The organism is Corynebacterium sp. KPL1986 (assembly GCF_000477975.1).
Classification (GTDB): domain Bacteria; phylum Actinomycetota; class Actinomycetes; order Mycobacteriales; family Mycobacteriaceae; genus Corynebacterium; species Corynebacterium accolens.
Map to the genome: position 1 here is coordinate 1,698,915 of NZ_KI515719.1, position 113,299 is coordinate 1,812,213.

Here is a 113,299-nt window from a genome sequence, read left to right on the forward strand (position 1 = left end):
GTGCGGGATCTCACCTACCTCTTCAACGAGGACAAAGTCATCCTCGCCGCCGGCGGGTGCGCCTTCGACGACGTTATCGATCTTGTACTGCAGCTCTTCCACCGTGGCCTCAGCCGCGGACCGAGCCTCTTCAGCCTCTTTGACCTTGGCTTTCAGCTCATCTGCGCCTTCCAGCAACGCCGGGCGCTCTTCCGGGGAGGCCTGACCAATCTTCTTGCCCAGGGATTTCTGCTGGGAACGCACCTCGTCGGCCTTCTGGATGGCAAGGCGGCGCTTCTCATCGGCTGCGAGGAGCTGATCCACGAGCGAGGGGTCTTCCCCACGGGTGACCTGGGAGGCGCGGACAACGTCTGGGTTTTCACGGAGTAGCTTGAGATCAATCACGGAACTGATTCTAACGCACTGCCATTGCCTTGCCGTGGTAATAACCAGCGAATTATTATGGAATCATGTCCTCCCTAGAATTACCGGCCCGCGAAATCAGCGATGGCCCCACCCCAAAGCACGCCCAATTGCACGATATTCTGGAGGAATTATGTAATACCACCCTCAAACCCGGTGATATCCTCCCCGGTGAGAGGCTCCTGGAGGAGACCTACGGTGTCTCCCGCATTACGGTGCGCCGGGCCATCGGGGATCTCGTAGCCGCCGGCAGATTGCGCCGCGTGCGCGGTAAGGGCACCTTCGTTGCCCCCAACCCCTTGGTATCGCGCCTGCACCTGGCCTCCTTTTCCGATGAAATGAGTGCTCAGGATGTGGTGGCTTCCTCCAAGATCCTCAACAGCGGCCGCGCGAGCGCCCCGGAGGCGGCCACCAACTTCTTTGGCACCCCTGCCACGGAAGAACAGATTCATTTGCGCCGACTGCGCTTGGGCGATGGCGAGCCCTATTCCATCGATGACGGCTGGTATAACTCCGCTTTTGCGCCGAGCCTGCTGGAAAATGACACCTATAATTCGGTGTATTCCATTTTGGATAAGACGTTTGGCGTCCCCATCACGGACGCGGACCAGACCGTCTCCGCCATTGCCGCCAATGAGGAGATTGCGCCGCTTCTCGATGTCCCCGTGGGTTCCCCATTGCTGCACATCGTGCGCTGCTCGCGCTCGGGGGATAAGCCCGTGGAGTGGTGTTCCTCGGTCTACCGCACCGATAGGTACCACCTGAATACCCGCGTTTCCCGGGATACCTCAATATAGAAAACACCCTGCTTAAAGGGTAAGATAATGGGCCTTATGAAGAAATCACCTGCGTGGCGTTCCGCTGTGGCCGTCCAGATTGCCTTGATCTCAGCAATCGCGGCGGCCGTTTTCATGGGCATCTACGGCATTGTCAGCAACCACGGGTCTAACGGGGGCGATACTACCGCCGCGTCCGAACAGTCCTCTGCGGGCGGTGCCGATGGCTCAGGATCCTCCGATGCAAAGGTGGAGCCTTTTACCTCCGCTTCCGCTGGGTCCTGCGTGACGTGGGATATCAATGAGGATGGCTCTGCCGCTTCCTTCAAGGAGGTGGAATGCTCGGAGCAGCACCGCTTCGAGGTTTCCACCGTGGAGGATCTCAGCGTCTACCCCACCAGTGAATTCGGCCCGGATGCCTCGCGGCCCGCGCTCACCCGCCAGCACCAGCTGCGCGATGAGCTCTGCGAATCCGCCACGGTGAGCTACCTGCACAGCAAGTGGGATCCGCACGGAAAATACGATATTGCCTCCATCCTGCCGCCGGAATCCGCGTGGGATAATGGTGACCGCACCCTGCTGTGTGGCCTACAGACCACCGATGATCGCGGCGTGCCGCAATTGACCACCGGCAATGTCGAGGCTTCCGAGCAGGCCAATCTGACTAAGCCAGGCGAGTGCTTGGCCATTGATGATAAGCAGGTACCGCACGTCGTGGACTGCGGACAACCACACCAGCTAGAGACGGTATCCGTTATCGATCTGGGCAAGAAATTCCCCGATGCTTACCCGGATGGCAAGGAGATGGATAAATTCCTCTCGGATTCCTGCACCGCCGCCGCTGAGGATTACCTAGGCGGGGAAGAGCAGCTCTACCAATCCACACTGCAGCCGTTCTGGGGCACCGTGTCTGAAGAGTCCTGGAATGGCGGCACCAAGTCCGTAAACTGCTCGCTCGTCCACGCCCGCGATGATGGCGGCTTTTCCTCCATCACCGGCGCCGCCACCGGTGGCCGCCAAGCGCTCTCCATCGATGGCAACCCGCCGGAGGAGCGCCCAGAGCGCAACCCGATTCGCGATAATAAGCCGGCGCCGTAAATGTATTCCGTATCGGAAGAACGCTTCGAGGAAATGGTCAATGACGCCCTCGATCAGGTGCCCGATGAATTCGTGCGCAAGATGCGCAACCTGGTGATCATGGTGGAAGAAGAAAACCCCGATGATCCCACCTTGCTAGGGCTCTATGAGGGCGTCGCCCTGCCCCAGCGCACCTTCGACCACACCGGGTATTTGCCCGATGCCATCTTCATCTACCGCAGCACTTTGCAGCGCTGGGCCGCGTCAGAAGAAGACTTGGCCGAGCAGGTCAAGGTCACGGTCTTCCACGAGCTAGGCCATTACTTTGGCATGGAAGAACACGAACTGCACCAGCTGGGCTGGGGCTAGAGCTCAATATCGGCCCAGCGGGTAAGCGTCCACTCGCCAAATTTCTTGCCGCGCGGCTCCATCACGGTAAAGCGGCAATTGGGCATATAACCGGTATAGGCAAAGTCCGCGTCCGCCCCGGTGGCGTGCTTGGTTACCACCCGGATGGCGGCGCCGTGGCTGACGAGGATGACATCGCGGTCATCGGCAAGCTGCGCCGCAATCTCTTCCAACGCGGGCTGGAAACGCGAAAGCACGTCCTGGAGCCGCTCGCCACCTTCCATGGCGGCCTGGCTATCGCCGTAGCACCAGCCGCGCATGGCCGTATCGTGGCTGCGGTGGGCGGCCTCGCTAGCATCGAGCTCCCAATCGCCGGCGAAAATCTCCTGCACGTTCGGGATGACATCGATGGGAATGGAAAAGCGCGGCAGGTTCCGCTCCTGTTCAAAGGCGCGCGCCGCCAAGGTGGCGGTCTGCTGCGCCCGCAGCGCAATCGAGCACTTGAAGTCGACCTCGCGCTCGCCCACAAAGCCTGCTAATTCCCGGCCCACCTCCGTGGCCTGGTTGCGCCCCAGATCCGTAAGCTCCGCGCCCGGCGGCCGGGTATCAAGCAGCCGGGAGACGTTGGAATGGGTTTGGCCATGGCGCAGCAGGATGATTCTTCCAGTCATGCGTCCAGATTATTGACCCCTGCGCGCCCTCGCCACCCAAGCATCCGCCTCCGCCAGGTCCCGCGGTGGGTGGCCGACGGGCGTAGCGGTGGGCCAGGAGCCCAAAAAGCGCAATTCCTCTGCCCGCAACCACACTGCGCGCAGGGCCTCAGCGACCGGCTGGTCATCGATATGCCCAATCAAGTCCACATAGAAGCGGTAGGTGCCAAAGGTCTGGCGAGTCGGCCGCGACTCAATCCGCGAGAGATCCACCCCGCGGTGGGCAAAGTCTTGTAAGGCCCCCACCAGGGTTCCCGGCTGGTTGGGCAGGGTAAAAATGACGCTGGTGCGATCCTGGCCGGTGCGCGCGGTCGGGCGACCCGGCAGGCCCACCAACACAAAGCGGGTGGCCGCGCCCTGCACGTCCGCCACGCCGCTCGCCTTGGTTTCTAGGCCGAAGATTTCAGCCGCCCGCGCTGGCGCCGCCGCCGCGTCGACCTCCCCGCGCGCTACGGCCTGCGCCGCCGCCGCATTCGAACTAGCCGGCACGAATTCCACGCCCGGCGCGTTCTCCGCTACCCAGCCGCGGATTTGTTGGAAGGCCACCGGGTGCGTACTGAGGCGCGTGATGTCTTTCGTTCCCGGCCTTGTCATGATGCTGAAGGTAACGGGGATATCTACCTCGCGGTAAATCTGTACGGGATCGCCTTCTACCAGCGCGTCAAAGGTCGTCGTCACCGCCCCATCCACGGAATTTTCAATGGCGACGCAGGCATAATCGGCCTGCCCGGCGCGCACGGCCGCCACCGCCGCTGATGGCGAGTCCACCGGCAGGGTCTCCACGGTCTCCCCGCGCGCTTCCCACTCGGCGGCGAATTTGTGCACGGCGGCCTCCGTGAACGTACCGGCGGGGCCTAAGAAAGCGATGGTTGTAGTCATACCCGTCACCTTAGCCCACTAGACTGGTGCGCCATGGACTTTTCCATAGAACGACTCCGCGCGGATGTGCAGGGCATGGGCCCTCAAGAGCACGGTTTTACCTACCTGGATCTGCAGCGCACCCCCACCCGCACCGGCCGGCTGCGCGGGTGGATCCTTTCCGCAAAGGATCTCAACGATGTCGCGGGCATGCCCACCACCTTGGGCAATGCCAAGCGCACCTACTATCCCGCGGTCAGCGAGCCGTTCATCGCGAAGTTGGAAAAGCAGGGCGCGATATTCATTGGCAAGTCCTCCACCCCGGAGTTGGGCTTGCGCGTCGATACCGAGCCGGTGGATCTTCCCCACCCCGATAATCCCCTTTATCCAGGCCGCACCCCGGGCGGTTCTTCTGGCGGCGCGGCCGTCCAGGTAGCCCGCGGCCTCGTGCGCGCGGCCCAGGCCAGCGATGGCGGCGGTTCCATCCGCGTTCCCGCGGCGGCCTGCGGGGTCGTGGGGTTTAAGCCTGCGGGCAGCAGCCTGGGCGCGGAGGGGTTTATCACCCGCACCGTGGCCGATAATGCGTTCCTGCACGGCCACCGCATGATCACCCCGCGCGCCCGCATTGGGCTGTTGCTGGAGCCGCTTTTTGCCGCGACCCGGGTGGAGGCCCACCACCTGCGGGCGGCACGCGAGGCCGCAGATCGGCTGCGCGCCGCGGGGTTCGAGGTCGTCCCCATTGCGCCGTATCCGCAGGCAGCGGCCACGTTTGCGCACTTCCGCGAGATCTTTACCTCCCGGTTTGCGGGGCTACCACAGGCAGAGGGCTACGCGGCTTGGGTGGCCCAGCAAGGTGCTACCGTATCCGCCGCCGAGCTAAGCGCCGCGCAGCGCCATGTCCGCCACCTCCCGGAGCTCTTGGCGCAGCAGTGGCGGGTCGATGCCATTATCACGCCCATGCTCTCCGCGGATCCCCCGCTGCGGGGGCATTTCCTGTCCCTTCCGCACGCGGAGAATTTCGACGCCCAAACGCGCTGGTCACCCTGGGCCTCACTGTTTAATATGGCCCAATTGCCCGCCATTTCCGTTCCTTGGGCCATCCCCGCGCACCCGCCCGTCGGCGTGCATGTGGGAGGCATTACGCTTTCCGATGCCCAACTTTTAGGCCTCGCCCACATCCTGCACCCATGACCAAGAACCTCCGCGCCGAACTGCTCATCGTCCTGACCCTGACCTTTGGTATTTCCGGGGTCAGGGCGGTGCTGCGGCTAATCAATTCACTGGCCGCCCCGCAGCCACTCAATGAGCAATCCGTCACGCTCAACTCCAGCCAATCCAGCCTTGCGTGGGTGGATTTGGGCCTGCAATTGTGCTCGGCGGCGGTCCTTTTTGCCTATGGTGCGCTGGTGATTTTCCTGCTGGCACAAGACCACATTAAACCGGCTGCCTACCGCGCCTTTGATTGGTTACACGGCGCGGGGCTTGCCGCGCTCATCGGCATCCCGGGCCTAGTTTTGTATTTCGCCGCGGTGCAGTTTGGCTGGAGCAAAGAGGTCATCCCCGGTGACTTCGATAATGCGTGGTTAGAAATCCCGATGTCCCTCATCAAGGCCGCCGCCAATGCCTTTGCGGAAGAGACCGTGGTGGTCATGTGGCTGATGACCAGGCTGCGCCAGGCGCGCTGGTCGCTGCCGGCCGCCTTGGCGGCAAGCTCTATCCTCCGCGGTTCATATCACCTGTACCAGGGGGTATCGGCCGGCTTTGGCAATATCATCATGGGCGTTATCTACGGCTATTACTATCACCGCACCGGCCGCGTGTGGCCGCTTGTCATCGCGCACTTTCTTATCGATGCGATCGCTTTCCTCGGCTATTCCTTCGGCCTTTCCGTACTTTAAGTGTGGCGTGCTCGCGAGGAAAGCGGGGGAATTGGCCGGCGCCTTGTAAGGTATAGCGCATGACTGAATCAGGACGAGATCCGCATCGGGAGGCGCGCCGCGCTGGCGATAGCTCATCCAGTGAGTTCGTCCTTGGGGCCGATGGCCGTCCCCTCAAGGACCGCTATGGTCGGCCCATTCGCCGCCGGCCGCGCACGAATCGTTCCGAGCCGCAGCAGCACATCCCGCGCCAGGAAACCCCCACCCGCTACCCCAGCCAGTACCGGGCCCAGCAGCAGCGTTCCGCGCAGCAACCACCACAGCGGCCACAACAGCCACAGCAACGGCCGCCACGGCGACCACAACCATCGCAGCCGCAATCGCCGCAGCAGCTGCAACAGCGCTACCAACCACAACAAGCTCAGCAACCGCCCCGCCGCCACTCTAAGCCGCACAGCCGCCGGAAAAAGACCAATCCGGTCAAGCGGTTCTTTGGCTGCGCCGGTATCTTTGTCCTCGTCGTCGTAGTGTGCAGCCTTATCTTCGCACTGTGGGCCGATACGCGCCTGACCCGCGTGGATGCCTTCCCGGATGAGCAGGTGGCCAATACCTCCGGCACCAATTGGCTGTTGGTGGGATCCGACTCCCGCCAGGGCCTGTCCGAAGAAGACCAACAAGCGCTCGGCACCGGTGGCGATGTGGGCGAGGGACGCACCGATACCATCATGCTCCTGCATATCCCGCGCTCCGGCCAAGCCCAGCTAGTCTCCATTCCGCGCGATAGCTACGTGGAAGTACCCGGCTTCGGCATGGATAAGATCAACGCCGCCTTTGCCTACGGTGGGCCAAAGCTCCTCACGCAAACCGTGGAGGGCAATACCGGCCTGCACATTGACCACTATGCCGAAATCGGCATGGGTGGTTTGGCCAATGTGGTCGATTCCGTCGGCGGCGTTGATATTTGCGTTGCAGAGCCCATCAATGACCCGCTGGCGGGCATCGATCTGCAGGAAGGCTGCCAAAAGCTAGAGGGCAGCGATGCTCTGGGGTATGTGCGCACCCGCGCCACCGCAATGGGCGATCTCGACCGCGTGCAGCGCCAGCGCGAATTCTTCGCGGCGCTGCTAGATAAGATCACCTCCCCAGCGACGCTGATTAACCCCTTCCGGTCGATTTCCCTGATTAACCACACCGCCTCCTCTTTCATCGTGGGCGATGGCGATCACGTATGGCACCTGGCCCGCGTGGCGCTCGCAATGGGATCCGGAGTGGATACGGAAACCGTTCCCATTGGCGGCTTCCAGGACACCGTCGTGGGCAATGTCGTGCTCTGGGACGATGAAGGCGCCCAACAGCTCTGGGACTCCATGAAATAGGCCTGAACTCAATCTTCGTATCGGAAAAACGCTATTGAGAAACCAGCAAGTGTGGTTGCTATGAAGAATTCAGGGAGAATTCTCCACTCCACAGGATCCATAGAAAGCATCCTAATTATGCCAAGGATGAAGGCTATTGCGCTGGCGGCTGCGGAAGCCCAGGCTATGCGCCGCGGCCCTGAGTTTTTCTTGTTCATGCCTTAACTCGTCCTAGCTAGATTGCGAAGAAAGCGGCCCTTTCCTCCTTGCCTTTTCGAGGTAAAGGGCCGCTTTGTTGTGGTGCGTTTAGCGCAACGTCACCTGGCGGGACTTGATGTTTTCTAGCTGCTTGCGCTCTTCTGCGTTCAATTGCGCGTCATTGGAGATTTCTTCTTCCAAGGCCTTATCTACGCGCGCGAGCTTGTCCTCATAAGAGGAGTAATCAACCTCGGGCTGCACGTCAAAGACGGGAGCGATAAGGCCGTGGGTGCGGAATACTCCAGCAAACTTGGTGTCCTCGCCCAAATTCAGCTCGCCGCGCGCGGCGACTCGCGCCAACGCGTTGAGGAATGCGGCCTCATCGTCATTCGGGCGCACCCAACGTACGTGCGCTTTGCCGCCGCCGGCATTGGCCCAAAAGGCGGTACCGGTAATGTCCTTGCCCACCTGGTGGGATTCGATGACCGAGTCATTGGCGGCGCGCATGGACTGCGATACCTCAGGGGTGACCTGCGCGCCTTCCGGAATCCACCAGCTGAAGTCCTGGTGGACTTCGATGTCGAGGGTAGTTGCGGCATCGATAAGCTCACTAAGCTCCGGCTGCGAGCCATCGGCTGCGGTCGATTCCAAGGTAGAGCCTGGATCGTTGTTCTTGACCCAGTTCAGGGCGAAGGCCAGATCCCGGCCAGGGTTGTGGGTATGGGACTGCACCTGGAGTGCCACAAAAGCATCGCCGCCGAATTCCTCATCGCGGATCAGCGCCGCGGTGGCGCCCGGGAGGACGGTGGAGATGTAAACGTTCCTATCGCAGCCCTTCACGTCGAGCTTCGCAAAAGCGGAGGGCACGAACTCTTGCATGGCAACGAGGGAAGCCTCCGCCGCAAGGCCGCTATAGGGGCGCGGATCCTTTTCCAGGGCGGCGCGCTCTTTGGCACGGGCAGCAAGCTTCGCCTGACGGCGGGACATGCCCTCAGGCAGGTCTTCTTGTTTCTTTTTCTTCTTGGCCATGCCTCCAAGATACCTGCTTTCTACAGCTCAATAGCGCGCAGGGCCACCTCCGGCTGATTGGTGGCAAGCATGTCCACGCCATTGGACCAAGCCCACTTCATGTCCTCCGGCTTATCAACGGTCCACATATACGTGGGCAAGCCCTGCGCACCAATAATGGCCGCCTGCATCTTGGCGCGCAGCAGGGAAACCCCCAGGGCGCTCGGCCGCGACCACATGAAATCCGAGCGATTGAAATGGCGTTCCCAGTCTCGGCGCAGGTAAATGCGGTCAATGTGCGGCGCCAAAATCTTCATGCGCCGGATGGCCTTATGGGAAAAGGAAATAACGTGCATGCGCGGGTCCTCATCGAGCCCGGCGGCGCGCAGTCGTTCCATGACCCGCTTTTCCAAGGCGCTGCCTTGCCCGGAGGGGTGCTTGGTTTCAATATAAAGGTGGTGGGGCTTGTCCCCCAGCATGGCCAGGAGGTCATCGAGAAGCATCATGCGCTGCCCCTTGCCGATGTCGACCTCACTCAGCTCCCGCCAGTCCATCGCCGAAACCCGCCCGGCGCGCCCCGTCGTTCGCTCCAAGGTGGGATCGTGTTGGACTACCACCTTGCCGTCGCGGCTTAACCGCACGTCGCACTCCACGCCGTGGATGGGAAGCTCCAGGGCCTTTTCAAAAGCTAAGGGGGATAGCTCCGGGTATTTTCCGGAGTATCCCCTATGCGCGACGATGTGCACTAGCCAAAGAACTTTTCTTTGATGTCATTGAGCGTCTTTGCAGAAGCGTCGAAGCGCTCCTTTTCGTGCTCGTTGAGCTGCAGCTCTACCGGGCGGACGATGCCGGTGCGGTTTACGATGGCTGCGGTGCCGATGTAGAGGTCCTCCACGCCGTACTCGCCCTGCAGGTAAGCAGAGACGGGAAGCGCCACGTCCTGGTTCTGGATAATCGCGGCGGTAATGCGTGCAAGCCCCATGCCGATGCCGTAGGAGGTCGATCCCTTTGCATCGATAATGGAATAGGCGGCGTCACGGGTTTCTTCAAAGATCTTTTCAATGCGCTCGGCGTATTCCGGCTCCTTTTCCAGCTTCTGCGAAAGCGGCACACCGGCAACATTCGCGGTGGAGACTGCGGGCAGCTCAGAATCGCCGTGTTCTCCAATGATGTAGGCGTGCACGGACTTCGGGGCCACGCCTTCCAATTCACCCAGCATGTAGCGGAAGCGCGCGGAGTCCAGAATCGTACCGGAGCCGATGACCCGCTTGTGGTCAAAGCCGGAGGCCTTCCATACCGCATAGGTCAGGATATCGACCGGGTTGGAGGCGACCAAGAAGATGCCGTCGAAGTCATTAGCGATGACATCTGCGACGATGCTGTTCATGATCTTGACGTTCTTATCCACCAGGTCAAGGCGGGTTTCGCCGGGCTTTTGGGCGGCGCCGGCGCAGATGACGACCATGTCAGCGTCCGCGCAATCCGCGTAGGTTCCCTTGGTGACGCGGGTACGCTGTGGCGACCAGACCACACCGTGGTTGAGGTCCATGACATTGCCTTCCAGCTTCCGCTCATCGATGTCGATGATGGCCAGGTGGTCGACGATGCTCTGGTTGACCAGTGCGTAGGCGTAAGCGACTCCCACGTCACCCGCGCCAATGAGAACGACTTTATTTCCTACATGCTTTGCCATGACCCTATTGTGCAACGCCCAGCGGGGTTTTGCATGCGTAATGTTTCACACTGCACAACGCGGTACGTTCTGGGATAATGGGCAACCATGAAACGCGCCTTCAGCCGCGCTGCACTAATTTCTCTTGGCGTAGTCGCGGATCTCACGCCCGTCGTCCGCATGACCAGCCGGCAGACGTTGCCGCCCCATATGTCGGCCGGAATCTTAGGCGCAGAGCTGGCCACGTGGGCCGCGGTATCGCCGTCCCTGCTGCCCCGCCCGTGGTGGGTGACGGCGGCCAATGTATCTATCGGGCAGGCCATCGGGCACCTCGGGGCGGCCTCGACGAGCTTTGTGCTCAACCGGCTGGGCAAGCGCCCCCAAGACCGCTTGGGCCCGCAGCACCGCCAAATCTTGCACTTAGCTATTGGCGCCGGCACCGCCTTCAATGCGGCGCTCTCGCTGCGCAACCAGGAAAAGCAGGCGGGTCTGGTCAATAAACAACTGGTTCGCGGTCCGGCTACCGCGGCCATCGGCCTAGCCGCCGGCACCGCCGGATACGGCGCGCTGCTACTGGTAGGCGAGGCCGCACAGCTGACCGTGACCAAATTATCGCGCCAATTGGGCCGTTGGGTTCCAGCACTCGTGGCCTGGCCGGTCGTTACCGCCGGGCTCACCGTGGCCGCGGTGGGGCTATCGGACCGCGTGGTATTCCGGCGCTGGATCCGTTCGCTCTCCCACAAGGCGCAGCGCCTGAATAAACAAATTTTTCCCGGCACGTCGATGCCCTGGGAGCCGGAGCGCTCCGGCAGCCCGTGGTCGCTTGAACCTTGGTCCGCGCTGGGGAAACAAGGGCGGCGCTTTGTCTCCAACGGCCCGCGCGCCCGCGATATTCGCACCGTCACCGGCGCTCCCGCCAAAGAACCCATCCGCATTTATGCCGGCTACATCCCCGGGCGTTCCTTTGCTCAAGCGGCAAAGAAGGTGCGCTCAGAATTGCAGCGCACCGGTGCGCTGCGCCGGGAGACCATCGTCATTCAGATGCCCGCGGGATCCGGGTGGATTAATAACTGGAGCGCGAGCTCCTATGAGTTTTTGACCGCCGGTGATTGCGTCACCGTCACCATGCAGTATTCCTACCTGCCCTCGGTTTTCGCCTACCTCGTGGATAAAAACGCGCCCAAGCGCGCTGCGGCCGAGCTCATTTCCGTGGTGCAAGAAGAAATTGACAAGCTCCCAGAAGAAGATCGCCCGCGGCTCTACCTTGCAGGGGAATCCCTGGGTGCCTACGCCATTATGGATAATTTCCAGAACAAGGACGAACTTCTCGCTGCCTGCAGCGGCGCGGTCTTTTCTGGCCCGCCGCGGATGACGCGCTTTACCCAGCGCCTGCGCCGCGATATCGGCTCGCTCGAGCGGCTCCCCGTCATCGATGGCGGGCAACACGTCCGCTTTGTTGCCCAACCGGAGCACTCGCGCCGCGATGCCTTTGGCAACGATTTTCCTTCCAGCTGGCGCCGGCCCCGCGTGCTCATTGCCCAGCATGCCTCCGATGCCATCGTGTGGTGGGACCTGAACCTGATGTTTCGGCGCCCCACCTGGATGCACGAACCCCAACCGGAGACACTCCGAGCGGATACGCTCCGCCACCTGCGCTGGGCACCGTTTATTACCTGGTGGCAGATTGGCCTAGACCAGATCAACTCCCTGAACGTCCCAGGTGGCCACGGGCATAACTACTTTCAGGAGATGCTCTGGTACTGGAATGAGGTCCTAGGCTCCCAATCGCGCCTGAACCTCACTCCTAAATTAGCCCGGAAAATCGCCGGTTTTATCCGGCTCGATGCCTAATCGCACTTCACACCGGTGCTGTGGTGCGGGCAGTACCCATTCGGCACCTTGTGCAGGTACTGCTGGTGCTCGTCTTCGGCCAAGTAGTACTCGCCAGAGTCCGTATCGGCTAAGCGTTTTACTTCGGTCGTAGTTTCCCCAAAACCAAATTCTTTCAGCTTATCCGCGTAGCTATCCACGATTTCCTGGATTTCCTCCCGCTCTTCTTCGGTGCGGGGATAAAACGCGGAACGGTACTGCGTACCCACGTCATTTCCCTGGCGGAAGCCCTGCGTCGGATCGTGGGCTTCCAGTGCCTTCACCACGAGGTCGCGCAAGGAGATCTTCTCCGGGTCATAGGTGACCTCGACGGTTTCTGCATGGTTGGTTTGCCCACGACAGACCTCGTAATACGTGGGGTTCGGGGTGGTGCCGCCGGCATAGCCAACGGAGGTGGACTCAACACCATCGGTCTCCCAAAACATCTTTTCCGCACCCCAGAAACAACCCAGGGCAATCAAGATCGATTTCTGGCCGTCCTTCCACGGACCGGTAATTGGGGTATTCAGCACCGCGTGCGGGGCTGGGTCCAAGACCGGCTCGCTGCGGCCCGGCAGGGCATCTTCCGCAGCCACCATCTTCGGCTCTGGTTTAAACATCCACATTAGGTAATGCTCCTTTCTCCATTTCCCTTAATAACGTTGTACTGGGCTAATAGATTCCCGGGCCACTAAATATTCGCGGTAATTGCAGATTTCAAATTAATCATGGCGAAATCTTTCGATCGTGCCTATCATCGGGACACGTACCCGAAGAAAGGATTACACAAATGGCTGTTTACGAACTTCCTGATCTCCCATACGCATACGACGCACTGGAGCCACACATCTCCGCAGAGATTATGGAGCTCCACCACGACAAGCACCACGCAACCTACGTGAAGGGTGCTAACGCTGCCCTCGAGGCACTGGAAGAAGAGCGCAACGGCGAGGCTAACCCAGACCGCATCCGCGCCCTGTCCAAGAACTTGGCATTCAACCTGGGTGGCCACACCAACCACTCCATCTTCTGGAAGAACCTGTCCCCGAACGGTGGCGGCCAGCCCACTGGCGAGCTGGCAGAGGCTATCGACCGCGACTTCGGTTCCTTCGAGAAGTTCCAGGCACACTTCGCTGGTGCCGCTACCTCCCTGCAGGGTTCCGGCTGGGCAGTGCTGGGTTACGACCACATCGCTGACCGCCTGATCATCGAGCAGCTCACTGACCAGCAGGGCAACGTTTCCGTTGACTTCACCCCGCTGCTCATGCTCGATATGTGGGAGCACGCTTACTACCTGCAGTACAAGAACGTAAAGGGCGACTACGTCAAGGCCGCTTGGAACGTCTTCAACTGGGACGACGTTGCAGAGCGTTTCGCTGCAGCTAAGAAGTAACTTCTAACTTAGTTACTTTCTGCCGCCTTTCCCTACTGGAAGGGCGGCATTTTTATGCTTGCACTAACCCCATCAAGGGTGTGGCGCAATTTACACCGCCGCCTGTGAAGAGAATGCTGGTACGCATGACCAGAAACCGGCGCGCCACCATCGCCATGCTCCTGTTGGGTTTGGCGGTGTTTTCTAGCCTCTATACCACCCAAGCAATTTTGCCCACGTTGGTAACGGATATGGGCATCTCGCACACCGAGGCGGCCATGACTGTTTCGGCCGCCACCGGCGCGTTGGCTATCTGCGTGGTTCCTGCGTCCATTCTTTCTGAGCGCTATGGGCGCGGGCGCATCCTCCTCATTTCCGCCATCGCCGCCACCATCTTGGGCCTCGTGGTGCCCCTGGCCCAAGAGGGCTGGCAGCTCATTGCCCTGCGCGGGCTGCAGGGCGCAATGTTGTCTGGAGCACCGGCAACGGCGATGGCCTGGTTATCGGAAGAGCTCGAGGACAATGCCTTGCCTAAGGCGATGGGCCTTTATATCGCCGGCAATTCCGTAGGCGGGCTCACCGGCCGCATCATTCCCGCGGGCTTGGTGGAGTTTTCCTCGTGGCGCTGGGCTCTGCTTGGCTCCGCCGTGGTGTCCCTGGCCTTTGCCATTACCTGTTGGCTCCTCCTGCCCGCCCAGCAAAACTTTCACCCCAAGGAAATTCACTTCCGCTCGGAGCTGAGTGCGGTCTTTGGGCACTGGGCGAATAAGGATCTCGCCACGTTATTTATCGTTGCCTTTTTATCCATGGGCACGTTCGTGTCCATGTATAACTTCCTCACCTTCCGCCTAACCGGGGATTTCGGCCTATCGCCGGCACTGGCCGGTTTTACCTTCCTGTTTTATCTCTCCGGCACGTGGTCCTCGGCCAGGGCGGGCACGCTGGTCGCGCGCATTGGGCACGGTAAAACGATGGCTGGGTCCGCCGTGCTTTTTACCGTGGGCATTATCCTCTGCGCCGGCAACCTGGCCATGACTCTTATCGGCATGGTGTGCCTGACCGTCGGTTTCTTCGCGGTCCACTCCACAGCGTCTGGCTGGGTGGGGCAACTGGCCACCCACGACCGCGCCGAGGCGTCCTCGATGTACGTTTTCTGCTACTACCTGGGCTCTTCCATCGTGGGCGCCTTGGCAGGCGTGCTTTTCGATGCCCTCACCTGGCACCAATTCATCGCCTGCTTCACCGCCTTCGCGCTCGCGCTCACGGCGCTGACTTGGACCAAGATTAAATCCGACTAAACTCGGTTTTATGCCTCAAGATAAGTGGTCGAGCCGCACCTGGCACCGCAAAGCCTCACGCCCCGTGTCCATCTGGATGATGGTCTTCATCGTAGTGGGCGCAGCACACATTTTCGTGCCCAATTATCGCTGGGTACTTATCCACCTCTTCACGTTGGGCCTAGTCACCAACAGCATCCTGGTGTGGTCGCAGCACCTGACGGAGAAATTCGTGCAACAAAAATTGCCCGATTCCGCCCGCCCCAAACAGCTCGCGCGCATCTACATCCTCAATATCGGCATCATCATCGCCGTCGCGGGCCAAATCCTCGTGCAATTCTGGGCTCACCACTGGATACTGACCCAGATCGGCGCCACGCTTATCGCGCTTACCGTTTTATGGCACGCGGTGTCCCTGTTTGCCCAGTGGCGAACAGCTAAGGATAAGCGCTTCCGCCCAGTTGTCGGCGCCTACGTGCTATCCGCGCTGTGCTTGCCGGTCGGTGCTGTCTTCGGCGCGATCCTGGCCATTCACCCGGGCGATCCGCAGTTGCTCTTGGCCCATATCGCCGCCAATATCGGCGGTTTCATCGGCCTTGCCGCGGCAGGTTCGTTGACCATTCTCTTTCCCACCATCTGGCGCACGCAGGGCACCAATGAGCGCATGTCCTCCTCGTTCCTGCTGCTTACCTTGGGCGTGGTGGCAACGACCATCGGCGCATTTTTGAACTTCCCGCAGCTCGGGCTGATTATCTATTGCATCGGCTGGATCTTGAGCCTGCAGCAGTGGCTTGGCAATGTCATCGACGTCGCCCGCGCTCCGCGCGACCGCGTTAACTTTGCCTCCGTCTCGGTGCTCATGGCCGCGCTCTGGCTGGTGCTATCCCTGGCGTACTACACCACGCAGCACTTCCTCGTGGCAGAACCAGGGCTTCCCACGCTCGGCCTCGTGGTGGGCTTTGCGGCGCAGCTGCTCATCGGAGTCATGAGCTATCTTCTTCCCACCACCATGGGCGGTGGCCCCGGCGCGGTCCGCGCAGGGCTTCAGGAGCTGGATCGGTGGGGCCTGTTGCGCGCCACATTTGTCAATGGCGGGCTGCTTATCTGGATGGGCACGGATATCTCCGTGCTCAAGGTAGTGGCCTCGCTGCTATGCATCGGCTCTTTGGCGGTCTACCCCATATTCATTGCCCGCGCGGTCAAGGCCCAAAAGCAGGTGTTGATGAAAAAGGCGGAGGGGCCCGCGCCGAAAACCACCGCGGACTGGAACCAAATCTATATCGGCATCGCCATCCTGGCGGTAATCTACGCCCTGTTCGTCGCGCTCTAGAGCTCCGGGATTCCCGGCGCGCCGGCGCCCATCCACTCGCGCACTATCCGGGTGGCGTGTACATCGCCGGCGTTATAGTCCAAAAGGCGCTGCCGGACGCTCATGTCGCCGGCCAGGGCCTCCCGGCGCGCGTTGACGGATTCTTCGCCATCAAAGTCCTCTTCCGGCCACCGGAATCCCGCCACTGGGGCCACCACTTTGAGCCCCAGCCCAAAGGGCCCCGCGAAGGATCTCTTCACGTAGGCAAACATATCCACCCACTCTGGGGAAGAGATAAAATCTTCTACTTCCCGTTCATCCACTTCCCGGAAGCGCTGCGCGGAGCGGCGCATCCAGTGGTTCTCGCCGTGGGCGGAATAGCAATAAGCGGCAAAGGTCTTGCCCTCCGCATGCGCTGTATCGCGCAGCTGCATCAACCACCTCCAAAATTCGGCGAAGTTCTCCGCCTCAGCGCGCCCGCCCAGCGGCTCCCACGTCACGAAGGGGTGGTACTCGCCCTCGAACCACGCGCCCCACAGGTAAGCGCCTTGGTCCATGTAGGCCTCCATGTCCACATCCACCTCGACATCCGCCCGCGGCACCGACGTATCCCCGCGGCGCAGCAGCGTCTGCCCGGCACGCCACGCGGCGGCGAGGCGGGAGGGCTCGCCCACATTGGCATCGATAAGCGCCTGCACCGTGGTAATGCCGCGCTCGCGGAAGGGGCGGGCGCGATCGCCCGGTAAGAAAAGGGAAATATCGTCTGCCGCCACCAGCTCTTGCTCGCACAAGGGCCAGAACCTGCAGCTAGCGCACTCTTTGACCCGCACCGGAGCGGTGGGCAGCGGCTTATCCCAGGCGCGCTGCACGTCAAACTTCGCCGTCTCCGTGAAAAAGGCCTGCTGGCGATCCTGACCGATGGCACCGCCGCGCCCGGAGTTCAGGCCCATGTCCTCTAAGGCCTCGGCGGCTAGCGCCAAACGATAGCCATCGACGGCATGGTGGCGGGCCTTATACGGAAGCTCCATGGGCTCGCTCAACCCAAGGCGGTGGGTGGGCACGGCAAGCGTGGTCTTCTTTGGGTGCTTGCGCGCCACGCGGTGGTTGCTCACAATAATGGGGGTATAAGAACCCGCCTCCCGCAGCAGCAATTCCACGTGCACTTTCCACTTTTCGGTGGCAAAGACCGCATTGGTGATGTGGGTATATCCAGAGGCAATGGCCTCCAGCGTGGCCATGGCGCGTTCCCAATCATCGCCTTCTAGATCGATGCGCCGGAAACGGCCAGGGGCTTTGCGCGGGAATAATTCCATCGCCGCGTCTACGGCGGCGCTGTGGCGCTCGGCCCGAGCAATCGAGGATCGGGTGCGCGGAATCTCCGGGTGGGCACGCCGCTGCACCAAGCGATAGCGGCACCCAACGAGATCCGAAGCTACAACGACATCCTCCACACCGGGTGAGCTTAATAGAACAGCAAGGTAATGTTGAATCCAGACTCGATCGAACGTAAGGGAAAATAATGAGTATCCTCAAGAAATTGAAAAAGGCTCGCCAGGAAGCACGCGCGCAGGCCAAGGCGGCGAAGGCGCGCGCCAAGGCTGAGGTAAAGGCCCAGTCGAAGGATCGTCGCCGCCAACAAAAGCTCCTTGCCAAGCAAGAAAAGCACCTTCTTAAGACCGAAGAAAAGGGTCTCAAAAAGCGCCGTAAGCACGAACAGAAGATGGCGGAAAAGGAATTGGAAAAGCTGCGCGAGGGCCACTTTAATGCCGGCAAGGTCAAGCGCTATGCAGGTGCATTGCGCACCGCCGCCCCGCTTTTGCTTCCCCTCGTTTATCGCGCATTTGTGGGCCTTAAGTCCGAAAAAGAAAAGCGCAAGGCTCACAAAGCGGGCGTAAGTTCCGCAGAAATGGCCTCTTTTTCCGGCTACGGCGCCCCGCTCAAGGCCCGCACCGCCGGCATCCGTAATTCCCTCAAGGACGTGGATCTGCCCGCCGGCTTCAAGCGGGACGTGCGCGAGCGCCTCGAAGAGGTTGATGCCGCGATCGATAACGCCGAATTCATGACGGAGCAGCAGCGCCGCCGTGCGCATAAGACGATTAGCGGAGAGATCGATTCCGTTACCGCGGAGATTCAGCAGCGCCTGGGCGAATAATTTCTCTTCCGCCTCCCATCGCCGTTCACCTTTTTGGTGGCGGCGATATTTTTATGCGCGAGGGCCACTAACTAAAACTTTATTGTCTACTATTTTCCACACTGGTAGAATTGAATTAGAGTTAATTCGGATTCCAAATACCGGTATTAGGTAAACATATCGATGCAATAAACCATGGAGGTACTATGGCACGCCGCGAAATCACGCAATTTTATGATGACCTTGATAATCAACTCATTGGTGAGGATGAATTAGAGGTAGTCCGCTTCAGCGTCAATGGGCGCAGCTACTTGATGGATCTATCCCGCGACAATGCCCGCCGCTTCCACGAGGCAATCGCCCCCTTTGTCGAGGCCGCACATGCCGCCCCCGATGCGGAATCCCCACAGGTCGATCCGCGCAAGGTCCGCGAATGGGCGCAAAAACAGGGCCATGACGTAGCGCGCCGCGGCAAGATCCCTCAGAACATCATCGACGCATACAACGCGGCCCACTAGAGACTTAAAGCACGCCCTGTTCCCTGGCGGCCGCCACCGCGGAGGTACGCGAGCGAACGCCCAATTTGTCATAAATGTGCACTAGGTGGGATTTCACCGTGGCCTCAGAAAGCATGAGGTCATGGCCGATCTGCCGGTTCGAGGCCCCCGCCGCCACCAATTGCAAAACCTCTAGCTCGCGCGGGGTCAACGAGGTGCGGGGCGTGCGGACCCGGGTCATGAGGCGATCGGCCACGATGGGCGAAAGCGCCGAGTCCCCCTCCGCCGTCGAATGGACGGCATCCAAAAGCTCCTGCGGCGGGGCGTCTTTTAGGAGGTAGCCTACCGCGCCTGCCTCGATGGCGCCGAGGATATCCGCATCGGTGTCGTAATTGGTGATGACCAGCACCTTTGGCGGCGTGCTCATGGAGGAGCGAATCTGCGCGGTGGCTTCGACGCCACCCATCACGCGCGTTCCCTCGAGGCCCGCCCCGAATCGCAGGTCCATGAGGATGACATCGATACCACCTGCTTGCGCCGCGGACACAGCGGCCTCCGCCGTCGCTACCTCGCCCACGACGTCGATATCTTCTGCGCCTTCGAGCACCGAACGCAGCCCCAGCCGCACGATCTCGTGGTCATCTGCCAAAAGGACCCGAATCACGACATCCCTCCTATCGATGTTTTTCTCAACCAAAAGTTTAATCTACCGCCTTATCCAAGGGCATACTAACTGACACAGCCGTGCCCTCCCCCGGCGCGGATTCTATGACCACATCGCCGCCTAGCTCCTGCGCGCGGCGCCGCATGGCAGATAGGCCAATATGCCCCAGCCCCGCAGGCGCGCTTTCCACCGTCGCGGGCTCAAAACCCTGCCCATTATCCACCACATCCACGCGCACCTCGTCGGTTTCATAGGTAACGGTGATCCGGGCGCGGCTGGCACCGGCATGCTTGACGATGTTCCCCACCGCCCCCTGTGCAATCCGCAATAGCGCCGCCTCTATTTTCATCGGCAGCTGTTGCTCCGCGCCCTCGCTGTCCACCTCCACTTGGAAGCCAGCCGTAGCGGCGAAGTTTTCCGCCATGCGCGTCAGCGCCGCCTCGAGGGAGGTCTCCGTTAGCGTGGGCGGCTGCAGCGCCGCAATCATGGCCCGCGCCTCATGCAGGTTATCCGCCGCGGCCCGCCGCGCAAGCTCAATGCGCCGGCGGGCGGCAGGAATGTCTTCTTTATCGAGATCCCGGTCGGCGGAATGCAGGAGCATCTGAATCGATGACAACCCCTGGGCCAAGGTGTCATGAATCTCGTGGGCAATGCGCTGGCGCTCGGCCACCATGCCGGCATCTCGTTCCGTGGCCGCCAACTGCGTGCGGGTTTCTATGAGCTCCCGGTTCATGCGCGATAGGGTGCGAAACGCATACGTAATCGCCACGGTGACCAGTGCCGAGACCGCCGGCCCCATCACCCCGCCAAAGGTCAGGCCTCCCGGTATCTGCACCACGATGGTGAGCACGGTAGCGCCGATAACGCACAGGATACCTGCGGTCATATCCAACACGGTCAGGTACAAAAAGTACATGACGAATACCAGATAGATGGCGGCGGGAGCCACGAATAGATCCGCGCCCCATAACACCGTGAGGATGCTTATCCACAGGTAGTGCATGGGCCGCGGCCACTGCTCCGCATAGATCGATCCCGCAAAGTAGACCGCCGCGAACCCCACCAATAACAATAGGTTGATAAGGGACTGGGATAGCGGCATTTTCACCGAGGTAAAAATGCCCACCACCAACAGGACCGCAGTTAAGAAATGAATGCCGGTGCGCAGTGCATCGGAATCCCGATCTAATGTGGAGCTCATGCGCAAAAGCCTACTTGTCCTTCTCGCCGTGACCGGAATAGGGATCGCGGGATGCCAGACCGAACAAGCAGACCAGACCGAACCGGAACACGACGGGGCATCGGAAAGCACCGCCGTCAACGTCGCACAGACCGCCGAGGTCAACGAGTGGAGCGATTGTCCCTATATCGATCCCGGCTGGTTGGAAAATACCAATGGCGAGCGCCTTACCAAGCAGGGCATCGACACGCGCTTTCCCACCCCCGCCTGCGTCTTTTGGTCCTATCAGGATAACCCGCAAGCTACCGTCATCGTGCGCGATATGCCCAGCGTAGAAGACGCCCGCGCCGCGGTGGATTGGGCCGCGCCAATCGATGCCACCGAGCCCGCCTCCTTTGCAGGCTGGGAGGGCGGACGGGGCATCGTCAATGAGCAGGCCGTCTACGCCGTGCAAAAGGACACCCACGCGGTGCTGGTGTGGAGCAATCAGCAACAAACCTTCAAGTCCGAGCAGATTGCCCAAGAAGCCATTGCCAATTTAGGGCTTTAAACCGCGACGTCGTTATAGGGCATCATCGGCGAAACCCAGGGGAAGACGACCTCCATGAGGAGGAAGAACACTCCCACCGCAATGGCGACGGCGAGCAGCGCCTTCACCGGCTTCGGCCCCGGCAATAGATTCCACAAAGCGCGATACATTACTTAGCTTCCTTTCCAACTTCCATCGCGTGCACAATCATGCGCTCGGCGTTGGAAAATTGTGGGTGACAAGTGGTGAGGGTCAGCATTCCCCGCGTGGGGTCCGCTTCAGTTCCCGGCACGGGGTCGATCACTGAGACATCGCCAGGCGTGGTGATGTGCCTGCCGGCGACATGGCTATATTCTTCTGGTACTTCATCGAAGCAATCCGCCTGCTCGCCATCGATAGGCAGCACCTTGTAGGTAATCTTTTCCGTTTGGGTTTCGATGATGATGTCATCGCAGGTGTGCAAGGAACCCAAGTCATTGAATGGCGCGCCCTTGCCCACGCGGTGCCCAGCCACCGCAAAATTACCCGTCTCACCTGGCATTTGGGTGTCTTCATAGTGGCCGGGGCCGCGCAGAAGATCATCGTCATCCGTGCCTTGGATGATGGCAAAGTGATAATCCGAGCCGAAGGCAGGGATGCGCATCTGCGCGAAAGCCTCTCCCAAATCAGGATCCATTTTCTCCCGCGGATTGCGCCACTGCTGTTCCAGCTTCGCATTGGCCTCATCCTGTAGCCGCCCTGATTCCACATTTGTCCAATAGGCTTCATAGAATGCAAAGAGGACCAAAACCACGCCAATGGTAAGCATGAGTTCCCCAAGAACTTTAGTCATGCTTTAACACCCTAATATATACCGCCACATCGAAAGGTTAAGCATGTTCGAAGTCTTCATGTACCCGGTTTCCGGAATCATGAAATTCTGGCATTGGCTTATCGGTAGCTTCGTCGATGAATCCACCGCCTGGCTTGTTTCCATTATCCTGCTGGTGATTACCGTCCGCGGTATCGTCTCCCCGCTGAACTGGATGGCGCTGCGCTCTGGCCGCATCAGCGTCCTCATGCGCCCAGAAAGCACGCGGATTAACGAGCAGATGAATCACGCCGAAACCACCGAGGAGATGGCGGAGCTCATCCAAAAACAGCAGGATTTGTCCAAGAGCTATAACTACAAGCCTGCTGCCGGCTGTATTCCCCCACTGATTACGATCCCTGCCTTCCTTGGCTTGTACCAAGTCATCTTGCGCATGTCAAATATCGAACAGGGCTCGTCCACGGTGGGCATGCTTGATGCTGCCGATGTCGCAGCCTTCCGGGAGACCACCTACTCCGGGGTCCCCATCACGGACTTCGCCCGCGATCACGGCGATCTGCTCAACCCAATCGTAATTGCCGCCATTGCCTTTACCCTGGCCAACTCCATCATTTCCGTGGTGCGCAGCTTCCTCACCACGCAATTTGATCAAAAGGTCAACCGGAGGATCTTCATTATCATCGGCATCCTGCTGATTGTGGCGCCCATCTTGCTCTGGTACCTGGCCCATAGCGGTCCGCTTCCCGTCGCCATCATCCTGTACTGGGGCTGGGCTTACCTCTTCACGCTGGTCCAAACCATCGTCTTTGAGATCCTGCTGCACAAGCGCTACCCGCTCACGGAAGAAGTCCACGAGATGCGCCGCGAGAGCATCCGCGCATGGCGCCAGAAAGATAAAAAGCCCGCCCTTTCCAAGGAGGAGAAGAAGCGGGTCAACCGGCTGCGCCTAGAAGCGCGGAAATACCTTAGATCGAATAATCAGCAGGAGGGGCCGACAGCATCTGAGTAGCCAGCTCGCGGGCCGTATATAGCGGCCCGGCTTCCTTGGTTAGGCGGGCTCCGGCAAGACCTCCATCAAGGAAAATCAAGAGCTGGCTTGCTTGAGAAGCCGAGGGATAGCCATTGCGCTCGGTCAACAGTGCCGTCAGGGTGGAGTGCACCCAATTGCGATGCTGCATGCAAGCCGCAACGATGCCGCGCTCTGAATCCGTTTCCGGCCGCGGGTACTCGCCCGCTGCATTCAAGAAGTGCGAGCCGCGAAAACCTTCTTCCGGCTCTTCCTCAATAACCTTGTCAAAAAAGGCCAAAATCTTCTGATCCGGATCCTGCATGGCAGCCGTGCGCTGCTCCCAGTCTTGGCGGAACTGCTCGTCCAAAGACTCTACATAGGCAATGACCAAGGCATCCTTGGAGCCAAACAAGGAATATAGGGACGCCTTGGCTACATCCGCTTCACGCAAGATGCGGTCAATACCAATGACGCGAATGCCCTCGGTTTTAAAGAGCTTGGTTGCAGATTCCAGCAGCCTGCTTCGCGGGCTGGGCCGATTGCGGCGCGACTTCTTCTCTGCCATGGATTCCTCTCTACAACGACAAAACCGGTTCATCTATACTTTATAGACAAACCGGTATGTACGCTAATTAAATGCGGATTATTGCTTCACTTTGTCCACAATCCACAGCAAAATACAAGCACCCGCGGTGGCCGCGACGATGGAGAAGATCCACCCACCGCTAGCCTCAATATTCAGCAGCTGGATGATGATGCCACCGATGAGGCCGCCGACAACACCCACCACTAGGTTGGTAAACAACCCGTGGTCACGCTTCATAATCTTCTCCGCCAGCCAGCCGGCGATGATACCAACGATGATCGAGGTGAATAGACCTAAACCTAGTCCCATGATTTCCTCCTAATATAAACGTATCGAGTATTTCCCAGTGTAAACCCCTGTGACTCAAGTAGGGATAACAAATACGACACATTTGTATAGCAAAGTGGCTCTAAAACACCAGAAGCGCTCCACTCCCTAGCTGCAAAAGCCGGGGAGAAGAGCGCCGGGAAGTCAGGCTAGCGAAAGATTTAGCCTTCGTCGTCTGGGCGTACCACCATCATCGGGCACGGTGCAGACTGCAGCAATGCACGGGAAGTAGAGCCAAGGACCATGCCCTTGAAGCCACCGCGGCCGTGGGAACCAACGACGAGAAGCTGCGCACCCTCGGCAGCCTCCGTCAGCGCACGGACGGGGCGGTCACGGGTGATCTGCTTCTTCACCTCAACATCTGGGAACTCTTCGCGCGGTTCCTTCAGATTTTCCTCCAGCACCTCAGCCTGTTCCTTTTCAATTTCTGCCCACTCAGATTGAGCAGCAGAAAGGCCGGCGAGGGATGCCTGGATTTGCATATCCATCCAGGTGTGCACGGCAACGAGGGCCGCGCCGCGAGCCTGAGCCTCGCGGAAAGCATAGGAGGTGGCCTTCTGAGAGACCTCGGAACCGTCCACACCAACGACAACCGGGCCGTACTTGGTGGAATCGGTGACATTATTATCTTCACGCACCACGACTACCGGGCAAGCAGCGTGGGAAACAACCGCGGCGGAAACAGAGCCCATGACCATGCCGGACAGGCCACCCATACCGCGCGAGCCCATCACGACCATGGTGACGTCATGAGACATTTCCAGGAGCATGTCGATAGGAGAACCCTCTGCGATGGTGTGCCCAATCTTGAGCTCCGGGGCTACCTCGTGAGCGATTGCACGAGCTTCCTCGATCTTTTCCAGGGTTTCATCCTGCAAGTCATCATAGAGATCCTTCGGCGGGACCATACCTTCTGCATACAGGAACTGCGGTATGGTGTAGCTCGATGCGATGCGCAGGGGGATTTCCCTCTTCATCGCCGTATTCGCTGCCCAACGGACAGCATTCTTTGCGGCGTCAGAGCCGTCGACGGCGACGACTACAATGTCTTCCTTAGCCATGATCTTTCCTTTCAGTGGTTATAACTTAATTATAGTACGGATTAGGCTTAGTGGTTGACGGTTGCAGGATCAGAATTGGACGGAGAGAAAATTTCGAGGAGCATCCGGAATACGTCCCTTAGCACCACGCCAATTCCGTCAGAGAAAAAAGCCATCACCTGGTCCGCGAGAGAATTAATATCCATGCCAAACACACTAATACATCACCAAAAAGGATTCAGCCCTTTGCCCATCAAAAATGGGCTCAATCCGACGCGCGTACGGACGCCGGAGGCAGGTCTTAGCACCTGGGATTTTCTCAGCGAAGTCATCTCCTCCCAGCGCCACCGCCACCCCAATGATGATGCACAGGCACTGCGCGAGCGATTTGCCGCGGGCGAGGTGGTCCTGCGCGATCAAACTCCCCTGAAGCCAGGTACCGTGCTCGGCAAGGATGTCGATGTCTTCTTCTACCGCATCCCCGCACCAGAAATACCCGTACCCTACGACATCCCCATCATCTATGAAGATGACAACATCCTGGTAGCAGATAAGCCCCCATTCATGGCCACCATGCCGCGCGCCCGGCACATCGTCGAAACCGCCACCGTTCGCCTCCGCCGTTCCACCGGAAATAACGAATTAGTGCCGGCACACCGCCTCGACCGCCTTACCTCCGGCCTCCTTCTATTCACTAAGCACAAGGATGTCCGCGGCGCCTACCAGTCCCTCTTCGCGGAAAAGAAAGTCCACAAGACCTACCAGGCGGTCGCGGAATTCCGCCGCTTGCCGACGCCCCTCCAATGGTCCTCCCACCTGACTAAAACCCCCGGTGAAATCCAGGGCCGGATAGCAGATGGTGAACCGAATGCTTTCACCACACTAGAATCGGTACAACCCATTGATAAGGCCCCTTACGAAAAAGTTCACGGTCCGCTGCCAGATCTTGGTCTCTACACCCTCAAACCACAGACTGGAAAGACCCATCAATTGCGGCTGCACATGTGGCAGGCGGGCATACCGATCCTCGGCGATCCGGTCTACCCCACTATTTTCCCCGAGGAGGCCGAAGACATGTCCGTGCCCATGCACTTAACAGCGACGGACTTAGAATTCACGGATCCACTCAGCGGAAAGCCGCGCCATTTCATCTCAGGACTTCCACTGGCCACACACAATCTGCTTTAGCCTCCCGACACCTTCGAGCGCTATTCTTCTCGACTCGAGTCATCAAAATTCAGATCACTAAAGTCGAGCGATTGTTCTCCGGAGTCGTCCGGAGCGCTATACCCCCTCTGGGGAGACAAGACCCCTTTGTCCTGCTCAACAGGTTTCATGTTTCTATCACATATCAGAACCACGACACCACAGACGATCATCGCGGCCGAAGCTGATAGCACCAAGATAAGCCCGGTCCCCATCTCGACCGAGAACAACCTTCCATCAACGTCCCCTAAATTCGCAGTAAAGCCTTGCCACCCATGATCTCAGCGGCCCAGAAAGAAGCTACGGCCGCCACGAGCATAGGAGCACCGCGCCATCTGGCTCCCCGCAGCCCGCTCAGATTATTGCCGACCAAGCTATAAGCAATCGCGAGGGATCCGAGGTACAAGTTGATAATGCCTTGCGTTTGCCGCGCAGTGTAGGAAAAGGAACCATAGCCCCCTAAGTCGACCCTCCCCCACGTTTGGAAGTAGCCGACAATTAAAAATAAGCCGCAAATGCCAGAAATAATGAAACAAAGTCGGACCAAACCAGGCAGCTGAACACTGTTATTTGGTTCAGGGCTCAATTTCTCCTCTTCGGTTCGACCCCGGCCGCTATCTTGGCGCCCATAGGCAAACTGTCCTGCGCCATAGTCCCCTCGCGCATAGTGATCGCATGTTTCTGGCATACCTTGGGGATCACCTAGGTCAGAGCTGTCTTGAGCCATGACTCTCCTAACGGCCTATAAATTATCCGCCATACTTTTGCAAGAAAAACTGCAGAAGTATTTAAGCACGATAATAAACGAACTTCCGCAATAATGGAGTGGCCCAGCTATGATTCCTTTTGAACAAGAGTCGAGTCTGGGTTGGGCCTGACCTCAGAAAGCAAACGCTGCGGAACTGAAAAGCCAGCCACGGTGTCGTCGCCGATTAATACATCACTAACGATGCCAAGCACCAAAGCAGTGAATTTCTTGGAGCACTCTGGCACTCGATACTGAAAACGTGGAACCGCCCAGTTTTTATCAATCAGCTTTCCGTGGCAGCCTTCTTTTCATCTGGCCAGACCGTCACTGCTTTGTACGTGTTGTAAACACACGCTACGAACACGACAATATTTCCAAAGATGAGCCATCGCGGTGCATCGTTCGGTAGAACGACTAGGAGAACAGCACTGACGACGCAAAGAGTGGCAATGTTGGTACCCAACGCAATGATCAGCATTCTCCGCCCGAGGCTCATTTCTGTTCTCCTAGTTTTCGTCTCGATCGTCTACCCGTACCAAGCAATGGATAATTCGATAAAGCCAAAACCGGTTAAGCTAGGGCCCGATGTTCTCACAGGCCCAACCGAACCCGCAAGCGAGCCGCCCGGAAAGCACATCCATGGCCCTCCATCCCCGCTACCGTGTCCCGAGAAGCATTCCCCAATAGGACCAAGTTCTTAGTACAGGATTTAGCCGCTCATGTCTAGCACACCGCAGCTTTCGCACCAAGGCCTAAAATAACATGGCTAGCTCCAGACATCGCTATTTGTGGAAATTGATCCGCTGATCGCGAGATCAAAATGAATATGCTTTCCCACGAACACGAGGCCCATCCCCAATCCTGCATCCATTAAAAGACCTTAACCTCATAAAACTCAAGGGATCACGCGGAAGAGGGGCAAGGTCACCGTTGGAATCGGTGTCCTTGCCCGTCTCGGTACAAACCTTATTTTGTTGTTTTGTTGTTTGGTGTCGGCGGTGACTTACTCTCCCACAACCTCCCGGTTGCAGTACCATCAGCGCGTACAGGCTTAGCTTCCGGGTTCGGAATGGGACCGGGCGTTTCCCTGTAGCTATGAACCACCGACAAACCTATCAGAACACTACCCACCACAATTGTGTGGGTGTTGTGTCAGATACTGCATAGTGGACGCGACACACACGATAATGTGCATTTTTGTTTGTTTACTCGCTTCACAAGTTCACCCAACAATCATCCCCACACGTGGTGTTCGGGGTTGTTGTGGTGTGTTTGTTTTGGTCAATTAGTACCAGTAGCCTTCACACCTTACAGTGCTTCCAAGTCTGGCCTATCTACCCCATAGTCTTTAGGGGACCTCAAAAGAAACCTCATCTTAAAACAGGCTTCCCGCTTAGATGCTTTCAGCGGTTATCCCTTCCGTACGTAGCCAACCAGCGATACCCCTGGCGGGATAACTGGCACACTAGAGGTACGTCCGTCCCGGTCCTCTCGTACTAGGGACAGCCTTCTTCAAGTTTCAACGCGCGCGGCGGATAGAGACCGAACTGTCTCACGACGTTCTGAACCCAGCTCGCGTGCCGCTTTAATGGGCGAACAGCCCAACCCTTGGGACCTACTCCAGCCCCAGGATGCGACGAGCCGACATCGAGGTGCCAAACCATCCCGTCGATATGGACTCTTGGGGAAGATCAGCCTGTTATCCCCGGGGTACCTTTTATCCGTTGAGCGACACCACATCCACAAGTAGGTGCCGGATCACTAGTCCCGACTTTCGTCCCTGCTCGACATGTCTGTCTCACAGTCAAGCTCCCTTGTGCACTTACACTCACCACCTGATTGCCAACCAGGCTGAGGGAACCTTTGGGCGCCTCCGTTACATTTTGGGAGGCAACCGCCCCAGTTAAACTACCCACCAGGCACTGTCCCCAACCCAGATCATGGGCCAAGGTTAGATGCTCAATCCGATCAGAGTGGTATTTCAACAACGACTCCACCACCACTAGCGTGACGGTTTCACAGTCTCCCACCTATCCTACACAAACCGAACCAAACACCAATACCAAGCTATAGTGAAGGTCCCGGGGTCTTTTCGTCCTGCCGCGCGTAACGAGCATCTTTACTCGTAATGCAATTTCACCGGGCCTGTGGTCGAGACAGCAGAGAAGTCGTTACGCCATTCGTGCAGGTCGGAACTTACCCGACAAGGAATTTCGCTACCTTAGGATGGTTATAGTTACCACCGCCGTTTACTGGGGCTTAAATTCTCAGCTTCGCTAACAAACGTTAACTAACCGGTCCTCTTAACCTTCCAGCACCGGGCAGGCGTCAGTCCATATACATCAACTTAACGTCTTCGCATGGACCTGTGTTTTTGATAAACAGTCGCTTCCCTCTATTCTCTGCGACCCCACAACACTCCAACCGCACAGGGTCTTCACGTCACAGGGCCCCCCTTCTCCCGAAGTTACGGGGGCATTTTGCCGAATTCCTTAACCACAGTTCACCCGAACGCCTTAGTATCTTCAACCTGACCACCTGTGTCGGTTTAGGGTACGGGCCATACACACACTCGCTAGAGGCTTTTCTCGACAGTACAGGATCACCACCATCAACCCGCTTAGGGTCTACGCATCACGCCTCAACCTCTATGTGTGGCGGATTTACCTACCACACGGCCTACACGCTTACACCACCAATCCACTAAGTGGCGCGGCTACCTCACTGCGTCACCCCATCACTTGAACCACACATCAGGCCCCACGACATCAACACCACCAACACTCAAAAAAGTGCAAAGGTAGCGTATCCGCAGTGGTTAGTATCCGTGCTTTATCATGGGCGCACATGTACGGGTACCAGAATATCAACTGGTTATCCATCGACTACGCCTGTCGGCCTCGCCTTAGGTCCCGACTCACCCTGGGAAGACGAACTTGACCCAGGAACCCTTAGTCATCCGGCGGTAAGGATTCTCACCTTACAATTCGTTACTCATGCCTGCATTCTCACTCGCACACAGTCCACGCCTCCTCACGGTAACGCTTCCACCCATGCACGACGCTCCCCTACCCAAACAACAAAAAAATGTTGCTTGCCGCGGCTTCGGCGGTGTACTTGAGCCCCACTACATTGTCGGCGCAGAACCACTCGACCAGTGAGCTATTACGCACTCTTTCAAGGATGGCTGCTTCTAAGCCAACCTCCTGGCTGTCTTCGCGATCCCACATCCTTTTCCACTTAGTACACCCTTAGGGGCCTTAACCGGCGATCTGGGCTGTTTCCCTCTCGACTATGAAGCTTATCCCCCACAGTCTCACTGCCGCACAACACAATTGATGGCATTCGGAGTTTGGCTGACATTGCTAAGATTGTAGTCCCGCTCAACCAACCAGTCGCTCTACCTCCACCAAGCTAAATGCGACGCTGCACCTAAATGCATTTCGGGGAGAACCAGCTATCACGGAGTTTGATTGGCCTTTCACCCCTACCCACAGCTCATCCCCGCAGTTTTCAACCTACGTGGGTTCGCGCCTCCACAACCTCTTACAGCTGCTTCACACTGGCCATGGGTAGATCACCCCGCTTCGGGTCCAGGACATGCCACTTATCACCCCATTAGGATTCGGTTTCCCTACGGCTACCCCACACGGGTTAACCTCGCGACATGCCGCTGACTCGCAGGCTCATTCTTCAAAAGGCACGCCATCACACACAAACAGGTGCTCTGACGGATTGTAAGCACATGGTTTCAGGAACTATTTCACTCCCCTCCCGGGGTACTTTTCACCATTCCCTCACGGTACTATCCACTATCGGTCACACTGAGTATTTAGGCTTACCGGGTGGTCCCGGCAGATTCACAACAGATTCCACGAGCCCGTTGCTACTCGGGAACCCAACAACCCCCACATCATCATCTTCAGCTACAGGACTCTCACCTACTCCGGCAGATCATTCCAAACCACTTCACCTAACAACAATGCAAAAAGGGCGTGCCACTGGTAGATGACACAAAATCAGGCCCCACAACACCGCACACACAACCCCTACCAGGTATCACATGCACACGGTTTAGCCTCATCCACGTTCGTTCGCCACTACTAGCAGAATCATTATTATTTTCTCCTCCTACGGGTACTGAGATGTTTCACTTCCCCGCGTAACCCCCACAACAGCTATGAATTCACTGAAGGGTAACCCCACATAACCAGGGCCAGGTTTCCCCATTCGGACATCCTCGGATCAACGCTTTATTGACAACTCCCCGAGGCTTAACGCAGCCTTACACGTCCTTCATCGGCTCAGCATGCCAAGGCATCCACCATGCGCCCTCAATAACGAACACACCAACCACCACACACAAACCACACAACCAACAAAAGGTCACACAATCCGTATGCAGTGGCAACAAGTGAACTTGACAAAATAAACAAAAAGAAAAATCACATCACACACACAACACCACCCACACACAAGCAGATGGCATCACGTGAGATGCTCGCGTCCACTATACAGTTCTCACACAACACCCCGAACCAGCAACAAACACCACCACAATGAATGGCATCCATCAACCAGTCAGGCACACAAAAAAGGGGGATAATGCCCCAGACACCCAACAATGCACCAACGTACAATCAACACTCATTTTCGTATACATGGACACTTTTACGCATGTCACAAAGCACCATTCAAACACTTAGTCCTGTCGATTAAGGTGTATGTCCTACCCGGAATTTCCACACAACGGTGGCAGCAGAACACTCGCCTACTCAACCACCAACCCACACAACACTGTGGGCAACCCACAAACAATGGGTCCTAGCTGCAACTGCAGCCTAGTAAAAGCTCCTTAGAAAGGAGGTGATCCACCCGCACCTTCCGGTACGGGTACCTTGTTACGACTTCGTCCCAATCGCCGATCCCACCTTCGACGGCTCCCTAACACGTTTAGGCCACCGGCTTCGGGTGTTACCAACTTTCATGACGTGACGGGCGGTGTGTACAAGGCCCGGGAACGTATTCACCGCAGCATTGCTGATCTGCGATTACTAGCGACTCCGACTTCATGGGGTCGAGTTGCAGACCCCAATCCGAACTAAGGCCGGCTTTCAGCGATTCGCTCCACCTCACAGTGTCGCAGCGCGTTGTACCGACCATTGTAGCATGTGTGAAGCCCTGGACATAAGGGGCATGATGATTTGACGTCATCCCCACCTTCCTCCGAGTTAACCCCGGCAGTCTCTCATGAGTCCCCAACCAAATGCTGGCAACATAAGACAAGGGTTGCGCTCGTTGCGGGACTTAACCCAACATCTCACGACACGAGCTGACGACAACCATGCACCACCTGTACACCAACCACAAAGGGACGAACTATCTCTAGCCCAATCTGGTGTATGTCAAGCCCAGGTAAGGTTCTTCGCGTTGCATCGAATTAATCCACATGCTCCGCCGCTTGTGCGGGCCCCCGTCAATTCCTTTGAGTTTTAGCCTTGCGGCCGTACTCCCCAGGCGGGGCGCTTAATGCGTTAGCTACGGCACGAAAGTCGTAGAAAGACCCTCACACCTAGCGCCCACCGTTTACGGCATGGACTACCAGGGTATCTAATCCTGTTCGCTACCCATGCTTTCGCTCCTCAGCGTCAGTAACTGCCCAGTAACCTGCCTTCGCCATCGGTGTTCCTCCTGATATCTGCGCATTTCACCGCTACACCAGGAATTCCAGTTACCCCTACAGCACTCAAGTTATGCCCGTATCGCCTGCACGCCCGGAGTTAAGCCCCAGAATTTCACAGACGACGCGACAAACCACCTACGAGCCCTTTACGCCCAGTAATTCCGGACAACGCTCGCACCCTACGTATTACCGCGGCTGCTGGCACGTAGTTAGCCGGTGCTTCTTATCTAGGTACCGTCACAAAAAGCTTCGTCCCTAGCGAAAGGAGTTTACAACCCGAAGGCCTTCATCCCCCACGCGGCGTCGCTGCATCAGGCTTGCGCCCATTGTGCAATATTCCCCACTGCTGCCTCCCGTAGGAGTCTGGGCCGTATCTCAGTCCCAATGTGGCCGTACACCCTCTCAGGCCGGCTACCCGTCGCCGCCTTGGTAGGCCATTACCCCACCAACAAGCTGATAGGCCGCGAGCTCATCCTACACCGAAAAAACTTTCCACCACACACACTAAAGTGCGGTCCTATCCGGTATTAGACCCAGTTTCCCAAGCTTATCCCGAAGTGCAGGGCAGATCACCCACGTGTTACTCACCCGTTCGCCACTCGAGTACCCTGCAAGCAGGGCCTTTCCGTTCGACTTGCATGTGTTAAGCACGCCGCCAGCGTTCGTCCTGAGCCAGGATCAAACTCTCCACAAAAAGAATTTCAGCAAAACACTGAAAAGGCCGTGAAAAGCCCAAACCTAACCAAAATAACAAACCACCACAACCCACAAAAGCAGGCCCATGCTGGCGTCCAAAAATTACTACAAAGAAAAAATAAACTGCCTCCCCCAACCCGACGGGGCACAAAAAAGGGAGACAAAAAGTTGAACACAATCACATGCCAACCAATCCATCAATGCAGCCGAAACACTAATCAGTATTCAAAAAGATGCGTATTCCAACACCTTACCGGCACACACCAACCAACAAACCACCATTAGGTTCGCCGGCCAACAGACCAATCAACACACAACCATGCACACAAAAATAAAAATAAGTACATTGGCACACTATTGAGTTCTCAGACACCATCACCACACAACAGCTACATGCCTAAAAGCATGGAACTCGTTGCGAGTAAAAAATTGTTTTCGTCAGGGCCTGTTTTCCTATCGCCACTTCAGCCAGAGACAGTGTCTGTCTCTGTGGGGCGCTGTCGGTCGCGCTGACTCGTATTAAGTTACACACCGCTTTAAATTTTCACAAACTCGCTGGTCAGCACGAATTTCGGACACTTTTATTTCATGCCAAGCCAGCCCGCAAGGCCTTTCTCCCACAGGCTGCTTATGCGGCGTGCATACATCGGCAGGGTTACGGCCCATACGGCGTAGATGCCAAGGCTTATAAACATCCCCACCGCGGCCGAGACATAGCCTTGGGCGAAAAGCCAGACCAGCACTGCGATACCGAGGAGGTACGCGACAAAGACTCCAAGGGTCCTCTTCTCTAGGAACTCGAGGTACGTAAGCCCAGGTACGGTGACGGCCGCGATTGCGGTGATGCCGGCGGCGACCTCGATTGTGTTCCCCCAGAAAGAAAGGGCCAAGCCCACGGCGGCGCAACCAAGGATGGGGATGAGCCCGGTCATTGCGGTCATGGAAGCCCAGCGGCGACGCGTGCCGCCGAGCGTGACGTAATCCCTGAGCGTATCGCGCAACATGCCCATGGGCTGGCTGCTAAAGAAGGCGAAGAATACCCAAGCAATGAAAGCGATGAATTCCATCGGTCCCCACAGCGTGCTCATTAGCGAAAGCACAACGTTGATGGCTAAAAATACGACGACCAGCACCCACATGCGGACCTGGCGGCGGTATACAGCCTGCGCGTCGAGCGTCGGCGGGAAACGCCCAAGCTTGGATGCAATTCCCAAAGGAGTCGTCGAGTAGCCCGTCCTGGTTGGGGTTGGTTCGCGCCACAGTGCCCATGCCAATGCCGCCGCATAAACAGCCAACGCCCACCAGCCCTGCCGTGCAGCCGTTCCTGCCATGGCCACGACAGCGAAAACCGTGACGATGATCCGACGGTGCTCATTCCATATCTGTGAGCTCAGGCCAAGTACTTGGTACTTATCAAAACTGGGTTGATACGTCAGGATGGGCACAAGGGGCAAGAGCAAGGTGACAGTTCCCCACTTTTCGCCAAAAAGTACAGGGTAAAGCGCGATGAAGAATAGGACTGTAACCCCAACCCATTCCGTTGTGTGCCATAGAAGTTTCATGACTGCTCCTCCAATGCTCGGACAGCCTTTTCAAGTGATACCTCTGTTACCCGGAGGTGATGTTCGTTGGCATAGTGGAAGACGGGATCGGGCGAGGTAGTGCGGGCATCGACAAGCACCTGGTCTCCCAGGCTGGTTGAAGCGTGCTCCAATACCGGCAGGTCCAGTGCGGAAATGGCCGCGGAGATCGCCTCTTCGGGCCCGCTGATTTCCAGGAAGGAATCAACAAATTCGTCCACGGGACCGCTAATGGGGTGCTCCCCCATAAGGGAAATAGTGTCCAGCAAGCCCTCTATCTCGTTGAGGTGATGGGTGGATACCACGATGGTACGACCGTGCTCTTCCCGGAGTACCTGGTAAAAGAGTTCGCGGCGCGGCAGGTCGAGGCCCAGATAAGGCTCGTCCAAAAGCATTATTTCGCAACCAGAGGCAACGGCGAAGACAAATCCCAACGCCGATTTTTGCCCTCGCGAGAGCGCAGAATACGCCTTATTGGGGATGTCGAAGCCGGCGATGAGGTCGCCGTAGCGGTCCGCATTCCAGTTGGGCCATCGCGCCTGACCGACGGCGCCGAGTTTCTTGCTTCCCCACGAATCCGGCAGCGGATTGTCGATGCCCATGAGGATTACCCGGTTGAGCACGGATTGGTTATCAAAGGGCTGGCGGTCAAAGACCGTGATGCGGCCGGATTGAATTTGGCCGGCGATTTTTCGCAATAAGGTGGTCTTGCCAATTCCGTTGCGGCCGACCAAGCCATGGGTAAGACCTGCGGAAAAGGTGAAGTCGCGGGTAGTAATCATGAGTACATTCCTCTGCTTTCTGCAACCCGATCGAAAAGGTCATGGAGCTGGGCCCGGTTATAGCCCAGGCGCACTGCTTCATCGACAAGCGGGGCCATATACTCCGCGGCAAAGTCACCTCGCCTGCGCTCGCGAATGGCACCCGATGCGCCCTCGGCCACAAACATGCCGATGCCCCGCCGCTTTTCCAGCACCCCTAAGTCCACCAAGAGAGTGATCCCCTTTCGCGCGGTTGCGGGGTTGATGTTGTGGAAATCCGCCAACTCATTGGTGGAAGGTGCCTTATCGCCCTCCGCCAGAGTGCCGTCCACAATGGTGTCTTCCACCAAGGACGCAATCTGCCGAAAGAGCGGCTGCGTGGAGTTGTCCATCATCACCTTCGGCTCGTTAGTTACTTGGTTAGTTGTGTAACTAACCATATAACACGCTTGCCGACGCCGCAATGGTCACCGAATTCTTTTCATTTGCGGCCAATATGCTGGGAATTAGCGAATTCTGATCGACGTTTCGGGGTGAATAAGGCACACTGGAGGTAACAAAGAATTTTATTTAGCACAATTAGAACGGAACTTAGGAGCCATGCTTGAACGCACACTTGTCTTTGTCGATACCTCATACCTGCTCGCGAGCTTTTATAACTCCTGGGAAACGGGGGCTCGCGCGCAGCTAGAAATCGATCTGCCCGAGGTGGTCAGCACCATGGGCGGGATGATCGAGGAGCAATTAGGCAACCCGATTCAGCGCCAATACTGGTACGACGGAATCCCGGATACCGGTCCACACCGCTACCAACGCGCCCTTCGCACCTGCGAGGGCGTGCAATTGCGCACGGGACAACTCATTGAATGGGGTGAGCGACGCACCCAAAAGGGCGTCGACACCCGGCTTGTGGCCGATATGGTCATGGCCGCCGTGAAGAACCAGTTCACCGACTTCGTGCTGGTCAGCGGCGATGCTGACATGATCCCCGGCGCGCAGACCGCCGTAGACAATGGCATCCGCGTGCACCTGTACGGCTTTGGCTGGGACTCGATGTCCGCAGCGCTGCGCCATACGTGTGATTCCACCACCATCTTGGATCCGCGCGAGGACTTCGCGGATTCCATGGAGCTGCAGGTCCTCGAGGGACCGCTTCCCCCAGTTGTGCGCGATGCAGCGCAGAAGGCAGAGGGAGCAGAAGAGGAGCTTCCGGGCACCGAACACTGCGACGAGTGCGAAGAGCCCTCCGAGGTAGAAACCGCATTCGGCACCCCAGAAAAGCCCACGCCGGCACCTACCCCAAAGCCCGCGCCGCCTCAAAGCGCACAGCAGGCCGCAACCCCAGCCCAACAAGAGCAGGAAAAGCCCGCCGCGGAAGAGGCCGAGGCTACCGATCAAGCAGCACCAAAGCCTGCGCCGAAACCGTCAATGATGGCACCGCGGCGCAAGCTGCGCTCGAAGTACGTCCCGCTGCCAGAAGAGGTCTGGAGCTCTGCCGGGTTCCAGTCCCCATTCGATGTGGGCCAGCAATACGCATCGTGGTGGTTTGATAATGCCGCCAACTCAGAGCAGCGCGACCAAGCCCACTTACTGTCTGGCGGCGGATTGCCACCGGAGATCGACCGCCCGCTGCTGCAGTTCGCCTGCGAGACCCTGCATGAATACACGCTGACAGAAACCCAGCGCGTGAATTTACGCGATGGGTTCCACTCAGGGATTCGCGGCGTGCTTATCAATATCCGCCGCGAGAATTAATCCCCGGATTCGATTTCCTTCTTCTTGGCCATATCGGCGCGCAGCGCATCGAGCCGCGCGCTGGCCTTCATGTCGTTGCCGGCCGCTTGAATCTCACTCATGCGGTCGCCACCGGTTGCCTGCTGCAATTCTTGTGCACCAAGGGCATCGGCATAGCGCTTTTCAATCTTGGCGCGGACGGAGTCCAAGCTCGGCACGGAATCATCAGGCTTGAGCTCGTTCATGGAGTCGAGCGCTTCCGCGTTCTTTTCCTGCATTGCAGCCTGATCCGCCTGCGCTTCTAGCTGGCTGACCTGTGCCAGCTGCTCCTTCAGGCGGGCCTCGGACTGTTTTTGCTGGTTCTTGGCCTGTTCAGCCGCCTGCTCCGCCGCCGCGTACTGCTGCTTGACGTCTTCCAGTTCCTGTTCCACCGCAACGAGCTGGGAGGCCACTACCTCAGCGGCCTGGTTGTACTCATTCGCCTTCTGTGGGTCCTCGGCAGAATCGGCAAGCTCCAAAGCGCGCTCGGTTTGGGATTGGTAATCCTGCTGCGACTTCACCAGGCGGTTCATCTGCATTTCCAACTGAGACTTGTGCCCGATGATCTCTGCCGCATGATCAGAAATCTCTTGGTGCTGTTCCTTGGCGGCCTTAACCGCCTGTTGGATTTGGACCTTTGGATCGGCGTTCTCATCAATCTTTTGATCGAGAGAACTCATCACGTACTTCCAGCCCTTGCTGAAGGGGTTAGCCATCACTATCTCCTTTGGTCATAAAAAAGACGCTTTCTAGCGAGTTTAGCGATACTCACCAGAAAGCGCCGTGGAAGCTCTGAAAATTCAGATTCTATGCCTGCTGTGCGTTCTGCTCTTCAACCTGGCGGCGAACCTCAGCCATGTCCAGGTCCTTGACCTGCTTGAGCAGATCCTCCAGTGCTGCGGGCGGCAGTGCGCCGGCCTCACGGAATACGAGGATGCCATCGCGGAAGATCATCAGGGTAGGAATGGACTGAATCTGCAGCGCGGAAGCAAGGCCCTGGTTTGCCTCGGTGTCCAGCTTGGCAAAGGTAGCATCCGTGTGCTCCTCGGATGCCTTCTCGTAGACAGGGGCAAAGCGCTTACATGGGCCGCACCAGTCCGCCCAGGCATCGACAAGCGTAATGCCTTCGCCGGTTACGGTCTGTTCAAAGTTCTCTTCAGTGACATCAATAGTAGCCATACTCGTTGTAACTCCTTTACATTGTGGTTTATTCCCCACCGTACCTAAATTTCTTCCTTGCCTGATACCCCTAGGGGGTATAGCATGGAAGCATAAGCAATCGAGAAAGGATGATAGTCATGGCAACGAAGAACTACACCGTAGAAGGAATGAGCTGCGGACACTGCGAAATGTCCATCCGCGAAGAGGTAGGCGAAATCGCCGGTGTGGACGCGGTTTCCGCAGACCACACCACCGGCGCAGTGTCTGTCTCCGGCAGCGATTTCACCGATGAGCAAGTAGCAGCCGCCGTAGCCGAAGCCGGATACGTCCTTAAGTAGGCGAATACTATGTCACACGTTGATCTCGGGGTCTCGGGCATGACCTGCACGTCCTGCTCTTCCCGGGTAGAACGCAAGCTCAACAAGGTAGACGGCGTTGAGGCGAGCGTTAACTTTGCCACCGAATCCGCCTCTATTGAGTTCGATCCGGAGACTTCTACGCCTGCGGATCTGATCAAGGTCGTCGAAGGCGCCGGATACAGCGCCTTCGATATGTCCGGCAGCGATGACGGCGACCAGGACGAGGACGCAGAGGGCACGCCGGTTGATGATGCCCGCGCTGCAGAACAAGAGAGCCTGCTGCGGCGCACCATCATCTCCGCGGTCCTGTCTGCCCCCATCATGGTTGTCTCCATGGTGCCTGCCCTTCAGTTCCAGAACTGGCAGTGGGCCTGCGCCATGCTGGCCACCGTTGTCTTCATTTTTGGTGGCGCCCCCTTCCACTCCGCTACGTGGACCAACCTGAAGCACGGCTCGTTCACCATGGACACCTTGATTTCCATGGGCACCTCGGCCGCCTACCTGTGGTCCCTGTACGCACTGTTCTTTGGCAACGCCGGCGAGCCCGGCATGACGATGAGCATGTCGTGGTCCTCCAGCTCGGCCGAGATGGACCATATCTACTTTGAGTCTGTGGGAATGGTCATTACCTTCCTGCTCCTCGGCCGCTGGTTCGAGGTCAAGGCCAAGGGGCAGTCTTCTGAGGCGCTGCGCACCCTGCTATCCATGGGCGCGAAGGAAGCCTCCGTGCTGCGGGACGGCGAGGAAAAACGCATTCCCATCTCCCAATTGCAGGTGGGCGATGTCTTCGTTGTGCGCCCGGGCGAAAAGATTGCCACCGATGGTGAGGTCGTCTCCGGCAATTCCGCCGTGGATGCCTCCATGATCACCGGTGAATCCGTCCCGGAAGAGGTGGGCGTGGGCGATACCGTTACCGGCGCCACCATTAACGCCTCCGGCAAGTTGGAGGTTAAGGCCACCCAGGTGGGCGAGGACACGGTCCTTTCCCAAATGGCCACGTTGGTTACCAACGCACAAGCCTCCAAGGCCCCCGTGCAGCGCCTAGTGGACCGCATTGCGCAGGTCTTCGTGCCGGTAGTCATCGGCATTTCCGTCCTCACGCTGCTGGTACACCTCATCTTTGGCGGCGTGGCGCCGGCGTTTATCGCCGCTGTCTCCGTGCTGATCATCGCCTGCCCTTGCGCGCTGGGCCTTGCCACCCCGACCGCCATCTTGGTCGGCACGGGGCGCGGCGCCCAGTTAGGCCTGCTCATTAAAGGCCCGGAGATCCTTGAGTCCACCAAGCAGGTCGATACCATCGTGATGGATAAGACCGGCACGGTGACCGCCGGGGAAATGTCCGTTACGGCCGTGCATGGCGATGTCCTCGAGTACGCCGCCGCCGTCGAGCGGAACTCCGAGCACCCCATCGCCCAGGCCATTGCCCGTGAGCGCGACGTGGAGCCCGGTACCGATTTTTCCACCAGCACCGCTGGCGTGGAAGCAACGGTGGATGGGGTGCGCGTGGGCGTCGGCAAGCCGCGTGGAGACCTAGGCCAGTACGCTGAGGCCTTCCGCGAGGCAGAGGCCGCGGGCGCTACTCCGGTGGCGGTGTACCTCGACGATGAGCTCGCTGGGCTCATTGAGGTCCGCGACACCGTCAAGCCCACCTCCGCTGAGGCCGTCCAGCAGATGAAGCAGCTGGGCCTGACCCCGCACCTGCTGACCGGCGATAATGAGGGCGCGGCCAAGCGCGTGGCAGAGGAAGTTGGCATCACCGAGGTCACGGCCGGCGTGATTCCGGAGGAAAAGGTCGACGTCATCAAGAAGCTGCAGTCCGAGGGGCACAATGTGGCGATGGTTGGTGACGGAGTCAACGATGCCGCGGCCTTGGCCCAAGCAGACCTCGGCTTGGCGATGGGCGCCGGTACCGACGTGGCCATCGAGGCCTCCGATATCACCCTGATGAATGGGGACCTGCGGTCCGCAGCCGATGCCATTCGCCTGTCCCGCCGCACGCTGCAGATCATTAAGGGCAACCTGTTCTGGGCCTTTGCCTATAATATTATTCTCATCCCCGTGGCGGCCTTTGGCCTGCTGAACCCGCTATTTGCAGGCATCGCCATGGCATTAAGTTCCGTATTCGTCGTCTCCAATTCCCTGCGTCTCCGGAAATTTTCCACCCAGCGCTATGATTAGCGCATGCTCAGCCGCAATGAACGATTAGACCGGCTCCCGGTCACCAGCAAACACAAGCGCCTACTCCTGGGCTCCGGCCTAGGGTGGGCGCTCGATGCTATGGATGTGGGGCTCATTTCCTTCATCATGGCCGCCCTGGCCGTGCACTGGGATTTGAGCAGCACCCAAACCTCTTGGCTCGCCTCTGTTGGCTTCCTCGGCATGGCTCTGGGAGCGACATTCGGCGGGCTCCTTGCGGATAAATACGGCCGCCGCCACATCTTCTCCCTCACCCTCTTGGTTTACGGCCTGGCCACCGGTGCCTCCGCCCTGGCCGGTGGGCTGACCATGCTTATCATCTTCCGCTTCATCGTCGGGCTGGGCCTGGGCGCGGAGCTGCCGGTCGCCTCCACTCTCATCTCCGAATTCTCGCCGCGCCGCATCCGCGGGCGCATGGTGGTCCTGCTCGAGGCCTTCTGGGCGCTCGGCTGGATCCTCGCCGCACTCATCGGCACCTTCATCGTCGGCGCCGGCGAAAACGGCTGGCGCTGGGGCTTTGCCGTGGGGCTTATCCCCGCAGCTTATTCGGTTTACGTGCGCTTGGGCTTGCCGGAATCGGTGCGCTTCCTCGAGTCCAAGGGCCGCCACGAGGAGGCCGAAGAGATTGTGGCATCCTTCGAAAAGGCCGCCGCGGGCCAGCCGCTTGACGATGCCCACCCGGAACCCACCGCCTCCACCGAGACCTCCATTTGGGGGCCGGGCCTGCGCCGCCGCACAGCGGCGCTGTGGACTATTTGGTTTTGCGTCAATTTCTCCTATTACGGCGCCTTCATCTGGATCCCGTCCCTGCTGGTTGCCGATGGTTTCTCGCTCGTAAAATCCTTCAGCTTCACCCTCATCATTACCTTGGCGCAGCTACCGGGCTATGCCACCGCCGCTTGGCTCATTGAGGTCTGGGGCCGGCGGATTACCCTCGCCGTATTCTTGGTCGGCTCCGCCGTATCCGCCGGGCTCTACGGCACCGCTAGCTCCGAGGTATTCATTATCATCGCCGGGTGCCTGTTGTCCTTCTTCAACCTCGGCGCCTGGGGTGCCCTGTATGCCATTGGTCCGGAGCTCTACCCCACCGCGCTGCGCGGGCGCGGTACGGGTGCCGCGGCGGGGTTTGGACGCATCGCCTCCATCGTCGCACCGCTCGTTGTACCGCCACTGATCGCGGCGACCGGCGCAGGATTCCTCTTCGTGCTCTTTGCGGCCGCATTCGCCATCGCCGCCGTAGCGGCATTTACTCTGCCTGAGCTGAAAGGTAAGGCCCTTGCTCGATAAATTAGCCCTTAGCGCCTGGATCGGCGTCATGGTAGCGCTGACCACCCTGAAGGCCTTCTTCCAGATCGGTTACCTGTGGAAGCCCGAAAATCAACGCGTCCGCGAGCTCCACTTAGTTCCCCTCGATGAATTCTCTGGCAATAGTTGGTTCGCCCCGATTTTTGAGTACGCCGGTAATACCGCCTTCTTCATCCCCTTCGGACTCCTAGTATTTACGCTATGCCGTTCCGTGAAAGTATCCACGGCCTGGGGATTCGCGCTGAGCTTAACGCTAGAGACGGCCCAATATGCCTTCGCGCTGGGCCGCACGGATATCGATGATCTGCTGTTTAATACCCTCGGCGCGCTCATCGGTGCAGCGATCGCCTACTGGTGCGGCCAACGCTTCTTCCCGGTTTGGCGGTGGCTCTCTCTGGCCGCTGCGGCGGTCTTTATCGTGCTGGTAATTCTGGGTCCCCGGTTAGGGGACCCCGCGGCCGTCGTGGACCTATAAGTCTTTTATCCGTGCGCCATGTTGACGAACTTGGAGTAGTGCAGCTGGTGGGCCACCTGGACGGTGTCAATAGGGCCGCCGCGGTGCTTGGCCAAGATAATATCCGCCTCACCGGCGCGCTCGTTATCGCGGTCCTGCGAGTCTGGGCGGTAAAGCAGCATCACCATATCCGCGTCTTGCTCCAAGGAACCGGACTCACGCAGGTCAGCCAATTGTGGCTTCTTGTCGTTTCGGGCTTCAGGTCCACGGTTCAGCTGCGAGATGGCAATCACCGGCACCTCAAGCTCCTTGGCCAATAGCTTGAGCTGGCGCGAGAACTCCGAGACCTCTTGCTGGCGCGACTCCACCTTTTTGCCCGAGGACATCAGCTGCAGATAGTCCAAAACGATGAGGTCGAGGCCGTGCTGCTGCTTGAGCCTGCGGGCCTTCGAACGAATCTCCATCATCGTCAGGTTCGGGGAATCATCAATAAATAGCGGTGCATCCTGAATGCGGTTGAGCGTGTCATCGATCTTCGCCCAGTCCTCCGTGGAGACTCCACCACTGCGCATATCGGTGAGCTTCACCTCGGATTCCGCGGAGAGCAGGCGCATCACGATCTCTGAGGCGGACATTTCCAAGGAAAAGATGACGGAAGACTTGCCATGCTGCAGCGAGCACGAGCGAATGAAGTCCATCGCTAGCGTGGACTTACCCACTCCGGGTCGCGCCGCAACGATGATCATCTGTCCCGCGTGCAAGCCATTAGTGAGCTTATCTAGGTCAATGAAACCTGTGGGCACACCCAATTCAACGCCACCGGCCTGCTGCAGCGCCGCCAACTCATCAATGGTGGGGTCAATCAGATCCCCCAGCACGCGGTAGTCTTCAGCAGTCTTGCGCTGGGCGATGGCAAAGACTTCCTGCTGGGCCCGGTCGATCACCGATTCAATCTCAGCATCCTCCGTGCCCGAAAAGCCCAGTTGGACCACGCGCGTACCGGCATCCACGAGCCGGCGCAGGACGGCCTTTTCCGCCACGATTTCCGCATAATAGCGGGCATTGGCCGCGGTGGGAACGGTAGCCAACAGGGTGTGCAAATAGGGTGCGCCGCCAACGCGCTCGAGGTTATTAAACCTATCCAACCGCGAGGAAAGGATAAGCGGGTCAATGTCTTGGCCCGCCGCGTAAAGGTCCAGCATCGCGCCATAAATTAGCGCGTGGGCCGGATAATAAAAGTCATCGGGCTCGAGCTCTTCAATAACTTCCATGACCGTATTGGGGCTAAGCAGCATTGCACCCAATACGCCTTGCTCGGCTTCCCGGTCCGATGGCGGCTGGCGATACTCCTCGTAGCGCTGCGGTTGATCCTGTTGGTACCGCGGCCGGCGCGCTACGGCGTTGTCCGGTGCCGGTGGTTCCGGTGGAAGCTGTTCATCATCAAAGCTCGCGTTGGTCATGTGTCCCCCTTGGTGTCCGTAAAGAGACCTTGCGTAACGCTGTCCAAGTTTAGACCAGCTCCCGGACACTACCCGCCTGGGTATAACTTCCACAGTTATCCACAGGGGCTTGTGGAATTACCAGGTAGTCCAATCATCGCTTTCCATTTACCGAGGTCACGGCTGTGGATAACTTGCCGCCTTTCTGACCTGCGGTGATAATAACCGCTGGTCAGGGAGTTATTTGCAGGTGTGAAAATTACCACATGATAGTGGAATATGGCCTGTGACCAGCGGCTAAGGCAAGCAAAAATCTTGGTGGGAAAGAACGCCGAATTCCACATTCATCCACAGATTTTCACAGTTATCCACAGGCCAATTGGGCAGGCAAAAGGCCCCAAGAATTCTCCACCTCACATAGAGAATTCGTGGGGCCTTAAGCCATGCTGTTGTCTTTGGGTCTGTGGACCGTCGTGCGCTGCTTAGGCAGCGACGACCGAGAAGTTCACCTTGCCGAGCACGTCAGCGTGCAGCTTCAGCTCGACCTGGTAGTTGCCGGTCTTCTTGACCAGGCCCTTGGGCATATCAACGATACGCTTATCCAAGTTAGGGCCACCGGCCTTGGAGACGGCCTTGACAATGTCTTCTGCGTTAACGGAACCGAAGAGCTTGCCGGAAGTGGAGGTCTTAACCTTGACCTCAACGTTCGTCAGCTGCTCAAGCTGGTTGCGGACCTCGCGTGCGTGGTCCAGGTCGCGAATTTCGCGAGCTTCCTGGGCGCGCTTGATGCCCTCAATCTGCTTCTCAGCGCCGCGGGAAGCCACGATGGCCAAGCCGCGGGGAAGCAGGTAGTTACGTCCGTAGCCGTCCTTAACCTCAACAATTTCGCCAGCGGCGCCGAGGTTCTCAACGGCAGCGGTGAGGATCAGCTTCATGATCCCTGCCTTTCAATTGAGTTAGTTGAATAGTTGCGGGTAACAGACTTAGAACGGGGGTTCAGAATCAGCGCCTCCGAAACCACCAGCTGGCGGTGCGGAGTTCCACGGATCCTCTGCAGGAGCCTGGTTCTGCTGCTGCGACTGCTGCTGTTGCTGTCCTCCAAAGCCGCCCTGATTATTGTTATTCGAGCGCTGCTGCTGGCCGCCGCCATAGTTGCCGCCACCCTCACGGGGATTGCGGTTTACCTGTGCGGTGGCGTAGCGGAGCGACGGACCGACCTCATCGACGTCGATCTCAAACACGGTGCGGTTTTCACCCTCGCGGGTCTGGAAGGAACGCTGCTTCAAGCGGCCGGTAACGATGATGCGCATGCCCTTGCTCAGGGTCTCGGCGACGTTCTCCGCCGCCTGGCGCCATACGTTGCAGGTCAGGAACATAGCTTCGCCGTCTTCCCACTGGTTCGTCTGCGAATTATAGCGACGAGGCGTGGAGGCGACGCGGAAGTTAGCTACCGCCGCACCCGCCGGGGTGAAGCGAAGCTCGGGGTCAGCAACTATGTTGCCCACCACCGTAATATTGGTATCTCCCTGTGCCATGTCTTTACTCCTTATCGGTTACGTGGATTATGCCTGATCCCAGTATCCGCTACTTGCTGTCGGTGCGCAGAACCTTGGTACGCAGGATGGTGTCGTTCAGGTTCAGGCGACGGTCGAGCTCGGAAACCGAAGGGTGCTCGCACTCCAGGTTAACGACGGCGTAAATGCCCTCTTCCTTCTTCTCGATGGGGTATGCAAGGCGACGCTTGCCCCATACATCGAGGTTCTCAACCTTGCCGCCGTCCTTGCGGACGATGTCGAGGTACTTATCTAGGGACGGGGTTACGGTGCGCTCATCCTGATTAGGATCCAGAATGATCATGACTTCGTAGTGACGCACGGACCTCATCACCTCCTATGGTCTAGTCGTTTTCGGCTGCATCACCTTTGCGGATGCAGCAGGAGGGTACGTTGCGTCAAGCAACCCCACCACAGTACCGCATATGACCGGCGAAAAGAAATCTATCCCGTCGTGGTGGCGGCGAAAAAGATAGCTCCCGTCGCGGGGATGATGGTGAGGAAAACGATGGCAAGGATGCCCAAGATGATGGGCCCGCGCTTATCTTCCCTGTTATGAAACAACCAAAAGGCCGCCATGACGCAGATAAAGCCCAACAAGATCGACACCATGCCGATTAATGTCACAATCATTGAAATACTCCCGCCACCGGGTCGCGGCCCATATGCGCCGCACGCACTTTATCTTCCGTTCTATTCCACATTTGCCGCAGCACAATCACCGCCATCGCAATGATGAATCCATCGCGCACGAGGATTGCCACGTCCAAAAGCTCGTGTGGAATGCCCTTATTATCGATGCCCAGCATGTGCCACATGAGCAGGGGCCATACGAGGGCATCGGCAAGCGCCCAGCCCAGAACCAACCGCCAACGCGGCACGGCCAAGGCCGCCGGAACCACCAGCCAGAGCGAATACTGCGGGGACCATACCTTATTGACCAGCAGGAACGCCGCGACGATGAGGAAGACCAACTCCGCTACCCGCGGGTTAAGCGGGCTGCGCCAGCCGGCCAGGGCAATACCGGCGCATAAAAGGATGAACGCCACGAGGGAGAAGGTATTTAAAAAGTCCTGGCTGAAAGAAATACCCAGATTCCGGCTAATCAGGGCATACAGGGTGGTCCATTCCGCACCGCGCTCCTGGTTCAAACGGAAAAATTCCGCCCAAGCGGCCGGGTATTTCAGGGCGATGGGAAGGTTGACCGCAAGCCACGCGGCGGCCGTAGCGACGGTGACCTTGGCAAAAGCGTCCCAACGGCGATTGCGCCAGGCAAGGACGAAAAACGCGCCCAGCAAAAATATCGGCCATAATTTGAAGGCGGTTCCAAGGCCAATGAGGATGCCGGCGAGCCAGGGGCGGTGGCGGCTAATGGCCAGCAGCGCGCTGACGGCGAAGGCGATGGCAGGTATATCCCAATTGCTAAAGGCATGGATGATAATCAACGGGCTGGCGGCCACCAGGATGGTGTCCCACGTGCGGTTTCCCACCAAGAGGTAGACCATGTAGATGACGCCGACCCAGATGCAAGCCATGACCAAGGCGGTGAGCCCAAAGTACCAGCCAGCGGCAGGCACACCGGCCCACTCCACGAGGCCATAGGTATGGCGCGAAATCCAACCCATCAGGCCCTGGAACATGCCCGCCAATACCGGGTATTCCATATAGCGGGTCAGGCCATCTTCCTGCCAGGAAAAGGCGTAGGGAAAGCCCGGTCGATCGAGGCCGCGGCCTTCATACAGCGGGACGATGTCGTTATAGCAAAAGGAGGTGTACTGGCGGTTGGCGGACCAATCCAGGTTGATGGTGCCGTCTTCGCCGCGGATGCCACCAGCGCAATTCGCCTTGGATAAGAACCCGCCGGCCAAGAAAACCCAGGCTACTGCGATCAGCGCGCGCAGCGGGGTCCACCACTGTGTGTGGCCATCCCGGGCAAAGCGTCCCCTTGGTCCGCCCAGGAACTCGATGACGCCCCGCGCCATCGGCTCGTCTGCGGCGGACATGCGCTGATCGTGGCTCACGCGTACCGCTCCTTGCTTAGCCTAAGAGGTCAGCCAGGCCGCCTTCGCGACCAAAGAAGTCATCTAAAGACGGGGCCTCGGGCCGGGCCGGCTCATTATTACCGCCGCCATTGCCGCGGTTGCCGCCGTTTCCATTATTGCCACCCTGGTTCTCGGGCTGCTGGGCCGGGGCATCATGGCCCGCATCCGGGGTCTCGGCAGGTGCTGGGCTGGCCTCTTCTTCTGGGGCGCCGTCCTGGGCTGGGCCAGTGTAGTTCTGCGCACCCTGCCCACCGGCACCGCCGCCTGGGTTATAGGCCGGGGCACCACCGCCGGCAGACACCGTGCCGAAGCGAACGGGGTAAGCCGAGGGGAATTGCTGGAATTCCTGATCCGCCAAGGAGTTATCCAATACGGACTTCCAGATCTTGGTCGGCGCGCCGGCACCGTACATGATTCCTCCGTACTGGTCGAAGATGGCGGAGGTATTATCCGCGGTACCAACCCACACGGAGGTAGCAAGCTGCGGGGTGGCACCGACCATCCACGTATCCTTGTTGGTTCCGGAATCGCCCAGCTGGGTCGTACCGGTCTTGGATGCCGAAGCGCGGCCGCCGGCCAGCGAACCATTGGACCATGCCGCCACCGGCGCCATGGCCTCAAGGACGTTATTGGCCACATTCGCGGAAACGCGGCGCTCGCCCTCATCGGTTGGGTGTTCATACAGAACTTCCCCGGCGGCATTTTCTACGCGCTGCACAAAGTGCGGGTTGTGCCAGACACCCTGGTTCGCGAGGGTAGACATCGCGGTTGCCATATCCAGCGGACGGGACTGGTACTGGCCCAAGACCACGCCTTCAAAAGGCTGTTTGCCGTTTTCAGTCAGCGTCTCTTCGATGCCCGGCAGCGAGCGGGCAACGCCCAAGGCGTGGGCCATATCCGCGGTGTCCTGGGTACCGTTTTTCAGATCGCTCTGCAGGCGCAGGTAAGAGGTGTTCAGGGACTGCTTGGTGGCCTCGCGCAGGTCGCAGACGCCACAGCCGCCGCCCACGTTGGTCACCAGATCGGAGCCCGGCAACTGGTACGGCGCGGAGGAGTAGTTGGTATCCAAGCTAATGCCCTGCTGCAGCGCAGCGGCAAGCGCCATGATCTTGAAGGTCGAGCCGGTCTGCAGCGGGGAGTTAGCGTAGTCCCAACCATTGGAATCATGCCCGCCAAAGTAGCCGCGCACCGCACCCGTCTTCGGATCGATGGTCACAGAGGCCGCGCGCGCATCTTCTTGCAGCGGCGCCAGCTGGTCATCGACTGCCTGAATCGTGTTGTTTTGCACGTTCATATCGATGGTGGTGGTAATGCGCAGGCCACCGGTGGATACCTGATTTTCCGTAATTCCTACGTCCTCAAGCTCGCGGATGACCTGGTCTTTAATGTGGCCATTCGCGCCTGGGGCTTCCGTGTATGCCGAGTACTCAGCGGGATCGCGGGTCTCCGGGAAGACCATTCCATCGCGCTCTTCCTTGCTGAGATCGCCCATGTCCACGAGGCCGTCCAGCACGTAGTTCCACCGGTTTTCGGAACCTTCCTGGTTCACGCGCGGGTCCAGGCCAGAAGGCGACTGGATCAGGCCGGCGAGCATGGCGCCTTCCTCGGGGGTGAGGTCCTTGGCGTCCTTATCAAAGTAGGCGTTGGATGCGGCCTGGATGCCGTAGGCATTGCGGCCGAAGTAGACCGTATTCAGGTAGGCGTTGAGGATGTCCTCTTTTTCCCACTCGTTGGTCATCTTGATGGAGTAGATGAGCTCGCGCGCCTTGCGCACGTAAGAGTATTCGTTGCCCACCAGGGTGTTTTTCACGTACTGCTGGGTAATCGTGGAACCACCACCGGCGGTGTCATTGCCGGTGACCTTACCCAGTACCGCGCGGCCCAAACCGGTGAAGGAAAAGCCGGAGTTATCCCAGAAGTCGCGGTCCTCTGCGGCGAGCACGGAGTCCTGCACAAAGACGGGGACCTCATCCAAGGTCACGTGCGTACGGTTGCCTTCCGGCGGAACCAAACGCGCCAACTGGGTGTCGTTATCGGAGGCATAGATGGTAGAGACCTGGTTATTGGCCAGCTCTTTGGGCTCCGGAACGGTGTACTGCGAATAGGCATACGCAAAAAGGCCTGCAGGCAGTGCCACAAAAACCAATAGGAGGGCCACAACGACCCACGGCCAGATGCGGCGCTTTTGGGGTTCTTCGCCTTCTTTGCGGCGGTCCACCTTAGTGGACTCGCCAGTAGATTCCTTCTCGGTCACTGATTCGTGTCCTCATTCATCCCTGGTAACAAACTAAATAATTGCAGCTTACTGCCTAAGGCGGTGCGCCGAAAACTAACACGCGTTAAAAGCCGTTGCAGAACGCAACAAATGATTCCAGCGGCAGTGCCGGCAGACCTCCACCTCATGCACGGTAAATTCCAGGCCTTCGCCGACAAATTCCGCTATTTCTTTCTCGCTGCGGGCGCTCCCGGCGCGCCGGCCCAGGCTCTCGCCGTACACCCACCGGGTCAGGCGCAGGTCCTCCCCGCAGACCGGGCAGGGCTTATCCATGGTACGGCCGTGGTGCTCAGCGGCGGCCCGGAGGAGGAAGTCCGCATCGCAGACCTCGTCGCGCCTCAGGTGCCCGGCGCGGTATTCGCGGACGTGTTGGGTGCGTTCCCACTCGTGGGAAAGTTCGTGCTTGAAGGCAACGGAATTCACCCGCATTATCTTAATTTCCTCTTCTTGATCGATCCATATGCCGTCGTGCTACCACCAGGCATAATTTCTGGCCTAACGTTGCGCAGGCACCACACAGCAACGAATTAATAAAGGAGCATAGTGTGTCTGACAAAGTAAAGGTCGCCATCGTCGGCGTCGGCAATTGCGCCACGTCCCTTATTCAAGGCGTGGAGTTTTATCGCAACGCCGCAGCGGAGGAAAATATTCCTGGCCTGATGCACACCCAGTTCGGGCCTTACCACGTCGGCGATATTGAATTCGTCGCGGCCTTCGATGTCGATGGGGACAAGGTGGGCAAGGATCTTGCGGAGGCTACCCGCAGCTCCCGCAACTGCACCATCACCATCGCAGACGTCCCAGACCTAGGCGTCACCGTTCAGCGCGGCCCCACCATGGATGGCCTGGGCCGCTACTACCAGGAGTCCATCACGGAATCGGACGAAGCTCCTGCCGATGTCGCAGCTGCCCTCCGCGAGGCCGGTGCCGAGGTCGTTGTTTCCTACCTGCCGGTTGGTTCCGAAGAAGCAGATAAGTTCTACGCCCAGGCCGCCATCGACGCTGGTTGCGCGTTCGTGAATGCCCTGCCGGTCTTCATTGCTTCTGACCCAGAGTGGGCCAAGAAATTTGAGGACGCAGGCCTGCCCATCGTGGGCGATGACATCAAGTCCCAGGTTGGTGCCACCATTACCCACCGCGTTATGGCAAAGCTTTTTGAAGACCGCGGCGTGCGCTTGGACCGCACGATGCAGCTCAACGTGGGCGGCAACATGGACTTTAAGAACATGCTGGAGCGCGAGCGCCTGGAGTCTAAGAAGATTTCTAAGACCCAGTCCGTGACCTCCAACGTGCACAATTCCCCTATCGCTGGCAAGCGCGCAGACCGCAACGTCCACATCGGTCCCTCGGACTACGTGGAGTGGCTGGATGACCGCAAGTGGGCCTATGTCCGCTTGGAGGGTTCCGCATTCGGCGAGGTCCCACTGAACCTGGAGTACAAGCTCGAGGTCTGGGACTCCCCTAACTCCGCCGGCATTATTATCGATGCCGTCCGCGCCGCCAAGATCGCCTTGGACCGCAAGGTCGCCGGACCGGTACTTTCCGCTTCTTCCTACCTAATGAAGTCCCCGCCAGTACAGAAGGCCGACGATGTCGCACGCAACGAGCTGGAAGATTTTATTAAGGGAAGCTAATTTTTTCGTCGCGATACTACCGCCAGGCGGTAGTGCACGATAGAATTTAGTTTTATGACGCAACACCATGATGAGACGGACCCAACGAAGTCCCCGTCCGACTACGAGGACGCGGTAGAGGTAGCCCGGGATATCCAACCGGCGCTCAATAAGTTAATTCTTATTTTCCAGCGCACCGCAGAGGGCTCATCGCTGACTACCTCGCAGGTCTCCATCATGAATCAGTTGCGCTTGCGCGGGCCTTCCCGCGTATCCACCATTGCCCAGGCGGAGCTTATCCGCATGCCCACCGCATCCAACGCGCTCTACCAACTAGAGCGCCGCGGGTTCGTGGAACGCCACCGCGATGAAGAAGATCGCCGCGGCGTGCTGGTCGCGCTCACCCAACTGGGCGAGTCCGAATTGGCCATAGTTTCCGGGCAACGCGCCGCGGCCCTTGCAGAGATTATGCGGTGGCTCGAGCCCGAGGACTTGGCCACCGCGCGCGAGATGGGCGCGGTCATTTCCAAGCTTGCGGATGTCTACCGCCCCACTATGGATAGCGAGTAGCGCGCTTGCGGCCGCATGCAATTTTAGTTTTGCGGCCACAACAGACGATAATGAGTTTTAGTACTCACTAAGCTTTCGCATACATATTCTTTCTATGGGCAAAAAATCTCACCGACCGCTGTTGCCGACCCTGCACAAGGGCTCGGCCGAAGAGCCGTTGCGCATCCTCATTTCCTGGAGTCCTTCCTCTTCCGGCACCGAACCCCTCGAATTCGCCGCCTGGCTATCGCGCACCGCGGTGATTGAGGTGCGCGTTATTTCCACGGTTTTCCAGCCTTGGACCACGACGTCTTTGTCCAAGCTGGGCGGGAAATACAAGAAGTGGTTTAAAGAGCAGAAGCAAGCATGCGCGGCAGCCACCGCTGCGGCCCTGACGGAGGCAGGTATCCCGGAAAAGTACTGGGACGATACGCCCTCCGTGCTTGTCGATGGCCCCTCCCGCCCCCAGCTCCTTACTGAGATGGCCCAGGATTTTCAGGCCGATATCATCCTGTTAGGCCCCAACCAGGCCGCACCCAAGGGCCGCTTTTTCCCCGGTTCCACCGCGGATACCCTCCTGCACTACTCGCCACTATCCTTAGGGCTTATCCCGCGCAAGGCCAAATTATCGAAACACGGCGTGACCCGTTTTAATTTTGTCATTACGGAGCGCGGTGAGCGCGCGGATAGGGAATTATTGGGCGCAGCCGCGCTGGCGGATCGCTGGGATTTGCCTCTGCGCATCTTGGCCTTCTCGGCGGATGACCTGCTGCATTCCCCGTCGAAGGATAAAAGCGATATTGCGCTCAAGCTCACCGCGGAGTGGCACGAGGATTCGTTAGCGATGCTCGACCGGGCCCGCGACCACATCCAAGATGCCTACCCGGAGGTCGAGGTCACCTCCGAGATCGGCTCTGGCGCCGGGTGGTCCGGTGCCGTTGATTCGCTCAAGTGGAAAAAGGGCGATCTGATGTTGATGGCCTCTGCCCCACAAGGCCCCATCGCGCGGGTCTTTTTGGGTTCTACCGCAACCGAGTTGCTCCCTCATATTCGCGTACCGGTACTCATTCACCCCGCGACCGACTAGGCTTAATGTATGAGCTCGCGCCCAGAGCACCCCGAAAACGACCTGACGACCGACGCCGATTATGCCAACCTGCGTCGGCCTGAGCCGCAAAGCTTCGATGATTTGGCAGATGAGCCCGATCCCGTCGAGGTAGCCGCCGCGAACCGGCGCTCTACCCGCCAAGCCATCTGGTACATGGTGTCCGTGCTGGTCATCTCCGCGCTATATGGCTTCGGCGTCGCGCTCTTTTCGCGCCTTACCGGCGGCCCCCTGTGCGAGGACGGCACCGCAAGCTGGCTGTGTACCGAGGGCCAAAGAAACTTCTTTGCCATTTCCACCATGATCATCCCACTGCTGGGCATGATCGGCTGCGCGATCATCATGGTGCGCAAACTGCGCCGCTACCTGCGCTGGCGCAGCTGGATGGCGATCTTTTGGGTTGTGGCCTTTAACTTTATGATCTGGGCCATTAGCGATATTCAGCTGCTTTTGGTGCGCTAACCCCGCACCTTAGCTGGCAAGGCTAAGGGCCACTTCCTTACAATTCGGCCTCCCGCAGTGTTGGGTTTCCACATTTTGGATGCAGTCATCACAGATGAGCACCTGCTGGCGGCACGTGTCCTCGTTAATGCAGTTGTGGAAGGTATTAGTACCCTTGCCGCAGTGCACGCAGTGGCCTAATTGGATAAAGCCCGGATCCTCTAGTCCTTGGCCAAACTCCTGGTGCATGCGTTTGTCAAAGACGTACATGGAGCCTTCCCACAGTCCATCATTGCCGTACTTCTCGCCGTAGCGCACGATGCCGCCATCGATTTGGTAGATCTCGTTGAAGCCACGGTTCTTCATCAAAGAGGAAAGGACCTCGCACCGGATGCCGCCGGTGCAATAGGAGACGACCGGCTTGTCCTTCATCCAGTCATATTTGCCGGATTCCAGTTCCTCAATGAAATCATGGGTGGTGCGCACATCCGGCACGACGGCATTTTTGAACTTGCCAATCTCTGCTTCCATGGCATTGCGGCCATCGAAGAAGACTACCTCATCGCCGCGCTCTTCTACCAGCTTGTTGACCTCTTCCGGCTTGAGGTGCGTGCCGCCGCCAACGACGCCGTTCTCATCCACCTTCAGCTCGCCCGGCGCGCCAAAGGCCACGATTTCATCGCGCACCTTGACCGATAGGCGCGGGAAATCCTCGGCTCCGCCATCGGACCACTTGAACTGCATGCGCTTAAAGCCCGGGTATTCACGGGTTTGGCGCACGTAGCGCTTGCAGGCATCCATGTCGCCGCCGACGGTGCCATTGATGCCGTGTTCCGAAATGAGGATGCGCCCCTTCAAGCCCAAGGACTCGCACAGGGTGCGCTGCCACAGCATGACGGCGGTCGGATCCTCGATGGGGGTAAAGCAGTAATACAGGAGAACTTTGCCGATAGTCACGCCCATAATCTTAGGCGCGCTACCGGCAAGATCCCCAATTCCTTAGCGCTTCTGGTACAGCGCCTTCTTGCGGGCGAAAACCGGATCAGAGGTCACGAGCACCCCAAGGTTGCGGAAGATTCCCTCATCCACCGAGCCCAGGATGGTGGTGGTGTGGACGTCGCAGCCGGCGAGTTCCTTGATCTGTTCCAGCGCCTTGCGGGCATCCTCGTCCTTCGCGGCGGATACGGATAGCGCGATGAGCACCTCATCGGTGTGCAGGCGGGGGTTGGAAGAGCCCAGGTGCTTCGTCTTCAGCGTTTGGATTGGCTCTATCGATTCCGGCGAGAGCAGGTGGGTATCGTCATCGATGCCGGCCAGGTACTTGAGGGCATTGAGCAGCATCGCCGCGGAGCAGCCCAGCAGCGGGGAGGTGCGGCCGGTGATGATAGTGCCATCGTGAAGCTGCATCGCGGAGGCGGGTCCATCGGTTTCCTCCGCGCGCTTGCGGGCCGGGCCCACTACTGGGCGGTCATCGACCTTGATGCCGGCCTTCGCCATGACGACGGCAGCGCGCTCAGACTGCTCATCGCCCAGCCCGGCGCGGGCTTCTTCTACCTTGGCCTTGAAGTAGCGGCGGATGATTTCCTGTTGGGCGGCGGCGCGGCAGACCGCATCATCGGTAATGCAGTAGCCGGCCATATTCACGCCCATGTCCGTGGGCGATTCGTACGGCGTGGTGCCGGTGAGCTTTTCCAGCAGGGTCCGCAGCAGCGGGAAGGCCTCAACGTCGCGGTTGTAGTTCACCGTGGATTCGCCGTGGGCGCTCAAGTGGAAGTGGTCAATAATGTTGGAATCGTTCAAGTCCACGGTGGCGGCCTCGTAAGCGAGGTTGACCGGGTGCTCGAGGGGAAGATTCCAGATGGGGAAGGTCTCAAACTTGGCGTAACCAGCGTTATTGCCGCGCTGGTGCTCGTGGTAGACCTGCGATAGTGCGGTGGCAAGCTTGCCGGAACCGGGGCCTGGGGCGGTCACGACGACCAAGTCCCGGGAGGTTTCCGCGAACTCGTTCTTGCCAAAGCCATCCTCAGACACAATGAGGTCCGTATTTGTGGGATAGCCTGGGATAACGCGGTGGCGGGCGACCTTGAGGCCGAGGCGCTCAAGCTTCTCGATGAACGCTTCTGCCTGCGCATTTCCGTCTTCCACCTGGGTCATGACGATGTTTTCAACCAAGAAGCCGCGGCTGCGGAATACGTCTACCAAGCGCAGGAGGTCATCTTCATACAGGATGTCTAAATCAGCGCGTACCTTGTGGCGGGCAATGTCTTTGGCGTTGATGCACGGGAGGATTTCAATGTCCTCTTTAATGCGCTCCAGCATCGCGATCTTATTATCCGGGGTAAAGCCCGGCAGCACGCGAGAGGCGTGCATATCGTCGAAAAGCTTGCCGCCCATTTCCAGGTAGAGCTTTCCGCCGATTTCTTCGCGGCGGGCCTGGATGTGCTTTGACTGCAGCTCAATGTATTTTTCTCGGTCAAAACCGATTTTATGCGTCATGATTTATCGACCCTTCAATAGAAATAAAATCAATCCGCGCTTCGAGTTTACTCTTTTTCATCCCCCGGCGCCACGCGCCCTAGTTGGGGGCGACCAATGATGTCACTACACTGAAGCTATGCCTGAAGGTCACGTGATCCACCGCCTAGCCCTCACACTCAACGCTGACTACCGCGGCATGCCGCTCAACGTGACCAGCCCGCAAGGCCGGTTTGCCACCGAGGCGGCCATCCTGGACGGTGCAGAAATTGACCACGCAGAGGCCTTTGGCAAGCACCTCTTCGTGCACTTCACCGCCGCCAACCCGGCACACATCCTCTATATTCACCTGGGGCTCATCGGCAAGCTCAGCTTCGAACCCCGCGAGGAAAACCGCGGACAGATCCGCATACGCATAGACAATGGGGCGCAGGCCGCGCAGCTGCGCGGGCCCCAATTCTGCCTGCTGCTCACGGAAGAGGATTATCAGGCGCGGCTGACCAAGGTGGGCCAGGATCCTCTCCGCGCCGATGCCGATCCTGAAGCCCTGTGGGCCAAGGTGAGCAAATCCCGCCGCAGCATCGGTTCCCTCATGATGGACCAGCACCTGTATGCCGGGGTGGGCAATATCTACCGCGCGGAGGCCCTCTTCCGCGCCGGCCTCTCCCCCTTCACCCCTGGCCAGGATGTTTCCCGTGAAACATTCTTCGCCATCTGGAAAGACCTGGTAGAACTCATGAACTACGGCGTAGAGCACGGCCGCATCGATACCGTGCGCGCCGAGCACTCCCCCGAGGCCATGGGCCGCGACCCGCGCAAGGATGACCACGGCGGCGAAGTCTACGTTTACCGGCGCGCGGGCTTGCCCTGCTATGTCTGCGGCACGCCGATTACGGAACAAGTAATGGAGGGCCGAAACCTCTTCTGGTGCCCCACCTGCCAATCTGCTACTTAAGGCCTATAGTGGCGGGCATGCGACCTGCCTATAGTGTATCCACCGTTCGTTCCGCCGAATCCGCGCTCCTCGCGCAGCAGAGCCACGATGATGAGCTCATGCGCCTGGCCGCTAGAGGCGTTGCTGCCGCGGCGAAATCCATACTGACGGGCCCTGCGCCTCGCCGCATCACCATCCTGGCCGGGCCTGGCGGCAACGGTGGCGATGGCCTTTATGCAGGCGCTTTCCTCGCCGAGGAGGGCTATGGCGTGGAAGCGATACTCGTCGCCGATGCTGCGCACGACCCAGCGCTGCAAGCTTTTACCGCTGCCGGCGGGACCATTACAGATCAACCGCACGCGGAGGCTACCGGCCTACTCATTGATGCCGTCGCCGGTCTCAACTCCACCCGCGGGCTTAGCGGTGCCGGCCTTGCCGCGTACCGCGCGGCCAAGCAGCACGATATCCCGGTGCTTTCGGTAGATATCCCTTCTGGCATCAACGCGGATACGGGCGTGGCCGCGGAAAATGCCGTCGAGGCCACGATTACCGTGAGCTTCGGTTGGGCGCGCGCCGGCCATATCTTCGCCCCGGAATGCGGCACGGTGGTGCTCTGCGATCTGCAGCTGCCCAACACGCCGCGCTCCTTTGCGGAGGAGCTAACGGCCACGGCTGAGCCGGCGGGCTATATCGCCAACGAGCCCACCATCGATCTCCCTTTCCAGTGGCCCGGGGAGCCCGTGCTTGCCGATGCCCACCTCGGCCACGTCACCGCCCCCAAGCCCGTGGGCTGCACAGGCCCCATCGTGGATCCCACTCCCCACGCTTCGAGCACGAAATACACCGGCGGCGTCACCGCCATTTGCGCTGGCAGCAGTGCCTATCCCGGCGCGGGCATCCTAGCGGCTACCGGCGCGGTGCGCGCGACGCCGTCAATGGTGCGGGTGATAGATAACGATGCCGTGGTCCCCCACCTGCCCGAGGTGGTTCCCCACCCGAGCGCCGAGGACAAGGTACATGCCCAGGCGTGGGTGGTTGGCCCTGGCCGCGGCACCGATGAGGCAGCGGCCCGTGAGCTCCGCGCCATCTTGGATCGCGGGCTGCCCACCATCCTGGATGCCGATGCCCTGACGCTGCTCGCCCAAAGCGCCGATCTGCGCGATCGCGTCCGCTCCCACCCGCGGGTCATCCTTACCCCGCACGCCGGCGAGTTCCGCCGCCTCTACGAGGCTACCTTCGGCCGCGAGCTCGATCTCAGCGAGGGCGTGGGCCCGCGCCAGCGCGAGCTGGCCGAAGACTTGGACTGTTTTATCCTGCACAAGGGCCGAATCACCACGGTGACCGCGCCCGGCCAGGCCATCTATGGGATGAATGCCGGCCACTCTTATGCGGCCACCGCGGGCTCCGGCGATGTTTTATCCGGCATCCTCGGCGCGACGATCGCGCAGGTAGACCACGAAAAGGCCGATGCGGAGTACATCATCACGGAGATCCTCCACGCCGCCGCCCTACACCAGCACGCGGCCGCCATCGCGGCGCATACCCCCGATGGTTTTGGCATTTGTTCCGCTTCCCAGATCGCCGCGGCGATGCCCCAGTCCATCGCTCGCTTGCTCGTTATGCATCGTTAGCTTCCTGCTTGCTCACGCGGCCGTCTTTGACCTCAACCACGTGGTCGACGAAGGTGATCAGGGAGCGATCGTGCGTGACCAGCACTGTGGCGGTGTCCATCTCCTGGGTAATATCGCGCAGCAGGCGGATGATTTCCTGGGAAAGGTGGGAGTCGAGGGCGGAGGTGGGTTCATCGGCAAGCAGCAGGTTCGGCTCATCCATCAAAGCGCGGGCGATATTGACGCGCTGGGCCTGGCCGCCGGAAAGCTGGCCGATGCGGCGATTGCCCATTCCCTTAAGGCCAACGAATTCTAGCAGCTCATTGGCACGATCCTTGCGCAGCTTGCGCCCGGCCATGTGGTCCATGATGAGCAGCTGATCGCGCACCTTGAGCGAGGACAACAGGTTGGACTGCTGGAAGATGATGGAGTTCGTACCGTTGACCTCTACGGTGCCGGAGTCCGGGGTGATGAGCCCGGCGCCCACGGAGAGCAGCGTGGACTTACCGGAACCGGACTCGCCCACGATTGCGGTGAGGGTATCGGAGTCGGCACTAAAGGTGGCATCATCAAGCGCCGTAGTAGTCGTCGTGCCGTCCTGGAAGGTGACGGTGGCGTTGCGAATATCAAGAATAGTAGGCATTTTAGGCATGTCCTCCCAATGCATCGAGGGGGTTGGCTTTGGCTACGCGGCGGGTAGATACGAGGGCGCCGGCCATGCCCAGAATCCAGATGCCGACCGCGGGAACGATAATGGTGCGCACGGACACATCAAAGGGAACGGTGCCGACGGCTACGAGGCCGAGCTGCCAGCCGACGAGCGCACCAAGGATGGTGCCGGCGGCCAAAATCAGTGCGGCCTGGGCCAGGGCATCGCGCAGCAGGTAGCGCACCGTGGCACCCAGGGCGCGCAGGATGGAAAGATCGCGGGTGCGCTGCAGGGTCCATACCGTCAGGAAGGCGACGGTGACCAGGGCGGAGATGCCGTAGAGGAAGCCCTGCATGGTCAGCAACGAACCGCGCTCGGACTGGTAAGCGGGCAGGCCGGAGAAGGAATCAGACATCTCGACCGAACCGGGCACCTCCTCAGAGTGCAAGGCAACCGTGCCGACCACACCCTCTGGTGCGTGGCTCACCTTCTGCCAAGTCTGGGTAGATACCCATACCACCGGCGAGTGGGAGAACTGCGTTTCGGCAACGGTGCCCTCTACGCAAAGGTCTACCCCGCCGATATTCACGGTGCCGGTGGCCTCAATCGTGTCAGACAGGACGGCGCCATCTTCCGGAATGGTGGCGTTGGTATTGGGGATAGTCGTACCGGCCGGCAGGCCCATCACGCCTACCGCGCCCTCGCCCTCCAACTTGGTTTGCGCGGTGCCCAAGGCAATCGCATCGCCGGAGAGATCCTTCTCGTGGATCTCGGACTCGTTATAGGCGGGCTCTTCGGTAGAAAAACTGACGTAGGGGTGCTCCTGCGCCACGGCCTCAAGCGCCGAGGTATTTTGCTTGGATAGGCCCTCCGTCAGGCCGGAGAGCATAACCAAAAGAAGGGTGATAAGCGCTACGGTGCCGCCGATGAGCCCGAAGCGGCCGCGCGCTGCGGTGATTTCACGAATAGCTAAGAACATACTTCTATAGTCCCTTTGTGCAGGTCAGAAGTAATCGGCGGCCTAGTTGAACCTCCAGTCAACCAACTGGTTGATCCCTCATCCACCCTCCGCCAGATACTGTAGGAAATTGTGTTTTCTGGACAGAAATTATGGCTCTGGGGCCTACACGCCATGTTCGCGTTCCTGCTGCTTTTCGGCGTGGCCCGCGCCTACATCGATGACCGCCTAGATGCCCGCGCCATCCTTTTGGCCATCGGCCTAGCCGCGGTGTACGCGGCCGCGCGCTGGCTTCCCACCTGGCTCTGGCTCACCGGGCTGTGCCTGCTCTGGTTGGGGCTCATGGTCCACGCGCAGGATTTCATGTGGCTCGAGTTCCCGCTCATCTTCGTCTTCCTGCGCGCCTTGCCCAAGTGGCCAGGGCTTATCTCCATCACGGTGCTGTGGGCGGCGGCCGCCTTCATTCCGGCGTGGCTGCATCCGGATGGCTGGTCCATCGCCGCGGCCATCGGCCCGCTTATCGGCACGACCTTTGCCGCGGGCGTGTTTTATATCCAGCGCCGGTTGCAGGCGGAGGCGGCGCACCACAGGGACATCGCCAAGCAGCTGCAAGAAACCCAGGCCGAGCTGGCCGCCAGCGAGCACCAGGCCGGGCGCTTGGAAGAGCGCGAGCGCCTGTCCCGGGATATCCATGACACCGTGGCCCAAGGGTTGAGTTCCATCCTGCTGCTCTCGCGCGCCGCCCGCACGACCGATGACCTAGCGACCAAGAACGAACAGCTCGCCGTCATCGAGGACACTGCCGGCGAGAACCTGGCGGAGGCCCGTCGCTTCGTCCGCGAGCTCGCCGGGCCCGATGAGCGCCTGGAGACCCAGCTGGATTCCATCCTGTCCCAGATGCGCCGACGCACGGAGGCTTTGGGCGAGGACACCACCTTTGACCTTGTGGTTTCCGGCAGCGGCAGCGTGCCCAGCGATATCAAGCAAGTGGTCGTGCGCGCCGCGCAGGAGGGCCTTAATAACGTGATCAAGCACGCGCACGCCTCCCGCGCGGTGGTCACCCTGGGCCTTTTTGAGGATGCGATTACCCTGGACGTCGTGGATAATGGGCACGGTGTAGTTGAGCCCCCGCGCCACGGCGGCGATAGCGGCTTTGGCTTGCAAGGATTGTCCCAGCGCGTGGAGAGCGTCGGTGGCTCCCTGAGCCTCGAATCCGGCGACGGCACCGCCCTTGCCATCAGAATCCCCCTCAAGGAGCAGCCCCATGGTTAATGTCATGCTTATCGATGACCACCCCGTCGTCCGCGCCGGGCTGCGCGCGATACTGAATACCTTTGCCGATGTCCGCGTGGTCATGGAAGGCGATAACGGCGCGGACGTGGACAAGCTCTTTACCGATGACGCCCCCGAGGTCGACGTCGTGGTCTGCGATATTCAGATGCCGGGCGTCGATGGCATCACCGCCACCAAGAAGCTGTCCGAGGCCGGCGGCCCGCCCGTGCTCATACTCACCACCTATGACACCCAAGCCGATATCTTGGCCGCGGTCGAGGCTGGCGCGATGGGCTACCTGCTCAAGGATTCGCCCGAGGAAGAGCTACACGAAGCGGTGCTCAATACCGCCGCACGCCGGCGCACCCTCGCCCCTGAGGTGGTCAACCTCTTGGCCCAGCGCGTGGGCCAGCCGGAGCAGTCCCTCTCCACGCGCGAGCTGGAGATCCTCCGCGCCCTTGCGACCGGCTCCTCCAATAAGGAGCTGGCCAATCAACTCTTCATTTCTGAGGCCACCGTGAAAACACACCTCATTCACATCTATCAAAAGCTGGGCGTAGACACCCGCACTGCCGCGGTAACTGTGGCCCGCGAAAGGAAACTGATTTAATGCTGGACTGCATCGTTATCGGCGGCGGCCAAGCAGGTTTAGCTACGGGCTATTACTTGCGGAAAAAGCGCCTCGATTTCCAGATCCTTGATGCCGAGCCCTCCCCCGGCGCGGCCTGGCGCCACGCGTGGCCATCGCTCACGTTATTTAGCAATAGCGCGTCTTCCAACCTGCCCGGCTTGCCGATGCCCCACCACGACGGATTTCCGCCCGCCAGCCACGTCATCGATTACTTCACCCGCTACGAGCAACGCTATGACCTGCCCGTACGCCGGCCGGTGCGGGTCCAGGAAGTCACCCACGATGGCGAGCGCTTTCACGTCACCACCGATGATGAGCACCTCACCGCGCGCACGGTGGTAGCCGCCACGGGCACGTGGTCTTCCCCGTTTGTCCCCTACTACCCCGGCGCTTTTTCTGGCCGGCAATGGCACTCGGCGGTATATCCTGGACCCGATCCTTTCCAGGGCGAATCCGTCGCCGTCGTTGGGGCAGGTAATTCCGGGTCCCAGATAGCCGCTGAACTCGTGCTATCCGGAGTAGACACCACCTGGTTCACGGCGAAGCCGCCACGGTGGATGCCCGATGATGTCGATGGCCGCGTGCTCTTTCAGCGCAACCGCGCCCGCCTCAACGCCATGATGCGCGGCGAGCCCGACCCAGGCGCAGATACCAACTTGGGCGATATCGTTGTCGTTCCTCCCGTAAAACAAGCCCGCGATGAGGGCCTGCTCGAGGCCTCCCCCATGTTCTCCAGCCTCGATGAGGTGGAGGCGGATCACCTCATCTGGTGTACCGGATTTCGCCCCGCGCTAGGCCCTTTCCGCGAGCTTCTCGATGGCCGCACCCCCACCGTAACGGGCCTTTTCCTCGTTGGTTATGGCACGTGGACGGGCCCGGGGTCCGCAACGATTACTGGGGTGAGCCCCTTTGCCAAGCAGACCGCGGGGGACATCGCCAAGCTCTGCTCCCCCGACCTTTAGCTGCCCAAAAATGGTTGCATCACAATTCACGTATCATGGTGAGCATGAGCACGCTACTTGTTACCCGTAACGAAGATAAATCCGTCACCACCTCCTTTGAGGAAGGGGAATTCCTCGGCGAGGGTGACCTGACCGTTGACGTCTCTTATTCCTCGCTGAACTACAAGGACGCGATGGCGATTACCGGCGATCCCGGCGTCGTCCGCACCAATCCACTGGTGCCCGGCATCGACGTGGTCGGCACCGTATCCGAGTCCAACGTGCAGCGCCTGCCGGTGGGCACCTTGGTTGCCTCCTTTGGCGATGGCCTTGGCGAATTCCGCCACGGCGGCTACACCCCAAAGCAACGCGTCAATTCCCGCGCCACCGTTGCCCTGCCTGCAGATTTCACCGCGGAGCAGGCCGCTGCCGTCGGTACCGCCGGCTACACCGCGGCACTGTGCGTTAACTCGCTGCGCGGGCTTCCCGAGGGCCCCGTCCTCGTCACCGGCGCCACCGGCGGCGTCGGTTCCATCGCCGTCAACCTCCTGCGCAATGCCGGCTACGAGGTCCACGCCATGACCGGCCGCCCCGACGATTACGCCAACTACCTCCACGAGCTCGGCGCGCACGAGATCATTGACCGCTCCGAATTCACCGAGCCGGGCAAGCCTCTACAAAAGGCCATCTACGCTGGCGCCGTGGACACCTCCGGTTCCCAGGAGCTGGCCAATGTCTTGGCCCGCACTAAGTGGGGCGGCACCGTTGCCGCCACCGGTATGGCCAGCGGCCCCGACCTGCCCGCCACAGTCATGCCCTTCATCCTGCGCAACGTGCACCTAGCCGGCGTGAACTCCGTCGATGCCCCACTGCACTACCGCCAGAATGCTTGGCAGCTCCTCGCCCGCACCCTGGACCTGTCCATCCTGGAGTCCCTGACCAATACCCTCCCGCTGGAAGATGCGGTGGAGGAAGCACAATCGCTCATCAACGGCAGCCACCATGGCCGCACGGTGTTGAAGATTTCCTAAGGCCTAAGGCCTTTAGGGCCTACAGCTAGAAAGGCACCCCGTTACTCCTGGCGGGGTGCCTTTTCTGTGCCTCCGGCCTAGGCGCCGCCCGCCAAGTGCCGCGTGATTTTCCTCGAGATGGATCCCAACTGCCGCAGCTCCTCTTCCGTTAGGACAGAGACCACCTTTTCTTCCACTTTCGCGGTATGACTGCCCAATGCTGCGGCGAATGCTCCCTCACCTATTTTCGTCACTGTGACTTCAATAGCTCGGGGTCCTAGTTCCTCCGCGTGCCGCCTTGTCACCAACTTGCGCCCCTCCATCCGGACCAGTTGTCGGTGCAACCGCGACTTTTCCCACCCCAGTTCCGCAGCCAACTCATGCGGCCGGGTGCTCTGCCCACGGCGGCGCTGCAGGACGGCTAACACCGCATAATCGGCCTCGCTCACATTCGCGGCTGCCTGCAGCGCGTTGGCCAACTCCTTATGCAGCGCCCGCTGCATCGCTACAAAATCCGCCCACGCCGCACTTTCCTCTGCGCGCACGGCATCTCTCCCTTTAGCTTTTGACTTAAATGGTATTATACCCTGCGCAGTTGATTACTCAACCGTGTATTGACTGTGACAGTTGACCCATCAACCCCCAACATTATTAAACGGCTTGGATTAATCGTACCAATAATTCGCGTGCTCCATACTTTTGCCGGTTTAACCGTATGTACTTCGCTTTTTATAACCTATTTATTGGTGTTAATATTCGGTTGCTTTTCTCCATATTTAGTTTCTGTTAAGTAAAAACTGGCCTATTTTCAGACCGCCCGCAACTCCGATTGAGCAGACGCCTGTCTATGATGGCGGGCATGGATAAACTTTTTAGCGCCTGCGGATTCGACTTCCTGGACACGGAGGAACTCGTCGCAGACCTTCCCGCAGAGCGGACCTTGTGGGACGCACCTGCTTTCGATCAAGTGCGCTACTACGCGGATCCCTCCGGCATCGCCGTAACGGCGATGGAATACGAGGGGGAATGGACCGTCTTGCCGTCGTTCCGGAGTGGGGAAGACGTAGAGGCAACCCTGTATCGCGCCATGCCATTTATTGGCATCTTAGAAATGGAAGATTTCCGGTGGGCAGTGCTTAGCGATGCCCCCTTCACGCTACCTACCGGCAACCCCGTGGGCGGCGAAAAACTGCGCGGCCGCGTGCGGCCCGCAGTCGTTGCGCTGGACTATGAATTAACGGAACCGGCGGAGTTTTCGCTGCGATCCCCGGCCACGGAACGGTTCTATCAAAACTACAAGCCCAGCCTGCTCAACCCACAGGTCGAGCTAGCTGGCACCGTGAATAACGTCGAGAAAAAGACCAATGAATTTGGGGGAGGGGAGTTCTGGGTATGCGAAATCGACGGGCTCCCGCTCATCGTTGATGCCCCAGTTGAGGCGGGCCAGGGAATCCGGGCGCACGGCATCGCGCTATGCGCCACGGAGTACTGGGATTAACCGCCTCGCTGCTAGGAGGAGGTAGCTCCTACTGTTGCGGAGCCGCAGGTACCAGGGCTACAAGGCGCTCGAGGTAGTCCTTCACAAACTCGATGGTGCTGGACGGCTCGATCTTTCCGTCTTCACCAAGGAGCTCGGGAGAATTGCCCAAGAATACCTCGGGCTGACCGGGCATCGGCATGTCGAAGTAGGACAAGGCTAGGCGCACATTCTTGTGGGAAGAATAGCCACCCATGCGGCCGACGGAGTGGCTGATGATGCCAGCTGGCTTATTCTTCCAGGCGACATCGGAATTGGGCTTGGACCCAATATCGATGGCATTTTTTAAGCACGCCGGGATCGTCCGGTTATTCTCGCTGGTCACGAACAAAATGGCATCCGCATCCTTAATCGCGTTGCGGAAATCGGTGTATTGTCCCGGCGTGGGTTTATCCTCCACGCCAGGATCGTCATAGTCGAAATCATAGAGCGGGAGGTCACGCAGGTCATAGCGCTGGCACTCTACGTGCTCGGGAACGAGTTCAATGGCATGGTTGGCGATCTTCTTCGCAATGCTTTCCCGCCGCAGGCTGCCAACGAGTACAAGAAGTTTCATGATGGGTGTCCTTTCGTGTGGAGACTTGTTGGTTTTTAGAAATCCCAGTCGGCATCGGAGGTCTCTACGGCTTTGCCGATGATATAAGAGGACCCCGAACCCGAAAAGAAGTCGTGGTTTTCATCCGATCCTGGCGTGAGTGCCGCGAGGATTTTCGGGTTGACCTGGCATTCCTCGTACGGGAAGAGGTTGGGATAGCCCAGATTCATCAGGGCTTTATTAGCGTTGTAGCGCACGAATGTAGCGACATCATCCATAAGCCCGTATGGTTCATAGAGCTCGCCGGAATAGCGCATCTCCAGGTCATAGAGCTTGCGCACCAGGTCAAAGGTGAATTCGCGCATTTCTTCGCGGCGAGCGTCCGTGGCGTGGTCGAGTCCCCGCTGGAACTTGTATCCGGAGTAGTAGCCGTGGACCGCCTTATCCCGCAGGATGAGCCTGATCATGTCAGCGGTATTGGTCAGCTTCCCGTGCACGCTAAAATGCAGTGGTAGATAGAAGCCGGCGTACAGCAGCAAGGAGGACAAGAGGGTAGAGGCAACCTTGCGCTTTAGTGGGTCGTCGCCGTAGTAATGCACCATCACACTGGTCGCGCGCTGCTGCAGCACTGGGTTATCCACGGCCCACGCATAGGATTTTTCGATCTCTTCGGTGCTGGCCAGGGTGGAAAAGATGGAGGAATAGCTCCGCGCATGCACGGCCTGCATGAAGGCTATATTGGTATAAACGGCCTCCTCATGTTCCGTCCGAGCATCTTGAATCTGGCTGATTTCGCCCACGGTGGCCTGCACGGTATCCAGTAGCGTCAGGCCGGTAAAGACGCGAATGGTGAGATCGCGCTCGGCTGGATCCATGCGCGACCAATCGTTGCGGTCATTGGAAAGCGGGACCTTCTCCGGCAACCAGAAATTCGAGGTCAGGCGGTTCCACACCTCTAAATCCTTATCATCCCAGATGCGATTCCAGTTCACTGGGCGCAACGGGGTGGAGGCATCGTGGCGAAAATGCGGCGGGGTTTGGGATCGCTCAATGAGCTCTTGATATTTCATCGGTACTTTCTCTTTTCTTTGTCTTCGAGGCCCTAGCCGTCAGGCAATGGACGCGTGGGCGGTGGGGTAGAGGTGGTGCGCAAAGAAGTCCTGCAACCCCTCCCGTACGCGGGCAACATCGCGGTCGGTACCGAGCAGCTCAAAACGGTAGAGCTCAGGCACGCCGCACTTTCGGGCTATCTGTGGCCCGGCGCAGCAATACGCTTCACCAAAATTGGTATTTCCAGAGGTGATGACGCCGCGCAGGAGTGCGCGATTTTCCGGAACGTTGAGGAATTGGCGCACCTGCACCGGAATCGCCGCCTTGATATTGCCGCCGCCGTAGGTCGGGACGATGAGCACAAAGGGCTCGGTGACATAGAGCATTCCTTCACGCTTCGGCCGCAAAGGAATGCGTGCCGCTGGAAAGCCCAGCTTGTGGACAAAACGGTGGGTATTTTCACTGACCGAGGAAAAATACACAAGATTAGCGGCGGTCTTAGTGCCGCAGGGTGGCGTCGAGGCTGTAGTCATCTCGCTCCTTAGTGGCTGCGCCGAAGCGCACTTTCTGCTTCAACTACAGATCTAACGTACTTTTAACTACGCCGCAACTAACCACCGTTGACATGCGCAAATACTTCCCTTCTTTCAGAAAAGAAGGGGAGAGGGGGAGGAGAGTTACATGCGCACCCACACGGCGCGGGCTGCATGGGAGCTCAAAGAAAACGCCGCGGAATGTTCATTCTGGGCATTCTCGTTTTGGTTACCCTCTACGCGCACGGCCATCCCGCCGGAATAGGGCTGGCTTTCGCGCACGCTCACGGCAGCGCCGATGGTCAGGTTATTCTCGCTGAAAAAGCGCAGCAGATCGGCATCCGCATCACTGATGCGGTCGACTACACCGCCCTCGCCAGGCTCTAAATCGCTGAGTTTGCGCAGATCTCCTGGCTCGGACGCGGGGGTCGCGGCATAGTCCGCGGGATAGTCACCCGTGGCGCTGGGGATGGGGTCTCCATGCGGATCGCGGCTCGGAAAACCCAGTTCAGCGTCTATGCGCTCCAGAAAGAAATCGGAGACGCAGTGCTCCAATTGCTCAGCCTCCGCGTGGACCTGGTCCCAGCGGTAGTGCAGGGATTCCACCAGGAAAGTTTCAATAAGGCGGTGCCGCCGCACCATGGCGAGGGCAAAGGCACGCCCCTCGGTGCTCAGCCCGATGGCACCATAAGGCGTATGGGTGACGAGACCCTTTTTCTCTAGCCGCCGCACCGCATCCGACGCGCTGGAGAGCCGAACGCCTATGTGCTGGGCGAGCATCTTTACCGTTACGGGATCGTCGTGCCATTCGCCCAGCTTAAACAGGGCCTTGAGGTAGTCCTGATTGGATGGCGAAAGGCCCGAGACGTCCACGCTCATTGGTTATTTAACCACCAGGTTCACCATCCGGCCGGGAACGTAGATCTTCTTCACCACGTTCTTGCCGGAGGTAAGGTCAGCCACCTTGGCATCGGCAAAAGCGGCCTCGAATACGGCGTCTTGGTCAGCATCGGCCGCAACGTTGATGCGGGATTTAACCTTGCCGTTGATCTGCACTGGCACCTGGATCTCATCATCTACCAGGTATTTCTCCTCAAAAGAGGGGAGTGGCTCGTAGGTGATGGTCTCATCGTGGCCAAAGCGCTGCCACAGTTCCTCCGCAATGTGCGGGGCGATGGGGGAGACCAGCTGGGTGATGGGCTCCACCGCCGCGCGCGGTGCCTCGGTGCGGTAGGTCTTGGTCAGGTAGTTGACGTACTCGATGAGCTTAGCCACGACCGTGTTCAGGCGCAGGTTCTCATAATCATCGCGCACGCCCGCGATGGTGCGGTGCAGCTGCTTCAGGTCATCCTGGGTGAGCTCGGCATCGGTAGTTGCCACTTCACCGGTGTCCTCATTGATGGCCAGGCGCCACAGGCGCTGCAGGAAGCGCTGCGAACCGACGACGTCCTTGGTCGCCCACGGGCGGGAGGTATCCAGCGGGCCCATGGACATCTCGTACACGCGCAGGGTATCGGCGCCGAAGTCGCGGCAGATATCGTCCGGGGCCACGGCGTTTTTCAGGGACTTGCCCATCTTGCCGTATTCCTGGTTGACCTCTTCGCCGTTGTAGTAGAACTTGCCGTCCTTTTCCTCTACCTCGGCCGCAGGGACATATACGCCGCGGGAATCGGTATAGGCGTAGGCCTGAATATAGCCCTGGTTGTACAGGCGGCGATACGGCTCCTGCGAGCTGACAAAGCCCAGGTCAAAGAGCACCTTGTGCCAGAAGCGGGCGTAGAGCAAGTGCAGCACGGCGTGCTCGACGCCGCCGACGTACAGATCCACACCACCCGGATCGTTTTCACCGTGCTCGTCTGGGCGCGGGCCGGTCCAGTAGCGCTCGTTTTCGATATCGCAGAAGGCCTCGCTATTGCGGGGATCGATATAGCGCAGCTGGTACCAGGAAGAACCCGCCCACTGGGGCATAACGTTGGTATCGCGGTAATAGGTCTGCGGGCCATCGCCTAGGTCCAGCTCTACCTCTACCCAGTCGCGGACCTTGGCCAGCGGCGGCTGCGGCTCCGAGTCCTTATCTTCAGGATCGAAGGAGGCCGGTTTGTAGTCTTCCACCTCGGGCAGCTCCACCGGCAGCATCGACTCTGGCAGCGGGTGGGCCATGCCGTCCTTGTCGTAGACGATGGGGAAGGGCTCGCCCCAGTAGCGCTGGCGGGCAAAGAGCCAGTCGCGCAGCTTGTACTGAATCTTGCCGCGGCCAGAGCCATCCTTTTCCAGCCATTCGATGGCCTGGGAGATGGCCTCCGCCTTATTCAGGCCATTGAGGTCCAGGCCCTTATCGTTGGCGGAGTTTACCAACGCGCCGTCCTCGGTCCAGGCTTCTTCCTCGATATTGCCGCCGGAGACGACCTCCGTAATCGGCAGGCCAAAGGCTTGGGCAAACTCATAGTCGCGCGTATCGTGCGCGGGAACGGCCATGATGGCGCCGGTACCGTAACCGGTCAGTACGTAGTCCGCGATGAAGATCGGGATGCGCTTGCCGGAGACCGGGTTGGTGGCATAGGTGCCCAAGAATACGCCGGTCTTTTCCTTGTTTTCCTGGCGCTCCAAGTCCGACTTCGCTGCGATATCCGCGCGGTAGGACTCGACGGCTTCCTTCGGGTCATCGTTGCTGTAGGTCCAGCGCTCGTCCACGTCATCGTCGTAAGGAATGGGGGACAAGAGGGCATCGACAAGCTCATGCTCCGGTGCCAAGACCACGTATTCCGCGCCAAAGAGCGTGTCTGGCCGCGTGGTAAACACGTCGATGCCATAGCCTTCCGCGGGGAAAGTTACCTCCGCGCCGCGAGAGCGACCAATCCAGTTGCGCTGCATGGACTTGACCTTCTCCGGCCAATCCAGCAGCTCCAGATCATCGAGCAAGCGATCCGAATACGCGGTAATGCGCATCATCCACTGGGACAGGTTCTTGCGAAAGACCGGGAAGTTGCCGCGCTCGGACTTGCCTTCCGCGGTGACCTCCTCGTTGGCCAAGACGGTACCCAGGCCCGGGCACCAGTTCACCGTGGAGTTGGACAGGTAGACCAGGCGGAACTCATCGACGGCCTGGGCCTTCTCCTGCGGGGACAAATCCTCGTAGTAGCGCCCGTCCTTGGTGGTGCGCTTATTGGCCTCCAATTCCTTGATGAGCTCAGCAATGGGGCGGGCCTTCTGCTGCTCTTCATCGAACCAGGAATTATAAATCTGCAGGAAGATCCACTGGGTCCACTTAAAGAACTCAGGATCCGTGGATTCCACCGAGCGGCGCGGATCGTGGCCCAAGCCCAGCATGCCCAGCTGGCGGCGCATGTTGTCGATATTGGCCATCGTGGTGGTCCGCGGGTGCGTACCGGTCTGGATGGCGTACTGCTCGGCCGGCAAACCGAAGGCATCGTAGCCCATGGTGTGCAGCACGTTCTTGCCCAGCATGCGGTTATAGCGGGCGTAAGTATCGGTGGCGATATAACCAAACGGGTGCCCCACGTGCAGGCCCGCACCGGAAGGGTAGGGGAACATGTCCTGCACGTTGAGCTTTTCCTTGGGCAGCTCGCCCGCACCCGTGGCTAGCGAACCGACTGGGTTCGGCGCGTTAAAGGTCTCGTGGTCCTTCCAATACTGCTGCCAAGTCTTTTCTATCTGGTTCGCCAGCTCAGGGGTGTAGCGGTACGACGTGGAATCGCTCGGTTTAGTCATAAACACACAGTGTAATAGCCCCAGCCCGGCGCGGGGTAGGCAGAGGTGGGTTTTGCTTCACTAATCCGGCACCGGGCTGGCACTCTGGCGGTAACGGCGGGGGACTGGGGCAAGGACTAAGGCCCGCCACGAGATGTTCCGGCAGTGTTTAGGAGCTATTAACGCGTAATTCCTTTCGTGGTTAAATCACGCCTTTATCTTCAGTTCAAGGCTTTGCACCCAGCCCTGTCTGGGTCATTTCTCTCTTGCTCGCAAGGCCGCCATCTCTTCGTCTCTCACTTCCACAAAGGACAATTCATGCGCACTTCTCTCCGCATTGGCGCCGCTGCCGTAGCCGCAACCGTGGCTACCGCTGGCGCAATTGCCCCAGCCACCGCCGCCGAATCCCAGGGCCCAAAGAACATCATCTACATGATTGGTGATGGCATGGGCTACGGCCACGTGGCGTTTAATAACCTCTACGAAACCGGCCAATCCAAGTACCTGGTCGATGGCGCATTTAGCGCCGAAGGACCAGAAGAACTCGACGGCGAATCCGTGCAGCGCTTCGAAGACTTCAACCGCCTGTCCATGACCACTTACCCAAATAACTCTTCCTATGACCCACAAAAGGCGTGGGCTAGCCATGAGTACGTGGATAAGGGATACACCGATTCCTCTGCCGCCGGCACCGCCATGTCCACCGGCGTGAAGACCGATAACGGCAAGCTGGGCGTGAACGATTACGGCCACGAGCAGGAAAACACCTCCGAGCGCGCCAAGAAGGCCGGAAAATCCGCTGGTGTGGTCTCCTCCGTGCCGTTTAGCCACGCCACCCCGGCTTCCTGGGCGGCGCACAACATTTCCCGCAATAACTACCTGGAGATTGCGGATGAGATGTTCAACTCTGATCTCGATGTCATCATGGGTGCCGGCCACCCGTTCTACGACGATGACAATAAGAAGAAGGATGAGGCCAAGTACAAGTACCTATCTGAAGAGGTCTACAACAAGCTGTCTTCCGGCGAGTCCGACTGGAACTACGCCGAAACCAAGGAGCAATTTGAGGCCTTGGCCCAAGGCGATGTCGCGGCGGGGGAGAAGTACTTCGGCCTGGCGCCTGTAGCCTCTACCTTGCAGCAGGGGCGCTCCGGCGAGTCCACAGTGCCTTATGACATTCCGTTTAACGATGTCGTGGATCTTCCCACCATGACCACCGGCGCCCTCAACGCGCTGGGCCAAAATGACGAGGGCTTCCACGTCATGATCGAAGGCGGCGCCATCGACTGGAGCGGCCACGGCAACGAATCCGCCCGCGATATCGAAGAGGTACAGGACTTCAATAAGTCCGTCGATGCCGCCATCGACTGGGTAGAAGAAAACTCCTCCTGGGACGAGACCCTGTTGGTCGTTACCGCTGACCACGAGACGGGATACCTCTCCGGCGCCAATGAGCGCTCTGAGGGTAAGTTCAACTCCATGAATGGTGGCGGTGGCAACACCCTGCCCTCTGGCCACCAGTGGTACTCCACGCAGCACACCAACCAGGTGGTCCCATTCTTCTTCAAGGGCGCTGGCTCCGAGGCCCTTCGCGCGAAGGCCACCCACACCGACCCTGTGCGCGGTGACTACATCGATAACACCACCTTGGCCAAGCTCACCTTGAATGAATGGTGGGTAAAGCACGATGACCAGGGCGGCAACGACCAAGCAGACGATTCTGCATCCGATCAGCCTGGCAACAATGACAATGGCGGTGACGGTTCCTCCAAGAGCGGGCTCTTCGCCGGCATCGCCGGTGCCGGTATCGCCTCGCTGGCCATCGGGGCCATTGCCTTCTTGGCGCAAAAGCTGGGCATCATCACCATCAACCCGAATGCGTGGCGGAACTTCTTCCACTAATCCTGGGCGATCAATTGCGCGCAAAGGCTTTCATCACTCTTGGTGGTGAAAGCCTTCTTTTTGCCCTCTGCCTGCAGAATCCACATCTTTTCAAAAATGATCTAGGCTGGTGTAAATGAGCCAGGAGAAGTTTCGTAGCCAGCTATCATCTTTTCTAGACGCGGCGGTTTTTCAGGGGGTCCCGCATCTTCGCCTCGCGCCGGATACCGATACTTTAGAGCTTTACCTGCCAGCCGTAAGCGCGGCCTATGAACCAGAAGACCCGCAATGGACCGTGACCACGCAGCTATTGGATGGCACGGAGGTCACCCGCAAGTTTTATTACGTCGCCGGTGAAGAACCTGGCTTGTGGGTTTCCATGCCGCAGCCCTTTACCCACCTTGCCGTAACGTTTGCGGAGCAGACGCTGGAGTTTGCGGGTATTGCCAATGGTGGCCTGCTGCTCGATTCCGCGCACCGGCCCGTCGATAGCACGCAGCCCATCCCGCAGGGCGCGTACACCTTCATCGCACCGACCGGCACGCAGCTAACTCCCGCCCCGGATAGCCAGCCGCGCCCGCATGGCGCGTGGGAAGGCTGGTCCATCTTTGAGGTAGCGGCACAAGATTCCTTCTCCATCGCTGTGCCACGCCAGGACAAGGCCACCATCACCGTTGCGGAGGGCGCGGATTTTTCCTGGGATATGGCGGTCAAGTCCCTGCCCAACGCGCGCGGGTTGGACGGCGAGCTGGTGTACACGAAATCCCCACGCCTCTTGGTCAATACCCCACTGCACCTGCAGCTGACCTATGTCCCCATCGGTGGGGAAGAGGAAGAAATCTTAGAAGATGAGCTGCCGGAGGGAATCCATGAGGTTCTACCCGGCGACGTCTTCGAGGACCCCTGGGTGGGCCGGTACCGCTTTAGCCTGTTTAAGGGCGAAGAGCTTGTCGATGTCCACTATCTCAACTTTGCCGAAACCCTCCACATGCGCTCCAAGAACGAGGGGCCCCGCGGCACCAACTTCCGCTTCATCGATGCGCTGGGGAACCTGTCACCGTTTAGCTATGCCTTGGCCTCGTCCCCCGATAAGCCCATTCACATGGAAAAGGGCCAGCGCGTATTTGGCGAAGACGAATCGGTGCGCGAGGAGACCATCAGCAGCGAAGCCGGCTACGAGCTGACCTTTGAGGTCATCCCGGCGACCATCCGCACGCGCGTGAAGCGCACCGCGGCCGAGCCCGTGGATTATATGGATAAGCAGGTCATCCTGGCGGATCAGCTGGATGCGGATGCGCTGTTTACGGTGCACTCGCCGGAGCCACTGCCGCTGGCGAAATTCGTGGTCATTGATAAGAACCAGAAGATCCGGGATCTCGTTACCGCCAATGGTTCGACGGAGGCGACGACGGCCCTCTCCGTGCCGAATCGCGCCCTCAAGGCAGCGCTGACAAAGAAGTCCTCGCTGGAGCTCTACCTCCTGTGGTCCACGCTGTCTTATGAGGAGTACCTGGAGGGCCTGCCTGATAAGGAGCGCGCGGCACACCTTAAGCGCAGCATGGACCGCCGCGTGATGGAATACGAGGCAACCGCGGCAAGCGACCTGATCTATGCCGCCATCGCCACGGTGCGCAAGGCGCCACTGGTGGCCCGCGCCACCATCGAAGACGGCATTTTAATGCCCGAGCAAACCCACGAGGAAGAGGTGGAGCTTTTGGCGTGGGCATGGCCGCTCGGCGACCCCGCCAGCGAGCCGCTGCCCTTGGAGCCGGTGGAGGAGGGCTTCGAGCTACCAGAGGAATTACACGAGGCTGGCGATCTCATCGTGGACTTCCGCGAGGATGAACCGGCCAGCAATCTCGCCGCCCCGCAGTACCCACCGGCGAGCTCGCTCATCATCTTCCACGACGGCGAGAGTGAGAATACCGCCGGGACGTGGGAGACCTATGCCGCCCTGCGCCGCCTCGCCCCCAAGGCCAAGGAGACCTTCGAGGGCGTTATCAAGGACATCGAGGCCGATCCGCGCGCCAGCCTCGATGCGCTCATGCAGGTGGACTTCGAGCGCGGCCAGCGCATGCGCGCGTTAGTGCGCACCGGCCTGATTACCCGTTCCTTTAGCCGCGAAGGGCAAGAGGCTGCGGCTTCTTCCGTGCTCGCCGCGCTTGCCGATGCCAACCAGGCCCGCGTCGAACACTTCGGATCCCCCTCGCTGTGGCGGACGGCCACCACGGGGGTAGACGATGTCACCCGCCCCATGCTGCTCATGAGCGCCACCGGCGAGGCCCCAACGCCTGCAACGGACAGCTCGCAGCTGTGCGATGACGCCCACCGCATCGCCGCGCTGCGCGAGTGCTTCGATAACGACCTGGCGCTCACCCGTCTGGGGACCATGTCCAATCTGCGCACAACCGCGCTGCAGTTGCGAGTGACGCTGCAGCAATTGGGCGTTGATAAGTCGGTATTGCACACCCTGCTCGCCCTGGATGCCTTTGGGGATGGAAACACGGATCTCGGTAGCTCCGCTTGGATGCCATTTATTTCCTATGTTTTTGCCATTGCCGCACGTGGGGTGGCCAATGGGAAACTGACGGATGCCGCCGTGGCCTCCGCGCTGGATAACGCCCTTCCGCAGCTCGCGGAGGCGGTCTCGCTGGCCCCAGAACTGTTTTACCGGGATATTCTCACTGCGGAGGCTCTGACCCGCGACTACAGTGACTGATATGCAGGTTATTTCCACCAACGTCGCCGTACGCGGGCCGGATCCGAGCGGGAGGCATGAGTTTTCGGGCATCGACAAGCGCCCGCAAGATTTCATCGATATCTCCGCTCCCGGCCCCAATTACGGCGATGGTTCTGGCGTGCGTGGCGATTCTATCGGCGATAGCGATCACCACGGTGGAAGTGACAAGGCCGTCTATGCCTATGCCCGTGAAGAGCTGGATTACTGGGAAGATTCGCTGGGCCGCACGCTGGCTGCGGGGTCTTTTGGGGAGAACCTCACCACGCGCGGCATTGATCTTTCCATGCTGCTTATCAATCAACGCCTTCACATTGGCACTACCACACTCGAGGTATCCATACCGCGCCAGCCATGCGTGACCTTTTCCGGGTGGGTGCAGGAGAAGGGCTGGCTCAAGCGGTGGACTGCGCGCGGTGATTGCGGCGCCTACTTCCGCGTCATCTCGCCAGGGCGCATTTCCGCGGGGGATGCCATAACCTGCGGCCCTGCTCCCGCGCACGATATCACCATGCGCATGGCGTTTGCGGCCAAGATGGGAGACCGGGCGATGGCCCGGCGCGTGGTCGATGCCAATTGCTTGCCGCCCCAGCACGCAAAAAAGCTCCGGGTATAACCCGGAGCCAGACACATTTGTGGCTTTAGGCCGGCTGCACGTCCTCTGCGGCGCTGCTAACAGGCGCCTTCGCCTTGGGGTAGCGGCCGTGCACCATGTAGTAGTACACCGCCGCGACGGCGATGAGGCCGGCGAGGATGAGGTACATCGTATCGAAGCCGGTGGCGCTCACGATGGGGCCAAGCCCGAAGGGTGCGAGGCCGATGCCGAAGTCCATCAAGAGGAACATCGTGGAGATGCCCGCGCCTATTTGGGCGGCCGATACAGAGCGCACCGAGATGGCTTGGCAGGCGGGGCTTAGCGTGCCGTATCCCATGCCCGTAAACGCACCCGCGACCACGAGCATGACGTCATTGCTGGGAAAGCCCATGATGATAAGGGCGATGGCGAAAGAGACCAGGCCCAGGTACATGACCGAGTTATCGCCCTTGTGGTCCTGGATCCGGCCCAAGAAGAAGCGCATGATGAGCATGACTACGGCGTAGCCGATGAAAAAGAGCCCGGCACCGGTGGCAAGGTCTTCTTCGCGTGCATAGGCATTGAGGTAGGTGACCACGCCGGAGTAGGCGATGCCCACTAGGAGCATGAAAAAGCCGATCGGCAACACGTTGGGGTGCACCGCGTTGCGCAGCTTGAAGGCCGGCTTTTCCTCATCGAGTTCCGCCGGGTAGCGCAATACGAGCGCCAGCACGAGGGAGACGATATTGGACCCCAGGGCGACCGCGAAGAGGGTGTTATAGCCAATATTATTGGCCAAGAACAAGCCCACGGCTGGGCCGAAGGCGGTAGCCAGGGTCGTGCCGAGGGCGAAGTAGCCGGTGCCTTCCGCGCGGCGCTGCTGGGGGATGACGGACTGGGCGACGGCCATCAGCGCCGTCGAGGTTAGCGCATAGCCCGCGCCGTGAAGCAGGCGCACCAGGATCAGAACGGCCACGTTATGCGCCACGAAATAGCCCACCGTCACGATGCTGACGAAGGCCAGCGAGGTCAGAGCGGCGCGCTTTTGCCCCACGCGGTCCACCAACCAGCCGGAGACGATGCGCATGAATGTCGCGCCCAAAACGAAGGCGCTGGAGGCAAAACCACTGACGGTATCGGATGCCCCGAAGCTCTCGACGGCGTAGAGGGCCATGGTCGTTACCGTTAGGTAAAAGACAAGGAATTGGCCAAAATTAGCCACCCACGCCAACAGGAACGTGGGTGTAATCAATGGCGGCTGAGCTGCCGCTGAATTCGTTATTGACAAAACTCACTCCAAATAAAAAATAAAAATCCTCCCAACCGCGCACGGCCCCAGAAGGGCCGCGTGCGGGGAGAAGGAAAGCAATCACAATTATGCGGGGAGTGAGTATACGCCGCGGGCACTTAATTGTTTAATCAAACGCGGTTATAAGAGCGTTCTAAACTGTGATTGCTGGGCGGTATTAGGCATTCGCATAAGGGTCGCGGATGCCCAAGTACTGCACGGTGGTGTATTCCGCAATGCCTTCCGCGCCGCCCTCGCGGCCCAAACCCGACTGCTTGACGCCACCGAATGGGGCGGCGGCGTTCGAAATAACGCCGGCGTTAAAGCCCATCAGGCCGAACTCCAAGCCATCGGCCACGCGCCAGAGGCGATCGGAATCTTCGGTAAAGACATAGGACGCCAAGCCGTACTCGGTGTCGTTGGCGATCTCGAGCGCCTCTTCCTCGGCGCTGAAGGTGATGATCGGGGCAACAGGACCGAAAATCTCTTCCTGAGAAACGCGTGTTTCACGTGAAACATTGCTAATGACGGTCGGCTCGTAGAAGTAGCCGCCGCCACCGGCGCGCTTGCCGCCGGTGAGGATGGTGGCACCCTTCTCGGCGGCATCGTCCACGAGGCCGGACACGCTGTCGAGGGCCTTAGGCTCGATGAGCGGGCCACAGGTCACACCCTCATCCATGCCGTTGCCCAGCTTGAGCTTCTTAAACTCCGCGACGAGCTTTTCAGAGAACTCTTCAGCCACGGATTCGTGGACCAAGAAGCGGTTGGCCGCCGTGCAGGCCTCACCGATATTGCGCATCTTGGCGCCCATCGCGCCCTTAACCGCCTGATCAATGTCCGCATCTTCGAAGACGATGAACGGCGCGTTTCCGCCGAGCTCCATGGAGGTGCGCAATACGTTATCGGCCGCACCCTTCAGCAGGGTCCTGCCCACTGGGGTGGAGCCGGTGAAGGAGAGCTTGCGCAGGCGGGCATCGGCAAGCAGCGGCTCCGAAATAGCGGAGGCGGACTTGCCGGATACGACGTTGAGCACACCCTTGGGCAGGCCCGCATCGAGCATGGTCTGCGCGAAGTACTGCGCGGTGAGGGGAGTAAGCTTCGCCGGCTTGAGCACCATCGTGCAGCCCGCTGCCACCGCGGGGGCCACCTTGCGGGTCGCCATCGCGAGCGGGAAGTTCCACGGGGTAATCAACAGGCAGGGGCCCACCGGCTTGCGGCGGGTGATCATCCGCAATGTACCTTCGGGAACGGTTGCGGTGCGGCCATAATCGCGCACCGCTTCTTCGCTAAACCAACGGAGGAACTCCCCGCCGTAGGTGACCTCACCCTTGGACTCCGCGATGGGCTTGCCCATCTCAAGGGTCATCAGCGCGGCGAAGTCTTCCGCGCGCTCCTGCACGAGTTCGAAAGCCCGGCGCAAGATCTCTGCGCGCTCGCGCGGCGTGGTGCGGGCCCACTCATCCTGGACGGCGCAGGCGGCATCCAGGGCGGCAGTGGCATCCTCCCTGTTCGCGGAAGCAAGCGTCGCGAGCTTCTCGCCCGTGGCCGAGTTTTCCACGTCGAAAGTCTCCCCGGAGGTGGAGTCGCGCCACTCACCACCGATGAGCAACTGGGTAGGAACCTTTGCAATTACCTCTTCGATATTGATGCTCATAACCATCACCTTTCTTGGAAATATAGACTTACACCACACTACTCCGATTTCGGCTTGGATCGACGTGGTTCAAAGTCGAGCTCCTTAGGTCGCTTTCGGGCGACACATAAAAGACGCATAAGAACCGGTTTGAATATTTTTCATTTGTTTCTTCCGCCCTATAGAAATTTAGGCTAGGCTAGTGCGCATGAAGAAAATGACTACTCGTTGGTGGTGGCGCGCGTAACTCGCGGGCCTTTCTTCGCAACCCATTTTTAGGCTCGCTTTCTGCGGGCCTTTCGGCGTTTTCAGTGCCTTCTGCTCGCGGATACTACGGGTCCCTCGCACTCTGTACCTCAGTTACTCCCGAAAGGGCACTGCAATGACATACACCGCCACCCGCGATATCGCCTATTGCCGGGATGCCTCGGCGTTATTTCATAGCTTAGCGCGACCGAGCGATTCCTTATTATTGGAAAGCGCGGATATTGAAACCAAGAAGAACCTCACGTGCCTCGCCGTGCTCGATGCCGCAGCCAAAGTGACCTGTACCGGCCAGCGGGTTCGCGTACTCGCGCTCAGCCCGGCGGGGGAGCGGCTTATCTCCATGCTGCAATCGCGCTTCGCAGACCGAATTGTTTCACGTGAAACCACGGAAATTGTCTTTGAGTTTTCTCCCTCCAGCGAGTCCGATGAACGGCAGCGGCTGCTGGATGAATCGACGGCCGATATCCTCCGCGCGCTGCAGCGCGATGATTCCTATTCCTCGCCCTTGTTGCCATTCGTCGCCGGCGGCTTTGCCTATGACTATTTGGCTACTTTTGAAAATCTGCCTGAGGTAGGCGAGGGGCCCAATAAGTTTCCCGATTATGAATTCCTCGTGGCCCAGACCGTCCTCGCGGTGGATCACCTAACGCAGACGGCGCGCGTAGAGGGTTGGGATATCGACCGAGCCCGCTTGGAAGACAGGCTCGATGCGCTTGCCGCCACGCCCATCACCGCCATAGAGGATCCGGCACCAGCCCAAACCGCGGGGACCTTGACGGCGACCACGGATATTGACGATGCCGCTTTTTGCGAGCAGGTAACACGGCTCAAGGGCAATATTGCCTCCGGCGATATTTACCAAGTCGTCCCCGCCCGCACCTTCACGGTGGACTGCCCCGATGCCTTCGCGGCCTATCGCCAACTCCGGGAGACCAATCCTTCACCGTATATGTTCTATCTGCGGGGAGAAGATTACGAGCTTTTCGGCGCATCACCGGAATCCAATCTGAAGTTTGACCCCGCGACGCGGCAGGTGGAGCTCTATCCCATCGCTGGAACCCGGCCCCGCGGGCTCAACCCGGATGGCACGATCAACGATGAGTTGGATATCCGCAACGAGCTAGAAATGCGCACGGATACCAAGGAGCTCGCCGAGCACACCATGCTGGTGGATCTCGCGCGCAATGACCTAGCCCGCGTGGCAGAGCCCGGCACCCGGCGGGTGGCAGACCTGCTCCAAGTGGATCGCTATTCCCGGGTCATGCACCTGGTCTCCCGGGTGACCGCCACGTTGCACGAGGATTTCGATGCTCTCGATGCCTACCGCGCCTGCATGAACATGGGAACGCTGACCGGCGCGCCCAAGCTGCGCGCCAGCGAGCTCATCCGGCAGGCCGAACACAAGCGCCGTGGCTCCTACGGCGGCGCGGTGGGGTACCTGCGCGGCGACGGCGCCATGGATACCTGCATTGTCATTCGCTCCGCCTTCGTGCACCGCGGTACGGCCGCCGTCCAAGCCGGTGCCGGGGTGGTGCACGATTCCGTCCCCCAATCCGAAGCCGATGAAACCCTGCACAAGGCCTATGCCGTTCTCCACGCCATTGCCCTCGCGCACAACGCCACCCTGGAGGTACAGCGATGAATTCACCGCACGTGGTCTTGCTCGATAACCACGATTCCTTTGTCTATAACCTCGTCGATGCCCTCGCCGGTTACCGCACCACCGTCTACCGCAACAGCGTCTCCGTCGCGGAGGTGCTGGCGGCCGAGCCCGATATTATTGTCCTTTCCCCGGGCCCCGGCCACCCGCGCGACGCTGGCTGCATGATGGAGCTTATTGATGCCACCTTGGGCACCATTCCCATCCTCGGCGTCTGCTTGGGCTTCCAGGCGCTGCTGGACTACCACGGTGGCGGGGTAGGGCCGTGCGGCCCCGTGCACGGCAAGTCCATGCCGATGACGCTTACCGATGCCGGCACCGCCCACCCAGTCTTCGCCGGCCTAGCCACCGATGCCGATCCGGCACAACCCGGGGTCCCCGGCACCCAGGTGCCGGTAGCCCGATACCACTCCTTGGGGTGCACGCACGTCCCAGCCGGCATGCGGGTGCTCGCGGAAACGCAGGCGGATATCGGCACCATCACCATGGCCGCCGAAACGGACGATGGCATGGCGCTAGGGATGCAATTCCACCCCGAATCGATCCTTTCTCCCAGTGGCCCAGACATGCTTAATCGTTGCATACACCGACTATCCACTCATCCCACTACGGAGCTAAAACACTAATGACGAACCAGAACCCGCTGAAAACACTGCAAGCCTTCTTGGATAATCCCGCGCCCACCGTGGAGGAGACCACCGAGGTCTTCACCCCAGTCGCCGTGGGCGATTATGACGATATTCAGATCTCCGCGCTGCTGACCCATATCCGCACCCGCGGTGAAACCCTCGCGGATATCACAGGGGCCGCCAAGGCGTTCTTGAAAGTTGGCCACCCCTTTCCCATTACTGGTGAAGGCCTCATGGACTCCGCAGGAACCGGTGGCGATGGCGCGAATACCATCAATATCACGACCGCCGCCTCCTTGGTTGCCGCCGCTGGGGGAGTAAGGATGGTCAAGCACGGCAACCGGTCCGTTTCCTCCAAGTCCGGTTCCGCCGATGTGCTCGAGGCGCTAAATATTCCGCTGGACCTCGACGTGGACCGCGCCGTCCGACAATTCGAGGCCTCCAACTTCACCTTCCTCTTCGCTCCGGCCTACAACCCCGCGGTGGCTCACGTGCAACCGGTGCGCAAGGCGCTCGGGGTCTCCACCATCTTCAATACCTTGGGCCCCTTGCTCTCCCCGGGCCGCCCCGAGCTGCAGATCATGGGCATCGCCAATCCCTCCCAGGGCCCCATGATCGCGGAGGTCTTCCGGGAGCTGGGGCGCAGGCGGGCGCTCGTCGTCCACGGAGCCGGTACAGATGAAATTGCTACCCACGGCACCACGCAGGTTTGGGAACTGAAGGACGGCGAGATTTCGCACTATGAGCTCACGCCGGAGGATTTGGGCATCGCCAAGCATGAGCTCAGTGAGCTCGCCGGCGGTGATGGGCGCGATAACGCCGCACACGTGCGCGCCATCTTCAATGGCTCGGGCAAACCGGCGCACTATGATGCGGTCGCGGCATCGGCTGGGGCGATGTTTTATCTCAATGGCACTACGAACTCGATTGCAGAAGGCGTCGCGCACGCCAAGAAGCTCATCGATAATGGGGACGTGGACCGCTGGCTGCGCACCCACGAGCAAGCGGAATACTAAGAAGGCCACACGAGGGAAAAGAAATGACAGAAGAGAAACTGCCGACGGTGCTCGAGGGGATTGTGGCTAAGCGCCGCACCCACCTTGCCGGCATTCGCGAGCGCATCGCCCACGTAGATGTGGACAAGCTTGAGCCATCCCGCCGTTCGCTTTTTGCGGCGCTCAATGGCACCAATCGCTTCATTATGGAGTGCAAATCCGCGTCGCCGTCGCTCGGGATGATCCGCGAGGATTACCGCCCCGGCGATATAGCGCGTGTCTATTCCCGCTACGCGGATGCCATTTCCGTGCTGTGCGAGCCAGAGCGGTTCGGCGGGGATTACGATCATCTGCAGACCGTGGCGCAGTCCACGCACCTGCCGGTCTTGTGCAAGGACTTCATCGTCGATCCGATTCAGGTCTATGCCGCGCGCTACTACGGCGCGGATGCGATTTTGCTCATGATGTCCATCGTGGATGATGAGACCTTTGCGCAGCTGAAGTCCTTGGCGGATGAGTTGGAGCTCGATGTTTTGACCGAAGCCATCACCAAGGAGGAGGTGGACCGCGCGCTGTCATTCGGGGTGGAGATCATCGGCATTAATAACCGCAATCTCCATGACTTGAGCATCGATCTCTCCCGCACCGAGCAACTCGCCGGGTACGTGCCGGACGATAAGGTCGTCGTCTCCGAATCCGGCATCCGCGATAACCACACCATCCGGCTCTTGGGCGCCCACGCCAATGCCTTCCTCGTCGGCTCCCAACTCACCTCCCAGGAGGACATCGACCGCGCCGCCCGGGATCTGCTCTTCGGCGCGAATAAGGTCTGCGGGCTCACCGCCGCCTCCACCGCCCAAGCCGCGCGCGCCGCCGGTGCCCGCTACGGAGGGCTCGTCTTCGCTCCGGATTCCCCGCGCAATGTTTCACGTGAAACCGCCGAGAAAATCATCGCCGCCGAACCCGGCTTGGATTTCGTAGCAGTGAGCCGCAGCGACGACCCCGCCGTGTTGCGGGAGATAGCGGCAACCCGTGGCCTATCCGGAATCCAGTTGCATGCCCCGTTCCAGGGCAACTTAGACGGAGAGCTCGCGCTGATCGAGCGCGCCCGCGCGCTCCTCGCGGACACCGACGCGGAGTTTGTCTGGCGGGCCATCGACATGACCGACCCTCAGTGGGTAGAACTGGCGCCGGAACTCGCCGCGAGCGTGGACCGCCTCGTGCTCGACTCGGGTAGGGGAGGCACCGGCCAACGCTTTGATTGGACGGCAATCCCGGACGACATTAAAGCACACAGCCTCTTGGCCGGTGGCCTCAATCTAGACAACCTGGAAGGCGCGCTCCGCGTAGGAACCGCGGGGCTCGACCTGAATTCGGGATTAGAAACGTGCCCCGGACGCAAAGACGCCGCCCTGATATCGCAATCCTTCCGCACCATCCGATTATTCAACCAACCTGACAAGAAAGATTAACCATGCCCGTTTCACGTGAAACACTCCTTCCCGCATACTTCGGGGAATTCGGCGGCCAATACGTGCCAGAATCCCTCATCCCCGCATTGGATCAATTGGAGCAGGCGTTTGTCGATGCCCAGAATGATCCCAGCTTCCGCGAAGAGCTTTCAGGATTGCTGCGCGACTACCTGGGTCGTCCGACCCCCGTTACCGAGGTAAAGAAGCTCGGCGGAAAGGCGCGGATCTTCTTGAAGCGCGAGGACCTCGTCCACGGCGGGGCGCATAAGACCAACCAGGTGCTCGGGCAAGCCCTCTTGGCTAAGCGCATGGGCAAGAAGCGAATCATCGCCGAGACCGGCGCGGGCCAGCACGGCACGGCAACCGCCTTGGCCTGTGCGCTGCTCGATCTCGAGTGTGTGGTCTACATGGGTGCCAAGGATGTCCAGCGCCAGCAGCCCAACGTCTTCCGCATGGAGCTTATGGGCGCCAAGGTCGTCCCCGTCGATACCGGATCCGGGACGTTGAAGGATGCCGTCAACGAGGCACTGCGCGATTGGACCGCGACCTTCCATGAATCGCACTACCTACTCGGTACCGCGGCCGGGCCGCACCCATTTCCCACGATCGTCCGGGAATTCCACCGCGTCATTTCCACCGAGGCCAAGGCCCAGCTCCTCGAGAAGACGGGTGGCCTTCCCGATCTCGTCGTCGCCTGTGTGGGCGGCGGTTCCAACGCCATCGGCATGTTCGCGGACTTCATCGATGAAGAAGAAGTGGAATTGGTCGGCGCCGAGCCAGGCGGTGCTGGACTCGATTCCGGGGAGCACGGGGCCACCATTAACAATGGCACGGTGGGCATCCTCCACGGCGCACGCAGTTACCTCATGCGCAATTCTGACGGCCAGGTGGAAGAATCCTATTCCATCTCCGCCGGCTTGGACTACCCCGGCGTGGGCCCACAGCACGCGCACCTTCACGCAACCGGTCGTGCAAAGTATGTCGGAATCACGGACGCCGAAGCCCTAAAGGCATTCCAACTCCTGTCCAAAAAGGAGGGCATCATCCCAGCCCTCGAATCCTCCCATGCGCTGGCCTATGCCCTGAAACGTAAGGACGAGGACATCACCATCCTCGTCTCACTTTCCGGACGCGGCGATAAGGACATCGATCATGTCCGCCACACCCTGGAATCCCACCCCGAACTGCAACTCAAGGAGAACTAATCATGGGCAGCCGTTACGATAAGCTTTTTGCCGCATTACGTGAGAAGAATGAGGGCGCGTTTGTCCCCTTCATCATGCTGGGCGATCCGACCCCTGAGGCCAGCCTGGAGATCATCCGGACCGCAGTCGCCGCCGGGGCGGATGCCTTGGAGCTCGGCGTCCCCTTCTCGGACCCGGTGGCGGATGGCCCCACCATCCAGGCTTCTCACATTCGCGCCCTCGATGGGGGAGCGACCCTTGATAGTGCTTTGGAACAGGTGCGGACGATTCGTTCCGAGTTCCCCGATTTGCCCATCGGCATGTTGATCTATGGCAACGTTGCATTCGCCCGTGGGGTGGAGAAATTCTATGCTGAATTCGCGGAAGCTGGCGCCGATAGCATTCTGCTTCCCGATGTCCCCGTGCGCGAAGGCGCCCCATTCATCGCCGCGGCAAAGGAAGCCGGTATCAACCCGATCTTCATCGCCCCTGCGCGCGCCGCGGAACGCACGCTCGCCGGCGTTGCCGAGCATTCACAGGGATATATCTACGCCATCTCCCGCGATGGCGTGACGGGAACCGAGAAGGAGTCCGAGACCACCGGCCTCGACGAGGTGGTCGCCAGCATTCAGCGGTTCGATGGGCCTCCGGTCTTACTCGGTTTCGGTATCTCTTCACCGCAGCACGTCGCCGATGCCATCGCCGCAAACGCCGCGGGCGCCATTACTGGATCCGCGATCACCAAGATCATCGACCGCCATGTTTCACGTGAAACCGGTGCCGCTGGGACGATCGAGGATGCCGATGCCTTGCACGCTGAGCTGACCGAATTCATCTCCGCGATGAAGGAAGCGACCAAGAAATAGTGCCTTTTAAAAGGTAGCAGCGCACGAAAGAGCCCCCTGGCTTCCTCCCACATTTGTTGGGTGGGGAAGCCAGGGGGCGCAAATGTTTCACGGGAAACTAGGCCGCAGTCTCCGCCTCTTCGTCGTTCAGGGTATCGACCTTGTCGCGGGCGAACTTATCGACGACCATCGCAATGGCACCATCGCCGGTCACGTTCGCTGCGGTGCCGACGGAGTCAATCGCAATATAAGCGGCGATCATCAGCGCGACCATTCCGTCATCGAAGCCCATCATGTCCGCCAAGAGGCCAACGGCCACCATAACGGCACCACCCGGGACACCTGGAGCGGCGATCATCATGATTCCCAGCAAGAAGATAAAGCCAAGACCGGTGCCAGTGCTGATATCCATATTCGCCATGAAGACGATGGCGAAGGCATAGAGCGTCAGCTTCATCATGGACCCGGACAGGTGAATCGTCGCACACAGCGGGATCACAAAGCTCGCAACCGGCTTCGAGATGCCGTTTCGCAAGCTGGATTCCAAGGACACCGGGATGGTCGCAGCAGAAGAAGACGTACCCAATGCAGTGAAGTATGCCGGCAGCATATTCCGCAGCGCCTTAAACGGATTCTTACCTGCAATGGCCCCGGCGACCACATACTGGAGTACGAGGTACACCAGCGTCATGACCACGGCCAGGATCAGGACCTTCGCGAAGGCAGAAAGGACATCGCCAATATTGCCGTTCATACCCAGGCCAAGGAACATGCCGAAGATGTAGAACGGCAAGATGGGAATAACGAATCCCCAAATGACCTTAACCACCACATTTTCCAGTTCCTTGGTGACGGTATAGAGCGTATCGGACTTGACCGTCGTCATGGCGACGCCAATGCAGAAAGAAAGCAGGAGCGCCGTCATCACTTCAAACGGTGGTGCCATCTCCACCTCGAAATAAGGCGAGAGAGAGCCCTCATCCACGTCCGACACGTTGGTCACTAGGGTCTGGCCCGCCAACATCGAGGGGTAAAGCCACTTTGCCAGGCCATAGGCAATCAAGCCCGAGAGAATGGTGGAACCGTAGGCAATGCCCGCCGTAACCCCCAACCATTTTCCTGCGCCCTTGCCAAGACCGGCGATCGCCGGGGCGACAAGGGCGAAAATCAGCACAGGAATGAAGAAGTTGAGGAAGTTTCCAAAGAGCCCGTTGAAGGTCGCAAATGCTCGACCAAACCACTCCGGGGCAAAGAGGCTAAAGACAATGCCAAGCACGATGGCGAGAACGATGCGGAAAAGGAGAGAGTCCGCTATTTTCTTGAGGTTCATGCAATCACAATCAGGTTAGGTGTTCCCAGTCCGGGGACTCACTTGGGTGCGGTCCAACGGAAGGAGAGACAGCGTGGTGCAGGTGCAAAATCGAGCGAATATCTATCGGTCGATCCAAAATGAATAATACCCGAGGCGCCTCATATTTAAGACACCAGCCCCGTAGCTTAATTTCCAATCTCGCCCTGCAGGATTAGACTATGGATATGGTCGCAGTGGGAATCATATTTTTAATCCTTGCCGTATTCCTTATCGCGGTGGGCGCACTCGCCGCCACCAAGCGGTTGCCCGGCAATAAATACATCGGCTTGCGCTTACAAGAGATCCGAAAGTCACGTGAAGCGTGGGATAATGCCCACGCCGTTGCGGGGCCCTTCTGGGCCCTTGGCGGAGTTTCGTTGCTTTTCGGCGGCGTCGTAGCCTTCCGCGCGGAAGGTTGGATGTGGCTTATTCCGGTCACCACTTTCGTAATCGCCATCCTCGCGCTTTCCGTCGGCTCAAACCTTGGCTCGCGCGCGGCATTTCTTTATGAGCAAGCGCATGCCGATGACGATGGTTGTGGCGATAGCTGCAACTGCGGCTCCGGCGGCTGCGGTGGGGAAGAGGCGGCCACAGACTCCGCCACTCGACCCGAGGTTGATCTTGGGGCCCTCCGCCAGGCCGCCCGCCACTCTGATAATTAAATAAGTAGCTTTCGAGTTCCTTTTCTCCCTCCCTTTCCTGTCCGGCAATCGCGCCACACAGAAACGGGGCAGGGAGATTTTTTATGACACTGTGACGTTATTATTCTAACCACGGCGTCCCACACTTTTCGTCACAGCTAAATTAAGTAGGGGGTATTTAACGACACGTACCTATGTTGGACTTCATCTATCGTTGCGTGCCACAACCCACGAGTATTCCTGTGGGAATTCCTAGAACTCGCATAGAGGTTCCGCAGAGCTCGGCTCGGCCACTACACCTAGCGCGGGGAAGGGTAGACAATGGGAGACATGAAGAAAACCACAGCCCTCGCCGCAATCGCCGTTTCCACCTTCAGCATCGGCACCTATGTCGCCGACTCCCACCGCGTCGAACCTAAATCGAACGCCGCAGGAGGGGACGGGCCACATCCCATCGTTAATGACATAGGTCTAGATTCCGGGACCTATGAACTCACGCCCACCGAGGCTGGGCCGGTCGCAACCTGGAACGGCAACCTGTCCTAATTTCGTGTTTCACGTGAAACCTACGCAGAACCATTTCACTTTAGCTGCTCCGACATATGATTAACCGTTGCCGAAATCATGTACCGGCCGTGAACCATTCAGGATAGAGTAGAGGCTATGACTATCTGTTCGCGTCGCATGTTCTTGCTCGGATCCGCTACGACTTTCGCAGGTGCATACCTCGCGGCCTGTGGCTCAGAACCGTCCGCAGAAATCGCGGCAACGGACATTCCAGTAGGCTCCGGAATCATCGTCGACGGGGTTATCTTCACGCAGCCGAAAGAAGGGGAGTTTAAGGCCTACTCCCAAACCTGCCCGCATCAACAAAATCCCATCACGGAGATCGACGGTATGACTGCCACCTGCCCGGCGCATCATACGTCCTACAACCTGCAGGATGGCTCAGTCATCGAAGGCCCAGGCCGAGACCCGCTCAAAGAGTACGAAGTAAGCCAAGAAGGCTCAATGGTCTCCACCGCATAGATACACGCCGGCATATCACGCTCTATACTCATGGTTTCACGTGAAACCATGCGGCTTAAGAAGAGCACGGGGGCGAAAAATATCCCCACTACCTTTCGTGGAACCACGCACGACGGTTTACACTTTGGCTCATGCTGCACAGACTCAAAAAGCCGGATCCCCTCATCGTCCTCATCCTTGCGGCCGTGGCAATCGCGATCATTGCACCGGCCCGCGGCACCTTTGCTGACGTATTTGGGAACCTGACGAATATAGCGATCGCGCTCTTGTTCTTCCTCTACGGCGCGCGCTTATCCACCCAAGAGGCCTTGAATGGCCTTAAGCACTGGCGGCTCCACCTCACCATTCTCGCATTCACCTTCGTGATTTATCCCCTCATCGGCCTGGCCCTGCGGCCGCTGACTGGAGTCATTACGGACGATATGTACATGGGGATCCTATTCCTCACGCTAGTCCCGTCTACAGTGCAGTCCTCGGTGGCGTTTACCTCCATTGCTAAGGGAAACGTATCTGGAGCAATCGTCTCCGCCTCAACCTCAAACTTGGCCGGCGTCTTCATCACGCCCGTACTGGTCATGTTGCTCATGGGTACTGGTTCCGGCCTTCATATCGATACCTCGGTCTTTGGGGAGATCTCCCTCTTGCTTCTCGCTCCATTCGTGCTGGGCCAACTAACTCGGCGTTGGATAGCGGACTTCGCCCAAAGCAAGGGTACAAAGGTGGTGGACCGCGGCTCCATTGCCATGGTGGTCTATTCGGCCTTTTCTAAGGGCGTGGTCGATGGAATTTGGTCCTCCATCTCTGTCTGGGAGATCGTGTTCCTCGTGGTTTTCGCCGCAGCCTTCGTCATCTTCATGTTGTGGCTGACGCGGTTTATCTCCGGAAAACTGGGATTCTCACGTGCTGATATCATCGCTATCCAATTCTGCGGATCCAAGAAGTCCTTGGCCACTGGCCTTCCCATGGCCTCGGTCATCTTTGCCTCAGGGTCAACATCGCTCGGGCTATTGATCCTCCCACTCATGATTTACCACCAGGTGCAGCTAATGATCTGTTCTGTGTTGGCCTCCCGGTACGCGCAGGAGGACGAGGAGCAACTACACTAAGTGCCCATGGCTAATTACCTTTATGTGCGCACCGAACTGACCGTCCCGGGAGTGGGCTCAGCGGTCCACCTCGCAGAATTAGAAGAACACGACGCCCAGCGCTGCCGCATGCACCGAATGATCGCTTTGGACCCCGCGGATTCCGTGGTCGGCGTAGCAACCCCTAATAGTTCCACGGGAAACGTGGACACGCCGCAGGAAGTGGTTCCGCACCCCGATACCTACGATGAGTTCCCGGATATTAGCGCCCGCTACATGGACCAAGAACAATTTGAGGCGTTGTGGACGGAAGCTACCACCAAGTTTGGGCTTTAGCTAAGAGCGGGCTACAGCACCACGTTCACCAGCAGCATGTAGAACGCGGTACCGCCGAAGATGGATAATCCGGAATCCCGCTTCCACTTGTGCAGTCCGGCGGTGACCAGCACGCCCAAGAGCACCGGCCACAGGCCGCCGGTGCCATCCGCCTGTCCGGCAACGGCATAGACCACCAAGATGGTCATGACGCCTACGGGCATCATCAAGCCCAGCAGCGAAAAGAACTCGCTGTCCTTCATCCACTTCTTTGCGGAGAAGGGAAGCTCCCGCAATAAGACGGTTACGATGCCTACAGGGATGAGCACTGCAGCAATCGCACCTAAACTGACTCCAGCTGGCATTTAGTTCTCCTCCTTCACGGTCGTGGAGGCAAGGGGCTGCAGCCACCAGGTAAGCGAGTTATCCACGCGAGGCGATAGGTAGCGAATGATGAGCAATAAGAAATAGGCGCTCAGAGAGACCATTAGCAGCTGCCCTGGGGTAATGAATGCGGCGAGGATGCCCAAGGCCGCGGCCGATAGCGGGAGGGACAGATCCTGATTATTGCGGAAGGAGTCCATCGCTAGGACGACGAATAGGGCGACGAGGGCGAATTCCATTCCCTCGACGGAAGAGGGGATTACCTGACCGGCGAGCGCGCCAACGATGCCGCCGCCTACCCACAGAATTTGGCAAAAAATTTGGATGCTCAAAATGCGGGTGCCGCTCAGCCGCTCCTCGCGCGGGAGCGCCGAGACGATGGCATACGTTTCATCCGTGAGGGCATAGGTGGAATAGGCCTTGCCCACGGGGGAATTAATCCGTTTGCGGGGGAACGTTAGCCCATAGAAGATATGGCGGAAATTCACCATAAACCCGGTAAGGAGCGAGGACAGCGCGGAGACACCACCGGTAACCATGGAAATGGCGAGAAACTCCATTGAACCGGCGTAGATAACGATGGAAAATATGGGCGTCCACCACCAGCTAAAGCCGGATTGCACCATCAAGAGGCCAAAAGCCAAGCCCAATGGAATTAGCCCGAGAGCCGCCGCCCACGTGTCTTTAATGCCCTTGTGGATTTCCTCGCGCATACGGGTCAGTGTAACCGATCACATACCGGCCGCTAGGAATTAATTATCATCCACATTCACGGGATAGGTGGAATACAGCGGCAGGGGCATTGGCTGGCGTTTCATGACATCGGCCCAAAGATCGGCCGGGCCTGGGGCCACGACATCCTGTGCTAGGGCGGGTGCTACGAACCATTCACCGGCCTCGATTTCTTCCTCCAGCTGCCCGGGACCCCACTCGGCGTAGCCGGCGAACATGCGCATGCCGGTGACCAGTGGCTCGATATCTTCCGGGTTGGAGCGCAGATCCACGTGCGCTAGGCGCGGTGCGAGGCGGTTGAGTTGTTCTTCTTTATCTGGGTCCACGCCTTGCTTGGTCTGCGCCAGGCCCACGACGGATTGCTGGTTGAGCGGACCACCGATATACAGCGCCTGCGGTTTAGCAACGACGGACATCCACTCTGGAAGCACGTTAAAAATGGCTACCTCTGAGCGCTTGGTGAGGTCCACGCCAAAGGTCATCATGTCATTGTGCTCAACCAATAAGATAACCGAGCGGGCGAATTCCGGGGACAGCATCCCTGGGGCGGACACGAGTAGTTGCCCTGGGGCGGGATCGTTGCGCTCGAGGGCATTAAATAATCTATCGGCAAACATCACTGTTTAGACTCCCACCACTGGCGCAACTTCGCAATAGCTTCTTCCCGCTCGAGGGGGCCGTACTCCAGGCGCATTTCCTTCAAATAGGACCAAGCCTGTCCCACTTCGGGCCCAGGGGAGAGGCCCAAAATCTCCATGATCTCGTTGCCATCTAGATCCGGGCGCACCCGTGCGAGGTCTTCCTTGCGGCCGATCTCTGCGATTCGCTCCTCCAATTGGTCATAGGTTCGCTGCAAACGCCGCGCCTTCTTGGCATTGCGGGTGGTGCAATCGGCGCGCACCAGCTTGTGCAAGCGGGGGAGGAGGTCACCGGCATCGTTGACGTAGCGCCGCACGGCAGAATCGGTCCACTGATTTTCCCCAAAGCCGTGGAACCGCATGTGCAGGTAGACCAACTGGCCAATATCTTCCGTCGTGGCCTTGGGGTATTTCAGCTTCCGCAGGCGCTTGCGCGTCAGCTTGGCGCCCACCACCTCGTGGTGGTGGAAAGAAACCTTGCCGTCGGTGTTATCGAAGGTATCGGGCTTGCCGATGTCATGCAGCAACGCCGCCCACCGCAAAACCAGGTCCGGGCCGTCTTCTTCTTGATCCATGGCCTGGCGCAGCACCTTGAGCGAGTGCGCGTAGACGTCCTTGTGCTGGGCGTGCTCGTCCGTGGTCATGCGCAGGGCGGGGATCTCCGGGAAGATGTAATCCGCAATCCCGGTATTAACCAGCAGGTCGATGCCATCCCACGGGGCTTTGCCGCACATGAGCTTGTCCAGCTCCACTTGGACGCGCTCTACCGTGATGCGCTGAATCTCTGCCGCCATATCGCGCATAGCGGCTACCACGCGGTCTGCCACGTGAAACTCCAATTGGGATGCAAAGCGCGCGGCGCGCAGCATCCGCAGCGGATCATCGTGGAAGGAGATTTCCGGTTTATCCGGAGTATCGAGCACCTTATTGGCCACATCGTGGAGGCCGCCGAGGGGATCGTGGAACTCAAAGGTGGCATCGGCAAGCAGCTCAATGGCCATGGCGTTGACCTTGAAATCGCGCCGCACCAGATCGCCCTCCAGGCTATCGCCGTAGATGACCTCGGGGTTGCGGGACTGCCCATCATAGGAATCGGAGCGGAAGGTGGTGATTTCAATCTGCTGGCCCTTGTACACGGCGGACACGGTGCCATAGGCAATGCCGGTATCCCATACCGTTTCGGCCCACTCATCCAGGATTTCCTTGACCACCTCCGGGCGCGCTGGGGTGGTGAAGTCCAGATCATTGCCCAAGCGGCCGAGGAGCGCGTCGCGCACCGAGCCGCCCACGAGGTAGAGGGCATGTCCGCGCGCGCTGAATTTCTCCACCAACCCGCTCAATAAGCCACTGAGCGAGTTCACGGTAGATTCCGCGCGCGCAAGAACGCCGATTAACTGAGTGTCCTGAAAATTCACGGGTGAGAGTCTACTACGATTGGCAGGGATGACTAACCAAGAACAAGGCTCCGCGCAAGGCCCCTCCAAAGGAGGCGGCCGTAGCCGTAATCGGCGCCGGCGCCGGCGGCGACCGGATAACCGCACGCGCCGCACTAACCAGCAGCGCAGGCAGCAACGCGGTGGCAATAATCACGGCACCTCCACCGTCATGGAGACCCGCGATGAGACCTCGGCAGGCGGGCTCGTAATCTCCGGGCTGGCCGAGTGCGTCGACGGCAGCGGTAAAGCGGACCTGTCCCGCGTCTACGTGGCTCTTATCGGGCGCCTAGACCGCCGCGGGCGTTTATTGTGGTCCATGCCCAAGGGGCATGTGGAAAATGGCGAGGCCAAGGAGGTCACCGCGGAGCGCGAGGTATGGGAAGAAACCGGCATTTCCGGCGAGGTTTTCGCTGACCTCGGGGTGATCGATTATTGGTTCGTCTCTGATGGCGTGCGCATTCACAAGACGGTGCACCACCACCTCCTGCGTTTTGTGGACGGCATCATGAACGATGAGGATCCAGAGGTGACCGAGGTGTCCTGGATCCCCGTTTCTGAACTCATCGAGCACTTGGCGTACGCGGACGAACGCAAGCTCGCGCGCATCGCGCACGATCTCCTCCCCGATCTCGCACGAAAGGAAGCCGACGCAGGGAAAGCGACCCCACGCTAATGCACCAGCGCCTGAAATCACTCGCCGCGGCTGGCGGCTGCGCGGTACTCGCCGGTTGGGGATTGTTCCTACCAAACGCGGCGGCCCAAATGGACTCTGCTCCGGACAAGCAGATGGATATCCAGGCTTGGCTGGGCGCGCGCGGCCCGGAGCGCGCCGATCTGGATCTTATCGATGCCCAGCCCTTTACCGTAGGCAATGACCTGCGGCTGCGCTTCCGCGTGCACAACCCCACCGATCAGCCCTTAGAAGATATGCAGATAACTAGCCGGCGCGGCGATAGCGTGGCTAATGCGGCAGAAGCGCGGACGGAAATGGCCACCGGTGATTTTCCCTATTACGGCCCGGGCATGACCACCGCGCCGCTGCAACCAGGTGAAACCCGGGAATTAAGCTTTACCGTACCCAGTGGATTGGATGCCGAGCGCACCTTGGCCATCAATGAACCGGGCGCCTATCCGCTGCTTTTTACCCTGACCGGCACTCTCGAGGGCGATGCGGTGAGCCTGGCAGAAGAGCGCTTCGTGGCCCAGTTCTCCGAAGAGGGCCCCACAGATCCCGCTGCGGCCGCGGCACCAGAAGAAGCGGCACCAGAAGAAGAACACGACGATGCCGAGGATTCCCAACCGCACGATCTCACGGTGGTTTATCCCATCAGCGCGAACCTGGACATCGTCCCCGGCGGGCTTGGGGGAGAAGAGCTCATCTTATCCTCCGATAATTTAGGCCACGAGCTACGCAAAGGCGGCCGCCTCGATAGGTTGATTTCTACCTACGAGGATCATGACCTGCAGGGAGCGGGCTGCGTGGCCATCGACCCCGCGCTGCTCGATACCGTCAACCGCATGGCGCAAGGCTATACGGTCAATTCCACGCGCCCCGCGCAGGGCGATCGCCCTAAGCGCCTGCGCGATTCTTGGTCGCGGGGCAATGACGATGACAAGGGAGAGCCGGGCGAGGCAAAAAATGATGCCGAGCGGTGGCTGGAGCGCCTGCGCGAACTGGATTGTTTCATCGCCATGCCCTGGGCCAATGCGAATGCCTCTGCTGTGGCACGGGCCAATAATCCCGCCCTTCTCTTTGAGGGTTTGCAGCGCGGCAACCAGACCATCGAGCGCATCCTGGGCAAGGCCCCGGCCAGCAATATCTTGGCGGTAGGTTCCGGTTATATTGACCAAAAATTGCCGGTGCCATCCCTGGTTGCGGATAATTCGAACTGGTCCGGCGAGGCCGCGACTTTCGATGCCTCCCTTGGCGCCCTGCTATCCCAAACCGGCTCCAAGCCGCAGACGGTTGGCTATTCCAACCCGGAGCTGCGCTATGACTACGCCAAAGATTCTGCTCTGTCTCGCGCCATCACGGGCGGGGCGGCCCTCAGCCTCGCGGGTGGGGAAGATACCGTGGCCAAGCTTCCCAACTACTTAGACCCAAGCGCGGCCGAGCATGCACTCGACGCCGCGGAAGAACTGCTCGACTCCGGCCACTCCCGTCCCCGTGGGATCAGCACGGTGGAATTGCAGCAGGGCGATCCGAACGCTCCCACCGGCAGCCCCTTTATCGATCCGGCCGTCTTTTCGGAACCCGAATTGGCCCGCGTTGAGCAACAGGCGCGCTATACCGATGAGCTGATGAATATCGTGGTGGATGACCCTGACATCACCATGACGCGCTCTGAATTCGTGCTGCCACTGCGCCGCGATCTCCTCAATTCCTTATCGCTTAATAATCGCGATAGCTTGAGCACCCACGCCGCAGCGCGCCAGTCCTTTTCCCGCACCATGGAGATGCACTCCAATACGCTGCGGGATCTGCGCGATTCCGTCTCCCTCATCCCGCCGGGCAATGTTTATACTCGCGTATCTGAGTCATCGCCGCTGCTCATCGTGGCCGAAAATGGCCTGCCATTGCCGGTGGAGGCGAAGCTGCAATACGATGCCCCCGATGGCGCGCGGCTCAACACGCCCAAAAGCGTCCGTATTCCCGCTAAGGGCTCTATTACTGTATCCATGACCGCTGATATGCCGAAGGACGCGGATCGCACGGACATTGGGCTGTGGCTGGCCACTCCTAAAAACCAGACCATTTCGCAGCCCATCACTATCTCGGTGCAGACACGTGCCGGTATCGTAACCTTATACGCTGCCGGCATAGCCGGCGCTCTTGCGCTGGTTTTGGCTACGCTCTTTCGGCTTGGCCGTCACCGACGCAAAAATCACAAGGCTGAAAAGTAAAAGTTGAAGTTGTATCCTCTATGACCGAAAAAGATGGCCGCCAGGCCCACCACGCGGAGAAGGCACCTGCAGGCGCGGTAGACCCCACGGATACCGCCCCCAATGCGGAAGAAAACCGTGTCCCGGTTACCGCCGGCGCGCGCGGCCGCATCGTGCGCGCCTCTCCACCCGCACCGGTACCAGAAAAGCGGCCCACGCCCTCAGTGCAGAACACTACTGTTCCCCCTGAGGAAGATAAGTCCGCGCTGACTGGCCGCAATGCGGAGATCGAGGCCTCCAATCAGGACGTCATCCGCGCGACGGGAACGATGGCCATCGCCACGCTGCTCTCGCGCATCACCGGTTTCCTGCGGCAGATGCTGATCGGCGCCACCCTTGGTGCCACGGTGGGTACGGCCTTCAGTAGCGCCAACCAGATCCCCAACCTGGTCACCGAAATCGTGCTGGGCGCGGTGCTGACCTCACTGGTGGTTCCGGTCTTGGTGCGCGCGGAGAAGGAAGACTCGGACCGTGGCGAAACCTTCGTCCGAAGACTTTTTACCCTGGCGTTTTCCATCCTGGGCATCGTTACCATCCTCTCCGTTATCTTCGCGCCATTCTTAACGAGGATGATGCTGCCTGAAGATTCCAAGGCCAATGCCGTACAGGCAACATCATTGGCCTTCTTGCTCTTGCCGCAGATCCTGTTCTACGGCCTTTTCGCCCTCTTCCAGGCGGTCCTAAATACCAAGAATATCTTTGGCCCTGGTGCCTGGGCGCCGGTGGTCAATAACATCATTTCCATCAGCGTCCTGCTGGCGTATCGCTTTTTGCCAGGCCGCCTCGACCCGCACGATCCTACGCCGGTGGCGGATCCACACATCATGCTGCTGGGCCTGGGCACCACCACGGCGGTAATCGTGCAGTGCTTGATCCTTGTGCCGTACCTGAAAAAGGCCGGCATCAACCTGCGCCCGAAGTGGGGCCTCGATGCCCGCATCAAGCAATTCGGCGGCATGGCGCTGGCCATTATTACCTATGTGGCCATCTCCCAGCTGGGTTACGTGGTCACCTCCCGCGTGGCAGCGTATGCGGATGCCGGTGCGCCGCTGGTCTACCAGAACGCGTGGCTGATGCTGCAGGTGCCGTATGGCGTTATCGGCGTGACCTTGTTGACCGCCATCATGCCGCGGCTTTCGCGCAATGCCGCCGATGGCGATGTCGATGCCGTGGTGCGCGACCTCACCTTGGGCACCAAGCTGACCTTCATCGCGCTTATCCCCATCGTCATTTTCATGACGGGCTTCGGCGTGCCCATCGCCCGCGCGTTATTCCAGTACGGCGCCTATGGAGCAGATAGCGCAGAGCAGCTCGGCCTCACCATCAGTTTTTCCGCCTTTACCTTGATCCCTTATGCGTTGGTGCTGCTGCACCTGCGCGTTTTCTACGCCAGGGAAGAGGCCTGGACGCCCACCTTCATCATTGCCGGCATCACGCTGACCAAGATCGTGCTGACCTTGCTGGCACCACTGATGACCAGCAACCCAGACCGGGTGGTCATCCTCCTCGGTACCGCCAACGGTTTTGGCTTTGTCTCCGGTGCGGTCATCGGCGGCTTCCTGCTCAAACGCAAGCTGGGCAGCCTGGGCGGCAAGGCCGTAACCCAGACGGTCCTCTGGTCCTCCGGTGCCGGCGCGGTCGGCCTGGTTGTCTCGTGGGCGCTGTACTGGCTCGTGCAATTGGTCTTGCCGGAGCAGCTGCCTTCGATCGTCTCACTGGTCAAGGTCGTCGTGCTGGGCATCGTCTTTGTGATTATCACCGGAATCGTCCTGTCCAAGTCCTCCCTGCCCGAGGTGCAGAACCTGGCGCGCGCCCTCCAGCGCATCCCGGGAATGTCCCGGTTCATCACGGTGGACAATTCCAAGGCCATCGAAGTCGAGGAACCAGACCTGCAGGAAATCCAGCCGGTCTATACGCAGGATTCCTTCAACGCCACCTTGGTGCCGCCACCGATGTCCGCCGGTATCGTCCGCGGCCCGCGCTTGGTCCCCGGCGCCCCCGTATCGGACGGTCGCTTCCGCCTCCTGCAGGATCACGGCGCTGTATCCGGTGCCCGGTTCTGGCAGGCCCGCGAACAAGCCACCGGCCGCCTCGTGGCGCTGACGTTCGTCGATACCAATACGCAGGCACCCATCGCGCCGTCGACGCCCACGGTCTCTGCCCGCCGCTCCGCCGAAATCTCCCGCAATACGCGGCGTTTGGCCGAGCTCAACCTAGAGACCATGGCGGATAATATCGAGATTTTGTCCTACCGCACCGGCTGCCTGGTGGTGGCGGATTGGTTTGAGGGCACCTCCCTCAAGCAGGTGGCAGAGGCAGATAACCTCGACCCCAATTCCGTCGCCCGCGCTACCGCGCCGCTGTTTGCCGATGCCGCCACCGCCCACGACGCCGGCCTCATCCTCGGCGTGGAGCACCGCGACCGCTTCCGCGTATCCACCTCCGGCATCGTCAAGGTTGCCTTCCCCGCGGTGCTGGATGGGACGTCTGCAGAAAGCGACCGCGAGGCCCTCAGCTCCGCGCTAAGCATGCTGGTCGAATCCACCGAACCATCGCCGAAGAAGCTGCGCGATATTTCCGATGACGCCAACCTCACCGCCGATGAGGCCGCAGAGCGCCTCGAAGAGGCACGGCTGGCCTTTGATGCCGCGGATGCAGAGACCCGCGAAGAGAAGCTGGAAGAGCTGCAGGAGGCGGAGGGGCTGACCTCGGCGGGCATCGCCAAGCGCCTGCGCGAATTCGCCCCGGAAGAGCAGGAAGAAAAGACCGAGGCCCTCCCCGTGGTCGTTGAAGATGAGCCCACGCAGGAAGAGGATCCGAAGCAAGAACCCGGCTTTGGCGGCCGCGGTTATTCGGGCTCTGGCGTCGTGGTCATCGGCATTTTCGCCACCATCTTCGTCGTAGGCATGGCGGCGCTGACGACGTGGGTGATGTCCCTGCTCAGCGATGTAGAAAAGACCAGTTCGGTTACTGAAACCGTGCAGGGCTCCACGATGATCCCGGAAACCCCGCCGGTGCACCTCAAGGAATCATCCGCCATCACGGTGCCAGACGGCGAGGATAATGAGCAGCTTATCGATGGCAAGACGATCACCACCTGGTCCACGAAGGAATCCGGTTCCGGCGCCTTGGTCACCCTGGATAACCCGGCCCACCTTTCTGTCATGACCGTGACCCACACCAGGTCCAATGGCGCGCACTACGAAATCTATGGCGTTAATAAAGACGATTTCGATCCGAAGCACCCGCAGCTGAGCTCTCTTCCCAAATTGGCGGAAGGAAAGTTCAAGCACTTAAACGAGGAGCTGGAGCTAAAAGAAACGCCCCAACAATTCGATGCCGCGCTCATAGTCATCACGGAACTGCCTAAGTCAAAAGAGGTTACACTGGGGGAGGTCCAGCTTGTTGGCCATCCTTAAAACCGAGGTCAGAGGGTTGGAAAAAGAATTTTTACTTCAAGGCTTGACTAAAACACCCAATCGGGTATCGTAGTTGGTGTTACATCAACAACAACGTTAGGAGAAACAATTATGTCCCTCGCAGCAGGCACCTACACCATCGACAAAGAGCACACCGTCATCGGCTTCGTTACCAAGCACGCCATGGTTACCAAGGTGCGCGGCAACTTCGGTGAGTTCGAAGGCACCATCAACGTCGCCGAGAACATCGCTGACTCCACCGCAGAGGCCACCATCAAGGCTGCTTCCATCTCCACCGGCAACGAGGACCGCGACGGCCACGTAAAGAACGAAGACTTCTTCAACGTGGAGGAGTACCCAGAGCTTTCCTTCACCACCACCAACGTCAACGTTGATGAGGACGGCAACGGCACCGTCACCGGTGACCTCACCATCAAGGGCACCACCAAGTCCGTCGACCTCAAGGTTGAAGAGGTCGCTACCGCTGAGGACCCATTCGGCAACTTCCGCCTGGGCTTCGAGGCACAGACCAAGATCAACCGCAAGGACTTCGGCATCGACTTCAACGCTCCGCTCAAGACCGGCGGCGTCCTTGTTTCTGAAGACATCAAGATCGAGCTCGAGGTTTCTGCCATCAAGCAGTAATCGCACTTCTTTGAAAACCTTGGGCTCTCACAGCCTTTTGGTTACCAACCACTAAAGCCCGCGCCGCGTACCCGCCCGGCCGCGGGCTTTAGTCGTTTTCCATGGACCTTGAGTTCAGAGGGTCGAGGCGAATGCCGAAACAGAACGACGTTGACGGCATCCATCATGCTTCCCCGGCGTCCATTGCGGTGGACCGTTCGCGAATTAGTACAGACGGGAGTTTTTCTGCCCACTCTAGTGATTCTCTGACCCCGTCTGCGATGCTCAACTCGGCTTGCCAACTGAGGAGCTGTTCGGCCTTGTCGGTCAAAGTCGCACAACCCACGACATCACCGAGCCGCGGAGGAGCTGTCTGCACATTCAGGGGCTTCCCGGTCGCTTGCCCGAACGCGTCGGCGAGTTCGAACACCGTTGTTCCCGTTCCGGTTCCGAGATTAATGATATCGAAACCATCGATCTCGGATCTCGAGATGACCTCGTCGAAGTTCTGAAGCGCCGCCACGTGGGCCCGGGCGAGGTCCCAGACATGCACATAGTCACGAAGTCCGGAACCGTCGCGCGTGGGCCAATCGACACCCGTCACCGTGAATACCCCTCCGCTTCGATACGCCTCGATCATCTTGCCGAGGGCGTGCGTCGGATGTGGATCCTGGAGGCCACTACGCATACTAGGGTCTGCGCCGATCGGATTGAAATAGCGCAACGCGATCGCGTTCATCGCACCGGTGGCAGCGAAATCGCGCAGCACGCGCTCCAACATCCATTTGGATGCCGAGTAGGGACTCTGAGGGGCGACTGCTCCGGTCTCGTCGACCATGTAGTCATCACCAGCTTCGTACATGGATGCGGTCGAGCTAAGAATGAAGCGGCGGACTCCGAGACCGGATAGCTCACGCAAAAGCGTCAGTGACTTGGCGACGTTGTTCTCATAGTAGTCGAGTGGCGCGGACACAGATTCAGGAACGACGATTTTCGCCGCACAGTGGATGACGGAATCGATATCTGGATGTTCAGACAGGATGTTCTGCACTACGCAGGTGTCCGCGATATCGCCTTCGTAGTTTGCATACGGCCGTGAGAACTCTTTGAGCCCCTTGCTGTAGTCATCCAAGATGACGGGCGTTATGCCATTGTCCTGGCAACATGCCGCAATGGTCGATCCAATGTATCCTGCTCCACCGGTGATGAGAACCTTCATGCATTATCCTTCAGTCGAATGCCGCGACCTTTAGCCGCGCTCGACAAAAGTATATCTGGTCGCGTCTTCTAGAGTTGTGTCTCAGCATATTTTCCTGTGAGGCAAGTGGGTCGGCAGGTCCACGCGGCAGGCTCTCGTAACCGAGCAGGAGTCCTAGAGACTCGGCCCGTCGACGCCCGGGTCCATTCTCGGAGAACTGGTCGGTCCAGAAGCCCGACCGGTGCCACTGCTGCGGGACTGGCCCGCCTTCGCCGCCCGGAGCTGCTCAGTGATCGAGTACCCGAAGATGGAATCGGTCGCCGATCCCGAGGGATCGGTGTGGGAGGAAGGTCAATGCGCTGTATCTGGCGGAGACGTCGCCGGGTGATTCGGAGACCGGTCACGACCGGTCCACGACTGTCGATGCTACCGATGCTGCTGGTTCCGGGGCCGGCGAGAGTCGGTGGAGTACGCGCGGGATCTCCTGGTCGCGGCGTGCAGCCGGGAGCGGGCAGATGTGACCCCGCACGCGGTGTGGGGCAAGAACTGGGATCGGTGGTTGATGGATCGACTGTCGACGGATCTTACGGTGGATGTTCACCCGTTCGCCGGCACACCGATGGCCGAGGCGATGGAGCACCGGGGTCAGTTGCGGGAAGCACGGCTGGACGCCTACGCCGCCCGGCAGGCCGCTGGTTCAGGTGGCGGCACCGCGGCCGGACGCGCAGCGTCCGCTGCGGGAGGTCGACGACCACCTGCTGCGTCTGGCCGGTGAGTCCTGAGGTCTGCAGTTGAAGGTCAAGCAGGCCAGTGAGCCGCTGGAGCAGGAGGCCACCGCGCTGCGGAAGGTCGAGCAGGACGCCGAAAAACTCACGGCCGCCCAGGAGCAGGCCGATCGGTGTGCCGGACTGCTCCAGGTCGCAGAGGCGCAGTCCCGGGATGCGGAGCAGGCTGCCGGCAGCGGGATCGGGTGGCTCAAGGGTGCCGGGAGGAAGAAGGCCGAGCAGCATGACCTGCACACCGCACAGCGGAAAGTCACCCAGGCGCGGCAGCAGACCGCGGTGGCACAGCAGGACGTGGAGCAGGCAGCCCGATAGCTGACAGTGGCGCAGCATCAGGCGGAGCCACTGCAGCTGTCTCCGCAGCAACGGCAGTCGTGTCAGGAGCAGTTGGCGTTGTATCGGCGTCTTGAAGACGCCGATGAGGTTCACTGGGAGATACTGGACCGTGAGCGCGAGCAAGCTCAGACGGTTGCCGCCGCTGCAGTTGGGAAGGATCTCCCAGCGGCAGAGGACATCGAGGTGGTGTTCGCTGAGTACACCTCACAGAGGCCGGTGGATTTGATGTATGAATCTGCGCCGACGCAAATATACGGGCAGATCTTGATTGTCCAAGCACGAACACTGGTTTCCCCTAAGAATCACCGATAGAATTGCCGGGACGAGGCGCAAGGAGAACACCATGAAAACGGCCACTACTTCACGGGGTATCACCTACGCATCGCTGGGGATATTAGCGGTCTCCTCGTCCCTGTGGGCTATGTACATGCAAGACAATGCATTTGCGATTATTGGCCTGCTTTGTGGAACGGCGGTCACCGCGTGGCAGATTCATCACTATAAGGCGACGATTCCACTTGCCGTTGATTTCATTGCGATAGCCGCGGGGATTGTGTCAGCTGTGGGCTTTGCGCTCCGGGAGAGCCTTTCAAGTTCCGCAATGGCATCGTTTGGCTATGCCACGGCTGGCTCATTGATCGTATACCTTATTCTCGCCGCTATCGCGATTATCAAATCTCGGGAAAGTGAGAGCTGAGCCCGGCAGCACAACACCCCATTTATCGTTTTCACATCCGATATCTCGTTAAATCTCCCACTGCGGTAACTATAGTTTCTAACTATGACGACACAACGCGATAAAACCCAGCACGAGCTACTCCAAGAGCGCGCTGCAGCAGTAGACCTGCGGGCATACCACCTGCACCTAGACTTATCTCAGGTGAAGGAAAGCCCCACGTTCGGCGCGACGAGCCGCATCGAGCTCACCACCACCGAGCCCGAGCTTTTCCTGGACTACCTGGGAGAATCGGTAGAGCAGGTAACGGTTAACGGTCAGGTGCAGGACGTCGATTTTGATGGCAGCCTTATCCGCCTCCACGGGCTACCGGTAGGGGAGGAGCTGACGATTGAGGTCAGTGGCACCTCGCGCTACTCGCGCACGGGCCAGGGTTTGCACCGCATGCACGACCAGGCCGATGACGCGACCTATCTGTACTCACACCTCGAGCCTTCCGATGCCCGCCGCATCTTCCCCTGCTTTGAGCAACCCGACCTCAAGGCGCCGTTCCACGTCACCATGACCGCGCCGAAGGACTGGCAGATCCTCTCCAACCAGCCGGAGACCGAGCGCGAGGAGCACGGGGACAATGCCACGGTCCGCTTTGCGCCCACCCCGCCGCTTTCGACGTACCTCACCTCTTTTGCCGCTGGGCCGTATAAGTATCAAGAACGCACCTGGAACTCGCCGGATGGCGATCACTCCGCGCAGCTGCGCGCCTTTGCCCGCGCCTCCATGTTTGAGTATTTGGACGAGGAAATCCTGGAGCTTACCGCGCAGGGCATGGACTATTTCCACGAGAACTTCGGCTTTGCCTACCCTTGGGGCAAGTACGATTCCATCTTCGTGCCGGAATATAACCTCGGCGCCATGGAGAACCCGGGCCTGGTGACCTTCACGGAAAGCTATATCTTCCGGTCAAAGGCCACGCGCAGCCAGAAGGCCGCCCGCGCAAATACCATTTTGCACGAGATGTCCCACATGTGGTTCGGCGATCTTGTCACCCCGCAGTGGTGGGATGATCTCTGGCTCAAAGAATCCTTCGCGGAGTTCATGGGCGCCGATGCCTCCGTGCACGCCACCGCCTACGAAGAGGCGTGGGTCAACTTCGCCGGCCAGCGCAAAAACTGGGCCTACCTGCAAGATCAGCTTCCCACCACGCACCCCATCAAGGCCGAGATTCCGGACGTGGATGCCGCGCGCCAGAACTTCGATGGCATTACCTATGCCAAGGGCGCGGCGGTGCTCAAGCAGCTCGTGCACTATGTGGGCCGCGATAACTTCTACGCGGGTGCAAGGGATTATTTCCAGGAGCATGCCTTCGCCGCGGCCACCTTCGATGATCTGCTCGCGGCCCTGAAAAAGCACACAGACCGCGACCTCGATTCCTGGTCAAAAGCATGGCTGCGCACCTGGGGTCCAGACACCCTCACCCCGGAGCTGCACACGGAGGGCGAGAAGATCACCGAGCTCGCGGTGAGCGCCGAGGCCGAGGACACGACCCGCCCGCACCGCCTGAACGTGGCGTTTTTTGATGCCTCCTTGAACAAGTACCGCGAGTTCGACATCGACCTTCCCGCCGGCGGCCACCGCACCATCGTCGATCAGGCGGCGGGGGAGAAGGCCCCAGCATTGCTGCTGCTTAACGATGCCGACCACACCTACACCAAGGTCCGCTTCGACGATGCTTCGCTTGATACCATCCGGGATCACCTGTCCGAGGTCCAAGATGGGCTCAGCCGCGCGGTCATCTGGACCTCGCTGTGGAACCTCACCAGGGACGGGGAGTGGAATGCGGAGGAGTACGTGGGGGTCGTCGCCAAGCATGCACCCGCAGAGACCAATGCCACGCTGCTGACCACCGCCTACGGCAATGCGCACTTTGCCATCCAGCACTATGTGGCCGAAGACCGTCGCGAGCAGGTGCGCACCGAGTTCGCCGATGCGCTGTGGAAACAGCTCGGCGCCGCGGATCCGGGCTCGGATGCGCAGCTCATTCTGGCCCGCACCGCCATTGCCGCACTCGCCGCAACGCCGGAGGCCTCCGGCACCGAGCGCCTGCGGGACCTGCTCGCCGGCGCGGTGGAGGGCCTGCGCCTCGATCCGCAGATCCGCTGGTCCATCCTGTGCGCCCTGGCCGCCCGCGACGGCGTCGCATTGGATGAGCTGGAAGCAGAAAAGCAGCGCGATAATACGCTGACCGGCGCCGCCGAATTCTTGGGCGCTAGCCACGCCTTCCCCACGCCGGAGACCAAGCGGGCCGCCTTCGATAGCGCGCTAACGCCAGGGGAGTACTCCAATGCGGAAGTCGATGCCCTGCTGGCCGGCTTTAATGCCCCGCGCTCGGCGGAGTTGCAAGAAGAATTCGCCGAGGAGTTCTTCCGCCGCGTTGAAGATATTTGGGATAACCACCCGATTGAGATAGCCAACCGGCTGATCCGCGGCCTCTACCCGGAATCTTCCATGGCGGAGTCCGCCACCACGGATCTCCTGCACAAGGATCTGCCGGGTGCGCTGCGCCGCGTGCTCCTAGAGTGCCGCGACCACCTGCGCCGCACCCTGCGCGTGCGCGCCCAGCAGTAGGCGGGTCAATAGACTGTACCGCCGCCGGCTCGCGCCGGAGTTCCCCTCGGGTCACAATTGCTTTAACACTTGTTGATCCGGGGGGAATCTACAGATGCCATTAAGTCCTGACCACAGCGACGAAGAATTAGTTGATGCTTTTATCGAGGGGGATAATAAAGCCTTTTCCGCCATCGTGGAACGCCACCGCAAGCGGCTGACCACCGTGGCGCGGCGTTATACAAGGAATGAGTACGACGCGCAGGATGTCGTGCAAGAAGCCTTCCTGCGCGCTAGCTGCAATCTCCATAACTACCGGCGGGAATCGGCCTTAAGCACGTGGCTGCACCGCCTGGTGAAAAACACCGGCTACGACTATTTAAATCACCGGGCTAATCGGGAAAACGCCTCGCTCGATAGCGATGATTTTGCCGATGATCGCAATCCACTGCTGGCGCATAACCCATCTGAAAACCTTGCCGAGCAGCTCGTCGTCCGCGAGGCTATGGAGCTTTTAAGGCAAGACCAGCGCGAAGCACTCATGCTTACCGATGTCGCCGGGTTCCGCGTCAACGAAGTTGCCACCGCCCAAGGCGTAAAGCCCGGCACCGTTAAATCTCGCCGCGCACGCGCGCGGGAGGTCTTGCGCGAAGCCATCGGTTAACTACATCTCGATATCGCATCATTCTTGCATCAATTTCGCAGCCGCTAGCCTTTACAATATGAACGATTCGCAATCTGGCGGGTAGACTCTTGACGTTACGCAAAATGACACTGTGATTTTAGGGAGTTAGCCATGACCGTCCACGATGTTGCCATCGTAGGTTCCGGACCTGCCGGTTATACCGCCGCGCTTTATGCCGCTCGTGCTGAACTCAGCCCCATTGTATTTGAGGGATTTGAATACGGTGGCGAATTAATGAACACCACCGAGGTAGAGAACTACCCGGGCTTCCAAAAGGGCATCATGGGCCCAGAGCTCATGGAAGAAATGCGCGCACAGTCAATCCGCTTTGGCGCGGATCTGCGCATGGAAGTCGTCGACTCCGTTGAGTTGGAGGGCGATATTAAAAAGCTCCACGTGGGCGATGAGGTTTTTGAAGCCCGCACGGTAATCCTCGCCACCGGCGCCGCACCGCGCCACCTTGGCATTCCCGGCGAGGAAGAGCTCTCCGGCCGCGGTGTTTCCACCTGCGCTACGTGCGATGGCTTCTTCTTCAAGGGCCACAATATCGCCGTCATCGGCGGCGGCGATTCCGCCATGGAGGAAGCTACCTTCCTGACCAAGTTCGCGGAGTCTATCACCATTGTCAACCGCTCCGAAAACTTCCGCGCATCTAAGATCATGTTGGACCGCGCCCAGGAGAACGAGCAGATTAAGTGGGAAACCAATAAGGTTGTCGAGCGCGTGCTTGAAGATGACGGCAAGGTCGGCGGCCTAGAGCTCAAGGACGTTGAGACTGGGGAAACCTCCACCTTGGATGTCACCGCCATGTTCGTTGCCATTGGCCACGATCCGCGCTCGTCCTTCCTCAACGGCCAGGTAAAGCTAAACGATAACGGCTACGTTGAGGTTGATCAGCCCTCCACTAAGACCTCCCTGCCTGGCGTTTTCGCTTGCGGTGACTTGGTAGATGATCACTATCAGCAGGCCATCACCGCCGCAGGATCTGGCTGCCGCGCTGCCATGGATGCGGAACAATTCTTGGCTGCAAACCGTTAGATCCAGTATGAGTAACGTCAAAAAGGTAACCACTGAAACATTCCGTTCTGATGTCATCGAGTCGGATAAACCCGTCGTCGTAGACTTCTGGGCGGAATGGTGCGGGCCATGCAAGAAGCTGTCTCCGATCTTGGAAGAGGTCGCAGATGAGCTCGACGGTGAGGTCACCATCGCCAAGGTCAACGTCGATGAAGAACGAAACCTCGGTGCCATGTTCCAAATCATGTCCATCCCAAATGTATTGATTTTCAACAATGGCGAGAAGGTCGATGAGTTCGTTGGCCTGCGTTCTAAAGATGACATCGTGGCGCAAGTGAAAAAGCAGTTATAGCTGTTAATCTTGTTACTAAAGTTAACGAGTAGGAAATCTGCCATGCGGTCCAAAGTCCTAGGGCCGTGGAAGGGGTGAAAGGCGTGAATCGCGTTCTTCGGGTTGGTGATTCAAGTGTGCGCGTAGCTGAAGCTCGCGCCACCTTGGCTCGCCTTGGCCTCTTATCAGATTTCACGGGGGAACTATCTGCCTGGAAAAAGCAGAAGTACTCCGAGACTGATAAGACCTTTGATGCCGATCTCGCTGAAGTGCTCAAGGCATTTCAGCAGTCGCGCGGCATCCTCCCAACGGGAGAGATCGACGATCTCACCCTGCGCGAGTTACGCCAAGCCTCTTATACCCTGGGTAGCCGTGTATTGAGCTACGAGCCCACCAATGCCTTGGTGGGCGATGACATCTCGCAGTTGCAGCAGCAACTGCAAGAGCTTGGGTTTTATCAAGACCGCGTCGATGGCCATTTTGGCCGCACTACCCACGCCGCGCTCACCGAATACCAGCACAACTGCGGGCTGCAGGAAGACGGCGTGTGTGGGCCCGCGACCATTCGCGCGCTCAGCTTACTCGGCCGCCGCATCACCGGCGGTTCGGCGCACAATATTGTAGAACGCGAGCGCGTGCGCAATGCCGGGCCGAAGCTGGCGGGAAAGCGCGTGGTCATTGACCCTGCGCTGAGTGGCCGGGACTCCGGCTTCACCGTCAAGGGCCGTTTTGGTGATATTTCTGAGCAAGAAATCCTCTGGGATCTCACCCAACGCATCGAAGGCCGCATGATCGCCGCCGGCATGGAGACCATTATTTCGCGCCCCCGCACCGATGATGCGGACGTGCAATCCCGTGCCGAGCTGGCTAATGCCTTTGATGCCGATATGGTCATCTCTTTGGCGTGCGATTCTTACCCCAATGAGAAGGCCCATGGCGTAGCCACGTTCTACTTTGGTTCCGAATCCGGAAACTCCTCACTCATTGGTGAGACCCTATCTGGCTTCATCCAGCGTGAAATCGTGGCCCGCACCGATCTGCAGGACTGCTCTAACCATGGCCGCACCTGGGATCTCTTGCGCCTGACGCAGATGCCGGTGGTACAGATCTTTTTGGGTTATCTCACCAACCCTGAGGACGTCAAAATCCTGACCAACCCTAAGCGCCGTGATGATATTGCAGAAGCAATCGTCATCGCCGTCAAGCGCATGTACCTCATGGAGCAAGACACCGCCATTACCGGCACCTACAAATTCTCCGAGCTGCTTCAGGCGGAGCAAGCTTAGCCCCTCCTCACTAGGTTTGGGGCGCAAGCATTCTTTTGTGGCTGAGCCACCGTGTAATATCAGTCCAGTTATTGACTACTACACAGTGAATGGATTCCCATTATGGGCAGCTCAACCTCCGCCCCAATTTCCACAAAAGAAACCCGCCGCGTGGTAGCTGCCACCACAATCGGAACCGCGATTGAATGGTACGACTACTTTCTCTATGCCGCGGTTGCCGGCCTGGTATTCAACCAGGTGATGTTCGGCCCCTTAGAAGGCGGGGTAGCCAGCATCGTCTCCTTCGCCTCCGTGGGCCTATCTTTCCTTTTTCGCCCACTTGGCGCGTTCCTAGCGGGACATTTCGGTGACCGTCTTGGCCGCCGCCTCGTTCTCATGGTCACCCTTTTTGCCATGGGTGGCGCGACCACGCTGATTGGCCTCCTGCCCACCTACGATACGGCGGGTGTCTGGGCCCCCATCCTGTTGATTTTCCTCCGCATCATTCAAGGCATCTCTGCCGGGGGAGAGTGGGGGTCAGCGGTACTGCTTGCAGTTGAGCATGCTCCCAACGATAAGCGCGGCCTCTTCGGCGCTGGACCACAGATCGGAGTCCCCATCGGCCTGCTGATGTCCTCTGGCGTGCTGTCCATCATGAACATCATCGCGCCAGGGGATGCCTTCCTTGAGTGGGGTTGGCGCGTGCCGTTCTTGCTTTCCTTTGTCCTCGTGATCATCGGTTACGCCGTCCGCGTCGGCGTAGATGAATCACCGGTTTTTCAGGAGATCTCAGATAATAAGAAACGCGAGGCGGCAAACCCCATTGGGATCCTTTTCAAACGGTATTTCCCGCTTGTCCTCGTCGCGGCCCTAGTCTTTGCAGGTAACGGCACCGTGGGCTATATGACCACCGGTGGCTATATCCAAAATTATGCAACCAACCCCGAGGGCCCGGTCTCGCTCGCGCGTGGCGATGTCCTCAATGCCGTCACCCTATCCGCCTTCACGTGGCTTATCTTCACGCTTTTCGCTGGCTGGTTATCGGATTATATCGGGCGCCGCGCGACGTATCTCATCGGATTTGTCATTCAAGCAATCGGCGCAGCGGCCCTTTTCCCGCTGGTAAATACGGCGTCCCTAGGATTGCTGTATGCCGCCCTCATTTTCCTGACGGTAGGCCTCGGCTTAACCTACGGTGCGCAATCTGCCATGTATACCGAGCTTTTCCCTGCATCCATCCGTGCCTCGGGCGTATCGATTACTTATGCCATCGGTTCCGTCCTCGGCGGTGCCTTCGCCCCGATGATCGCCGCAGCATTGGTAGAAGCAACGGGCACGACCTTTGCGGTTTCCGTCTATCTTGTCTCCGCAAGCATCGTCGGATTTATTGCGGCCCTACTCCTGCGTGAGCGCAAGGGCATTCCGCTTGGCGCCGAATACGAGGAAGAACAAGCCAAGGGCCACTTCATCTTTTCTAAGAAATAGTGCCCTCGCTCTAAAGAGGAGGGCACTCACCTTGCGGAAGTGGCAGGCACCTGGGGAACCTGCCACAGGAGCCAGTTATTTATCCCGCTCCATCAGCGCCATGATGCGCTCGAAATCTTCCTGGTCGCCGAATTCTACGACCATCTTGCCCTTGCGCTTGCCCATGGTCACGGTGACCTTGGTATCGAAGCGATCCGAGAGGCGCTCGGCCGAGTCGGTGAAAAATTGCGGCTGTGGTACCTGAGACTTCTTCTTATTCTCCGCAGGCTTTCCGTCGCGCTTATATAGCGTCACGGCTTCCTCGGTGGCGCGCACGGATAAGCCCTCCGAAATAACCCGGTCCGCGATGTAGTCCATCGCTTCCTTGTCATCGAGGCCCAAGATAGCGCGGGCGTGACCAGCCGAGAGCGTGCCTGCGGCAACTCGCTTTTGCACATCCACTGGCAACCGCAGCAGGCGAAGCATATTGGTCACCTGCGGGCGGGAGCGGCCAATGCGGTCTGCTAGTTCGTTCTGGGTAACGCCGAACTCTTCCAAAAGCTGCTGATAGGCGTGTGCCTCTTCCAAAGGGTTGAGCTGGACGCGGTGGATGTTTTCCAGCAGGGCATCGCGCAGCAGATTGTCATCTTTGGTATCGCGCACGATGGCGGGAATGGTGGCCAGGCCAGCCTTAGAGGAGGCGCGCCAACGGCGCTCACCCATGATGAGCTCGAATCCGCCTTCCTCGGAGGGACGGACGACGACCGGCTGCAGGAGGCCGAACTCGCGGATGGAGTGAACCAGCTCGCTGAGCTCATCCTCATCAAAAACGGTTCGCGGCTGCTTGGGGTTGGGAACGATTTCCCCCACGGAAATCTCGCGGTAGGTCGCCCCAATTGCTGCCGGCGTAGCTTGCCGCTTCTTGGAGGACTTGGACCCGGATCCTTGTTGGATGGTGGGGGCGCCCTTCACGCGCTTCTCGCCGCGTGCCTTGCGCTCGCTATTGCCCGTGGAATTTCCCAGGATAATATCTGCGGCGGAATCACCCAGCCGTGGCTTGCGGGTAGGTGCATCGGGGCCGGACGGGATGAGAGCGGCCAAGCCTTTGCCTAGGCCACCTTGCTTTTGTTCTGCCATGAAATCCTATCCTTCCAATTCCGCATAAATTTCGGGGCTCACGCCAATCGCTCCCGTGGTGGGATGCGGGCGATAATCACCGCGCCTGTTGAGCTCGCGAGCCGCCGCGAGATACGCCCGTGCACCGGTGGATGAAGGGGCGTAATCAATGACCGTAGTCCCGTAACCAGGCGCCTCTGAGACGCGCACAGAACGCGGGATGACGTTACCCATGACAACGGCGCCAAATTGCTCGCGAACGTTATCGGCTACATCCTCGGCCAAACGCGTACGTGCATCATACATGGTAAGGAGCACCGCAGAGATATGCAGATCTTCATTGAGGTGCTCGCGAATCATCGTGATATTGCCCAATAACTGGCCCACGCCCTCCAGTGC

At 59.3% G+C, this 113,299-nt stretch carries 109 protein-coding genes and 3 rRNA genes (2 of these 112 only partly in view); 58 read left to right on the forward strand and 54 right to left on the reverse strand.

All coding sequences use genetic code 11. From position 1 onward, the window contains the following. On the reverse strand, positions 1–384 hold the 5' end (the start) of the coding sequence (gene serS, locus HMPREF1287_RS07740) for a serine--tRNA ligase (protein ID WP_023018148.1). The gene continues 873 nt to the left of window position 1, outside the view; the window shows 384 of its 1,257 coding nt (coding positions 1–384); the start codon lies at positions 382–384; the stop codon falls past the left edge of the window. Positions 385–449: 65 nt separating this feature from the next. Between serS and HMPREF1287_RS07745 the strand changes: the two genes are divergently transcribed. Genes HMPREF1287_RS07745 through HMPREF1287_RS07755 form a run of 3 tightly spaced genes read left to right on the forward strand, consistent with a single transcriptional unit; the run spans position 450 to position 2,624 of the window. Beyond that, positions 450–1,199: a GntR family transcriptional regulator gene (locus HMPREF1287_RS07745; protein WP_023018149.1), complete on the forward strand. Its 750-nt coding sequence runs from the start codon at positions 450–452 to the stop codon at positions 1,197–1,199. A gap of 27 nt (positions 1,200–1,226) precedes the next feature. Beyond that, the gene (locus HMPREF1287_RS07750) at positions 1,227–2,276 is read left to right on the forward strand and encodes a septum formation family protein (RefSeq protein WP_023018150.1); all 1,050 of its coding nucleotides are present in this window, start codon (positions 1,227–1,229) and stop codon (positions 2,274–2,276) included. After that, the gene (locus tag HMPREF1287_RS07755; protein WP_005279702.1) at positions 2,277–2,624 is read left to right on the forward strand and encodes a metallopeptidase family protein; all 348 of its coding nucleotides are present in this window, start codon (positions 2,277–2,279) and stop codon (positions 2,622–2,624) included. Here the strand turns inward: HMPREF1287_RS07755 and HMPREF1287_RS07760 are convergent. Both HMPREF1287_RS07760 and pheA read right to left on the reverse strand, forming a co-directional pair. Beyond that, complete coding sequence (locus tag HMPREF1287_RS07760) at positions 2,621–3,274, reverse strand: histidine phosphatase family protein (RefSeq protein WP_023018151.1); 654 nt, start codon at positions 3,272–3,274, stop codon at positions 2,621–2,623. The two genes, HMPREF1287_RS07755 and HMPREF1287_RS07760, sit on opposite strands and share 4 nt — an antisense overlap. Positions 3,275–3,283: 9 nt before the next feature. Beyond that, entirely contained in the window at positions 3,284–4,192 is a 909-nt protein-coding gene (gene pheA / locus HMPREF1287_RS07765) for a prephenate dehydratase (protein WP_005279700.1), read from the reverse strand. 33 nt (positions 4,193–4,225) lie between these two features. On the opposite strand from pheA, the gene HMPREF1287_RS07770 reads away from it, so the two are divergent. Genes HMPREF1287_RS07770 through HMPREF1287_RS07780 form a run of 3 tightly spaced genes read left to right on the forward strand, consistent with a single transcriptional unit; the run spans position 4,226 to position 7,424 of the window. After that, entirely contained in the window at positions 4,226–5,362 is a 1,137-nt protein-coding gene (locus HMPREF1287_RS07770; RefSeq protein ID WP_023018152.1) for an amidase, read from the forward strand. Further along, positions 5,359–6,069 (forward strand): CPBP family intramembrane glutamic endopeptidase, encoded by a 711-nt coding sequence (locus HMPREF1287_RS07775; protein WP_023018153.1) that lies wholly within the window; start codon positions 5,359–5,361, stop codon positions 6,067–6,069. The genes HMPREF1287_RS07770 and HMPREF1287_RS07775 overlap by 4 nt, the downstream gene beginning before the upstream one ends. Before the next feature lie 59 nt (positions 6,070–6,128). Then, complete coding sequence (locus HMPREF1287_RS07780; protein WP_023018154.1) at positions 6,129–7,424, forward strand: LCP family protein; 1,296 nt, start codon at positions 6,129–6,131, stop codon at positions 7,422–7,424. Positions 7,425–7,432: 8 nt separating this feature from the next. Here HMPREF1287_RS07780 and HMPREF1287_RS12460 read toward each other — a convergent pair whose 3' ends face one another. From HMPREF1287_RS12460 to HMPREF1287_RS07795, 4 genes are all read right to left on the reverse strand, one after another. Further along, a complete protein-coding gene (locus HMPREF1287_RS12460; protein ID WP_156905121.1) occupies positions 7,433–7,621 on the reverse strand; it encodes a hypothetical protein in 189 nt (62 codons plus the stop codon). An 88-nt stretch (positions 7,622–7,709) separates the two neighbouring features. Beyond that, positions 7,710–8,630 carry a DUF5926 family protein gene (locus HMPREF1287_RS07785; protein ID WP_023018155.1) on the reverse strand — a complete coding sequence of 307 codons (921 nt, stop codon included), beginning with the start codon at positions 8,628–8,630 and terminating at the stop codon, positions 7,710–7,712. A 20-nt stretch (positions 8,631–8,650) separates the two neighbouring features. After that, positions 8,651–9,355 (reverse strand): glycerophosphodiester phosphodiesterase family protein, encoded by a 705-nt coding sequence (locus tag HMPREF1287_RS07790; RefSeq protein WP_005279693.1) that lies wholly within the window; start codon positions 9,353–9,355, stop codon positions 8,651–8,653. After that, complete coding sequence (locus HMPREF1287_RS07795; RefSeq protein WP_023018156.1) at positions 9,355–10,302, reverse strand: L-lactate dehydrogenase; 948 nt, start codon at positions 10,300–10,302, stop codon at positions 9,355–9,357. The genes HMPREF1287_RS07790 and HMPREF1287_RS07795 overlap by 1 nt, the downstream gene beginning before the upstream one ends. Before the next feature lie 87 nt (positions 10,303–10,389). Here HMPREF1287_RS07795 and HMPREF1287_RS07800 point away from each other — a divergent pair, with 87 nt between their 5' ends. Then, complete coding sequence (locus HMPREF1287_RS07800; protein ID WP_023018157.1) at positions 10,390–12,132, forward strand: alpha/beta-hydrolase family protein; 1,743 nt, start codon at positions 10,390–10,392, stop codon at positions 12,130–12,132. Here HMPREF1287_RS07800 and msrA read toward each other — a convergent pair. Further along, complete coding sequence (gene msrA, locus HMPREF1287_RS07805) at positions 12,129–12,776, reverse strand: peptide-methionine (S)-S-oxide reductase MsrA (RefSeq protein ID WP_023018158.1); 648 nt, start codon at positions 12,774–12,776, stop codon at positions 12,129–12,131. The genes HMPREF1287_RS07800 and msrA overlap by 4 nt on opposite strands. Positions 12,777–12,940: 164 nt before the next feature. On the opposite strand from msrA, the gene HMPREF1287_RS07810 reads away from it, so the two are divergent. From HMPREF1287_RS07810 to HMPREF1287_RS07820, 3 genes are all read left to right on the forward strand, one after another. Then, positions 12,941–13,543, forward strand: coding sequence for a superoxide dismutase (locus HMPREF1287_RS07810; RefSeq protein WP_005279684.1), 603 nt, complete (start codon positions 12,941–12,943; stop codon positions 13,541–13,543). Between the two features lie 125 nt (positions 13,544–13,668). Beyond that, positions 13,669–14,820, forward strand: coding sequence for an MFS transporter (locus HMPREF1287_RS07815; protein ID WP_023018159.1), 1,152 nt, complete (start codon positions 13,669–13,671; stop codon positions 14,818–14,820). Positions 14,821–14,830: 10 nt separating this feature from the next. Then, positions 14,831–16,129 (forward strand): hypothetical protein, encoded by a 1,299-nt coding sequence (locus HMPREF1287_RS07820; protein WP_023018160.1) that lies wholly within the window; start codon positions 14,831–14,833, stop codon positions 16,127–16,129. Here the strand turns inward: HMPREF1287_RS07820 and HMPREF1287_RS07825 are convergent. Then, positions 16,126–17,559 carry a TM0106 family RecB-like putative nuclease gene (locus tag HMPREF1287_RS07825; RefSeq protein ID WP_023018161.1) on the reverse strand — a complete coding sequence of 478 codons (1,434 nt, stop codon included), beginning with the start codon at positions 17,557–17,559 and terminating at the stop codon, positions 16,126–16,128. The two genes, HMPREF1287_RS07820 and HMPREF1287_RS07825, sit on opposite strands and share 4 nt — an antisense overlap. Positions 17,560–17,627: 68 nt before the next feature. Here HMPREF1287_RS07825 and HMPREF1287_RS07830 point away from each other — a divergent pair, with 68 nt between their 5' ends. After that, complete coding sequence (locus tag HMPREF1287_RS07830) at positions 17,628–18,260, forward strand: DUF6474 family protein (RefSeq protein WP_023018162.1); 633 nt, start codon at positions 17,628–17,630, stop codon at positions 18,258–18,260. Positions 18,261–18,445: 185 nt separating this feature from the next. Next, positions 18,446–18,757, forward strand: coding sequence for an Lsr2 family protein (locus HMPREF1287_RS07835; RefSeq protein ID WP_005279679.1), 312 nt, complete (start codon positions 18,446–18,448; stop codon positions 18,755–18,757). Positions 18,758–18,761: 4 nt separating this feature from the next. Here the strand turns inward: HMPREF1287_RS07835 and HMPREF1287_RS07840 are convergent, their stop codons facing one another. Both HMPREF1287_RS07840 and HMPREF1287_RS07845 read right to left on the reverse strand, forming a co-directional pair. Beyond that, a complete protein-coding gene (locus HMPREF1287_RS07840) occupies positions 18,762–19,400 on the reverse strand; it encodes a response regulator transcription factor (protein ID WP_023018163.1) in 639 nt (212 codons plus the stop codon). Positions 19,401–19,437: 37 nt separating this feature from the next. Continuing rightward, the gene (locus HMPREF1287_RS07845) at positions 19,438–20,601 is read right to left on the reverse strand and encodes a sensor histidine kinase (RefSeq protein ID WP_023018164.1); all 1,164 of its coding nucleotides are present in this window, start codon (positions 20,599–20,601) and stop codon (positions 19,438–19,440) included. Here HMPREF1287_RS07845 and HMPREF1287_RS07850 point away from each other — a divergent pair. Continuing rightward, positions 20,600–21,130 (forward strand): DUF2020 domain-containing protein, encoded by a 531-nt coding sequence (locus HMPREF1287_RS07850; protein WP_034654635.1) that lies wholly within the window; start codon positions 20,600–20,602, stop codon positions 21,128–21,130. The two genes, HMPREF1287_RS07845 and HMPREF1287_RS07850, sit on opposite strands and share 2 nt — an antisense overlap. Here the strand turns inward: HMPREF1287_RS07850 and HMPREF1287_RS12595 are convergent. Both HMPREF1287_RS12595 and HMPREF1287_RS07860 read right to left on the reverse strand, forming a co-directional pair. Next, a complete protein-coding gene (locus HMPREF1287_RS12595) occupies positions 21,127–21,279 on the reverse strand; it encodes a hypothetical protein (protein WP_005279674.1) in 153 nt (50 codons plus the stop codon). The genes HMPREF1287_RS07850 and HMPREF1287_RS12595 overlap by 4 nt on opposite strands. Then, positions 21,279–21,941 (reverse strand): class E sortase, encoded by a 663-nt coding sequence (locus tag HMPREF1287_RS07860; protein ID WP_023018166.1) that lies wholly within the window; start codon positions 21,939–21,941, stop codon positions 21,279–21,281. The genes HMPREF1287_RS12595 and HMPREF1287_RS07860 overlap by 1 nt, the downstream gene beginning before the upstream one ends. Positions 21,942–21,984: 43 nt before the next feature. Between HMPREF1287_RS07860 and yidC the strand changes: the two genes are divergently transcribed. Further along, positions 21,985–22,929, forward strand: a complete 945-nt coding sequence (gene yidC, locus HMPREF1287_RS07865) for a membrane protein insertase YidC (RefSeq protein WP_023018167.1) — start codon at positions 21,985–21,987, stop codon at positions 22,927–22,929. On the opposite strand, the gene HMPREF1287_RS07870 is transcribed toward yidC, so the two are convergent. The 4 genes from HMPREF1287_RS07870 to HMPREF1287_RS12600 all read right to left on the reverse strand — a co-directional run bounded on the left by HMPREF1287_RS07870 (position 22,886) and on the right by HMPREF1287_RS12600 (position 25,088). Then, positions 22,886–23,494 (reverse strand): TetR/AcrR family transcriptional regulator, encoded by a 609-nt coding sequence (locus HMPREF1287_RS07870; RefSeq protein WP_005279669.1) that lies wholly within the window; start codon positions 23,492–23,494, stop codon positions 22,886–22,888. The genes yidC and HMPREF1287_RS07870 overlap by 44 nt on opposite strands. Before the next feature lie 78 nt (positions 23,495–23,572). After that, positions 23,573–23,824: a GlsB/YeaQ/YmgE family stress response membrane protein gene (locus HMPREF1287_RS07875; RefSeq protein WP_005285357.1), complete on the reverse strand. Its 252-nt coding sequence runs from the start codon at positions 23,822–23,824 to the stop codon at positions 23,573–23,575. A gap of 179 nt (positions 23,825–24,003) precedes the next feature. Continuing rightward, entirely contained in the window at positions 24,004–24,903 is a 900-nt protein-coding gene (locus HMPREF1287_RS07880) for a universal stress protein (RefSeq protein ID WP_023018168.1), read from the reverse strand. A gap of 47 nt (positions 24,904–24,950) precedes the next feature. Continuing rightward, positions 24,951–25,088, reverse strand: a complete 138-nt coding sequence (locus tag HMPREF1287_RS12600; RefSeq protein WP_198010368.1) for a hypothetical protein — start codon at positions 25,086–25,088, stop codon at positions 24,951–24,953. Between HMPREF1287_RS12600 and HMPREF1287_RS07885 the strand changes: the two genes are divergently transcribed. Next, positions 25,087–26,070 carry a pseudouridine synthase gene (locus HMPREF1287_RS07885; protein ID WP_034654544.1) on the forward strand — a complete coding sequence of 328 codons (984 nt, stop codon included), beginning with the start codon at positions 25,087–25,089 and terminating at the stop codon, positions 26,068–26,070. The two genes, HMPREF1287_RS12600 and HMPREF1287_RS07885, sit on opposite strands and share 2 nt — an antisense overlap. Positions 26,071–26,335: 265 nt before the next feature. On the opposite strand, the gene HMPREF1287_RS07895 is transcribed toward HMPREF1287_RS07885, so the two are convergent. The 7 genes from HMPREF1287_RS07895 to HMPREF1287_RS07930 form a co-directional block, all read right to left on the reverse strand. Next, positions 26,336–26,815: a hypothetical protein gene (locus HMPREF1287_RS07895; RefSeq protein ID WP_023018170.1), complete on the reverse strand. Its 480-nt coding sequence runs from the start codon at positions 26,813–26,815 to the stop codon at positions 26,336–26,338. Positions 26,816–27,826: 1,011 nt separating this feature from the next. Beyond that, a 5S ribosomal RNA gene (gene rrf, locus HMPREF1287_RS07905) occupies positions 27,827–27,944 on the reverse strand. Between the two features lie 158 nt (positions 27,945–28,102). Then, positions 28,103–31,184 (reverse strand): 23S ribosomal RNA (locus HMPREF1287_RS07910). A gap of 511 nt (positions 31,185–31,695) precedes the next feature. Further along, a 16S ribosomal RNA gene (locus tag HMPREF1287_RS07915) occupies positions 31,696–33,213 on the reverse strand. Together the 16S, 23S and 5S rRNA genes form the textbook arrangement of a ribosomal RNA operon. A 583-nt stretch (positions 33,214–33,796) precedes the next feature. Then, positions 33,797–34,777, reverse strand: a complete 981-nt coding sequence (locus HMPREF1287_RS07920; RefSeq protein ID WP_023016347.1) for a hypothetical protein — start codon at positions 34,775–34,777, stop codon at positions 33,797–33,799. Further along, positions 34,774–35,577, reverse strand: a complete 804-nt coding sequence (locus HMPREF1287_RS07925) for an AAA family ATPase (protein WP_023016348.1) — start codon at positions 35,575–35,577, stop codon at positions 34,774–34,776. Before HMPREF1287_RS07925 ends, HMPREF1287_RS07920 begins: the two co-directional genes overlap by 4 nt. Continuing rightward, positions 35,574–35,948 (reverse strand): GntR family transcriptional regulator, encoded by a 375-nt coding sequence (locus tag HMPREF1287_RS07930; RefSeq protein WP_034653268.1) that lies wholly within the window; start codon positions 35,946–35,948, stop codon positions 35,574–35,576. Before HMPREF1287_RS07930 ends, HMPREF1287_RS07925 begins: the two co-directional genes overlap by 4 nt. Before the next feature lie 208 nt (positions 35,949–36,156). Between HMPREF1287_RS07930 and HMPREF1287_RS07935 the strand changes: the two genes are divergently transcribed. Continuing rightward, positions 36,157–37,311: an NYN domain-containing protein gene (locus HMPREF1287_RS07935; protein WP_023016349.1), complete on the forward strand. Its 1,155-nt coding sequence runs from the start codon at positions 36,157–36,159 to the stop codon at positions 37,309–37,311. On the opposite strand, the gene HMPREF1287_RS07940 is transcribed toward HMPREF1287_RS07935, so the two are convergent. Beyond that, a complete protein-coding gene (locus tag HMPREF1287_RS07940; RefSeq protein ID WP_023016350.1) occupies positions 37,308–38,045 on the reverse strand; it encodes a PspA/IM30 family protein in 738 nt (245 codons plus the stop codon). The genes HMPREF1287_RS07935 and HMPREF1287_RS07940 overlap by 4 nt on opposite strands. A gap of 91 nt (positions 38,046–38,136) precedes the next feature. After that, positions 38,137–38,508 carry a thioredoxin gene (gene trxA / locus HMPREF1287_RS07945; protein WP_005275779.1) on the reverse strand — a complete coding sequence of 124 codons (372 nt, stop codon included), beginning with the start codon at positions 38,506–38,508 and terminating at the stop codon, positions 38,137–38,139. Between the two features lie 119 nt (positions 38,509–38,627). On the opposite strand from trxA (HMPREF1287_RS07945), the gene HMPREF1287_RS07950 reads away from it, so the two are divergent. Genes HMPREF1287_RS07950 through HMPREF1287_RS07965 form a run of 4 tightly spaced genes read left to right on the forward strand, consistent with a single transcriptional unit; the run spans position 38,628 to position 42,825 of the window. Further along, complete coding sequence (locus HMPREF1287_RS07950; RefSeq protein ID WP_023016351.1) at positions 38,628–38,828, forward strand: heavy-metal-associated domain-containing protein; 201 nt, start codon at positions 38,628–38,630, stop codon at positions 38,826–38,828. 9 nt (positions 38,829–38,837) lie between these two features. Then, positions 38,838–41,027: a cation-translocating P-type ATPase gene (locus HMPREF1287_RS07955; RefSeq protein ID WP_005275785.1), complete on the forward strand. Its 2,190-nt coding sequence runs from the start codon at positions 38,838–38,840 to the stop codon at positions 41,025–41,027. Between the two features lie 3 nt (positions 41,028–41,030). Further along, entirely contained in the window at positions 41,031–42,332 is a 1,302-nt protein-coding gene (locus HMPREF1287_RS07960; protein WP_005275787.1) for an MFS transporter, read from the forward strand. A gap of 28 nt (positions 42,333–42,360) precedes the next feature. Then, a complete protein-coding gene (locus tag HMPREF1287_RS07965; protein WP_023016352.1) occupies positions 42,361–42,825 on the forward strand; it encodes a VanZ family protein in 465 nt (154 codons plus the stop codon). A gap of 5 nt (positions 42,826–42,830) precedes the next feature. Here the strand turns inward: HMPREF1287_RS07965 and dnaB are convergent, their stop codons facing one another. The 8 genes from dnaB to HMPREF1287_RS08005 form a co-directional block, all read right to left on the reverse strand. Continuing rightward, complete coding sequence (dnaB, locus tag HMPREF1287_RS07970) at positions 42,831–44,264, reverse strand: replicative DNA helicase (protein ID WP_005275794.1); 1,434 nt, start codon at positions 44,262–44,264, stop codon at positions 42,831–42,833. Positions 44,265–44,725: 461 nt separating this feature from the next. Continuing rightward, positions 44,726–45,178, reverse strand: a complete 453-nt coding sequence (rplI, locus tag HMPREF1287_RS07975; protein WP_005275797.1) for a 50S ribosomal protein L9 — start codon at positions 45,176–45,178, stop codon at positions 44,726–44,728. 48 nt (positions 45,179–45,226) lie between these two features. Then, positions 45,227–45,778 (reverse strand): single-stranded DNA-binding protein, encoded by a 552-nt coding sequence (locus tag HMPREF1287_RS07980; RefSeq protein WP_005275799.1) that lies wholly within the window; start codon positions 45,776–45,778, stop codon positions 45,227–45,229. 49 nt (positions 45,779–45,827) lie between these two features. Further along, positions 45,828–46,118: a 30S ribosomal protein S6 gene (gene rpsF / locus HMPREF1287_RS07985; protein ID WP_023016353.1), complete on the reverse strand. Its 291-nt coding sequence runs from the start codon at positions 46,116–46,118 to the stop codon at positions 45,828–45,830. A 122-nt stretch (positions 46,119–46,240) separates the two neighbouring features. After that, complete coding sequence (locus tag HMPREF1287_RS07990) at positions 46,241–46,429, reverse strand: hypothetical protein (RefSeq protein WP_005275803.1); 189 nt, start codon at positions 46,427–46,429, stop codon at positions 46,241–46,243. Then, a complete protein-coding gene (locus tag HMPREF1287_RS07995; RefSeq protein WP_023016354.1) occupies positions 46,426–47,817 on the reverse strand; it encodes a glycosyltransferase family 87 protein in 1,392 nt (463 codons plus the stop codon). The genes HMPREF1287_RS07990 and HMPREF1287_RS07995 overlap by 4 nt, the downstream gene beginning before the upstream one ends. Positions 47,818–47,833: 16 nt before the next feature. After that, positions 47,834–50,092, reverse strand: a complete 2,259-nt coding sequence (locus tag HMPREF1287_RS08000) for a transglycosylase domain-containing protein (RefSeq protein WP_023016355.1) — start codon at positions 50,090–50,092, stop codon at positions 47,834–47,836. 75 nt (positions 50,093–50,167) lie between these two features. Next, positions 50,168–50,542, reverse strand: a complete 375-nt coding sequence (locus HMPREF1287_RS08005) for a DUF5318 family protein (protein ID WP_005275810.1) — start codon at positions 50,540–50,542, stop codon at positions 50,168–50,170. Between the two features lie 116 nt (positions 50,543–50,658). Between HMPREF1287_RS08005 and HMPREF1287_RS08010 the strand changes: the two genes are divergently transcribed. From HMPREF1287_RS08010 to HMPREF1287_RS08025, 4 genes are all read left to right on the forward strand, one after another. Next, positions 50,659–51,747 (forward strand): inositol-3-phosphate synthase, encoded by a 1,089-nt coding sequence (locus HMPREF1287_RS08010; RefSeq protein ID WP_023016356.1) that lies wholly within the window; start codon positions 50,659–50,661, stop codon positions 51,745–51,747. Between the two features lie 54 nt (positions 51,748–51,801). Continuing rightward, complete coding sequence (locus HMPREF1287_RS08015; protein WP_023016357.1) at positions 51,802–52,296, forward strand: MarR family winged helix-turn-helix transcriptional regulator; 495 nt, start codon at positions 51,802–51,804, stop codon at positions 52,294–52,296. 94 nt (positions 52,297–52,390) lie between these two features. After that, entirely contained in the window at positions 52,391–53,362 is a 972-nt protein-coding gene (locus tag HMPREF1287_RS08020; protein WP_023016358.1) for a universal stress protein, read from the forward strand. A 9-nt stretch (positions 53,363–53,371) separates the two neighbouring features. Continuing rightward, entirely contained in the window at positions 53,372–53,842 is a 471-nt protein-coding gene (locus HMPREF1287_RS08025; RefSeq protein ID WP_023016359.1) for a hypothetical protein, read from the forward strand. 9 nt (positions 53,843–53,851) lie between these two features. On the opposite strand, the gene HMPREF1287_RS08030 is transcribed toward HMPREF1287_RS08025, so the two are convergent. Next, complete coding sequence (locus HMPREF1287_RS08030) at positions 53,852–54,778, reverse strand: rhodanese-related sulfurtransferase (protein WP_034653699.1); 927 nt, start codon at positions 54,776–54,778, stop codon at positions 53,852–53,854. Between the two features lie 42 nt (positions 54,779–54,820). Further along, positions 54,821–56,317, reverse strand: coding sequence for a DUF1846 domain-containing protein (locus tag HMPREF1287_RS08035; RefSeq protein ID WP_023016361.1), 1,497 nt, complete (start codon positions 56,315–56,317; stop codon positions 54,821–54,823). 118 nt (positions 56,318–56,435) lie between these two features. Here HMPREF1287_RS08035 and HMPREF1287_RS08040 point away from each other — a divergent pair, with 118 nt between their 5' ends. Further along, positions 56,436–57,251 (forward strand): Fpg/Nei family DNA glycosylase, encoded by an 816-nt coding sequence (locus HMPREF1287_RS08040; protein WP_023016362.1) that lies wholly within the window; start codon positions 56,436–56,438, stop codon positions 57,249–57,251. Between the two features lie 17 nt (positions 57,252–57,268). Continuing rightward, positions 57,269–58,861: a bifunctional ADP-dependent NAD(P)H-hydrate dehydratase/NAD(P)H-hydrate epimerase gene (locus tag HMPREF1287_RS08045; protein ID WP_023016363.1), complete on the forward strand. Its 1,593-nt coding sequence runs from the start codon at positions 57,269–57,271 to the stop codon at positions 58,859–58,861. Here HMPREF1287_RS08045 and HMPREF1287_RS08050 read toward each other — a convergent pair. Both HMPREF1287_RS08050 and HMPREF1287_RS08055 read right to left on the reverse strand, forming a co-directional pair. Further along, a complete protein-coding gene (locus HMPREF1287_RS08050) occupies positions 58,848–59,483 on the reverse strand; it encodes an ABC transporter ATP-binding protein (RefSeq protein ID WP_023016364.1) in 636 nt (211 codons plus the stop codon). The two genes, HMPREF1287_RS08045 and HMPREF1287_RS08050, sit on opposite strands and share 14 nt — an antisense overlap. Before the next feature lies 1 nt (position 59,484). Then, on the reverse strand, positions 59,485–60,468 hold the full coding sequence (locus HMPREF1287_RS08055) for an ABC transporter permease (RefSeq protein WP_023016365.1): 984 nt from the start codon (positions 60,466–60,468) through the stop codon (positions 59,485–59,487). A 153-nt stretch (positions 60,469–60,621) separates the two neighbouring features. On the opposite strand from HMPREF1287_RS08055, the gene HMPREF1287_RS08060 reads away from it, so the two are divergent. The 4 genes from HMPREF1287_RS08060 to HMPREF1287_RS08075 are packed head-to-tail and all read left to right on the forward strand — an operon-like array spanning position 60,622 to position 64,322. Further along, positions 60,622–61,719: a sensor histidine kinase gene (locus HMPREF1287_RS08060; protein WP_042404140.1), complete on the forward strand. Its 1,098-nt coding sequence runs from the start codon at positions 60,622–60,624 to the stop codon at positions 61,717–61,719. Continuing rightward, positions 61,712–62,329, forward strand: a complete 618-nt coding sequence (locus HMPREF1287_RS08065; protein ID WP_023016367.1) for a response regulator transcription factor — start codon at positions 61,712–61,714, stop codon at positions 62,327–62,329. The genes HMPREF1287_RS08060 and HMPREF1287_RS08065 overlap by 8 nt, the downstream gene beginning before the upstream one ends. After that, on the forward strand, positions 62,329–63,312 hold the full coding sequence (locus tag HMPREF1287_RS08070; protein WP_023016368.1) for an NAD(P)-binding domain-containing protein: 984 nt from the start codon (positions 62,329–62,331) through the stop codon (positions 63,310–63,312). Before HMPREF1287_RS08065 ends, HMPREF1287_RS08070 begins: the two co-directional genes overlap by 1 nt. A gap of 35 nt (positions 63,313–63,347) precedes the next feature. Beyond that, on the forward strand, positions 63,348–64,322 hold the full coding sequence (locus HMPREF1287_RS08075) for an MDR family oxidoreductase (protein ID WP_005275849.1): 975 nt from the start codon (positions 63,348–63,350) through the stop codon (positions 64,320–64,322). A gap of 77 nt (positions 64,323–64,399) precedes the next feature. Here the strand turns inward: HMPREF1287_RS08075 and HMPREF1287_RS08080 are convergent, their stop codons facing one another. Next, positions 64,400–64,846, reverse strand: coding sequence for a MarR family winged helix-turn-helix transcriptional regulator (locus tag HMPREF1287_RS08080; protein ID WP_023016369.1), 447 nt, complete (start codon positions 64,844–64,846; stop codon positions 64,400–64,402). A 314-nt stretch (positions 64,847–65,160) separates the two neighbouring features. On the opposite strand from HMPREF1287_RS08080, the gene HMPREF1287_RS08085 reads away from it, so the two are divergent. Beyond that, positions 65,161–65,799 (forward strand): hypothetical protein, encoded by a 639-nt coding sequence (locus tag HMPREF1287_RS08085; RefSeq protein WP_232218845.1) that lies wholly within the window; start codon positions 65,161–65,163, stop codon positions 65,797–65,799. Between the two features lie 28 nt (positions 65,800–65,827). On the opposite strand, the gene HMPREF1287_RS08090 is transcribed toward HMPREF1287_RS08085, so the two are convergent. The 5 genes from HMPREF1287_RS08090 to leuS form a co-directional block, all read right to left on the reverse strand. Further along, positions 65,828–66,394, reverse strand: a complete 567-nt coding sequence (locus HMPREF1287_RS08090) for an NADPH-dependent FMN reductase (protein ID WP_023016371.1) — start codon at positions 66,392–66,394, stop codon at positions 65,828–65,830. A gap of 35 nt (positions 66,395–66,429) precedes the next feature. Then, on the reverse strand, positions 66,430–67,443 hold the full coding sequence (gene nrdF / locus HMPREF1287_RS08095) for a class 1b ribonucleoside-diphosphate reductase subunit beta (protein ID WP_023016372.1): 1,014 nt from the start codon (positions 67,441–67,443) through the stop codon (positions 66,430–66,432). A 39-nt stretch (positions 67,444–67,482) separates the two neighbouring features. Then, positions 67,483–67,956 (reverse strand): class Ib ribonucleoside-diphosphate reductase assembly flavoprotein NrdI, encoded by a 474-nt coding sequence (gene nrdI / locus HMPREF1287_RS08100; RefSeq protein ID WP_023016373.1) that lies wholly within the window; start codon positions 67,954–67,956, stop codon positions 67,483–67,485. A gap of 144 nt (positions 67,957–68,100) precedes the next feature. Next, entirely contained in the window at positions 68,101–68,835 is a 735-nt protein-coding gene (locus tag HMPREF1287_RS08105) for a metal-dependent transcriptional regulator (protein ID WP_023016374.1), read from the reverse strand. Between the two features lie 3 nt (positions 68,836–68,838). Beyond that, the gene (leuS, locus tag HMPREF1287_RS08110; RefSeq protein WP_023016375.1) at positions 68,839–71,685 is read right to left on the reverse strand and encodes a leucine--tRNA ligase; all 2,847 of its coding nucleotides are present in this window, start codon (positions 71,683–71,685) and stop codon (positions 68,839–68,841) included. A 297-nt stretch (positions 71,686–71,982) separates the two neighbouring features. On the opposite strand from leuS, the gene HMPREF1287_RS08115 reads away from it, so the two are divergent. The 3 genes from HMPREF1287_RS08115 (at position 71,983) to HMPREF1287_RS08125 (ending at position 76,898) form a co-directional block, all read left to right on the forward strand. Further along, the gene (locus HMPREF1287_RS08115; protein WP_023016376.1) at positions 71,983–73,566 is read left to right on the forward strand and encodes an alkaline phosphatase; all 1,584 of its coding nucleotides are present in this window, start codon (positions 71,983–71,985) and stop codon (positions 73,564–73,566) included. Positions 73,567–73,681: 115 nt separating this feature from the next. After that, entirely contained in the window at positions 73,682–76,264 is a 2,583-nt protein-coding gene (locus tag HMPREF1287_RS08120; RefSeq protein WP_023016377.1) for a hypothetical protein, read from the forward strand. Position 76,265: 1 nt separating this feature from the next. Then, the gene (locus HMPREF1287_RS08125; protein WP_023016378.1) at positions 76,266–76,898 is read left to right on the forward strand and encodes an MOSC domain-containing protein; all 633 of its coding nucleotides are present in this window, start codon (positions 76,266–76,268) and stop codon (positions 76,896–76,898) included. 25 nt (positions 76,899–76,923) lie between these two features. Here the strand turns inward: HMPREF1287_RS08125 and HMPREF1287_RS08130 are convergent, their stop codons facing one another. Further along, positions 76,924–78,108: an MFS transporter gene (locus tag HMPREF1287_RS08130; protein ID WP_232218888.1), complete on the reverse strand. Its 1,185-nt coding sequence runs from the start codon at positions 78,106–78,108 to the stop codon at positions 76,924–76,926. Positions 78,109–78,322: 214 nt separating this feature from the next. Then, positions 78,323–79,798 (reverse strand): NAD-dependent succinate-semialdehyde dehydrogenase, encoded by a 1,476-nt coding sequence (locus HMPREF1287_RS08135; RefSeq protein ID WP_023016380.1) that lies wholly within the window; start codon positions 79,796–79,798, stop codon positions 78,323–78,325. A 361-nt stretch (positions 79,799–80,159) separates the two neighbouring features. Here HMPREF1287_RS08135 and HMPREF1287_RS08140 point away from each other — a divergent pair, with 361 nt between their 5' ends. Genes HMPREF1287_RS08140 through trpA form a run of 6 tightly spaced genes read left to right on the forward strand, consistent with a single transcriptional unit; the run spans position 80,160 to position 86,850 of the window. Then, positions 80,160–81,686 carry an anthranilate synthase component 1 gene (locus HMPREF1287_RS08140; RefSeq protein ID WP_005275883.1) on the forward strand — a complete coding sequence of 509 codons (1,527 nt, stop codon included), beginning with the start codon at positions 80,160–80,162 and terminating at the stop codon, positions 81,684–81,686. Further along, positions 81,683–82,330, forward strand: a complete 648-nt coding sequence (locus HMPREF1287_RS08145; RefSeq protein ID WP_023016381.1) for an anthranilate synthase component II — start codon at positions 81,683–81,685, stop codon at positions 82,328–82,330. Before HMPREF1287_RS08140 ends, HMPREF1287_RS08145 begins: the two co-directional genes overlap by 4 nt. Beyond that, positions 82,330–83,349 (forward strand): anthranilate phosphoribosyltransferase, encoded by a 1,020-nt coding sequence (gene trpD / locus HMPREF1287_RS08150; RefSeq protein ID WP_023016382.1) that lies wholly within the window; start codon positions 82,330–82,332, stop codon positions 83,347–83,349. The genes HMPREF1287_RS08145 and trpD overlap by 1 nt, the downstream gene beginning before the upstream one ends. A gap of 23 nt (positions 83,350–83,372) precedes the next feature. Further along, the gene (gene trpCF / locus HMPREF1287_RS08155) at positions 83,373–84,800 is read left to right on the forward strand and encodes a bifunctional indole-3-glycerol-phosphate synthase TrpC/phosphoribosylanthranilate isomerase TrpF (RefSeq protein ID WP_023016383.1); all 1,428 of its coding nucleotides are present in this window, start codon (positions 83,373–83,375) and stop codon (positions 84,798–84,800) included. 2 nt (positions 84,801–84,802) lie between these two features. Further along, positions 84,803–86,005 (forward strand): tryptophan synthase subunit beta, encoded by a 1,203-nt coding sequence (gene trpB / locus HMPREF1287_RS08160; RefSeq protein WP_023016384.1) that lies wholly within the window; start codon positions 84,803–84,805, stop codon positions 86,003–86,005. A 2-nt stretch (positions 86,006–86,007) separates the two neighbouring features. Then, entirely contained in the window at positions 86,008–86,850 is an 843-nt protein-coding gene (gene trpA, locus HMPREF1287_RS08165; RefSeq protein WP_023016385.1) for a tryptophan synthase subunit alpha, read from the forward strand. Between the two features lie 97 nt (positions 86,851–86,947). On the opposite strand, the gene HMPREF1287_RS08170 is transcribed toward trpA, so the two are convergent. Further along, positions 86,948–88,159 carry a dicarboxylate/amino acid:cation symporter gene (locus HMPREF1287_RS08170; RefSeq protein ID WP_005280439.1) on the reverse strand — a complete coding sequence of 404 codons (1,212 nt, stop codon included), beginning with the start codon at positions 88,157–88,159 and terminating at the stop codon, positions 86,948–86,950. 206 nt (positions 88,160–88,365) lie between these two features. Between HMPREF1287_RS08170 and HMPREF1287_RS08175 the strand changes: the two genes are divergently transcribed. The 5 genes from HMPREF1287_RS08175 (at position 88,366) to HMPREF1287_RS08195 (ending at position 91,271) form a co-directional block, all read left to right on the forward strand. After that, a complete protein-coding gene (locus tag HMPREF1287_RS08175; RefSeq protein ID WP_034653709.1) occupies positions 88,366–88,842 on the forward strand; it encodes an SdpI family protein in 477 nt (158 codons plus the stop codon). A 309-nt stretch (positions 88,843–89,151) separates the two neighbouring features. Continuing rightward, positions 89,152–89,367 (forward strand): catechol 1,2-dioxygenase, encoded by a 216-nt coding sequence (locus HMPREF1287_RS08180; RefSeq protein WP_232218848.1) that lies wholly within the window; start codon positions 89,152–89,154, stop codon positions 89,365–89,367. A 117-nt stretch (positions 89,368–89,484) separates the two neighbouring features. Beyond that, positions 89,485–89,850 (forward strand): Rieske 2Fe-2S domain-containing protein, encoded by a 366-nt coding sequence (locus HMPREF1287_RS08185; protein WP_023016388.1) that lies wholly within the window; start codon positions 89,485–89,487, stop codon positions 89,848–89,850. Between the two features lie 131 nt (positions 89,851–89,981). Continuing rightward, the gene (locus HMPREF1287_RS08190) at positions 89,982–90,956 is read left to right on the forward strand and encodes a bile acid:sodium symporter family protein (RefSeq protein ID WP_023016389.1); all 975 of its coding nucleotides are present in this window, start codon (positions 89,982–89,984) and stop codon (positions 90,954–90,956) included. Positions 90,957–90,962: 6 nt separating this feature from the next. Beyond that, positions 90,963–91,271 carry a hypothetical protein gene (locus tag HMPREF1287_RS08195; RefSeq protein WP_034653711.1) on the forward strand — a complete coding sequence of 103 codons (309 nt, stop codon included), beginning with the start codon at positions 90,963–90,965 and terminating at the stop codon, positions 91,269–91,271. Positions 91,272–91,282: 11 nt separating this feature from the next. On the opposite strand, the gene HMPREF1287_RS08200 is transcribed toward HMPREF1287_RS08195, so the two are convergent. Genes HMPREF1287_RS08200 through HMPREF1287_RS08215 form a run of 4 tightly spaced genes read right to left on the reverse strand, consistent with a single transcriptional unit; the run spans position 91,283 to position 94,419 of the window. Then, the gene (locus HMPREF1287_RS08200; protein WP_005275916.1) at positions 91,283–91,615 is read right to left on the reverse strand and encodes a branched-chain amino acid transporter permease; all 333 of its coding nucleotides are present in this window, start codon (positions 91,613–91,615) and stop codon (positions 91,283–91,285) included. After that, complete coding sequence (locus tag HMPREF1287_RS08205; RefSeq protein WP_023016391.1) at positions 91,616–92,347, reverse strand: AzlC family ABC transporter permease; 732 nt, start codon at positions 92,345–92,347, stop codon at positions 91,616–91,618. It abuts the gene before it with no gap. A 39-nt stretch (positions 92,348–92,386) separates the two neighbouring features. Then, complete coding sequence (locus tag HMPREF1287_RS08210) at positions 92,387–92,983, reverse strand: YqgE/AlgH family protein (protein ID WP_005280446.1); 597 nt, start codon at positions 92,981–92,983, stop codon at positions 92,387–92,389. Then, positions 92,983–94,419 (reverse strand): CCA tRNA nucleotidyltransferase, encoded by a 1,437-nt coding sequence (locus tag HMPREF1287_RS08215; RefSeq protein WP_023016392.1) that lies wholly within the window; start codon positions 94,417–94,419, stop codon positions 92,983–92,985. Before HMPREF1287_RS08215 ends, HMPREF1287_RS08210 begins: the two co-directional genes overlap by 1 nt. A 28-nt stretch (positions 94,420–94,447) precedes the next feature. Here HMPREF1287_RS08215 and HMPREF1287_RS08220 point away from each other — a divergent pair, with 28 nt between their 5' ends. The 4 genes from HMPREF1287_RS08220 to HMPREF1287_RS08235 all read left to right on the forward strand — a co-directional run bounded on the left by HMPREF1287_RS08220 (position 94,448) and on the right by HMPREF1287_RS08235 (position 101,447). Next, the gene (locus HMPREF1287_RS08220; RefSeq protein ID WP_023029760.1) at positions 94,448–95,113 is read left to right on the forward strand and encodes an NUDIX hydrolase; all 666 of its coding nucleotides are present in this window, start codon (positions 94,448–94,450) and stop codon (positions 95,111–95,113) included. Then, entirely contained in the window at positions 95,113–97,344 is a 2,232-nt protein-coding gene (locus HMPREF1287_RS08225; RefSeq protein WP_023016394.1) for a DUF6049 family protein, read from the forward strand. Before HMPREF1287_RS08220 ends, HMPREF1287_RS08225 begins: the two co-directional genes overlap by 1 nt. A gap of 20 nt (positions 97,345–97,364) precedes the next feature. Then, entirely contained in the window at positions 97,365–100,802 is a 3,438-nt protein-coding gene (gene murJ / locus HMPREF1287_RS08230; RefSeq protein ID WP_023016395.1) for a murein biosynthesis integral membrane protein MurJ, read from the forward strand. A 111-nt stretch (positions 100,803–100,913) separates the two neighbouring features. After that, positions 100,914–101,447, forward strand: coding sequence for a YceI family protein (locus HMPREF1287_RS08235; RefSeq protein ID WP_005275938.1), 534 nt, complete (start codon positions 100,914–100,916; stop codon positions 101,445–101,447). A gap of 163 nt (positions 101,448–101,610) precedes the next feature. Here the strand turns inward: HMPREF1287_RS08235 and galE are convergent, their stop codons facing one another. Further along, positions 101,611–102,645: a UDP-glucose 4-epimerase GalE gene (gene galE, locus HMPREF1287_RS08240; RefSeq protein WP_023016396.1), complete on the reverse strand. Its 1,035-nt coding sequence runs from the start codon at positions 102,643–102,645 to the stop codon at positions 101,611–101,613. A gap of 770 nt (positions 102,646–103,415) precedes the next feature. Between galE and HMPREF1287_RS08245 the strand changes: the two genes are divergently transcribed. The 9 genes from HMPREF1287_RS08245 to HMPREF1287_RS08285 all read left to right on the forward strand — a co-directional run bounded on the left by HMPREF1287_RS08245 (position 103,416) and on the right by HMPREF1287_RS08285 (position 111,805). After that, positions 103,416–103,721, forward strand: a complete 306-nt coding sequence (locus HMPREF1287_RS08245) for a hypothetical protein (RefSeq protein WP_005275950.1) — start codon at positions 103,416–103,418, stop codon at positions 103,719–103,721. Between the two features lie 78 nt (positions 103,722–103,799). Next, complete coding sequence (locus HMPREF1287_RS08250) at positions 103,800–104,054, forward strand: hypothetical protein (protein ID WP_156905088.1); 255 nt, start codon at positions 103,800–103,802, stop codon at positions 104,052–104,054. 31 nt (positions 104,055–104,085) lie between these two features. After that, positions 104,086–104,439 carry a hypothetical protein gene (locus HMPREF1287_RS08255; RefSeq protein WP_023016398.1) on the forward strand — a complete coding sequence of 118 codons (354 nt, stop codon included), beginning with the start codon at positions 104,086–104,088 and terminating at the stop codon, positions 104,437–104,439. Positions 104,440–104,523: 84 nt separating this feature from the next. After that, positions 104,524–107,043: an aminopeptidase N gene (gene pepN / locus HMPREF1287_RS08260; protein WP_023016399.1), complete on the forward strand. Its 2,520-nt coding sequence runs from the start codon at positions 104,524–104,526 to the stop codon at positions 107,041–107,043. 94 nt (positions 107,044–107,137) lie between these two features. After that, the gene (locus HMPREF1287_RS08265) at positions 107,138–107,686 is read left to right on the forward strand and encodes an RNA polymerase sigma factor (protein WP_005275963.1); all 549 of its coding nucleotides are present in this window, start codon (positions 107,138–107,140) and stop codon (positions 107,684–107,686) included. A gap of 132 nt (positions 107,687–107,818) precedes the next feature. Further along, on the forward strand, positions 107,819–108,745 hold the full coding sequence (gene trxB / locus HMPREF1287_RS08270; RefSeq protein WP_023016400.1) for a thioredoxin-disulfide reductase: 927 nt from the start codon (positions 107,819–107,821) through the stop codon (positions 108,743–108,745). Positions 108,746–108,752: 7 nt separating this feature from the next. Then, on the forward strand, positions 108,753–109,076 hold the full coding sequence (gene trxA, locus HMPREF1287_RS08275) for a thioredoxin (RefSeq protein WP_023016401.1): 324 nt from the start codon (positions 108,753–108,755) through the stop codon (positions 109,074–109,076). Between the two features lie 83 nt (positions 109,077–109,159). Next, complete coding sequence (locus HMPREF1287_RS08280) at positions 109,160–110,341, forward strand: N-acetylmuramoyl-L-alanine amidase (RefSeq protein ID WP_034653713.1); 1,182 nt, start codon at positions 109,160–109,162, stop codon at positions 110,339–110,341. A 102-nt stretch (positions 110,342–110,443) separates the two neighbouring features. After that, the gene (locus HMPREF1287_RS08285; RefSeq protein WP_005275975.1) at positions 110,444–111,805 is read left to right on the forward strand and encodes an MFS transporter; all 1,362 of its coding nucleotides are present in this window, start codon (positions 110,444–110,446) and stop codon (positions 111,803–111,805) included. Between the two features lie 75 nt (positions 111,806–111,880). On the opposite strand, the gene HMPREF1287_RS08290 is transcribed toward HMPREF1287_RS08285, so the two are convergent. Together HMPREF1287_RS08290 and HMPREF1287_RS08295 are read right to left on the reverse strand one after the other, a co-directional pair. Beyond that, complete coding sequence (locus HMPREF1287_RS08290) at positions 111,881–112,921, reverse strand: ParB/RepB/Spo0J family partition protein (RefSeq protein ID WP_005275978.1); 1,041 nt, start codon at positions 112,919–112,921, stop codon at positions 111,881–111,883. Between the two features lie 6 nt (positions 112,922–112,927). After that, positions 112,928–113,299 carry the final stretch of a ParA family protein gene (locus tag HMPREF1287_RS08295; protein WP_005275982.1) on the reverse strand. 477 nt of this gene lie beyond the right edge of the window, so the window shows 372 of its 849 coding nt (coding positions 478–849); its start codon lies off the right edge, out of view — the gene reads right to left on this strand; it ends in the stop codon at positions 112,928–112,930.

Coding starts and splice junctions, on each gene's coding strand:
- HMPREF1287_RS07745 (WP_023018149.1), top strand. CDS start 450: ATGTCCTCCCTAGAATTACCGGCCCGCGAAATCAGCGATGGCCCCACC.
- HMPREF1287_RS07750 (WP_023018150.1), top strand. CDS start 1,227: ATGGGCCTTATGAAGAAATCACCTGCGTGGCGTTCCGCTGTGGCCGTC.
- HMPREF1287_RS07755 (WP_005279702.1), top strand. CDS start 2,277: ATGTATTCCGTATCGGAAGAACGCTTCGAGGAAATGGTCAATGACGCC.
- HMPREF1287_RS07760 (WP_023018151.1), bottom strand. CDS start 3,274: ATGACTGGAAGAATCATCCTGCTGCGCCATGGCCAAACCCATTCCAAC.
- pheA (WP_005279700.1), bottom strand. CDS start 4,192: ATGACTACAACCATCGCTTTCTTAGGCCCCGCCGGTACGTTCACGGAG.
- HMPREF1287_RS07770 (WP_023018152.1), top strand. CDS start 4,226: ATGGACTTTTCCATAGAACGACTCCGCGCGGATGTGCAGGGCATGGGC.
- HMPREF1287_RS07775 (WP_023018153.1), top strand. CDS start 5,359: ATGACCAAGAACCTCCGCGCCGAACTGCTCATCGTCCTGACCCTGACC.
- HMPREF1287_RS07780 (WP_023018154.1), top strand. CDS start 6,129: ATGACTGAATCAGGACGAGATCCGCATCGGGAGGCGCGCCGCGCTGGC.
- HMPREF1287_RS12460 (WP_156905121.1), bottom strand. CDS start 7,621: ATGAACAAGAAAAACTCAGGGCCGCGGCGCATAGCCTGGGCTTCCGCA.
- HMPREF1287_RS07785 (WP_023018155.1), bottom strand. CDS start 8,630: ATGGCCAAGAAGAAAAAGAAACAAGAAGACCTGCCTGAGGGCATGTCC.
- HMPREF1287_RS07795 (WP_023018156.1), bottom strand. CDS start 10,302: ATGGCAAAGCATGTAGGAAATAAAGTCGTTCTCATTGGCGCGGGTGAC.
- HMPREF1287_RS07800 (WP_023018157.1), top strand. CDS start 10,390: ATGAAACGCGCCTTCAGCCGCGCTGCACTAATTTCTCTTGGCGTAGTC.
- msrA (WP_023018158.1), bottom strand. CDS start 12,776: ATGTGGATGTTTAAACCAGAGCCGAAGATGGTGGCTGCGGAAGATGCC.
- HMPREF1287_RS07810 (WP_005279684.1), top strand. CDS start 12,941: ATGGCTGTTTACGAACTTCCTGATCTCCCATACGCATACGACGCACTG.
- HMPREF1287_RS07815 (WP_023018159.1), top strand. CDS start 13,669: ATGACCAGAAACCGGCGCGCCACCATCGCCATGCTCCTGTTGGGTTTG.
- HMPREF1287_RS07820 (WP_023018160.1), top strand. CDS start 14,831: ATGCCTCAAGATAAGTGGTCGAGCCGCACCTGGCACCGCAAAGCCTCA.
- HMPREF1287_RS07830 (WP_023018162.1), top strand. CDS start 17,628: ATGAGTATCCTCAAGAAATTGAAAAAGGCTCGCCAGGAAGCACGCGCG.
- HMPREF1287_RS07835 (WP_005279679.1), top strand. CDS start 18,446: ATGGCACGCCGCGAAATCACGCAATTTTATGATGACCTTGATAATCAA.
- HMPREF1287_RS07850 (WP_034654635.1), top strand. CDS start 20,600: ATGCGCAAAAGCCTACTTGTCCTTCTCGCCGTGACCGGAATAGGGATC.
- HMPREF1287_RS07845 (WP_023018164.1), bottom strand. CDS start 20,601: ATGAGCTCCACATTAGATCGGGATTCCGATGCACTGCGCACCGGCATT.
- HMPREF1287_RS12595 (WP_005279674.1), bottom strand. CDS start 21,279: ATGTATCGCGCTTTGTGGAATCTATTGCCGGGGCCGAAGCCGGTGAAG.
- HMPREF1287_RS07860 (WP_023018166.1), bottom strand. CDS start 21,941: ATGACTAAAGTTCTTGGGGAACTCATGCTTACCATTGGCGTGGTTTTG.
- yidC (WP_023018167.1), top strand. CDS start 21,985: ATGTTCGAAGTCTTCATGTACCCGGTTTCCGGAATCATGAAATTCTGG.
- HMPREF1287_RS07870 (WP_005279669.1), bottom strand. CDS start 23,494: ATGGCAGAGAAGAAGTCGCGCCGCAATCGGCCCAGCCCGCGAAGCAGG.
- HMPREF1287_RS07875 (WP_005285357.1), bottom strand. CDS start 23,824: ATGGGACTAGGTTTAGGTCTATTCACCTCGATCATCGTTGGTATCATC.
- HMPREF1287_RS07880 (WP_023018168.1), bottom strand. CDS start 24,903: ATGGCTAAGGAAGACATTGTAGTCGTCGCCGTCGACGGCTCTGACGCC.
- HMPREF1287_RS07885 (WP_034654544.1), top strand. CDS start 25,087: ATGCCAAACACACTAATACATCACCAAAAAGGATTCAGCCCTTTGCCC.
- HMPREF1287_RS12600 (WP_198010368.1), bottom strand. CDS start 25,088: ATGGATATTAATTCTCTCGCGGACCAGGTGATGGCTTTTTTCTCTGAC.
- HMPREF1287_RS07895 (WP_023018170.1), bottom strand. CDS start 26,815: ATGGCTCAAGACAGCTCTGACCTAGGTGATCCCCAAGGTATGCCAGAA.
- HMPREF1287_RS07920 (WP_023016347.1), bottom strand. CDS start 34,777: ATGAAACTTCTATGGCACACAACGGAATGGGTTGGGGTTACAGTCCTA.
- HMPREF1287_RS07925 (WP_023016348.1), bottom strand. CDS start 35,577: ATGATTACTACCCGCGACTTCACCTTTTCCGCAGGTCTTACCCATGGC.
- HMPREF1287_RS07930 (WP_034653268.1), bottom strand. CDS start 35,948: ATGGACAACTCCACGCAGCCGCTCTTTCGGCAGATTGCGTCCTTGGTG.
- HMPREF1287_RS07935 (WP_023016349.1), top strand. CDS start 36,157: ATGCTTGAACGCACACTTGTCTTTGTCGATACCTCATACCTGCTCGCG.
- HMPREF1287_RS07940 (WP_023016350.1), bottom strand. CDS start 38,045: ATGGCTAACCCCTTCAGCAAGGGCTGGAAGTACGTGATGAGTTCTCTC.
- trxA (WP_005275779.1), bottom strand. CDS start 38,508: ATGGCTACTATTGATGTCACTGAAGAGAACTTTGAACAGACCGTAACC.
- HMPREF1287_RS07950 (WP_023016351.1), top strand. CDS start 38,628: ATGGCAACGAAGAACTACACCGTAGAAGGAATGAGCTGCGGACACTGC.
- HMPREF1287_RS07955 (WP_005275785.1), top strand. CDS start 38,838: ATGTCACACGTTGATCTCGGGGTCTCGGGCATGACCTGCACGTCCTGC.
- HMPREF1287_RS07960 (WP_005275787.1), top strand. CDS start 41,031: ATGCTCAGCCGCAATGAACGATTAGACCGGCTCCCGGTCACCAGCAAA.
- HMPREF1287_RS07965 (WP_023016352.1), top strand. CDS start 42,361: ATGGTAGCGCTGACCACCCTGAAGGCCTTCTTCCAGATCGGTTACCTG.
- dnaB (WP_005275794.1), bottom strand. CDS start 44,264: ATGACCAACGCGAGCTTTGATGATGAACAGCTTCCACCGGAACCACCG.
- rplI (WP_005275797.1), bottom strand. CDS start 45,178: ATGAAGCTGATCCTCACCGCTGCCGTTGAGAACCTCGGCGCCGCTGGC.
- HMPREF1287_RS07980 (WP_005275799.1), bottom strand. CDS start 45,778: ATGGCACAGGGAGATACCAATATTACGGTGGTGGGCAACATAGTTGCT.
- HMPREF1287_RS07990 (WP_005275803.1), bottom strand. CDS start 46,429: ATGATTGTGACATTAATCGGCATGGTGTCGATCTTGTTGGGCTTTATC.
- HMPREF1287_RS08005 (WP_005275810.1), bottom strand. CDS start 50,542: ATGCGGGTGAATTCCGTTGCCTTCAAGCACGAACTTTCCCACGAGTGG.
- HMPREF1287_RS08015 (WP_023016357.1), top strand. CDS start 51,802: ATGACGCAACACCATGATGAGACGGACCCAACGAAGTCCCCGTCCGAC.
- HMPREF1287_RS08020 (WP_023016358.1), top strand. CDS start 52,391: ATGGGCAAAAAATCTCACCGACCGCTGTTGCCGACCCTGCACAAGGGC.
- HMPREF1287_RS08025 (WP_023016359.1), top strand. CDS start 53,372: ATGAGCTCGCGCCCAGAGCACCCCGAAAACGACCTGACGACCGACGCC.
- HMPREF1287_RS08035 (WP_023016361.1), bottom strand. CDS start 56,317: ATGACGCATAAAATCGGTTTTGACCGAGAAAAATACATTGAGCTGCAG.
- HMPREF1287_RS08040 (WP_023016362.1), top strand. CDS start 56,436: ATGCCTGAAGGTCACGTGATCCACCGCCTAGCCCTCACACTCAACGCT.
- HMPREF1287_RS08045 (WP_023016363.1), top strand. CDS start 57,269: ATGCGACCTGCCTATAGTGTATCCACCGTTCGTTCCGCCGAATCCGCG.
- HMPREF1287_RS08050 (WP_023016364.1), bottom strand. CDS start 59,483: ATGCCTACTATTCTTGATATTCGCAACGCCACCGTCACCTTCCAGGAC.
- HMPREF1287_RS08055 (WP_023016365.1), bottom strand. CDS start 60,468: ATGTTCTTAGCTATTCGTGAAATCACCGCAGCGCGCGGCCGCTTCGGG.
- HMPREF1287_RS08060 (WP_042404140.1), top strand. CDS start 60,622: ATGTTCGCGTTCCTGCTGCTTTTCGGCGTGGCCCGCGCCTACATCGAT.
- HMPREF1287_RS08065 (WP_023016367.1), top strand. CDS start 61,712: ATGGTTAATGTCATGCTTATCGATGACCACCCCGTCGTCCGCGCCGGG.
- HMPREF1287_RS08070 (WP_023016368.1), top strand. CDS start 62,329: ATGCTGGACTGCATCGTTATCGGCGGCGGCCAAGCAGGTTTAGCTACG.
- HMPREF1287_RS08075 (WP_005275849.1), top strand. CDS start 63,348: ATGGTGAGCATGAGCACGCTACTTGTTACCCGTAACGAAGATAAATCC.
- HMPREF1287_RS08085 (WP_232218845.1), top strand. CDS start 65,161: ATGGATAAACTTTTTAGCGCCTGCGGATTCGACTTCCTGGACACGGAG.
- HMPREF1287_RS08090 (WP_023016371.1), bottom strand. CDS start 66,394: ATGAAACTTCTTGTACTCGTTGGCAGCCTGCGGCGGGAAAGCATTGCG.
- nrdF (WP_023016372.1), bottom strand. CDS start 67,443: ATGAAATATCAAGAGCTCATTGAGCGATCCCAAACCCCGCCGCATTTT.
- nrdI (WP_023016373.1), bottom strand. CDS start 67,956: ATGACTACAGCCTCGACGCCACCCTGCGGCACTAAGACCGCCGCTAAT.
- HMPREF1287_RS08105 (WP_023016374.1), bottom strand. CDS start 68,835: ATGAGCGTGGACGTCTCGGGCCTTTCGCCATCCAATCAGGACTACCTC.
- leuS (WP_023016375.1), bottom strand. CDS start 71,685: ATGACTAAACCGAGCGATTCCACGTCGTACCGCTACACCCCTGAGCTG.
- HMPREF1287_RS08115 (WP_023016376.1), top strand. CDS start 71,983: ATGCGCACTTCTCTCCGCATTGGCGCCGCTGCCGTAGCCGCAACCGTG.
- HMPREF1287_RS08120 (WP_023016377.1), top strand. CDS start 73,682: ATGAGCCAGGAGAAGTTTCGTAGCCAGCTATCATCTTTTCTAGACGCG.
- HMPREF1287_RS08125 (WP_023016378.1), top strand. CDS start 76,266: ATGCAGGTTATTTCCACCAACGTCGCCGTACGCGGGCCGGATCCGAGC.
- HMPREF1287_RS08135 (WP_023016380.1), bottom strand. CDS start 79,798: ATGAGCATCAATATCGAAGAGGTAATTGCAAAGGTTCCTACCCAGTTG.
- HMPREF1287_RS08140 (WP_005275883.1), top strand. CDS start 80,160: ATGACATACACCGCCACCCGCGATATCGCCTATTGCCGGGATGCCTCG.
- HMPREF1287_RS08145 (WP_023016381.1), top strand. CDS start 81,683: ATGAATTCACCGCACGTGGTCTTGCTCGATAACCACGATTCCTTTGTC.
- trpD (WP_023016382.1), top strand. CDS start 82,330: ATGACGAACCAGAACCCGCTGAAAACACTGCAAGCCTTCTTGGATAAT.
- trpCF (WP_023016383.1), top strand. CDS start 83,373: ATGACAGAAGAGAAACTGCCGACGGTGCTCGAGGGGATTGTGGCTAAG.
- trpB (WP_023016384.1), top strand. CDS start 84,803: ATGCCCGTTTCACGTGAAACACTCCTTCCCGCATACTTCGGGGAATTC.
- trpA (WP_023016385.1), top strand. CDS start 86,008: ATGGGCAGCCGTTACGATAAGCTTTTTGCCGCATTACGTGAGAAGAAT.
- HMPREF1287_RS08170 (WP_005280439.1), bottom strand. CDS start 88,159: ATGAACCTCAAGAAAATAGCGGACTCTCTCCTTTTCCGCATCGTTCTC.
- HMPREF1287_RS08175 (WP_034653709.1), top strand. CDS start 88,366: ATGGTCGCAGTGGGAATCATATTTTTAATCCTTGCCGTATTCCTTATC.
- HMPREF1287_RS08180 (WP_232218848.1), top strand. CDS start 89,152: ATGAAGAAAACCACAGCCCTCGCCGCAATCGCCGTTTCCACCTTCAGC.
- HMPREF1287_RS08185 (WP_023016388.1), top strand. CDS start 89,485: ATGACTATCTGTTCGCGTCGCATGTTCTTGCTCGGATCCGCTACGACT.
- HMPREF1287_RS08190 (WP_023016389.1), top strand. CDS start 89,982: ATGCTGCACAGACTCAAAAAGCCGGATCCCCTCATCGTCCTCATCCTT.
- HMPREF1287_RS08195 (WP_034653711.1), top strand. CDS start 90,963: ATGGCTAATTACCTTTATGTGCGCACCGAACTGACCGTCCCGGGAGTG.
- HMPREF1287_RS08200 (WP_005275916.1), bottom strand. CDS start 91,615: ATGCCAGCTGGAGTCAGTTTAGGTGCGATTGCTGCAGTGCTCATCCCT.
- HMPREF1287_RS08205 (WP_023016391.1), bottom strand. CDS start 92,347: ATGCGCGAGGAAATCCACAAGGGCATTAAAGACACGTGGGCGGCGGCT.
- HMPREF1287_RS08210 (WP_005280446.1), bottom strand. CDS start 92,983: ATGTTTGCCGATAGATTATTTAATGCCCTCGAGCGCAACGATCCCGCC.
- HMPREF1287_RS08220 (WP_023029760.1), top strand. CDS start 94,448: ATGACTAACCAAGAACAAGGCTCCGCGCAAGGCCCCTCCAAAGGAGGC.
- HMPREF1287_RS08225 (WP_023016394.1), top strand. CDS start 95,113: ATGCACCAGCGCCTGAAATCACTCGCCGCGGCTGGCGGCTGCGCGGTA.
- murJ (WP_023016395.1), top strand. CDS start 97,365: ATGACCGAAAAAGATGGCCGCCAGGCCCACCACGCGGAGAAGGCACCT.
- HMPREF1287_RS08235 (WP_005275938.1), top strand. CDS start 100,914: ATGTCCCTCGCAGCAGGCACCTACACCATCGACAAAGAGCACACCGTC.
- galE (WP_023016396.1), bottom strand. CDS start 102,645: ATGAAGGTTCTCATCACCGGTGGAGCAGGATACATTGGATCGACCATT.
- HMPREF1287_RS08255 (WP_023016398.1), top strand. CDS start 104,086: ATGAAAACGGCCACTACTTCACGGGGTATCACCTACGCATCGCTGGGG.
- pepN (WP_023016399.1), top strand. CDS start 104,524: ATGACGACACAACGCGATAAAACCCAGCACGAGCTACTCCAAGAGCGC.
- HMPREF1287_RS08265 (WP_005275963.1), top strand. CDS start 107,138: ATGCCATTAAGTCCTGACCACAGCGACGAAGAATTAGTTGATGCTTTT.
- trxB (WP_023016400.1), top strand. CDS start 107,819: ATGACCGTCCACGATGTTGCCATCGTAGGTTCCGGACCTGCCGGTTAT.
- trxA (WP_023016401.1), top strand. CDS start 108,753: ATGAGTAACGTCAAAAAGGTAACCACTGAAACATTCCGTTCTGATGTC.
- HMPREF1287_RS08285 (WP_005275975.1), top strand. CDS start 110,444: ATGGGCAGCTCAACCTCCGCCCCAATTTCCACAAAAGAAACCCGCCGC.
- HMPREF1287_RS08290 (WP_005275978.1), bottom strand. CDS start 112,921: ATGGCAGAACAAAAGCAAGGTGGCCTAGGCAAAGGCTTGGCCGCTCTC.